Consider the following 111,885-nt stretch of genomic DNA (forward strand, 5'->3'; position numbering starts at 1 on the left):
GACCAGAGTGTCGTCGCCGTCGGACCCCGGAATGATGTCGTCGGCCGCCGTACCCGTGAAAGAGATGCCCGGAGCGTCCGGCGGCGGCGGCGGATTTTCCGGTGGGGGTCCGAACCACGCCGGCAGAAACCGCGATCCACCCGTCGGGGTGAGCGCGGCGACGGCCGCATCGTCGAGCGCACGGCCGCCGCGGGTCGACACGGTCAGGGTCTCGGCTCGGAAACGGATCTCGGAACCGCCGGCGACGGACGTCACGGAGAGTTGCGAGGCGTCCCGGAACATCGGCCAGGCAGAGAGGTCGATGCGGTCCTCCGCCGGGTCGTAGTCCTCTATCCGGTCCGGCGCATCGTCCCACGCCATCACGAACACGTCGGCGCCGGGGCCGCCAAGAAGCGTGTCATCGCCCGGGCCATCCATCAGGATGTCGCGGCCCGCCCCGCCGGAAAGCCGGTCGTCGCCGCTGCCGCCCGCCAGCAGGTCATCGCCATCCCCGCCCGCAAGCGGCGCGCCCGCCGGATCGGCGCGAAGTGTGAGGCCATCGGGATCAAGCTCCATCCGGTGCCAGGCGATCGTGGCCTCGGATGTGCTCGCGGTGACGAGGTGCAGCCCGCCCACCGTGACGCCGAGCGAGAGGGAGGCGACATCGGCGAGCGCACGCCCGGCCGCATCCTCGAGCGTGGCGAGGTGCAGCAACCGGCCGCCCGGAAGCAGCCGGAACAGGCTGACCCCGTCATCGCCGCCCGCCGCCGCGACATAGACCCCCTGCGCCGTGGTCGCGACGGCCAGCTGGCCGACATGGTCGAAACGTGTCGTCAGGTCGTCGATCAGGTGATCGGCGACCGTCATGCCGCCATCCGCGTCGAGACGCAGCACCGAAAGGCTGGAACTTCCGGCCCCGGCGACGATGGCGTAGGTCGCGTCCTCGACCGTCGCGGCGGCAACCGCGGAAGGCGCGGCGATGCCCGGCCCGTCCACCGCAAGAAGCGTGTCCGCGACGCGGAGTGAACCGTCCTCCGCCACCGCGTAACTCGCCAGGCTCACCTCGCCGGACGCCGCGGCGAGCAGGAAACGGGCGCCGGCATGGTCCGCCAGAGCCAGCGCCCCGATACCGCCCGGCGCGGGGACCTGCCCGAAAGCCTCGAAGGCCCCGTCGGGCCCCATGCGCAGGAGATCGATGGCCTCGGCCCCGGCATCCACGGCGTAGGCGATGCCGCTCCCTGCGGGAAGGAAGGCCTGGAGGCTTGCGGTCCCGGCAACCGCGGCGACGGCGGCCATGGGCGCGCCGCTCGCGTCGAGCGCCACCGAGACGAGCCCGGGCGCCGCGAGCCCCGAGACGAAGACGGAAGGCGCGTCGCCTGCCGGCGCGACGGCCAGCCGCGCGGAGAGGCCCGGAACGGGAAGGCCCGGGATATCCGCGCGCCCGAGTTCGCCGAGCGCGCCGTCTGGCCCTGCGGCGTAGGCCGTGAGCCAGACCCCGTCCGGCCTGCTCAGCATGTAGAGAACGTCACGGCCGCCGACCGAGAGCCAGGCGAGATCCAGGATGCCCCCGAAGACGGACGCCGTGCTGCCGCCGAGCGACGCGACATGGGTAAGAGGTGTCAAGCCGGGTTCGCCCTTTCTGCGACTCGGGCCATGCTAGGGGTGCTTGGTTAACAGAACCTTTCCGCCGCCGGCCCCACGGGCGACCACCGGCAGGCCTCGCGGCCCCGACGAACGGGTTTCAGCCGTCGTTGACACACCGCGCGGCCTCGCCCCATAAGCCCCCGACGCGACAGCGAGGGGCGGCCATGAAGATTGCGATGATCGGGACGGGCTATGTCGGGCTCGGCTCAGGCGTTTGTTTGTCCGACTTCGGACACGAGGTGGTCTGCGTCGACAAGAACCCGGAGAAGATCGCGCGCCTCGAACGCGGCGAGGTGCCGATCTACGAGCCGGGGCTCGACGAGCTCATGGCCCGCAACGTCGAGGCAGGGCGGCTTTCCTTCACCCGCGATCTCGCCCATGCCGTGGCGGGCGCCGAGGCGGTGTTCATCGCGGTGGGCACGCCGACCCGGCGCGGCGACGGCCACGCGGATCTGACCTATGTCATGGCCGCGGCCGAAGAAATCGCGCGCGTCGCCAGCGACTACGTCGTGATCGTGACCAAGTCGACCGTGCCGGTGGGAACGAACCGGCAGGTCGGGCAGGTGGTCCGCACCGCCAACCCGGAGCTCGACTTCGACGTAGCCTCGAACCCCGAGTTCCTGCGCGAAGGCGCCGCGATCGACGATTTCATGCGCCCCGACCGCGTCGTGGTGGGGGTTCAGTCCGATCGCGCGGCGAAGGTGATGTCAGAGATCTACCGCCCGCTCTACCTGCGCGACTTCCCGATCCTGACCACCGACCTCGAGTCGGCGGAAATGATCAAGTACGCGGCCAACGCCTTTCTCGCCGCCAAGATCACCTTCATCAACGAGATCGCCGGGCTGTGCGAGCGGGTGGGCGCGGACGTGAAGCAGGTGGCGCACGGGATGGGTCTCGACAACCGGATCGGCAACAAGTTCCTCCATGCCGGGCCGGGCTATGGCGGGTCGTGCTTTCCCAAGGACACCCGGGCGCTGGCCCGGATCGGGCAGGAACACGCGATGCCGATGCAGATCACCGAGACGGTCATCAAGGTCAACGAGGAGGTGAAGCGGCGGATGATCGAGAAGCTGCTCGATCTCTGCGGCGGCAGCTTCAACAACAAGACGGTCGCGGTGCTGGGCGTCACCTTCAAGCCCAACACCGACGACATGCGGGACGCGCCGGCCCTCACCATCGTGCCGTCGCTGGTGGGCGGCGGCGCCAGGGTCCGGGTGACGGACCCCCAGGGGCGGCGCGAGGGAGAGGCCCTGCTGCCCGGCGTCAGCTGGGTCGAAGACGCCTACGAGGCGGCGCAGGAGGCCGATCTTCTCGTCATCCTGACGGAGTGGAACGAGTTCCGGGCGCTCGACCTGAAGCGTTTGGCACGGCAGATGGCCGCGCCCCGCATGGCCGACCTGAGGAACGTCTACGCGCCGCAGGACGTGCGGGACGCGGGCTTCGAGGCCTACGAGGGCGTGGGGCGCGCCGGGTTCGGCGCGTGATCCCTCATGCCGCCGGCAGGGGCGGCAACGCGGCGCCTTCGGCGACCATGGCCGCGGCGGTCTCGGCGAGCGGCAGGCCGGGCAGAAGTGCGGTCAGCCGGGCGCAGTCCTGCGTAACGCGTTCCTGAGCGCCGCCGGGCGCGGGCGTCCAGCGCCACGGCACGCCGGCCGCTTGCAGAAGATCCTCCATCGCCACGGGTTCCGGGGCGGCCACGTTCAGCAGATCGGGCAGCGGCCCGGGATGCATGGCGAGCGCGGCGATCACCCGGGCGAGCCCGAGGGGGCCGATATAGCTCCGGACCGGGCCGTGCCCGCTGGCGAAGCGGTCGAGGGCGAGCGGCGCATCGGGCGTGGCGTTTTCCGCGCTGCGCATCAGCGCGTCCGCGCCCAGAACGTTGCCGATGCGCAGGATCGCGACCTCCATGCCGAGATCCCGAAAGCGCGCGACCTCGGCTTCGGCATCCCGCTTGGCCGCGCCATAGGCGGTCGCCGGCGCGGGCCGGTCCCGCTCCGAGAACGGGCGCCTGCCGCCACCGGGTCCGTAAACCGCCGCGGAGGAGGCGAAAAGCACGCGTTCGATCCCCGCCGCCCGTGCCCCGTCCAGACTGCCGCGCGCCAGCGGCGCGTTGAGATCCAGCCGGGCCCCCGGCCCTGGCGTGATGCCCGTCAGGACAACCATGGCGGCGACGCGGGAGGCGCGCCCCGCGAGCAGGCGAGGCAATGCGCCCGGCGCTTCGAGGGGATCCCAGGCGAGCGCGCCGGGACCAGGCCGCCGGGCGGTCGAAACGATCCCGGCGCCGGGCCCCGGCGCGACGCTCCACGCCCGGCGCAGAAGGCGCCCGACCCGACCGCTCGCCCCGGCGAGAACGATGTCTTCCCGGTCATGCGCAGCCATGGCGTCGCACCTCGGGCGACAGGTGACGGGGATGGGTGGTGCCGGTGAAGGGACTCGAACCCCCGACCCCATCATTACGAATGACGTGCTCTACCAGCTGAGCTACACCGGCGCCGTGGGCGTGGCTCTTAGCACCGGGTGGCGCGGGCGAAAAGGGCTATTTTCGCGTCTCGTCCGCAGCTTCGGCCTCGACGGTTTCTCCCTTTCCGGCCTCCTCCGCCTCGTTCGCGGAGCCGGCATCCCGGGCGCGATCGGACTGCCCGGACCCGGCGGGCAGGACCTCGGCCTCCGCGACGTCCTCCCGGCGGGCGCCATGGCCCACGATCAGCGGCAGCATCGCCTCGGTCGAGGCCGCCGTCTGCTCCGGCTCTTGCGGGCGTTTCCAGCTCAGCGTGTCGAAGCCGCCGCAGTTGTGGCAGATAGGCCCCCAGTCGGCTGCAACCGCATGGCAGTTGTCGCACACCCATTGCGGGCCGCGCGGCGCGGTGACAGCGCGCGCCAGCCAGCCGCGCACGACCTCGTCCGGCGCGCCTTCGCCCCGCTCGATCGCCGCCATCGTGGTCAGAACGCGCGTGTCCGGATCCGTCTCGACCAGGTCGCCGATCGCGCGGCGCGCCGCGGGAAAATCCTCGGCCGCGATGTGCAGCTCCGCTTTCAGAAGCTTCGACTCGCGGTCCCCCGGATTGGTCTGCACCAGCTCCTCGAAGCGCTTCAGGCGCTTCGCCGGCGTCTCGTCCGGGGCGATCTCGGCGAAGGCGGCGGCGAGATCCGGATGGGGCCGCACGCCCCACGCCTTTTTCAGAAGACGCGCGGCATAGCGCGGCTTGCCCTTCTCGATGTAGCCGCGCGCCGCCATGACCGCGGCGGGAATGAGGTCGGGCGAGCGGCGGTTGGCCTCGATCGCGGCCTCGCGCGCCTTGATGTCGCTCCCCTCGTCGAGCACTTCCTTCGCCTCGGAAAGCGCGAGCACCGCGTCGCGGCGCTTGTGCAGGTCGCGCGGCATCGCACCATGCTTCAGCTTGGCGGCCAGCGTCTTGCGCGCCCCGGCCCAGTCCTTGCATTCGGCCTGAAGCTTGAGAAGCGTATCCTGCATCTCCTCGTTGCGCGGACGGATCGCGAAGGCCCGCTCCGCGAGTTTCAGGGCGGTGTCGGTATCGCCCGCGGCGAGCTTCTGCTTGAGGATCCCACGCAGACCGACGAAGCGGGTCCGCTCCTCGGCAACGAGCTTCTTGTAGGTCGCCTCGGCGACCTTCGCATCGCCCGCGGCTTCCGCGCCCTGGGCGATGAGGATGTTGGTCAGTTCGGGCTTGTCGAGATACTTGCGGGCTTGCCGCGCGCTGGAGATCGCCGCCTGCCCGTCCCCCGCGGCCAGCGCCATGAGACTGTCGCTCACGGCGCGCAGGCCCTTCTTTTCCCGGTTGCGGGTGAAATGCCGGCTGATCGCCGTCTCGTCGCCGTTGATGAACCGCAGCGTCGCCACCAGGAGCGAGACCAGCTTGAGAACGACATAGAGCACCACGACGAGAAGAAGCAGCGCGATCGCCGACTGCAACGCGCCGAGGGTGAACTCGGTATTCGCCACGGTGATCTGAACCCCGCCCTCGGCGTCCAGAAGCCACGTCGCGCCGTAGGCGAGACCGGCCACGGCGGCGACGAAAAGCAGGATCTTGATAAGGGACCAGAGCATGCGGCTATTCCTCGTTCAGGCGCTGCGCGAGCGCGTCCACGGCGGAGGCGGCGGCGACCCGCGCGCGCGCGCGCTCCTCCGAGGCCGCCATTTCGGCCCGGGCGGGGTCCGGCAGCGCCGCGAGCGCCGCGCCAAGCTCGCCGGCACGCTCCGCGGCCTCGGCGGGCGACAGCACCGCATCGCCGTCGTCGCCCTCGCGGGCGGTGGTCGACCGCGCGCCAAGCTCGTCACGCAGGAAGTTCATCAGCCGCCCACCGGCATCCTCGGGGGGCGCCTCGGCGTTCCGCGCGGCGGCGAGCGCCGCCCGCGCCGCGTCGGGAAAGGCGTCCTGCAAGGCGGCGAGCGGGGCCACGCCGTCGGCGGCGGCGGCGGCAAGGCCCTCGGGCACAGGCTCGTCCAGCCCGTCCGAAAGCGCGTCGAGCGCGGCGTCATATGGCTGCCCGGCATCGATGGCCGACACGATCCGCGCGAGCGCGGACACGGCTTCGGCACGGCGTGCGGCCTCGGCGGCGTCCGCCTCGCGGGCGGTGGCCTCTTCCACCATCCGCTCCACCTCGGCGCGCTGCGCCGCCACGGACTCCTGCAAGGCCTGGAGTTCACGCTCATACGCCGCGATCACGCTGGCTTCGACGTTCTCGGCCGCGGGGCGCTTCTCGACCTCGGCAAGCCGTGCGTCGATGTCGCCCAGCCGTGCGGCGATCTCGTCGATCCGCGCGGCGGAGGACGACAGCGCCGCCACCTCGTCGGAAAGGCCCGTCAGATCCGATTGCAGGCCGGAGATGGCGCCCGCCATCTCCTCCAGCCGCGCGTCGAGAGACGAAATATCGGGGGCGTCGTCGCTCAGCGCCGCGAGCTGCTGGCGCAGCTCCGCGATTCGGTCGGACTGCGCGGCAAGCGCGTCTTCCAGTTCGGTGTCGTCCCGTCCCGGCAGGCCCAGCGCCTCGGGGTCGATGACCTGCGCGGCGCCGAACCCCAGCGCGGCGGCGGCGACCCCGCCGAAAAGCATGGGCCAGAAACCGCCCTTCCGCACGATCGTTTCGCGCGTCGCGGGCGCCGACCGCGTCTCGCGGGACGATCGCGCCTCGTCGTCCGCGCTCGCGCTGGCGGCGGCTCCGGCCGCCGCGCCGGCGGCGGCGCCCCCCGCGGCCTCGGCGACGGGCGCGCCGGTCCGGTCCGCGTCATCGGCGGTGTCTTCCGGCTCTTCCTGCTGCGACTCCTCGCCGCCGCCCCAAGGCTGCGCGGGCGGCGCCTCGTCGGGTTCATCGTCGGCCGTTCCGGTCTGCGGCGCCTCTCCGCTCCCGGCCTCGGCATCCGGGGCCGCGCCGGTGTCCGGTGCGTCATCCTCGACCGCGCCGGGGCCGGCATCCGACATCGCGGCGGGCGCGTCCTCGCCTTCGGGAAAGGCGTCGGGTTCGTAGGCCCCCGGGTGTTCCGCGCGGTCGGGGGTGTCCTCGTCCCGGGCGCTGTCGTTTTCGGCGCCGTCCTCGCCTTGCTCCGGCTCGGAGCCGTCGACCGTCGCGGCGGCCTTGTCCTCGTCTTCGGTCTCGGAGGGCTTCCGCGTCTTGTCCCGGTCTGCCACGTCTCACCCACCTTTCGATTCTCGTCCGGCTGCACTGTCGCCGGGGCGACCTTACCCGGCACCCTCATCGCTCTCAAGCCGCACGGCGCTTTCAATAAGTTGCGCCACGCCCTTCAGCATGGAAGGGGCGTCGGGCCGCGTCGCCACGGCGATGCGGCGGGCCGGAAGATGGCTCACCCGCCCGGCCACGGCCTCGCTCATCGCGACGAGCCAGAGCGGCGCGCCGCCGCGATGCTGCCGCGCGAACTGCTCGGCCGTGCGCGGCGAGAAGAGCGGCGCGACGACCGGCGCGCGCCCTGCCAGGACGCGGCGGGCGCTATCCGTGAAGGGCAAGAGCACCTGGCGGTAAAGCACCGCCTCCTCCACGCGAAGCCCCGCCGCACGAAGCCGCATCGCGACATCGCCCCGGGCATGCTCGCCGCGGACATGCACGATGCGCCCCGCGGGCCGCCGCGCCGCGACATGCGCCACGAGCGCCTGCGCGTCGCCGCCCGCGGGCTGCGCGGAGATGCCTGCGCGGCGCGCCGCCTCTGCCGTCGCCTCGCCCACGGCGAAGGCAGGCAGGCCGCGGGGCCCGCCCGCCGCGACAAAGGCGCGGACCCCGTTGGCCGAGGTGAAGACCAGCGCCGCAACATCGGCCATGCCGGGCAGCCGGCCCGCGAAATCGACGCGCATCAGCGGCGAGATGCAGACCTCCGGCGCGGCGTCGCCCAGGATCCGCGAAAGCTCGGTCGCGAATCGCTCCGAGGCGTCATGGGGCCGGGTCAGCAGAAGGACGGGCGGGGGCGGCATGGGCGGGCCATTGTTCGGACGCGGGCACGGTGCTACGGGAGAGCGTTCCGAAGCATCGGGAGGCGTTGTGGCGGATCAGCTCACCATATTGGGGCTGGAAAGCAGTTGCGATGATACCGCTGCCGCGGTCGTGCGGCAACGTGCGGATGATCGGCCCGAAATCCTCGCCTCCGTCGTGAAGGGACAGGGCGAGCTGCACGCGGCCTATGGCGGCATCGTCCCCGAGATCGCCGCCCGGGCGCACGCGGAACGGCTCGACCTCTGCGTGACGGAGGCGCTGTCGGTTTCGGGGCTCACGCTCGGGCAGATGGACGCCGTGGCGGTGACGGCGGGTCCGGGCCTCATCGGGGGCGTCCTGGCCGGGGTGATGTGCGCGAAGGGGATCGCCGCCGGGGCCGGTCTGCCGCTCGTCGCCGTGAACCACCTCGCGGGCCACGCGCTGACGCCCCGCCTGACCGACGGGTTGGCGTTCCCCTATCTGATCCTTCTCGTCTCGGGCGGGCACTGCCAGCTTCTGGAGGTGCGCGGCGCGGAGGCGTTCCACCGGCTCGGCGGCACCATCGACGACGCGCCGGGCGAGGCGTTCGACAAGGTGGCGCGCCTGCTGGGCCTGCCCCAGCCCGGGGGGCCGTCGGTGGAGCGGGAGGCCGCGGCGGGCGATCCGGCGCGCTTCGCTTTCCCGCGCCCGCTTCTCGACCGGCCGGGATGCGACATGTCGTTCTCGGGGCTGAAGACCGCCGTGCTGCGCGCGCGCGACCGGCTGGTGTCGCAGCAGGGCTGGCTGACGCGCGCCGACCGCGCGGATCTCTGCGCCGGGTTCCAGGCGGCGGTCGCCGAGGTGCTGGCCGAAAAGACCCGGCGGGCGCTTCACGCCCATCTCGCACAGACGCCCGCCGCCCCCTCCCTCGCCGTGGCGGGTGGGGTCGCGGCGAACGCCACGATACGCACCGCGATCGAGCGGGTCGCGCGCGACGCCGGCGCGCGCTTCGTCGCGCCGCCCCTCGCGCTTTGCACCGACAACGCGGCGATGATCGCCTGGGCCGGGCTCGAACTTTACCGCGCCGGCCGGCGCGACGGGATGGAGCTTGCCGCGCGGCCGCGCTGGCCGCTCGATCCGGGGCGGGCCGGGTTGCTCGGCGGTGGGCGCAAGGGGGCCAAGGCATGATCGGCATCGCGGGCGGGGGCGCGTTCGGCACCGCGCTCGGCATCGCGCTCGCAGGGGCGGGACGCGAGGTGCGTCTCTGGGCGCGCGACCCGTCACACGTGACCGCGATGACGCAGTCGCGCGAGAACCGCCGCCACCTTCCCGGTCACGCCCTGCCGCCGGGCCTGTCGCCCGTCGCGGACGTCGCCGCGCTTTCGGGGGCAGAGGCGATCCTGCTCGCCGTGCCGATGCAGGCGCTGCGCGGGCTGGTCGAAGCCGAGGCGGAAACGCTTGCCCCGCACCGCCTCGTCGCCTGCTGCAAGGGGGTCGAACTCGGCACGACGCTGGGCCCAGCCGAGGTTCTGGCCAAGGCGTTGCCCGGGGCGTCCGCCGCCATCCTCACGGGACCGAGCTTCGCCCATGACATCGCGCGCGGGCTGCCGACGGCGCTCACGCTCGCCTGCGCCGACGAGGCGGCGGGCGAGGCGCTGCAGGCGCTGCTCTCGACGCCCGCGCTGCGGCTTTACCGCACCGCCGACATAGTGGGAGCGGAGCTTGGCGGCGCGCTCAAGAACGTCATCGCCATCGCTTGCGGCGCCGCGATCGGGGCCGGGCTGGGCGAAAGCGCGCGCGCGGCGGTGATGACGCGGGGCTTCGCCGAGATGAACCGCATGGCGGTGGCGCAGGGGGCCGACCCGGCGACGCTCGCCGGGCTTTCGGGTTTCGGCGATCTCGCGCTCACCTGCACCTCCGAAGGCTCGCGGAACTACCGGCGCGGGCTCGCGCTGGGCCACCGCGCCGCGCGGCTCGGGGTGGAGATGCCCATCACCGAAGCCGTCGTCGCCTTGCTGGAGGGGCGGCTTGACGTGACGCAGGCGATGGACATGCTTCTGGCGCGGCCGCTGCGCGCGGAATAGGAGGCGAGATGCGTTACTGGCTCTTCAAGTCGGAACCCGACACCTGGTCCTGGGACGACCAGGTCGCCAAGGGGGACACCGGCGAGGAATGGGACGGCGTGCGAAACTACCAGGCGCGCAACTTCATGCGCGAGATGGCGGTGGGCGATCGCGGATTCTTCTACCACTCGCAGACCGACAAGGCGGTGGTGGGCATCGTCGAGGTGATCGCCGAGGCGCATCCCGACAGCACCAGCGACGACCCGCGCTGGGACTGCGTGGACGTGAAGGCCGTGGCCCCCTTTCCCCGGCCCGTGACGCTGGACGAGATCAAGGCCGACCCGGAGCTGGCGGAGATGGTGCTGGTGAAGAACCCGCGCCTGTCGGTCCAGCCCGTGTCGGCGGCGGAATGGCGCCGTGTCTGCGAGATGGGTGAGGCGGACCCGGAGTCCTGACACGGAAAACGGAGGGCCGGCCACGCCGGAACCCTCCGCCACTCCCGGTGCTCCCACACACCAGACATGCGTCCTGTCGGTTCCGGCCATTCTGGCCTCTACCCTCAGGATAGCGCCGGTCAGGGGCGCGGCGCAAACCGGAAGTGCCTAGAATTGCCCGGATCGGGCGATCAGGCGTAGACGGCTTCCTTGCCGAAATGCTTGGTCAGGAGATAATAGACCACGGCACGATACTTGTTGCGCTCCGAGGCGCCGTAGGTCTCGATCACCTTCTGGATGGCATCGTCGAGTTCCGGACCGTCGTTGAGGCCGAGTTTCTTGACGAGGAAGTTCTGCTTCACCGTCTCGAGTTCCCCGGGCTGGCTCGAGGCAACCGTGGACGCGTCCGCGTCGTAGATCACCGGGCCGCAGCCGATCGTGACCTTGGTCAGAAGGTCGAGATCCGGCGTCACGCCGCACTTCTTTTTCAGATCGTCGGCGTAGACCTCGATCAGTTCCTCTCTTCGTCCCATCCGAAAACACTCCCTGTCCCAACACGCCGCTGCGGGCAAACCGCCGGCCCGGCGCCAGTCTACCCTCACGCAACGTCACCTCAAGACGTTTCTTGCGCGGGGCGCCCGGGACGGGATGCCCTCAGTAGCGGTAATGCTCGGGCTTGAAGGGACCTTCGGGCGTCACGCCGATATACGCCGCCTGCTCGGGATCGAGCGGGGTGAGCTTCGCGCCGATCTTCTCGAGGTGCAGACGCGCCACCTTCTCGTCGAGGTGCTTGGGCAGGACGTAGACCTTGTTCTCGTACTGGTCGCCCTTCGTCCAGATCTCGATCTGCGCGAGCACCTGGTTGGTGAAGGAGGCCGACATCACGAAGGACGGATGCCCCGTGGCGTTGCCGAGGTTCAGCAGACGCCCTTCGGACAGAAGGATGATCCGGTTGCCCGCCGGCATCTCGATCATGTCCACCTGGTCCTTGATGTTGGTCCACTTGTGGTTCTTCAGCGCCGCGACCTGGATCTCGTTATCGAAATGGCCGATGTTGCCGACGATCGCCATGTCCTTCATGTCGCGCATGTGCTCGAGGCGGATGACGTCCTTGTTGCCGGTGGTGGTGATGAAGATGTCCGCGCTCGAGACGACGTCCTCCAGCAGCACGACCTCGAAGCCGTCCATCGCGGCCTGGAGCGCGCAGATCGGATCCACCTCGGTCACCTTCACGCGGGCGCCCGCGCCCCGCAGGCTGGCCGCGGAGCCCTTGCCCACGTCGCCGTATCCGCAGACGACCGCCACCTTGCCCGCCATCATCGTGTCGGTCGCCCGCCGGATGCCGTCCACGAGGCTTTCCTTGCAGCCGTACTTGTTGTCGAACTTCGACTTGGTGACGCTGTCGTTGACGTTGATCGCCGGGAAGGGCAGGTGCCCCTTCTCCATCATCTTGTAGAGCCGGTTGACGCCCGTAGTGGTCTCTTCGGTCACGCCCCTGATCATGTGGCGCTGTTTCGTGAACCAGCCGGGGCTTTCGGCCATGCGCTTGCGGATCTGGGCGAAAAGCGCCTCCTCCTCCTCGGAGGTCGGCACGGCGATGAGATCCTCCTCGCCTTCCTCCACGCGGGCACCCATGAGTATGTAGAGCGTGGCGTCGCCGCCATCGTCGAGGATCATGTTCGCGCCGCCTTCCTCGAAATGGAAGATGCGGTCGCAGTAGTCCCAGTACTCCTCCAGCGTCTCGCCCTTCACGGCGAAGACCGGCGTGCCCGTCTCGGCGATGGCCGCGGCGGCGTGATCCTGGGTGGAGAAGATGTTGCAGGAGGCCCAGCGCACCTCGGCGCCGAGCGCCGTCAGCGTCTCGATCAGCACGGCGGTCTGGATCGTCATGTGCAGGCTGCCGGCGATGCGCGCCCCGGCGAGCGGCTTCGACGCGCCGTATTCCTCGCGCAGCGCCATGAGGCCCGGCATCTCCGTTTCGGCGATGTCGAGTTCCTTGCGGCCGTAGCCGGCAAGCGAGATGTCCTTGACGATGTAGTCCTTGGCCACGGGGCGGCTCCTGCTTGATGGCTGGCTGTCGGCTATCGCTATAGCGACCGTGCCGGCCATGTTCAACGCGCCCGGGGGCCCGGAACGCCGTTCGGAGGCCCCGCGGACCGGCGCAATACCGAAAGATCGGATCGAATTGGCTGAAATACCGGAAATACGGCGCCACGGGCGCGACATGTCGCCGCCCGAAGCCGCGGGGCCGATCCGCCCGCGCGGCGCGGGGCTGGCGGAGCGGCCGGCCGCTCTGCTAGGAGAGCGGCGATCCGCTCATCCGGGACCGCGCCATGCCGAAAGCCCCGCCCCGCGCCTGGCAAAGAATGCTCTCGGGCCGCCGGCTCGACCTTCTCGATCCGACGCCGGTCGACATCGAGATCGAGGACATCGCCCACGGCCTCGCCTTCGTCGCGCGCTGGAACGGCCAGACAGAAGGCGACTGGCCCTATTCGGTGGCCGAGCATTCGCTCCTGGTCGAGGAGCTCTTCGCCCGGATGCATCCCGGGGCCGGACCCGCCGCGCGCCTCGCCGCGCTTCTGCACGATGCGCCGGAATACGTGATCGGCGACATGATCTCTCCGGTCAAATCCGCCGTCGGGCCGGGGTATGGCGCGCTCGAGGCGCGGCTTCAGGCGGCGATCCACCTGCGCTTCGGCCTGCAGGCGGAATGCGGCGCGAAACTGAAGAAGCAGATCAAGCGCGCCGACCGGGTGAGCGCATGGCTCGAGGCGACGCAGATCGCGGGCTTCGACGCGCGCGAGGCGGACCGTTTCTTCGGCCGGCCCGACGCCGGCCTGATCGAGGGTATCGTGATCCGGCCGCGCCCGCCCGTGGAGGTTCGTACCGCCTACACGCGGCGGCACGCGGACCTCCTCGAGGCGCTTGGTTAGCCGACGCCGCCCGTCGGGCAGTCGCGCCCGGCCCAGAGCCGGGAAATCTCGCCGTCCGGCCCGGAAAGGCCGCGTATCCCGTCGCGCTCGAAGGGGCCGAGCCCCGCGCCGCCCGGGGCCGGGCCGCCGGCGCGAAGGCCGCTTGCGGTCGGGATCGGCCGGGGCGCGGGAACCGCCTCCCATCCGACGAAAGCGTCGCGGGCGAAATGGAGCGCGAGGCCCTCTTCGGCCCAGCGCACCGTCTGCACGCCCGCGCAGGCGACCGAGCGTTGCGGCGGGGCGGGGGAGCCGAGTATGTCGCGCAGCGTGTCCGTGGCGCTTTCCTGTGTACGGCCGAATCCGACCTCGAGGCCGGTGCCCGCAACGTCGAGCCCGCTTGACGACAACCGCAGCTGCGCGCCGGCGGGCGGCTGCGGCGCCACCGGCGCACAGGCGGCGAGCGCCCCGGCCAGAAGCAACGCGACGGCCGGGCGCACGACGCTCAACGCGGGCTCCGCTTGGCCAGGATGCGCTGAAGGGTGCGGCGGTGCATGTTGAGCCGCCGCGCGGTTTCCGACACGTTGCGATCGCAAAGCTCGTAGACCCGCTGGATATGTTCCCAGCGCACGCGGTCGGCGCTCATCGGGTTTTCGGGGGGCGGGGGCAGATCCTCGTCGCCGGCGACAAGCGCGTTGACGATGTCGGTCGCGTCCGCGGGTTTCGACAGGTAATCCGTCGCACCGATCTTCACGGCCGCGACCGCGGTGGCGATGGCCCCGTAGCCCGTCAGCACCACGATCCGCGCATCGGGCCGCGCCTTGCGCAGATCCTCGACCACGTCGAGCCCGTTGCCATCGCCGAGGCGAAGATCGATCACCGCGTAGGCGGGCGCGGCCACGGCCACGGCGGCGCGACCGTCCGCCACGCTTTCGGCGGTCCGCACGTCGAAACCGCGCTTTTCCATGGCCTTGGCCAGCCGACGCAGGAACGATTCGTCATCGTCGACGAGCAGCAGCGTGCGGTCGGGGCCAAGATCGAGTGTCTGGGTGTCGGCCACTTCGGCCTCCGGCATATCCAACATGAGGCAAGACTTAGGCCGTCACCATGCAGCGGTCAAACGCCGCTCACATCGCCTTGACGAAGCATTGCACCCGGGCGGCCAGGTCTTCGGGCCCCGCATCGCGCCGGAAGAACTCCACGAAGCCGTGGCCGGGCAGCACGAGGTAGGTGAAGGTGGAGTGATCGACCAGGTAGTAGGGGTCGTCGCTCGCTTGCCTGTTGTAGTAGGTGCGGAAGGTCTGGCTTGCCGCCTTCACCTGCTCGGGCGAGCCGGTGAGCCCCACCATGCGGGGATGCAGGTTCTCGGCGAAGGCGCCGACCACCTCCGGTGTGTCGCGCTCGGGATCGATCGAGATGAAGACCGGGGTGACGATGTGCCCGCGCTCTTCGAGAATCTCCACCGCCGCGACGTTCCGCGCCGTGTCGAGCGGGCAGACATCGGGGCAGAACGTGTAGCCGAAGTAGAGCAGCGACGGCTTCGTGATGACGTCCGTGTCGGTCACGGTTTCCCCGGCCGCGTTCACGAGCTCGAAGGAGCCGCCGATCTGGCCCGAGCCCCCTGCGACCTGCGCGCCACGGCACTGCGCGAACCTGTCGCCCTCGCCGCTCGTGGAGCCCGTGACCCTGTCGCCGCCCACCAGAAACACCAGCCCGAGGCCGAGACCAGCCACACCGGCCGCGGCAAGCGCAATCCATCGCATCATGACCATCTTCGCGCCCGCGGGACGCGTCTCCGAAGTTGAAGCTTTCGTCATGAGACCTAATGATTGCAGGGGCGGATGCAAGCGGCAGGAAAGCGCAGATGACCGACACCTCGCTGACCATGCTGCCCGGGCGACGGCGGCGCGACTGGATCCGCCTGCGCACGACGATCCTGCTGCGGTGGATGGCGATCTTCGGGCAGTTGGTGGCGCTGCTGATCGCCCGCGAGCATGTCGGTCTGGTGCTGCCGCTCGGGCCCTGCCTTCTGGTGATCTCCGCCTCGATCATCGTCAACCTGATCGCGATGTTCGTCTTTCCGGGCAACCGGCGCCTGTCGGAGCGCGAGACGATGCTGATGGCGCTCTTCGACATCCTGCAGCTCGCGCTGCTGCTCGCGCTGACCGGCGGCCTCCACAATCCCTTCGCCCTGCTGCTGCTCGGCCCCGTCACGGTGTCGGCGTCGGTGCTGGCGCTCGGCTCCACGCTCTTTCTCGCCGCCGTGGCGATGACCGTGGTCTCGGCGCTGGCCGCCTGGCACGTGCCGCTTCGGTTGCCGGACGGCGCCGCGCTCGAGATGCCGCCGCTCTACCTTTTCGGAGTCTGGGCCGCGCTGATCATCGCGCTGGCCTTCCTGTCGATCTATTCGCGGCGCGTCGCGCAGGAGATGCACGCCATGTCCGACGCGCTGACGGCCACGCAGATGGCCCTCGCCCGGGAGCAGAAGCTGACCGACCTGGGCGGCGTCGTGGCCGCCGCCGCGCACGAGTTGGGCACGCCGCTGGCGACCATCAAGCTGGCCGCCGGCGAACTGGCCGAGGAACTCTCCCGCAATCCCGAACTCTCGGAGGACGCGCGGCTGATCGCCGCGCAGGCCGACCGATGCCGCGACATCCTGCGCTCCATGGGGCGCGCCGGGAAGGAAGACCTGCACCTGCGGCAGGCGCCCCTGACCGAGGTGCTTCGCGAGGCGGTCGAGCCGCACCAGAACCGCGGCAAGACGATCGTGTTCGAACAGTCCCTCGGCGCCGGCGCCGAGCCCTTGCCCCCCGCGATCCACCGCCGGCCCGAGATCATCCACGGCTTGCGGAACCTGGTCCAGAACGCCGTCGACTTCGCGCACGACACCGTCTGGGTCGAGGCGCGCTGGAGCGCCGACTGGATCTCGGTCCGAATCATGGACGACGGCGACGGCTTCCCGCCGCAGGTGCTGGCACGGATCGGCGAGCCCTTCATGCGCCGCCGCCGGAGCGTGCGGGACCTCGTCGCGCGCCCGCAATACGAGGGCATGGGCCTTGGTCTCTTCATCGCCAAGACGCTGCTGGAGCGCACGGGCGCGCAGCTCAGCTTCGCCAACGGCGCGGACCAGGCCGCACCGCGCGAACGACGGCCGGAGCGGTCCGGCGCGGTGGTCGAGGTGAGCTGGCCACGGCGCAAGATCGATGCGCGCAGCGGCGAGGATCCGGTGCCGTCGGCCGGGCCCAACCGGCCCATCGAGGCGTGACGGGCGCCGCGGCCTTTACACTTCGTTAACCATTCTCCGATCAGGCTTGCCGCGTCGCCACCAGCTGCCGGAGGCCGACGGGCCATGCCCGACGCCGCAACATTCGCCGCGATCGCCCTGGGCAGCCTTGCCGCCGCGCTTCTCGGGGCGTGGCTCGTGCCCAGGGTTTCGCGCGACGACGCCGTTGTTGTCGCCGATCCCCACGGCGAGGCGGTCGTGTTCCTGATGGAGGGGCCCGACATCGCCGACGCCAGCGCGCCGGCGCTCGCGCTTCTTCCACGGGACGCGGCGGCGTTGGATGACTGGGCGCGGCTGCGCGCCTGCCTCGGCCCGCGCTTCCCCGCCTTCCCCGAGACCCCCGACGGGGTGCCCGAGGGCGGGACGCGGCTACCCACGGCGGACGAGGAAGACGACGCTTGCCTCGTGTTGCAGCGCCAGGGCGGCGTGCTGCGCGTCGAGATCGAGGAGCCCGAGATCGACGCCTCGGACCGGCACCGCCTCGCTCTCGCGCGGCTGGACTGCGCGACGCTGCGCCATGCCACCACCCACGCGCCCGACCCCTGCTGGCGCACCGACGCGACCGGCCGCGTCGTCTGGGCGAACCGCGCCTATCTCGCCCTTGCGGAACAGACCCGAAGCTGGGCCGAGGGGGCCGTACCACCCAGGCTCTTCGACCTGCCGCGGCCTGCCCCGGGCGACCCGCCGGCGCGCCATGCGGTCAATCGCCCGAACGGAACGCCGATCCACTGGTTCGACATCCGGACCGTGCCGGCGGGCGGCGAATGGGTGCACTTCGCCACCAACGTGGACGCCGCGGTGGCGAGCGCCGCGGCGCAGCGCCAGTTCGTGCAGACCCTGACGAAGATCTTTGCGGAGCTTTCGATCGGCCTGGCCGTCTTCGACCGCGAGAGGCGCCTCGTCCTCTTCAACCCGGCGCTTCTCGATCTGACCGGGATGCCCGCCGATCTGCTGAGCGCGCGTCCGGCGCTCGCCACCTTCTTCGACCAGCTGCGCGAGCGCCGCATCATGCCCGAGCCCAAGGATTACGGCTCCTGGCGCGAGGCGACCGAGGCGCTGGCCACCGCCGCCTCCACCGGGCGCTGCGCCGAAAACTGGAGCCTGCCCTCGGGACTGACCTATCGCGTGACGGGACGGCCCCACCCGGACGGCGCCGTGGCGTTCCTGTTCGAGGACATCACCGCCGAGGTATCCCTGACCCGCCGGTTCCGCACGGAAATCGAACTCGGGCAGGCCGTGCTCGATGCCCTCGAGGAGGCGCTCGCCGTCTTCTCGCCACAGGGCGTGATCGTCTTCACGAACCGCGCCTACCGGCGGCTCTGGGCGGTGAACCCGGACGCCCGCATCCGCGACACCACCGCCGCCGAGGCGCTGCGCCTCTGGCAGACGGCCTGCCGCCCGGGTCCGGATTGGGACGGGCTGGCCGCCGCGCTTTCGGCCGGGGCGCGGACGGCGTCGTGGCGGGAGGCGGCGGTGCATCGCGACGGGCCGCGGCTCGATGTCCGCGTGCGCCCTCTCGGCGGCGGCGCGGCGGTCGTGAGCTTCGGCATCGACCCGCGCCGCCTGCTTGCCGCGCCCGACCGGCCCGCCACCGGCGGGCAGCGCACCGCGGATGTGGGCTGATCTGCGCTTGCGGCCGGGGGCGGGCGCGATAGTCTCTGCCCGATGAGCCGCAGCCCCCTGTCCTTTCACGCATCCTCGCCAGAGGCGACCTGCGCTTTCGCCGAAGCTCTCGGCGCGCGCCTCGCGCCGGGCGATGCGGTACTCCTCACGGGTCCGGTCGGCGCGGGCAAGTCGCATTTCGCGCGCTGCCTGATCGCGGCGCTCCTCACCGCGCCGGAGGATATCCCCTCGCCCACCTTCACGCTGGTGCAAAGCTATGCCGGCCGCAGCGGCGAGATCTGGCACGCGGATCTCTACCGGCTGGCGGACAGTTCCGAGATCGCGGAACTCGGCCTCGAGGAGGCGTTCGACACCGCCATCTGCCTTGTCGAATGGCCCGACCGCCTGGGCGACGCCGCACCGGCGGACGCGCTCGCCATCCGGTTCGCGCCGGGGCCGGGCGAGAGCGACCGCGAGCTCACGCTGACATGGGAGGATCCGCGCTGGGCGGCGCGGCTCGAGGGTCTCGCGGAGCGGGTGCATGGCTGACCGCGCCCGCCGCATCACCACCTTTCTGGCCGTGGCCGGCTGGGAGGACGCCGAGGCGCGGCCGCTCGCCGGCGACGCCTCGTCCCGACGCTACGCGCGGCTGCGGCGTGCGGACGGCGCGCGCGCGGTCCTGATGGATGCCGACCCCGCGACCGGAGAGACCGTGCGCCCGTTCCGGCGGATCGCACGGCATCTCCTCGGCCTCGGACTGAGCGCGCCGCGCATTCTCGCCGCGGACGAGACGGGCGGGCTTCTGCTGCTCGAGGACCTGGGCGACGCGCTTGTCGGGCGGGTCGCGGCGGTCGAGCCCGCGGCCGAGCCCCGGCTCTATGCGGCCGCGGCCGGGACGCTGGCGGCGCTTCATCGCCACGCCCCGCCGGACCGGGTGGACCCCGCCACGCCGGCGCGGCTCGCCGCGATGACCGACCCCGCGTTCACGCACTACGCCCCCGAAATGCCCGACGCGCGGCGCCGGCAGGCCGTGCAGGCGCTGGAGGCCCTGCTCGCACGGCACGCCGACGCGGCGACCGTTCTCGTCCTGCGCGATTTCCATGCCGAGAACCTGATCTGGCTTCCCGAGCGCGACGAGGCTGCGCGCATCGGGCTGCTGGATTTCCAGGACGCGATCGCGGGCCACCCGGCCTACGATCTCGCCTCGCTGCTCACCGATGCCCGGCGCGACGTGAGCCCCGCGGCCGCCGACGCCGCGCGCCGGGCCTACCTCGACGCGACCGGCACGCAGGCGGAGGCATTCGGCACCGCGATGGCCGTCCTGGGGGTGCAGCGCAACCTGCGCATCCTCGGCGTCTTCGCCCGGTTGGCGCGGATGCACGGCAAGCCGGGGTACCTCGATCTGCTGCCGAGGGTCTGGGCCCATCTGCAGGCGGACCTGTCCCGTCCCGCCCTCGCCACCCTGTCGGCCGCGCTCGACGGGGCGCTTCCGCCGCCGTCCCCCGCCCATCTCGAGACGCTGAGGCGGCCATGCCCGAAGCCGTGATGCTTTTCGCCGCGGGCTTCGGCACGCGCATGGGCGCGCTCACCGCGGAGCGGCCGAAACCGCTGATCGAGGTCGCCGGCCGGCCTCTGATCGATCACGCGCTCGACATCGCCGAAGCGATCGGCGCGCGCTGCGTCGTCGCCAACCTCCACTACCTGCCTGCCCCGCTCGAGGCGCATCTCGCCCCGCGCGGGGTGCGCCTCTCCGTCGAGGCGCCCGACATCCTCGAAACGGGGGGCGGCTTGCGCGCGGCGCTGCCGCTTCTCGGCCCGGGCCCGGTCTTCACGATGAACACCGATGCCGTCTGGGACGGGCCGAACCCGCTCGAGCTTCTGCGCGAGGCATGGGACCCGGCCCGGATGGACGCGCTTCTGCTTTGCGTGCCGCCGGAGCGCGCGCTGGGCCACGCGGGGCACGGGGATTTCGCGATCTCGCCTGACGGGTCCGCGACGCGGGGCCCCGGCCTCGTCTATTCCGGCGCCCAGATCGTCGATCCCGCGGGGCTGCACGCCATCCGCGACACCGCGTTCTCGCTCAACCTGCTGTGGGACCGGATCCTCGCGGCGGGTCGTCTCCACGCGCTGGCCTATCCGGGCCGATGGTGCGACGTGGGCCGCCCCGAGGGCATCGCGCTTGCAGAGGCCATGCTGGAGGGTCGCGATGTTCGCGCCTGAGGATCCGCGTCTCTTCGGCCTGCCCCCCGGCGTCGATTTTCCCGCCGCGCTGGTGGCCGGGCTCGAGGCGCGGCTCGCCGGCGCGCCGCCCGAGGCGATGGCGCGGGTGGAGGGCATCGTGAACACCCGCCGCATGGCCCGGCGCCTGCGCGCGATCTTTGACGCGGGGCCGGCGCGGCTTCTGCCCCGCATCGGCCTCGTCACCGACCTGGGAGAGGTCGCGGATCTCGCCCATGTCCCGCCCGCCGCGCCGCCGCTCCGCCGGCGGCTGGAACTGGTGCAGCTCATCGCGGCGTTGATCGAGCGCGAGCCCGGCGCCGCCCCGCGCGACGCGCTCTACGACCTTGCCGACAGCCTCGCCGACCTGATGGACGAAATGGGCGCCGAAGGGGTCGCCCCTGCCACGGTGATGGGGCTCGACGTGTCGGACCAGTCGGGGCATTGGCAACGCGCGCTGCGGTTCCTGAAGATCGCCGAAACCTATATCGGGCAGGCGGACGTGCCGCCCGATGCCGGAAGCCGCCAGCGCGACGTGATCGCGCGACCCGTGTCCCGCTGGCAGGCCGCGCCGCCCGACCACCCCGTCATCGTGGCGGGATCCACCGGCTCGCGCGGCGCGACGGCGATGCTGATGCAGGCGGTGGCGCGGCTGCCGCAGGGCGCGGTGGTGTTGCCGGGGTTCGATTTCACGCTGCCCGACGCGGTCTGGGCGGACATGGACGAAGGCCCGCGCCCCGAGGAGGATCACCCGCAATACCGCTTCCGGCCGCTGATGACCGCGCTCGGCCTCGCGCCCGGCGACGTCGCGCGCTGGCACGACATGCCAGAGCCCAACGCCGCGCGGAACCGCCTCGTCTCGCTCGCGCTGCGCCCCGCCCCGGTGACCGACCAGTGGCTGTCGGACGGGCCGGGTCTGGGCGAGCTGAGTCCGGCGGCCGAGGGCGTCACCCTGCTGGAAGCGCCCGGCCAGCGGGAGGAGGCGGCGGCCATCGCGCTGCGGTTGCGGCAGGCGGCCGAGAACGGGCAGCGCGCGGCCCTCATCACGCCGGACCGCACGCTGACGCGCCAGGTGACGGCGGCGCTCGCGCGCTGGGGCATCATGCCCGACGACAGCGCGGGCCAGCCGCTGCCGCTTTCGCCGCCCGGGCGTTTCCTGCGGCTGGTGGCCGGGCTTTTCGAGGGGCGGCTGACGACGGGGGGGCTGCTGGCGCTTCTGAAACACCCGCTCACCCATTCGGGCGCGGACCGCAACCGCCACCTTCTCTTCACCCGCGAACTCGAACTGCATCTGCGCCGGGAGGGCGTGCCCTACCCGGAGCCGCGCCGCCTTTCGGCCTTCGCCGAGGCGCGGTCGCTCGACGGGCTGACGGGATGGGCGGCGTGGCTTGCCGATACGGCCTGCGGACGCGACGCTCCGGGCCCCCGGCCGCTGTCCGAGCGCGTGCGCGCGCACCTGCACCTCGCCGAAGCGCTCGCCGCCGGGCCGGACAGGCCCGGTGCCGGCGGTCTCTGGGATCGGGACGCCGGGCGGAAGGCCCGCGCGGTGATGGACGAGCTCGCCGCGGAGGCGGATCGCGCGGGCCACATCGACGCCCATGATTACAGCCGCCTGCTGTCCTCGGTGCTGGGCCGCGAGGAGGTGCACGACGGCGAGGAGGCGCATCCCCACATCCGCATCTGGGGCACGCTCGAGGCGCGGGTGCAGGGCGCCGAGCTTCTGATCCTCGGCAGCCTGAACGAGGGCGCGTGGCCGGAACCGGTTGCGCCCGATCCCTGGCTCAACAGGGCGATGCGGCAGCGGGCCGGCCTCCTGTCGCCGGAGCGCGGCATCGGGCTGGCCGCGCACGACTTCCAGCAGGCGGTGGGCGCGCAGGAGGTCTGGCTGACCCGGTCGGTCAAGGACGAGGGCGCGCAGACCGTGCCGTCGCGCTGGCTCAACCGGCTGACCAACCTGATGAACGGGCTTCCGCACCAGGGGGGCGACGCGGCGCTCGCGGCGATGCGGGCGCGCGGCGAACACTGGCTCGCGCTGGCCGCGCGCCTAGACGAGGCCCCGCCCGCAGCGCCGGCGCACCGTCCCTCGCCTCGCCCGCCGGCAGACGCCCGGCCCGCGCGGCTGTCCGTCACCGAGATCCAGAAGCTCATCCGCGACCCTTACGCGATCTACGCGCGCCACGTGCTTCGGCTGCGGCCCCTCGACCCGCTCGACCGCCCGCCCGACGCGCTCCTGCGCGGGATCGTCGCGCATTCGGTCCTGGAACGTTTCGTCCGCGACCGCGTGGATGCGCCCGAACGCATGACGGAGGCCGAACTGCTCTCCGTGGCGCGGGAGGTGTTGCGGGACGCGGTGCCCTGGGCGTCCACCCGGACCTTCTGGCTGGCGCGCCTCGCCCGCGTCGCGCCGTGGTTCGTCAGGACGGAGGCCACGCGCCGCGCCCGCGCCCGGGCCGTGGCGTTCGAAGCCAGGGGCGCGGCAGAGATCACGGATCTGGGCTTCACCCTCTCGTCCCGGGCCGACCGGATCGATCGGGGCGAGGACGGGGCGCTCTGGCTTTACGATTACAAGACCGGGACGCCGCCCTCCGCGAAGGAGCAGGCCGCGTTCGACAAGCAGCTTCTGCTCACCGCCGCCATGGCCGAACGCGGCGCGTTCGAGGCGCTCGGTCCCGCGCCGGTGGCGGGGGCAGCCTTCGTCGGGCTCGGCACGAAGCCCGAAGAGGTCTCGGCCCCCCTCGACGCCGAGCCGCCGGCGGAGGTGTGGGCGCGCCTCCGCGACCTCGTCGCGCTCTTCCAGGATCCCGGCAAGGGGTTCACGTCGCGCCACGCGGTCAAGAGCGAGCGAATGGACGGCGAGTACGACCATCTCGCCCGATTCGGCGAATGGGACGACGCCGACGACCCCCTTCCGGAGAACCTGGCATGAGCCGCCGCGACGCCGCCAGCCAGCGGCAGGTGGAGGCCGCCGCGCCGGACTTCTCCACCTGGCTGGCCGCCAATGCCGGGTCGGGCAAGACCCGCGTGCTCACCGACCGGGTGGCGCGTCTTCTGCTCGGCGGCACCGCGCCGGAGAGCATCCTCTGCCTGACCTACACCAAGGCGGCGGCGAGCGAGATGCAGAACCGCCTTTTCGAACGGCTCGGCGAATGGGCCATGCTGGAGGACGCAGCGCTGCGCGACGAACTCGCGAAACTGGGAGAGGAGGGCCGGCTGAACCGTGCGCGCCTGCGCCGGGCCCGCACCCTATTCGCCCGGGCGATCGAGGCGCCCGGCGGGCTGAAGATCCAGACCATCCACGCCTTCTGCGCGGGGCTTCTGCGCCGGTTCCCGCTGGAGGCGGGGGTGACCCCCGGTTTCACCGAGATGGAGGACCGGGCGGGCGCGCTGCTGCGGGCCGAGATCGTGGAACGCATGGCCGAGGGCCCGGACGCGTCGGCGGTGGAGACGCTGGCCGGGCAGGTGGACGATGGCGCGCTCGAGGGGCTGACCACCGAGATCGTGACCCACCGCGAGGGTTTCGTGCGCGCGCTGGGATGGGACGACGCGCTCTCGCTGTTCGGCCTGCCCCCCGGAACGGACGCGGCGTCGATCGAGGCCCGGGTGTTTCTCGGGGGCGAGCGGGCGCTTCTGGACGCGCTGATCCCCGCGCTCCTCGAAAGCGGCGGCAACGACGCGAAGGCGGGCCAGAGGCTCGCCGCCATCGACAGCCTCGGCCTCGCATCGCTGCCCGCGCTCGAGGATGCCTTTCTCTACGGCGCCGGGGCCAGGGCGCCCTTCGCCGCGAAGATCGGTAGCTTTCCCACGAAACGCGTCCAGAACGGCGCCTTCGCGCCGCACATGCCCGCGCTCGAGGCGTTCATGCAGCGGGTCGAGGCCGCCCGCGAGCCCCGGCTCGCGCTCGAGGCCGCGCGGCGCACGCATGCGCTCCACGCCTTCGCGCGGCCGTTCCTCGAGACGCTGGAGGCGGAGAAGCAGCGCCGCGGATGGCTCGATTTCGACGACCTCATCCTGCATGCGCGGCGGCTGCTTTCGGACGAGGCGGTAGCCGACTGGGTGCTCTTCCGTCTCGACGGGGGGCTCGACCACATCCTCGTGGACGAGGCGCAGGACACGAGCCCCGAGCAGTGGGCGGTGATCGAGCTCCTGGCGCGGGAGTTCACGGCGGGCGAGGGCGCACGCCCCGATGCCGGGCGCAGCCTTTTCGTGGTTGGCGACAAGAAGCAGTCGATCTATTCCTTCCAGGGTGCGGATCCGGGCGCCTTCGACCGGATGCAGGCGGAGTTCGCGCGCAGGCTCCGGGGGGCGGATCGCCCGCTCCAGTCGCTGTCGCTCGATCACTCCTTCCGCTCCTCGCCGGCGATCCTGCGCGCGGTCGACGCGACCTTCGAGGGGCGCGTGGAGGCGGGGTTTTCCGGGGGCGAGCCGCATATCGCCTTCAAGGAGGACATGCCGGGGCGCGTGGACCTCTGGCCCGTCGTACCCAGGGCGGAGAAGCCCGAGGAGGAACCGTGGTACGCGCCCGTGGACCGCACGGGCGAGGCGCATCACGCCGTGCGGCTCGCCCGGCGCATCGCCGACGCGATCCACGACATGATCGAGAGCCGCGCGCCGGTGGCCCGGGCGGCCAAGGGGGCGCCGGGCTGGCACCTCGGACCGGTGCGGCCCGGCGACATCATGGTGCTGGTCCAGCGCCGCTCCGAGCTCTTCCACGAGATCATCGGCGCCTGCAAGGCGCGCGGCCTGCCGGTGGCCGGCGCGGACCGGCTGAAGCTCGGCGCGGAACTCGCCGTGCGCGATCTCGGCGCCGTGCTGCAGGTGCTCGACCTGCCCGAGGACGACCTTTCGCTCGCCGCCGCGCTGCGCTCGCCGCTCTTCGGGCTGTCCGAGCAGGAGCTCTTCGACCTCGCCCATCGCCGCCACGAGCGGCATCTCTGGCAGGCGCTGACGCGGCGCCGGACGGAGTTCCCGGAGGCCTACGCGATCCTCGACGACCTGATGGCGGAGGCGGAGTTCCTGCGCCCCTACGACCTGATCGAGCGCATCCTGATCCGCCACGACGGCCGGCGCCGCCTTATCGGGCGGCTCGGACCCGAGGCGCAGGACGGGATCGACGCCCTGCTGGGACAGGCGCTGGCCTACGAGCGCGGCGAAGTGCCGAGCCTGACAGGTTTCCTGCAGTGGATGCAGGCCGACGATCAGGAGATAAAGCGCCAGATGGATGCCGCGGGGGACCGCATCCGGGTTATGACGGTGCACGGCGCGAAGGGGCTGGAAGCGCCCGTCGTGATCCTGCCCGACAGCGGCAAGCGGGATATCCGCCTGCGGGACAAGCTTGTCGCGGACGTTGGCGACGTGCTCTGGGCGATGCCGGCGGATGCGGCCCCGGACCGTCTGCGCGCCGCGCGGGAGGCCGCCATCGCCGCCCAGGAGGCGGAGCGCGACCGCCTTCTCTACGTCGCCATGACCCGGGCCGAAAGCTGGCTGATCGTGGCCGCAGGTGGCGAACTCGGCAAGGACGGCCGGGCCTGGCACGACCAGGTGCGCACGGGCCTCGAACGGCTCGGGGCGGAGGTGCGTGACTTCGGCTTCGAGGACGCCGAAGCGCCGGGACTGCGGCTGCGGCACGGGGCATGGGCCGCGCCCGAGAGCGCGGAGCCTCCGGCGCCGACCACGCCGCCCGCGCTGCCCGGCTGGGCCACGCGCTCCGCGCCGGTGGCGTCGCCGCCGCCCGAGACCCTGTCGCCTTCCGATCTCGGCGGCGCCAAGGCGCTTCCCGGCGAGGCGGGGCTCGACGAGACCGCGGCGAAGCTCAGGGGCACGCGGCTGCACCTCCTGCTCGAGCATTTGCCCGCGGCGCCCCGCGCGGACTGGCAGATCCTGGCCGAACGGCTGCTCGCGCGGCCGCCGGAGCCGGCGCCGGCCTCCGAGGTGGCCGCGCTTCTGGCCGAGGCGCGCGCCGTGCTGGACGCGCCCGCGCTCGCGCCGCTCTTCGCGCCCGGGGCGCTGGTCGAGGTGCCCGTCAGCACGGCGCTCGCCGAACTCGGGGGGCGGCGGGTGCACGGCACGATCGACCGCCTGCTGATCGCGCCCGGCCGTATGACCGCCGTCGATTTCAAGACGAACGCGGTTGTGCCCGTCCGCCCCGAAGAGGTGCCCGAGGGCCTTCTTCGCCAGATGGGCGCCTATGCCGCGGCGCTCGCGCAGGTCTTTCCGGACCACGCGCAGGACATCGCGATCGTCTGGACGCGCACCGCAACCCTGATGCCATTGCCGCGCGATCTCGTGATCGGGGCGCTGGCGCGGGCCGGGGCGCCTTGACGGTGTGCCGTGGCCTACATACTTTCGCGGCTCACATGAAAGCCGCGAGGAGGCGAACCTGATGGCAACCGTTGCAGTGACCGACGACACCTTCGACTCCGAGGTGAAACAGTCCGATATCCCCGTGGTCGTGGATTTCTGGGCCGAGTGGTGCGGCCCGTGCAAGCAGATCGGCCCGGCGCTGGAGGAACTTGCCCAAGAGATGTCCGGCAAGATCAAGGTCGCCAAGGTGGACGTGGACCAGAACCCGAACACCGCCGCCTCGATGGGCGTGCGCGGCATCCCCGCGCTGTTCATCTTCAAGGACGGGCAGGTGATTTCCAACCGCGCGGGCGCCGCGCCGAAGGCGGCCCTGCAAAGCTGGATCGAGGACTCGATCTGAACCGACCCCGATGACCGGCAGGCCGGGGCGCCCGCGCGGCGCCCCTTTGCTTTCCGGCCGGCCGCGCGCGACAGCGCCGGCAGGCCGCGGCGCCGGGCGGACGACCGGAAGGAGACTTCATGAGTGACGGACCGGGCTGGCATGGCACGACGATCCTCGCGGTGCGCCGCGGCGGCCGTGTCGTGGTCGCGGGCGACGGGCAGGTGAGCCTCGGCGACACCGTGATCAAGGGCAGCGCGCGAAAGGTGCGCCGCCTCTCCCCGGGCGGGCGCGAGGTCGTCGCGGGCTTCGCCGGCTCCACCGCCGACGCCTTCACCCTGCTGGAGCGACTCGAATCCAAGCTCGAGGCGACCCCCGGACAGCTTCAGCGGGCCTGCGTCGAGCTCGCCAAGGACTGGCGGACCGACAAGTATCTTCAGAAGCTCGAGGCGATGCTGATCGTCTCGGACGGGGCGCAGATGTTTGTCGTGGCGGGCGCGGGCGACGTGCTCGAGCCGGAACACGATGTCGCGGCCATCGGCTCGGGCGGGAACTATGCCCTGGCCGCCGCCCGGGGGCTCATGGAAACGGACATGGACGCCGAAACCGTCGCCCGCCATGCCATGGCGATCGCGGCCGACATCTGCGTCTACACGAACGGAAACCTGACCGTGGAAATCATCGCGGCGTGCCGGGTTTCGGACCCCCCGCCGGTGCGCGCCGCCGCGCGCCGACCGCCGCGAGCAAAGACGGACCCTGCCATGACCGACCTGACCCCCCGTGAAATCGTCTCGGAACTGGACCGCTTCATCATCGGCCAGGCGGAGGCCAAGCGCGCGGTCTCCGTGGCGCTGCGCAACCGCTGGCGTCGCCGCCAGCTCGGCCCCGACCTTCGGGAAGAGGTCTATCCCAAGAACATCCTCATGATCGGGCCCACCGGCGTCGGCAAGACCGAGATAAGCCGCCGGCTGGCGCGGCTGGCCCGCGCGCCCTTCGTCAAGGTGGAAGCCACGAAGTTCACCGAGGTGGGGTATGTCGGCCGCGACGTGGAGCAGATCGTCCGGGACCTGATGGACGCGGCCATCGCCATGACGCGCGAGCACATGCGCGAGGAGGTCAAGGCCACCGCCCACGCCGCCGCCGAGGACCGGGTGATCGACACGCTCGCCGGCGAGAACGCCCGCGAGGGCACTCGCGAGATGTTCCGCCGCAAGCTCCGCGACGGAGAGCTCGACGACACCGAGATCGAGCTGGACGTGGCCGAAAGCGCCTCGCCCTTTCCCGCCTTCGAGATGCCCGGACAGCCGGGCGCACAGATGGGCGTCAATCTCGGCGACATCTTCGGCAAGGCCTTCGGCGGGCGGACCGTGCGCAAGCGCATGACCGTGGCCGAAAGTTACGAGGTGCTGGTGTCGGAGGAAGCCGACAAGCTTCTCGACGACGAGACCGTGTCCCGCCGCGCCCGCGAGGCGGTGGAGGAGAACGGGATCGTCTTCCTCGACGAAATCGACAAGGTCTGCGCGCGCGCCGAGACCCGCGGCGCGGACGTGAGCCGCGAGGGCGTGCAGCGCGATCTTCTGCCGCTGATCGAGGGTACCACCGTCTCCACCAAGCATGGCCCGGTGAAGACCGATCACATCCTCTTCATCGCGAGCGGCGCCTTCCACATCGCCAAGCCTTCCGACCTGCTGCCGGAACTGCAGGGCCGCCTGCCGATCCGGGTGACGCTGCGCGACCTGACCGAGGGCGATTTCGTGCGCATCCTCACCGAGACCGACAACGCGCTGACCCGGCAATATGCCGCGCTCATGGCGACGGAGCAGGTGGAGGTGACGTTCACCGAGGACGGCATCGCCGCGCTCGCCCGCATCGCCGCCGAGGTCAACCAGAGCGTCGAGAACATCGGCGCGCGGCGGCTCTACACCGTGATGGAGCGTGTCTTCGAGGAGCTTTCCTTCACCGCGCCGGACCGTGCGGGCGACCGGATCACCGTCGACGCCGATTTCGTCGAACGGCATCTGGGCGAGCTGACCCGCCAGAGCGATCTGAGCCGCTACGTGCTCTGACGGCGCGTCGCGGGCCTTTCCTCGGCGGCGAGCGAATCCATCACCCTGACCAGCTCGCTGCTGATCCCGGGCTCGGACAGCGCGTGGCCCGCGTTGCGCACCAGGCGCAGGTCGGCCGCCGGCCACGCCTCGGCCAGTTCCCACGCGCGGCGTGGCGGGCAGATCATGTCGTAGCGGCCCTGCACGATATGCGCGCCCACCCGCGAGATCCGGTCGATACGCCGCAGGATCTGTCCGTCCTCATCGAGAAATCCGGCATTGCGGAAATAGTGATTTTCCAGCCGCGCGAAGGCGCGGGCGTAATCGCCGGGCGCCTCTCCGCCGCCGCCGTTGCTGGCGACCGAGGCGAGCGCGTTTTCCCAGCACGTCCAGGCCCGGGCGTATTTCGTCTCTGCCCGGAGATCTCCGCAGAAAAGCCTGCGGTGATAGGCACCGATCATGTCGTCCCGCTCGTCCTCGGGGATCGGCGCGATGAAACGGGCCCATGTCTCCGGCCAGAACAGTCCCGCGCCGCCGCCGTAGAACCAGTCGAGCTCGGCCCGGGTCATCAGGAACACGCCGCGCAGGACGAGGTGGCGCACGCGTTCCGGGTGGCTCTGGGCGTAGACCAGCGCCAGCGTCGCGCCCCAGGATCCGCCGAAAACGATCCACTCTCCGATGCCAAGCGCCTTTCGGATGCGTTCGATGTCGTCCACGAGATGCCACGTCGTGTTGGCCGATACGCTGGCATGGGGGCGCGACCGGCCGCAGCCGCGCTGGTCGAACAGAACGACGCGGTAGCGCGCCGGGTCGAAGTAGCGACGCATCGCGGGGCTGCACCCACCCCCGGGGCCGCCATGCAGAACCACCACCGGGATGCCGTTCGGCGCCCCGCATTGCTCGACGTAGATGCTGTGGCCGTCGCCAACCTCCATCATCCGCTGGTCATAGGGATCGATGGGGGGATAAAGATGCGGCGCCGGGCCACTGTTGCCGGAGAACTTGTCCATGAGCGGACTATATTGTTCGACGGACCGGAATGACCATAGGGAGATCGCCATGCAGCCCGCCCAGAGCACCGTGGATGCCGACGAGGTCGCCAAGTTCGAAGCGATGGCCGCCGAATGGTGGGACCCGGAGGGAAAGTTCAAGCCGCTGCACATGCTCAACCCGTGCCGGCTCGATTACATCACGGGCCAGATCGCCGGAGAGTTCGACCGCGACCTGTCCGCCGAGCGCCCCTTCGAAGGGCTTCGGCTTCTGGACATCGGATGCGGCGGCGGCCTCCTGTGCGAGCCGATGGCCCGGCTGGGCGCCGAGGTTGTCGGCGTGGACGCGGCGGCCCGCAACATCCCCGTGGCCGAGGCCCACGCGCGCCAATCCGGTCTCGAGATCGACTATCGCCACGACACCGCGGAGAATCTCGTCGCCGCAGGAGAACGGTTCGACGTCGTACTGAACATGGAGGTGGTGGAGCATGTCGCAGACCCGGCCACCTTTCTCGGCGCCTGTCACGCGCTTCTGCGTCCCGGCGGGCTGATGGTGTGCTCGACAATCAACCGCAACGCGAGAAGTTTCGCCGCAGCGATCGTGGGCGCGGAATACGTCATGCGCTGGCTGCCGAAGGGCACGCATGACTGGAAAAAGTTCATAACGCCCGACGAGCTTTACGAGATGCTGCGCGGGGCGGGCCTGCAGCCGGTGGACCGGAAGGGCTTCGTCTTCAATCCGCTCACATGGTCCTGGTCGATCTCGGCGCGTGACCTGAGCGTCAACTACGTCACGGCCAGCCTGCGTCCGGCCTGAGGCCGAAATTTTCGGACGAAAATTCTGGCCGGCATCGCAACGGCACTGAAAAATCTTCGGACGAAGATTTTTCCCCGCTCACTCCGACTCGAGCTTCAGCCGAAGCTCGCGCAGGATGGGAAGCACCGCGCGCACCTTCTCCTCGCCCAGTTCGCCCACGAGCTCGGTGATCATGGGCGTGATCGCGGCCAGCGCCGCGTCGCGCGCACTCCGTCCCGAAGGGCTGATCGTCACCATCTTGCGCCGCGCATCGTCCCAGTCCGGACGGATGTGGATGTAGCCGGCGGCCTCCAGCTTTCCCAGCGTGTTGGTCATCGCGCCGCGCGTCACGTGGAAACTTCGGGCGAGTTGCGCCGGGCTCCGCTCGGTTCCGAAGCGCGCGAGGTGGTTGAGCACCGAGAAATGCGAGATCTCCATGCCCCGCGGCAGCACGCGACTCAACCTGTTCCTCGACAGCTGGTCCGCTGTCAGGATCTCGCTGAAAAGCGTCACTGCGAGGGCATGGGTCGCCTTGTCCATGTCAGGGTCCGCCGAACTCCCTGTCGTGGGAAAGGGAGGGCACGCGCGCGCGGGCGCTCTCGACGGCCGCGCGGTCGATCTCGACGAAGCTGAGGCCGGGACGGTCGCCCCCGTCGCACAGCACCTCGCCCCAGGGCGACACGGCCAGGCTGTGACCGTGCGTCTCCCGCGCCCGGCCGCGCACGGCCGGGTGGGTGCCGCACTGCGCCGGCGCGAGGACATGGGCGCCGCACTCGATCGCGCGCGCCCGGAGAAGCGGTTCCCAATGCGCCGCCCCCGTCACGGGCGAGAAGGCCGAGGGCACGGTCAGGATCTCGGCCCCGGCCTGCGCGAGCGCCCGGAAGAGATAGGGGAAGCGCACGTCGTAACAGATCGTCAGCCCGACGAGGCCGAACGGCGTTTCGGCCAGCACGGCCCCGCGCCCCGGGCGGAACCCGTCCGATTCCCGGTAGGTCTCGGTTTCGCTCACATCGACGTCGAACATGTGGATCTTGTCGTAGCGCGCCGCGACTCCGCCCTCCGGCCCGATCAGGTAGGAGCGATTCGCGAACCGGCCCCGCGGATCGTCCGTCTTGATGGCCAGCGACCCGATCAACAGCCAGACGCCCGCGCGCGCCGCCTCGTCGCGCAGGCCCGCGAGCGTCGGATCTCCGGCCTCGAAGCTCAGCACGTCGTTCTGCCGCGTGCGGCTCGTCGACACGCAGTTCGTGACCTCGGGCGTCAGGACGAACCCGGCGCCTTCGGCCGCGGCCTGCCGCAGGAAATCGCGCGCGGTGCGAAGATTCTCCTCCGGCGCGTCGGAGGAGGTCATCTGCACCAACGCCGCGCGCATCAGGCCGCCAGCATCGCGTCGAGCTTGCCCGCGCGTTCAAGCGCGAGAAGTTCGTCGCAGCCGCCGACATGGGTATCGCCGATGAAGATCTGCGGCACGGTGCGCCCTCCGTTGGCCCGCTGGATCATCTCGGCCTTGCGCTGGGGCTCTTCCCAGACATCGATCTCGGCGTAGCTGATGCCCTTCTTCGAAAGAAGGCGTTTTGCCGCGATGCAGAACCCGCAAAGCGGCGAGGTGTAGATTTCCACTGGCTTCATCGGAGCCGACCCTTCGGTTTCAAGCAATCCGTCAAAACTTAAGGGCGGTGGGCGACGCGCGCCAGCGCGAGTACGCAAATCTCGCTTGCGCCGGACGCAAGACAAGCGCGCGCCGCCGCGCTCAGCGTCGCGCCGGTGGTCATCACGTCGTCCACCAGAAGGACCGGCCGGCCCTCGATCAGCGGGCGGTGGCGCGGGGCGATGCGAATCGCATCCTCGAGTGTGGCGAAACGCGCCTCGCGGCCCAGCCCGTCGAGAACGGGCGTGCGCCGGTCGCGCAGCAGCAGATCGGGCACGTGAACGAGGCCGAGATCCGAGGCGACCGCCTTTCCAAGAAGTGCGGACTGGTTGAACCGCCTGCGGAAGAGGCGCCGCCAATGGAGCGGCACGGGCGCGACCACCGCGCCGGGGCGCAGGAGCGGCCGGGCCGCCGCGGCGAGCCACCTTGCGGCGGGGCGCACGATCTCGTGCCGGTCGCCGTGCTTCAGCGCAAGCACGAGGCGCCGGCCCGTGCCCTCGTAGAGCAGCGCCGCGCGACCCTGCGCCCAGGGTGGGGGATGCGCCATGCACCCGTCGCAAAGCACCGGTTCCCCCGGATCATCGCCGGGCAGCGGCACGCCGCAGGCGTCGCACACGAGGCCGCCGATGAAGGCGGTCTCGCGCCAGCACTCCGCGCAAAGGCCCCACTCGCTGGCGACCGGGTTGCCGCATCCGAGGCACAGGGGCGGGAAGACCAGCCGAAGCGCGGTTTGAATGCGGCCCGCCCAGACCCTATTATCGACCGACATGGAGACGCTCACGAAGATCACGGATCGCGCGGCGCTGTCCCGCAACCGCGCCCGGGCGCGCAAGCGGCCCGTCACCTTTCTCCACGAGACGGCGCGCGCCGATCTCGAGGATCGGCTGGCGATGGTTAACAGGGAGTTTACGGCGCCCGCCGTGATAAGCCCGATGCCAGACCTCTGGCAGGGGATCGCGCCCGGCGCGCGTCACGTCGCCCCGGCCGAAACGCTCGAGCTTGCCGAGGGGGCGCACGACCTTGTGATCCACGCCATGGATCTGCATTGGGCCGACGATCCGGTGGGCCAGCTCGTCCAGTGCCGCCGCGCGCTGCGGCCCGACGGTTTCTTCCTGGCCGTTCTTGCCGGCGGGCAGACGCTTCACGAACTGCGCGCGGCCCTCGGCCAGGCCGAAACCGAGGCGACGGGCGGCCTGTCGCCCCGCGTCGTGCCCATGGGCGAAATCCGCGACCTCGGCGCGCTCTTGCAACGCGCGGGGTTCGCGTTGCCCGTCGCCGACAGTTTCGCCCTGAAGGCCAGCTATCCCTCGGCGCTCCACCTCATGCGGGAACTGCGCGCGATGGGGGAGGGCAACGCGCTCGATGCGCGGCTGCGCCGGCCCACGGGACGAAAGGTGATCCTGCGCGCGGCGGAACTCTATTCCGAGGCCTTCGGAACGTCGGAGGGCCGGGTCACCGCGACCTTCGAACTGGTGGTGCTGACAGGGGGGGCGCCCGCCGCCGATCAGCCTCGACCCCTGCGTCCCGGCAGCGCAACCGCCCGGCTTGCCGACGCGCTCGGCACGACCGAAACCAAACTCCGCGATTGACGCGGCAGGATTTCTCCATATCTCCCCCCGATAACCGCAGAGCAAGGGACACGCCGATGCTGGATGCCGCCAAAGCCGAGACCAGACCCGTTCACGCGCCCGCGGACCACCCGAAGCTGCCCCCGCAACGCGTCGGCGTGCTGATCGCGAATCTCGGGACGCCCGACAATTACGACTACTGGTCGATGCGGCGTTACCTGAACGAGTTCCTGTCCGACCGGCGGGTGATCGATTACGCGCCCTGGAAATGGCAGCCGCTCTTGCAGCTCATCATCCTGACGAAACGTCCCTTCTCGAGCGGCGAGGCCTACAAGTCGATCTGGAACGAGGAAAAGGGCGAAAGCCCGCTGATGACTATCACAAAGGACCAGACCGCCGCGCTCGCCAAGCAGATGAAGGACCGCTACGGCGATCAGGTGATGGTCGATTTCTGCATGCGTTACGGCAACCCGTCGACCCAGTCCAAGGTGGACGCGATGGTCAAGGCCGGCTGCACACGCATCCTGTTCTTCCCGCTCTACCCGCATTACGCGGGCGCCACGTCGGCCACCGCGAACGACCAGTTCTTCCGCGCCCTGATGAAGCAGAAATGGCAGCCGACCTCGCGGACGGTGGAGCCCTACTTCCAGCATCCGCTCTACATCGAGGCGTTGGCTCAATCCGTCGAACGCGCCTACGGCGACCTCGAGAAGCGCCCCGACATCCTCGTGTGTTCCTACCACGGAATGCCGCAGCGCTACCTGATGGAGGGCGATCCCTATCACTGCCAGTGCCAGAAGACGACGCGCCTTCTGAAGGAGCGGCTCGGCTGGGAGGACAGCGAGATCACCACCACCTTCCAGTCGGTCTTCGGGCCGGAGGAGTGGCTACGGCCCTACACGGTTGAGGAGGTGGCGCGCCTCGCCTCCGAAGAAGGCAAGAAAAGGATCGCCGTGATCGCACCTGCGTTTTCCGCCGATTGCATCGAAACGCTGGAAGAGATCAACGAGGAGATCCACGAGAGTTTCGAAGAGGCTGGGGGAAAGGAGTTCACCTATATCCCCTGCCTCAACGACGATCCGGCGCATATCGACGCACTTTCGGCGGTGATCGAGGAGAACCTGAAGGGATGGATGGACTGACCCCGCGGTCCCGCGCCGTGGTTATTCCGTCGCGGGATTTCGGCATCGGGTCATGCAAAATGAAAAGGCGGCGCCACGGCGCCGCCTTTTCTTTCAATGATATGCCGCGAGATCAGTTCGAGGCGGCGGCAGCAGCCACGATCGCCAGCAGGATCAGCGGGATGACCACGCCAGCGCCTGTGGGCTGTTGCGTTTCTTCGACGATGACGACTTCTTCCATCACGGGCTCGTCCATGCCGCCGGCGAAGGCGGTGGAAGCAGCGGCAGTGATGGCAGCAGCGAGAGCAAGTTTCTTCATTCTATCCTCCAGATATCAACCTGACGGCCCGGCGACGGCAAGAGCACGGCAGGCACCAAGCATGACCTTGTGGCTTCGTCTAAGCAATTCTGGGCCGGTATTGCAAACCTTACCGAAGCGCGGGCGAAACCGCCGATTTTCATGTGGTCAAATTAGCAACACCTGCGTGCCGACCTTGGAAAATTCGTAAAGCTCTTCGATGTGCTGGTTGTAGAGTCCGATGCACCCGTTGGACGATCGACGCCCGATCTTGCGCGTGTCATGGGTGCCGTGGATGCGGTAATAGGTCCAGGACAGGTGCAGCGCCCGGGTGCCGAGCGGGTTGTCGGGGCCGGGCGGAACGTAATCCGGCCAATCCGGGTTCCGCTGCTTCATGGACGGCGTCGGCCGCCAGTCAGGCTCGGGATCCTTGAACGTCACGCGGGTACGGCCACGCCGCGTGAGATCCTCGCTCAGCGGCACCGATGTCGGATAAAGACGGTACACGCTTGCATCCTCGGACCAGTAGTGCAGGGCCCGCGACGTGATGTCCACGAGGATCGCGCCGTTCTTGAGGTCGGAGAAGTAGGGCCGCCAGTCGAGTGAACGGAAGCTCGAGATATTGCGACGCACGCCTTGGGAAATGTCGCCTTCCATCTCGATCGTGCCAGCGCTGTTCACATCCTGTGCGAGCGCCGGCCCGGCGCCGAGGAACGCGGCGCCACCGGCCAGAAAGGCGCGGCGATCGAAGCCGGGCTTGAAAGAATTTACCATGTTGAACTCCGATGATCGGCTTCACGACGACGACAGGTAACATATGTCGGAATTGCCGCAGTCGCAATTCAAACGGGCGTGTTCGCGCCGATCGCGGCCGAACCGGCTTTGAATCCCCGATCCTCCCGCGCTAGACGAATGAAGACCGACAGCTGACGAAGGCAGGTTTCATGGCGCGGATCACCGCCCCGCTCATCGCGTTGCTCATGGCGCTCGCCGCATGTGCGCCGGTTCCCACCGCCGAGCCCCGGCTTGGCCCGGATGGTCAGCCATTGCCGCAAGTCTACCGGATCGGCAATGCCGAGGTGTCCCGGGTCAAGTTCGAGATGCTCGATTCGGTGAACGCGCTGCGCGCGGCGGCCGGTGTCGCCGAGGTCGACTTCGACGAAAGGCTGAACGCGGCCGCGGCGACCCATGCGCGCGACATGTCGGTACAGAACCGCCCGTGGCATTTCGGGTCCGACGGATCGTCGCCGCTCGACCGGGTGCGGCGCGTCGGATACGAAGGCCGGTTCCTGGGCGAAACGATCTCGGAGACGTACGAGACCGAGCTTCAGACCCTCGCCGCCTGGATGGAGCAACCCGACACCCGCGAAATCATCCTCGATCCGCGGGCCCGCGAAATGGGCTTCGCCTGGTTCCAGGAACCGAGCGGCAAGATCTGGTGGACCCTCGTGATGGGCGGCGGGAGCGCCGGAGAGTTTCCGCAAAGCTGAGGCAGCTTACCGCGGGGCGGCAACCGGTCCGGACATGGCGGACATCGTCACCGGCACGGGCTTGCGCGGATAGATGCTGATCCGGGTGCCGTTCTTCACCATCGCGTAGATATCCTCCATCTCCCGGTCGGTCACGGCGATGCATCCCGCCGTCCAGTCCCGGGTGCCGTCCCGGTATTCCAGCGGCCGCCCGTGAATGAAGATATCGCCGCCCGGATCGACGCCCGCCTCCGACGCGGCCATCTTCTCGTGCGGCTCGGGATAGGAGATCCCGATGGAGAGGTGGAACTGGCTGTTGGGGTTGCGCCGGTCGATGAAGTAATCGCCCTCGGGCGTGCGGCCGTCGCCCCTGCGCTGCTTGTGGCCCACAGGCTCGAATCCGAGCCCGATGTCGAAATCCCGCAGCACCGTGTCGTGATGCATGAGATACATCCGCCGCTCCTCCTTGAAGACGAGGATGCGGGTCACTTCCGGCCCGTCATAGGTTCGGAACTTGCCGGCGCAGCCCGAAAGCCCGAGCGCCAGCGCCAGCATGAGAAAGACGCGAAGAAAGCCTGCCATCACTGTCCCCGGATCCGGGTTGTCGTTGGCACGCGTATAAACCCGAACAGGGCCCGCGGCGTAGCGATTTTCTCACCGCGTCTTCGTTTTCACTGCCGATCGTCGTCGGAAAGCCGCTCCTCTATGCGGCGCAGCCGGTCGAGCACCTCGTCGCGGTAGGCGTCGGTGCGCAGGCCCTCCTCCTCGTGGTGCGCGTCCTGCATCGAGTTCACGATCAGGCCGACTAGCAGGTTCACCACCGCGAAGGTCGTCACCAGGATGAAGGGCACGAAGAACGCCCAGGCCTGGGGATAGACATCCATCACTGGGCGCACGATGCCCATGGACCAGCTTTCGAGCGTCATGATCTGGAACAGCGAATAGGCCGAGTCGCCCAGCGTGCCGAACCACTGCGGGAAGGCGTCGCCGAAGAGCTTCGTCGCCATCACCGAGCCGATGTAGAAGACGAGCGCCATCAGCAGGAACACGCTGCCCATGCCGGGGATCGCGCGCACGAAGCCCTCAACCACGCGGCGCAGGCGGGGCGCAACGGAAATCACGCGCAGCACCCGCAGGATCCGCAGCGCCCGCAGCACCGACAGGCCCTCGCCGGCGGGCACGAGCGCGATGCCGACGATCGTGAAGTCGAACACGTTCCAGCCGCTGCGGAAGAAGCGCCCGCCATGGGCGACAAGCTTCAGCCCGATCTCGACCGTGAAGACCGCAAGGCACAGCCTGTCGACGGCGATGAGCCAGGACCCCGCCGCCGCCATCGCCGTGTCCGAGGTCTCTAGGCCCAGGACGACGGCGTTGAGCACGATGACCCCGATCACCGTGTTCGAAACCCAGGGTTGCGCGAGCCAGTCCGCCAGCCTTTGCCGAAACGCCCTCCGCCCCTCCTATCCGCCGCGCCCGATATGGGGCGCCTCGAATCCGGCCACAAGCTCCACATGCGAGGACCAGCGGAACTGGTCCACGACCCTCACCGGGCCCATGCGGTAGCCCGCCGCGACGAGCGTGGCCGCGTCGCGCGCGAAGGTGGCCGGGGTGCACGACAGGTGGGCGACGCGCGCAACCCGCGCGGCGGCGAGCTCGGCCATCTGCGCGGCGGCACCCGCCCGCGGCGGATCGATCACCACGCCGTCGAATTCCCCCAGCTCGGGCGCGAGAAGCGGATCGCGGAACAGGTCGCGCGGCTCGGTCGTCACGCGCTTCAGCCCCGGGGCCCCCCGCCAGCCGGCGTCGCGCGCCGCAAGCATCGCCGCGTCGGCCTCGACCGCGTGGACCTCCGCCCCCTCGGCGAGCGGCCGCGCGAAGGTGCCGCAGCCCGCGAAAAGATCGGCCGCCCGCCGCGCCGGGCCGAGACCCGCGCGCACCGCGGCGAGAAGCGCCGCCTCGCCGTCCGCGGTCGCCTGCAGGAAGGCGCCGGGCGGCGGCACGACCCGCGCGCGGCCCATCTGCAGGACGGGCGGGCGCGCCATGGCGATCACCTCGCCCTCCCAGGAGAGCCGGGCCAGATCATGCGCATGCACGATGTCGGCGAGCGCCGCGCGCATCGGCCCGTCCGCCGCCTTCCCTCCGGACGCGGCGACGTCGAGCCCCGCCTCCGTGCGCGTGACCGCCACGGTGAGCTCGCCCTTCCGCGACGCGCCGAGCCGGGCGAGCGCCTCCGCGAGCGGCAGGGCGGCCAGGAGATCGGGATGGAGGACGCGGCAGCCCGGCACGGGCACGATCTCGTCCGATCCCTTCACGTGAAACCCGGCGAGCGCGCCCTTTTTCGTCCGCCGGGCCGAGAGGGCCGCGCGGCGGCGCGACGCGGCGGGCGAGGTTTCCACCGAAGCGATCCCGGGGGCCAGCCCGTGCCGGGCGAGGGCGGCCCGGACGAGATCCGCCTTCCAGCCGGCCACGAGCGCGTCGCTGGCATGCTGCAGCCGGCAGCCGCCGCAGCGTCGTGCATGCGGGCAGGGCGGCGCCACGCGGTCGGCGGAGGGCTCGAGAATGCGGACCTCCCCGAGCGCGCCGTCCGCCTCCTCGCCCTCGACCAGCTCGCCGGGCAGCGCCCCCGGCACCACGAGCCCGTCCCCGAGCCCGTCGCCCAGCCGCCCGAGACGTTCGATCCTGACCTGACGCATGGGCGCGGGGATAGCGGCCGCCGGACGGCGCTTCAAATCCTATTCCGCGGCTTCCTGCGTGGAGATGAACCCGCCCGATTGGCGCTCCCAGTAGCGGGCGTAGAGCCCGCGGCGCGCCAGAAGCTCCTCGTGGTGGCCCTGCTCGGCGATCCGGCCCTCGTGCAGCACCACGATCCGGTCCATGCTGGAAAGGGTGGACAGGCGGTGCGCGATGGCGAGCACGGTCTTGCCCTCCATCACCCGCTCGAGCGCCGTCTGGATCGAGGCTTCCACTTCCGAATCGAGCGCCGAGGTCGCCTCGTCCAGCACGAGGATCGGGGCGTCCTTAAGGATCGCCCGGGCGAGTGCGATCCGCTGGCGCTGGCCGCCCGAAAGCTTCACGCCCCGCTCGCCCAGATGCGCCTCGTAGCCCTCGCGGCCCATGTGGTCGCGGAGGCCCTGGATGAACCCGTGCGCCTCGGCGCGTTCCGCCGCCGCCACGATCTCGGCCTCGGTGGCGTCGGGCCGGCCGTAGCGGATGTTGTCGCGGGCGGAGCGGTTGAACATGGCCGTCTCCTGCGTGACCATCGCGATCTGCCGGCGCAGGCTCTCCTGGGTGACGTCGCGCAGGTCCTGCCCGTCGATCAGGATGCGGCCCGATTCCGGGTCGTAGAGCCGCAGAAGCAGCGCCACCAGCGTGGATTTCCCCGCGCCCGAGGCGCCGACGATGCCAAGTTTCTCGCCCGGCTTCACTTCGAAGGACACATGCTCGATGCCGCCGGTACGGCGGCCGTAGGCGAAACTCACGTCGGCGAATGTGATCCGCCCCTCGCCCACGACAAGCGGCACGGCGTCCGGCGCGTCCTCCAGCCGGTCGGGCGGTGTCAGGGTGCGGATGCCGTCCTCCACCTCGCCCACGTTCGAGTAGATGGCCATCAGCGTGAAGCTCACCCAGCCGGTCATCTGCGCGATGCGGATAGATACGGTGCCGGCGGCGGCGATGTCGCCTGCGGTGGCTGCCCCCGTCTGCCAGCTCAGGAGCGCCATGCCCACCATCAGCACCGGCAGAAGCCCCGCCAGTGTCATCAGCGCGAAGCGGAATGCGGCGGAAAGCTTGCCGAAGCCCAGCGCCTTTTCGCGGAAATGCTGCATCGCGTTCAGCGCCGCGCGGTCCTCGTGATCGTCATGGGCGAAAAGCTTCACCGTCTTGATGTTGGTGATGGTGTCCACCACCTGCCCGGAGATATGCGCCCGCGCCGCGGCCCGCGCCGCCGAGCGGCGCCGCACCCGGGGCAGGAAGAAGCGGATGAGCGCGAAGTAGCCCGCGAGCCACAGCAGGAAGACGCCCGCCATCCGGATGTCGATGGAGCCGAGCAGGATCACCGAGCCGAGCAGGGAGGCCAGCGCGAAGGCCACCACGTTGATGACCTCGGACGCCACGTCCGTGACGGCCCGTGCCGTCTGCATCTGCTTCTGCGCGAGCCGGCCCGCGAAATCGTTATCGAAGAAGGTGACCGACTGGCCCAGCCCCCAGCGATGCAGCCGCGACAGCACGAGAGGCATGACATTGGGCTGCACGAGGATCGAGTTCGACGCCGCGGAGAGGCCGAAGAAGAGCGGACGCGCCACGAGGAAGAAGACCAGCGCGCCGGCGATCAGCACCATGCTTTCGGGTGCGAAGACGCCCTCGGGCCCGCTGGCCTGCGCGTGGTCGATCACCGCGCCCAGCACGAAGGCCGTGCCGGCCTCCATCGCGCCGGCGAGCGCCGAGAAGAGCGTGGCGAGGATGAGCGCGGGCCAGGCGCCCGAGAAGCACCAGCCGAAGAAGGCGGCGAGCGTGCGCGGCGGCGGCCCCTCGGCGGGGCGGAACGCGTCGATCAGCCGGTCGGTCTTCATTCTGCGGCCTCCGGATCGAGGAAGCCGCCCGATTGCCGCTCCCAGAATCCGGCATATAGCCCGCCTTTGCGCAGAAGCATGTCGTGCGGCCCGTCCTCGACCATGCGGCCGCCGTCCAGCACGAGAATCCGGTCCATGTGCGCGATCGTGGACAGGCGATGGGCGATGGCGATCACCGTCTTGCCCTCCATCATGCCGTAAAGCGTGGACTGGATCGCCGCCTCCACTTCGGAATCGAGTGCGCTCGTCGCCTCGTCGAGCACCAGGATCGGCGCGTCCTTCAGGATCACCCGGGCGAGCGCGATGCGCTGGCGCTGCCCGCCCGAAAGCTTCACGCCGCGTTCGCCCACCCGGGCGTCATAGCCGCGCCGCCCCTCCGCGTCCCGAAGATCGAGGATGAAGTCATGTGCCTCGGCCTGTTTCGCCGCGGCGATCATCTCCGCCTCGGTCGCTTCCGGCCGACCGTAAAGGATGTTCTCCCTCACCGAGCGGTGCAGCAGCGCGCTGTCCTGCTGCACCATGCCGATCTGCCGGCGCAGGCTTTCCTGCGTGACCTGCGCGATATCCTGCCCGTCGATCAGGATGCGCCCCTCCTCGATGTCGTAGAACCGCAAGAGCAGTTTCACGAGGGTGGACTTGCCGGCACCCGAGCGCCCGATGAGGCCGATCTTCTCGCCCGGCCGGATCGTCAGGCTCACCCCGTCGAGCCCGCCATGCCCCCGCCCATAATGATGCGTGAGGCGCTCGATCTCGATCCGCCCCTTGGTGACGGCGAGCGCCCGGGCGTCCGGCGCATCCGCCAGCGTCACCGGCTGCGCGATGGTCTCCATCCCCTCCTTCACCACGCCGAGCTGGCGGAAGAGCGTGGTCAGCGCCCACATGATCCAGCCGGTCATGGCGTTGAGCCGCAGCGTGAGCGCCGTCGCCGCCGCCACCGCGCCCACCGTGGCCGCCCCCTGCATCCACAGCACGACGGCCCAGCCCACCACGCACACGATCAGGAACCCGTTCAGCAGCACGAGCGCGATGTCCATGATGGTGTAAAGCCGCATCTCGGCGGCGAAGGTCTGGCGCGTTCGCTCGATCGCCTCCTTCGCGTAGTCGAGTTCGCGGTCGTGATGGGCGAACATCTTCACGGAGTGGATGTTGGTGTAGCTGTCCACGATGCGCCCCGTCACCGCGCTGCGCGCGTCCGCCGCGGCCTGGCTTGCCGGGCCCACGCGCCGGATCGTCCAGGCCATGAGCCAGCCGTAGAGCGCGAACCACGCGAGAAGCGGCAGCATGAGACGCGGGTCGGACCCGGCAAGCAGCACCGCCGCCCCCAGCAGGTAGGCCAGCGCGAAGGTGATCGCGTCGAACACCTGAAAGATCGCCTCGCCCGCGGCGGGCGGCGTCTGCACTACGCGGTTGGCGATGCGCCCGGCGAAATCGTTCTCGAACCAGCCCACCGACTGGCGTAGCACCTGCGCGTGCGCGCGCCACCGGATGAGCGTGCCGAAATTCGGCATGATCGCGTTGTTGAGCACCAGCACGTCGAGCGCCTGGATCGCCGGGCGCAGCAGGAGGATGAAGGCCGCCAGCCCGATCAGCTGCCAGCCGTGATCCGCCCAGACCTGCGCGGGATCGCCCGCGAGGATGTCGACGATCCAGCCCATCGCCCAGATCAGCCCCACCTCCACCGCCGCGACGGCGACGGACAGAAGCGCGGCCCACTGGAACACGCGGCGGAAGGGCTGGGCGTAGTCCTTGAGGAACGCGTAAAGCGTCTGCGGCGGCAGGTCCGTCGGCGGATAGGCCACGTAGGGATCGACCAGGTTTTCGAAGCGTCGGAACACCGGGGGGCCTCTTGTGCGGAATCGGGACGGAGTGTCGGCGATCTGTCCCGGAAAGGCCACCGGGGGCCGGGTTCAGTCGAGCAACGCCTCTCGCGGCAGCTTGAAGCCCGAAGCGATCCAGCGCCGCTCCAACTCGGCCAGCCGCTCGCCGAGGGCCTGTCCCTCGTGGTCGGGCATGAGATCGCGCGCCTTGACCGGAAAGGTCTGCGCCGCGCCATGGGCGGCGGCCGCGAAATCCTCGTCGCCGGGAAGCTCGCCCCGCGCGGCCCCCCTCAGAAGCAGCGCGTCCCGCGCCGCGTCCTCGCCGTGGCGATAGCCGATCTCGCCGGGTCCCTGCCCGTTTCCAACGAGCGACCGAAGACGGCCGAGGCGGCGCATCTCGGCCCTGGAGAGCCGAAGCGCGCGCCCCTCCTCCTCGCCCGCGCCAAGGCAGGCGAGGCGCCGGATCGGATCGGGCGCGACCCCCGCGGCCGCCTCGGGCGCGACGAGCGGCGCGAGGTCGCGCGCCGTGGCGCCGGGCGGCAGCCGGATCAGCACGCCCACCCGCTCCATCACGGCGACAGCAGGCGCGGGGTCCGGCGCCGCTAGAAGCTTCTTCAGCTCCGCGCCGACCCGCTCGCGCGACAGTTCGTCGAGACCCCCCCGGGTTTCCGCGATGGCCGACAGCGCGGCCGGGTCGAAGCCCGCCTCGGGATCGCCGTACCACGCCGTGAAGCGAAAAAAGCGCAGGATGCGCAGGTAATCCTCGCGGATCCGCGTTTCCGCATCGCCCACGAAGCGCAAGTGGCGCGCCTCGAGGTCGGTCAGCCCCGTGCCGAGCGGATCCACCACCGTGCCGTCCGGCAGCGCGTAAAGCGCGTTCATCGTGAAGTCGCGGCGCGCCGCGTCCTCGCGGATGTCGTCGGAATAGGCCACCACGGCGTGGCGCCCGAAGGTCTCGACATCGCGGCGGAAGGTGGTGATCTCGTAGCCCTCGCCCTCCGACACCACGGTGACGGTGCCATGGTCGATCCCCGTCGGCACGGCCTTGAGGCCCGCCGCGGCGGCGAGTTCGATCACCCGTTCCGGGTGCGCCTCGGTCGTCACGTCGATGTCGGTGACCGGCGCGCCCAGAAGCGCGTTGCGCACGCAGCCCCCCACGAAGAGCGCCCGGTGCCCGCCCCGGGTGAGCATGGCGCAGACGGCCTGCGTGCCCGGCCGCGCGATCCAGTCGCCCTCGATCCGCGCGCTCATGGGGTGAGCCGATCCGAAAGATTGCGAAGAATGCGGGCGGTGGCGCCCCAGATGTAATAGGGCCCCCACGGCACGGTGAGATAGTTCCGCCACTGTCCCCGCCAGCGCCTGGCCTGCATGGTATAGTTGCCAGGATCCGCGAGGTGCGACAGCGGCACGGCGAACACCTCTTCCACCTCGCCGGGCTCGGCCACGGGAGAGAAGGCCCGGCGGACCTGTGCGAGCACCGGGGTCACCGTGAACCCCGTCACCGTTTCGTGGCATGGCATCGTGCCGAGCACCTCGAGCCCGTCGCGCGGCAGGCCGATCTCCTCTTCCGCCTCGCGCAGCGCGGCGCTCACCGGATCGGCGTCGCCCTCGTCCTGCTTGCCGCCGGGAAAGGCGATCTGACCCGGGTGATGCTTGAGCGCCGAGGACCGCTTCGTCAGCCAGACTTCGCCCGCGCCGCCGATGGCCACGAGCACGCCCGCCGGGCGAAGCTTGCTGCCCCCGGCGGGCCGGTAGCCCGGGTTCAGATCGAAATCCGAGCTCGGATCGCCCGGGCGCGAGAGCGCGGCCCGCAGGGCGTCGGCATCAATCGGACGTGTCATCGCCCGTCTCGGCCTCGAAACCCACGGTGGCCGGATCGAGGACATAATGCGCGCCGCAGAACTGGCAGTCGGCGGTCACCGTGCCTTCCTCTGTGGTCATCTTCTCGATATCGCGCGCCGAGTAGATCGAGAGGGCGCGGCGCACGCGATCCTCCGAACAGGTGCAGCCGAAGCGCACCGGCTGCGTCTCGAAGACGCGCGGCGTCTCCTCATGGAACAGGCGCACCAGGAGGTCCGTGGGCGGCAGTGCCGGGCCGATCAGCTCCATGTCCTCCACCGTGTCGAGAAGAAGGTTCACGCGGTTCCAGTTCTCCTCGTCCTCGCCGTGCACGATGTCCCGCGCCTCGAGAAGCCCGCCCTCGCCCGAGCCGCCCTCGCTGCCCGCGGTGGCGGAGACCCGGGGCATGTGCTGAAGCATGATGCCGCCCGCACGCCAACGCTCCGCCATGCCGGGCTCGGTCGACCGGCCGAAGCTCAGCGCGAAGCGCGTTGGAAGCTGTTCGGACTGGGCAAAGTAGGTTTCCGCGCAGGCGCGCAGGGAGTTCCCGGAAATCGGCGTGATTCCCTGGTAGGGCGCCATGCCCTCGCCCTGGTCGATGAGAATGGCGAAGTAGCCGTCGCCCAGCTGGTCGAACGCGTCGCCGTCGGTCAGCCGCTCGCGGTCGAACTTCGCGTAGGCGCGGATCATCGCCGGTTCGCCTTCTTCCGAGGGCGCGTAGAAATCCGTCGCGATCATCCGCACGGCCCCCTTGGACTGCACCTGGAGCGACAGCTTCCAGCGCAGCTTGATCGACTGCCCGATCAGCGCCGTCAGCAAGGCCATTTCGGCGACCAGCGCCTCGACCTGGGGCGGGTAGTCGTGCTGCTTCAGGACACCCTCGAGCACCCCGTCGAGCCGGGCCACGCGGCCCCGCGTGTCGGATTTGTCGAGCTGGAACGGCAACACGGTGTCGTCCCAGGCGATCTTGCTACCTAGGGTCATTCAGTATCCTTGCGGCGTGGAGTTTCGCATACCGCCACGATATAGGCATGGCAAGAAATGCGCCAATAGGACGAAACCCGGCCATGATCCCTCGCTATGGCTCTCCTCCCGCGCGCGATCGCCGCCACGTCCTGCGTCCGGGGGTTTATGCCCTGCTGCCGAAAAAGGGCCAGGTTCTGGTCACCCGTCAGGACTGGCCCGAGCCCGAGCTTCAGCTGCCCGGTGGCGGGATCGACCCGGGCGAATCGCCTCTCGTCGCGCTGCACCGCGAGGTGTGGGAAGAGACGGGCTGGATCATCTCCACGCCGCGCCGCCTGGGCGCATTTCGCCGCTTCGCCTACATGCCGGAATACGACCTCTGGGCCGAAAAGCTCTGCACGATCTACGTCGCCCGCCCGGTGCGCGCACTGGGCGCACCGCCCGAGCCCGGCCATACGGCGGTCTGGCTTCGGCGGAACGAGGCGTGGCGAAAGCTCGGGAATGCGGGCGACCGCCGCTTCGCCGCCCGCTTTCTGCGCTAGCCGTCAAGCTCGAGCAGCACCGCCGACACGTCGTCGGCCACGTCCACGCCGTCGGGCATGGCCCGCAAGAGCCGCTCGTAAAGCGCGTCGAGAAACGCGGACCCTCGCGCGCCCGAACCCGCCACCTCGGTCGCGAGGGCGATCAGACCGTCGTCGCCGAGCATGCCCCCGCCCGCCAGCCGGCATTCCGTCACGCCGTCGGAGCAGACCAGCAGGCGGTCCTCGCGGCCGAGCCGCGCCTCCACCCGCTCGAAACGGGCCTCGCCGACGAGACCCACGGGCAGACCGCCCGCGCCCAGCATCTCGCAGGTGCCGGACGCGCGCAGGATCAGCGGATGCGGGTGCCCGGCCTGCACGAGCCTGACCGCCCCGTCCCGCGTGTCGACCGTGGCGTAAAGCATCGTGAAATACTGTTCGATACCGGCCTCGGCGAGAAGACGGTCGTTCAGGGCCGACGCGACCTCCTCCGGCGGGCGCAGGACGAAGGAGGAACCGGGACCCCGTTCCATGGCAAGGTTCTGGTCGGGAAAATTCGCGCTGAGGTAGCCCGCCACGCGCGCGGTCATCAGGGCGGAGGTTATGCCGTGGCCCGACACGTCGATCGCGTAAAGGCCCAAAAGCCCCTGGCCGGGGGTGAATGCGCCGACGAGGTCGCCCCCCACATGGCCGCATGGCCTGAGAAGCACGCTCACGGACGCCCGTCCAAAGCGCTGGTCCCGTGCCGGCACGAGCGCCTGCTGGATGCGCCGCGCCTGGCGCAGATCCTCTTCGATGGCGTCGTGGGCGGACCGAAGCGCGGAGAGCGTCTCCGAGATGAGACGGTTCTTTTCCTCCAGCTCCCGCTGCATGGCGATCATCCGGTCGCCCGCGCTGATACGCGCGCGCAATTCCTCCGGATCGACCGGCTTCGTCAGGAAGTCGTCCGCGCCCGCGTCGAGCCCCTCCGCCACCTCGCATTTTTCGCGCTTCGACGGGAGAAGGATGAAATAGTTCGACCCGTTGCCGAGCAGCGCGTGGAACGCCCGGCAAAAGGCCAGCCCCGACATGCCCGGCATCATCCAGTCGCTGAGCACGAGATCGGGCGGCTGCGTCTCGCAGAGCGCCAGCGCCTCCATGCCGCTGCCGGCCTCGCGAACGCGAAATCCCCAGCGTGAGAGCAACGCGCGGAGGATCCGCCGCTGAAAACGGCTGTCGTCGACGATGAGCACGTCCCGGATCGCGCCGCCCGGCGCGTCGACCGCAACGGCGCTATCGGCCGATACCTGCATCGTTCTTGCCGCCCCGGTTCCCGCGTGTTCCGGCCCCGTCTCCGAGATATGCTAAGAACCCGTGAATCCGCGCGGTGTCCCCTGCGGGCGATAACCGTCGCTTAACGCCGCGGTGGCACGGTTCGCCGAGGGGGGTGCAGAACGGGGAACGCAGCATGAGCCAGACGCCCATCATCGACTGGACGCGGGTGGCCGAGCTTCGGGAGGAGGTCGGGCCGGAGGATTTCGACGAGGTGGTCGCGGTCTTCTTCGAGGAGACCGGCGCCGCCGTCGCGGCCCTTTCCGCCGCACCCGCCGGCGAGATCCGGATGCAGCTTCATTTCCTCAAGGGCAGCGCGCGCAACCTGGGCTTCGCGGAGATGGCGCGGCTTTGCGAGGCGGGCGAGCGCATGGCCGCTCGCGGAGAGGCCGTGCCGGTCGATCGCATCCTGGCCTGCTACGATGCCGCCCGCGCCACGTTCGGCGCGGAGGTCGGCGACAGGCTCGCGGCCTGAGCCCCGTCAGATCAGGAACTGCGCCAGGATCTCGTCATCGGTGATGTCCTGGTAGGCCAGACCGGCGGCATCGAGCTTGCCGAAAAGCGCGGGGAAATTCGCCGCGTCGGTCGTTTCGATCCCGATCAGCACGGAGCCGAAGTTCCGCGCCGACTTCTTGAGATACTCGAAGCGCGCGATGTCGTCCTCCGGCCCGAGATAGCCGAGGAACTCCTTCAGCGCGCCGGGACGCTGCGGCAGGCGAAGGATGAAGTATTTCTTGATGCCCGAATAGCGCTGCGCGCGTTCCTTGACCTCGGGCAGGCGCTCGAAGTCGAAGTTGCCGCCCGACGTCACGCAGACCACCCGCCGCCCCCGGATCACCTCAGCCAGGGCGGGCAGCACGTCCACCGAAAGCGCGCCCGCGGGTTCCAGCACGATCCCTTCGACGTTCAGCATCTCCAGAATGGTGGCACAGATCCGGTCCTCCGGCGCGGACAGAACGTCCGCCGGATCCACGTCCGACAGGCGCGCGAAGGTCCGCTCGCCCACCATCGCCACCGCCGCGCCGTCCACGAAGGTGTCCACCCGGTCGAGCTTCACCGGTTCACCCGCCTTGAGCGCCGCGAAAAGCGAGCGCGCGCCACGGGGTTCCACGAAACTCATCGGGACGGCGGGGCCGAACCAGCTGCGCACTCCGGCGGACAGCCCGCCGCCGCCCACAGCCAGCACGATCCGGTCCGGCGCGGCGCCGAGTTGCGCCTCGATCTCGACCGCGACGCTGGCCTGGCCCTCGATCACGTCCTCGTCGTCGAAAGGCGACAGGAACTGTGCGCCCGTCTCGGCGCAGTAGCGCTTGGCGGCCGACAGCGTGTCGTCGACGTAATCGCCCACCAGCCGGATCTCGACCGCCTCGCCCCCGAACATGCGGGTCTTCTGGATTTTCTGCTGCGGCGTCGTCACGGGCATGAAGATCACGCCGCGCGCCCCGAAATGGCGGCACATGTAGGCCACGCCCTGCGCGTGGTTGCCCGCGCTGGCGCAGGCGAAGAGACGTCCCTGCCCCAGCCGCTTGCGCATGGCGTTGAACGCGCCGCGCAGCTTGTAGGACCGCACGGGGCTGAGGTCCTCGCGTTTCAGCCAGATCTCGGCGCCGAAGCGCTCGGACAGGTGCGCGTTCAGCGTCAGCGGCGTCGGCTCGAAGACGTCGCGCATGGCGCGCTCGGCGGCGCTGGCCGCTTCGCGGAAATCGGACATGGCTCGCCTCCCTCGCCCGGTTGCTACCCGGCGCGCAGATACCAGAGCCAGAGCGCCACCGCCAGAAACGGCAGGCTGCGCCCGGCGAACAGGATGCGCAAGGCCCACCAGCCGGTCTTGGCGCCCAGCGCGTAGACGATTCGCGGCGCCGGCAGCATCCAGCACAGCAGCGTGGTCCCGATCACGCCCGAGGCGAGGACGACGTTCGTGCCCCCGAACCTGTCGAGGAAATCGAGCACCGGCATTCCCCAGAGCGTCAGCGCGAGCGGCGAATAGCTCAGCGCCGAGGGAAGGCCCAGCACGATCATCGCCGCCACGGTCAGCGCCACCGCATGACTGTTGCGCAGGCTCAGTTCCTCGGCCAGCGCGGCGACGATGACCTTCAGACCGGCAAGGCAGGACGAGAACGCCGCGAAAAAGAACAGCAGGAAGAACGCCATCGCCAGGTAGACGCCCCCGGCCAGACCGTCGAAGGCCCGCGGCAGCGTCGTGAAGGCGAGCTCGCTGCCGGTATCGGGCGCCCGCCCCTCGCTGAAGACGAAGGGAAAGATCATCCAGCCCGCCAGCAGCGCGACCCCCGTCTCGGTCGCCGTCACGAGCAGCGCGGCCCGCGGGACATGGGTCTGGCGCGGGATGTAGCTGCCATAGGTCACGAGATAACCCTGCCCGATGGCGAGCGTGTAGAAGGCCTGGCCCGCCGCGAAAGCCCAGAGCTCGGGCCGCGCCAAGGCGGCCGGCTCCCACCGCAGAAGGAAATCCGCCGCCGGGCCCCAGCCCTCGGTGGTGGCGGCGAAGCCCACGAGGCCGGCGATCATGAGCGCCAGCACCGGCATCAGCAGCTTCGACAACGCCTCGATGGCGCGGACGCCGCGCAAGAGCACCAGGCCGCACAGCGCGGTGACGGCGAGAAAATACCAGACGGAGCCGTAACCGGCGGTGAAATCACGGAAAAGCGTGATCTCCTGCCGAAGCGCGTTGACGGCATAGCCCATCGTCCATCCCGTGATGACGAGGTAGTAGCTGGACACGACCACGGTCAGCGCGACCACGAACCAGCCATAGGGCCGCCCGAGCCGCGTCAGGCCGGCGAAGGTGGTCACCACACTGCCGTGCTGCAGACGGCCCGCCGCGACCTCCAGCATCATGATCGGCACCGCGAGCCCGAAGAGCACCACCAGATAGGCGAGGATGAAGGCGCCGCCGCCGTTCTCGCCCACCATGTAGGGAAAGCGCCAGAGATTGCCCAGACCCACCGCCGCGGCGGCCATGGAGAAGACGAAGGCGGGTTCGGACGACCACTGCGCGCGCACCTCCGGGCGCAGGTGCTTGGCGGGCGGATCCACCTGAATGTCCTCCCCGTTCGCGCCTGGCTGCCGGTTATCGGTCAAACCCTTGCCCCCCTTCCGGAAACTCAATACCTAGCGGCGACTGCCGAAGATTTCGAAGGGTTCCCAAAAATGGACGCGCCGAAGAAAGTCGTGCTGGCCTATTCCGGCGGCCTCGACACCTCGATCATCCTCAAGTGGCTTCAAAGCGAATACCGCTGCGAGGTCGTGACCTTCACCGCCGACCTCGGCCAGGGCGAAGAGCTCGAGCCCGCGCGCCAGAAGGCGGAGATGATGGGGGCCTCGGCCGTCTACATCGAGGATCTGCGCGAGGAGTTCGTGCGCGACTTCGTCTTCCCGATGTTCCGGGCGAACGCCGTCTACGAGGGGCTCTACCTGCTCGGCACCTCCATCGCGCGGCCCCTGATCTCCAAGCGGCTGGTCGAGATCGCGGCCCGCGAGGGCGCCGACGCCGTGGCCCATGGCGCGACCGGCAAGGGCAACGACCAGGTGCGTTTCGAACTTTCGGCCTATGCGCTCGACCCCGACATCAAGGTCATCGCGCCATGGCGCGAATGGGACCTCACCTCGCGCACGAAGCTCATCGAATGGGCCGAGGCGCACCAGATCCCGATCGCCAGGGACAAGCGGGGCGAAGCGCCCTTCAGCGTGGACGCGAACCTTCTGCACACCTCCTCCGAGGGAAAGGTGCTGGAAGACCCGGCACAGGATGCGCCCGACTACGTCTATCAGCGCACCGTGCATCCCGAGGACGCGCCGGACCGGCCGGAATACGTCGATATCGGCTTCGAGAAAGGCGATGCGGTCAGCGTGAACGGCGACTGGCTGTCGCCGGCCGCGCTGCTGACGCGGCTGAACGAGCTCGGCGGCAAGCACGGGATCGGCCGCCTCGACCTCGTGGAGGGGCGTTTCGTCGGCATGAAATCCCGCGGCATCTACGAGACGCCGGGCGGCACGCTCTTGCTGGAAGCGCACCGCGGGATCGAGCAGATCACGCTCGATCGCGGGGCGGCGCACCTGAAGGACGAGCTGATGCCGCGCTATGCGGAGCTCATCTACAACGGCTTCTGGTTCTCGCCCGAGCGCGAGATGCTTCAGGCCGCGATCGACAGAAGCCAGGAGCACGTGACCGGCACGGTGCGGCTCAAGCTCTACAAGGGGCTCGCGCGCACGGTCGGCCGCTGGTCGGACCATTCGCTTTATTCCGAGGCGCATGTCACCTTCGAGGACGATGCCGGCGCCTACGACCAGGCCGACGCCAAGGGCTTCATCCAGCTCAACGCGCTCCGGCTGAAGCTGCTGGCCTCGCGGCGCAAGCGCCTGGGATCCTGAGCTTCCGCGCGCTCCGGCCCTGCGGGGCCGGCTGGGTCCGCGCGCGCCCGCAAGCCCGCACGACCCGGCGGCGGGGACCGCTCACGCCTGCGTGACACACGGTTTCGTGGCTTGCGCAAAGCCCGCACGCGGCCCAGCCTGCCTGCGCGAACTCTGGAAGGAAATCTGCGATGGGTCTTCTCAAAAGCTTCAAGCCCGCGCTTCTGGCGGTGCTGATCGTGGTGGGACTCACCGTGAACGCCAAAGAGGTTCACGCCGCCGAGACCGAGGTGCTTACCGTCGCCGGCGGCTGTTTCTGGTGCGTGGAAGCGGATTTCGAGAAGGTCCGCGGCGTGTCCGAGGTGGTCTCGGGCTATACCGGCGGGAAGGTCGAGAACCCCACCTACGAGCAGGTGGTGCGGGGCGGAACCGGCCATTACGAGGCGGTGCAGATCCGCTTCGACCCCGACGCGGTCAGCCGCGAGCAGCTTCTGCACCTCTTTTTCCGATCCATCGACCCGCTCGATGCCGGCGGACAGTTCTGCGACCGGGGCGAAAGCTACCGCTCAGCGATCTTCGTGGATGGCCCCGCCGAACGCCGCCTCGCGACGGACGCGAAGGATGCCGCCGCGACCGCCCTGGGCCAGGACATCGTGACGCCCATCCTCGAGGAAGGTCCCTTCTACCGGGCCGAGGACTATCACCAGGACTACTACAAGAGCGACGACCGCATCGCCTTCACCAGCGTCGGGATCGGCGTGCCGAAAAGGGTGGCCTACAACCGCTACCGGGATCGCTGCGGGCGCGACGCGCGGGTGCGCGAGCTGTGGGGAGAGGCCGCGCCCTTCGCCGGCGGCTAGGGCGCGCCGCGGGCGGCCTGCACCTCTGCAAGATCAGGGATCACGTCCGCCGTGCCGCGCCGCGCGACCATGAGCGCAGCGGCGCTCTGGGCCATCCCGATGGCCTGCGCCATGGGAAGGCCCCGGTCCAGACCCGCGAGCAGGTAACCGGCGAAGGTGTCGCCCGCGCCGGTAGCGTCCACCGCCTGCACGGGATCGGCCGGGAACTCGCGTGCGCCTCCGGGGCCGTGCCATGTGCAGCCTTCCGCCCCGCGCGTCACCACCACATCCGCGACGCTCAGCGCACCCGGCGCCGCGCCGGTGGCCTCGCTCAGCTGGCGCGCCTCGACCGCGTTCAGGATCAGCAGGTCGGCGTGAGGCAGCGCCGCCCGCGCCGCGCCAGTTTCGAAGGGCGCGGCGACATAGGCCGTTCGCAGCCCGAGCCGCCGCGCCGCCGAAAGCCACCCGGCCTGGCCGTTGGTTTCGTTCTGCGTCACCGCCCAGTCGCCCGTGCGCGCGGCGGCAAGCGCGGCATCGCGCACGCTTTCCGGGATCGCGGCGTTCGCCCCCGGCCAGATCAGGATCGCATTCTCGCCGCACGGCTCGACGGCGATGACGGCATGGCCGGTCACCTCGCCCCCCTCGGCGATGTGGCGCGTGTCCACCCCGTATTCCAAGAGCCGCTCCGCCGCCCATCGCCCGTCCGGCCCGATCGCGCCCACATGGACAACCCGCGCGGCCGCGCGCGCCGCGGCGACCGAGATATTGGCGCCCTTGCCGCCCAGGCCACGATCGAGCGCGGTCGCGGCGACCGTCTCTCCGGGCCCCGGCAGACGCGACACGGCATAGGCGAAATCAGCGTTGATCGAGCCGAGGTTCCAGATCGTCATCGCATCCTGTCCTTCTTCCCGGCCTCGGCGGTGCTCGGAGACGTCCGCCCCCGCCGCGCCCGCATGGCTTCGGCACGTTTTTCTACGGAAGATCCGCCGCGTCTTGCGGCAGCGAAGCAGGGCCGGGCCTTACGCGCAACGGTCAGCTCTTGTGGAACCGCCATGCCGCGCTGTCCCACTCGAGACCGAGCCGCGCCGCGCATTTGCGGAAGGCGCGATCCTGTGACGCGCGGTTGAAACGCCGCGACAGCCTGCGCAACGGCAGCGCGTGCACGTCGCCCAGCCCGTCCACAAGCACCACCTCGCGCCCGTCGCCACGGGTACCGAGCACGAAATTCTTGGCGTTCATGTCACTGGCCTGCACGCCGTAAAGCTCCATCCGCCGAGCGGTGTCGTTCAGCAGCTCGACGACTTCCTCGGTAAGGTCTCCGGTTCTGGAGAGTTGCAGGAGCGTCGGCCCCAGCCGCCCGTGCGGGTCGGCGACCCGTTGCGCGAGCGCGCCCCAGCCCTGGGTCGTCTGAACGAAGCCGTAATGCAGCGCGAAGGGCGGGCGCCCGAAATTCGCCTGCGCCGCCGAAAGCGTGCGCGCCTGCTCCTTCTGCTCGGCGATGGTGGAGCGGGTGAGGACCGACGAGAAAAGCCGCGTGGTCAGCCCCCGCATCGTGCGCAGGCTGAGGTTGCGCGCATCGCGCGGGATGATCGTCTTCACCACGAGGTCGTCGTCCCGCGGGTGCAGGTACACCCGCCGCTCCGAGCCTTGCGCCGCGGGCGTCAGATGTCTGAGATCGAGGGGTGCAAAGGTCGTCAACATTGACTAAGCCCACCGAATATCGGCAACGGGTCACCTTCCGGATGCTGGGTGCAAACGATGGCTGGGGAGTGTAGCCTGACTGCAACCGCCAACACAACGCCGATGATGGCACAATATTCCGCGATCAAGGCGGAGAATCCGGACGCGCTCCTGTTCTACCGGATGGGCGATTTCTACGAGATGTTCTTCGACGACGCGGTGGCGGCCGCGGGGGCGCTCGACATCGCGCTCACCAGGCGCGGCAAGCACGACGGCGAGGACATCCCGATGTGCGGCGTGCCCGTGCATTCCGCGGAGGGCTATCTTCTGACCCTGATCCGCAAGGGATTCCGCGTCGCGGTCTGCGAGCAGATGGAACGCCCCGAAGAGGCCCGCAAGCGCGGTTCCAAGGCCGTGGTCAGGCGCGAGGTGGTCCGCCTCGTCACCCCCGGCACGCTGACCGAGGACAGCCTTCTCGAGGCGCGGCGCCACAATTTCCTGGCCGCCTACGCCGAGACGCGGAACGAGGGCGCCCTCGCCTGGGTCGACATTTCCACCGGCGCCTTTCACGTCATGTCGATTCCGCGTGTCCGGCTCGGACCGGAACTGGCGCGGCTGGCGCCGTCGGAGGTCCTCGTCTCCGAGGTACTGGAACGCGACTGCGCGAACGTGGTGGCCGATCATGGCGCGGCGCTCACGGCGCTGGGGCGCTCGGCCTTCGACAGCACCGCGGCCGAGGGGCGGATCGCCGCGCTGTTCCGGGTGGAGACGCTGGACGGTTTCGGGGCCTTCACCCGCGCCGAACTGTCCGCGATGGGGGCGATCGTCGAATATCTCGACCTCACGCAGAAGGGGAAACTGCCCCTTCTGCGGCCGCCGGCACGAGAGGCCTCCGGCGCTCTGATGCAGATCGACGCGGCGACCCGCCGCAACCTCGAACTCACCCGCGCGCTGCAGGGCGGGCGCGCCGGATCGCTGCTTGCCGCCATAGACCGCACCGTGACGGCGGGGGGCGCGCGGCTCCTGGAGTGGCGGCTTTCCGCCCCCTCGCGCGAACTGTCTACGATCCACGCCCGTCAATCCGCCGTCGGCGCGCTTTTCGAGGATCAGACGCTCGCGGGCGAACTGCGCGCGCGGCTGCGCAAGGTGCCCGACATCGATCGCGCGCTGTCTCGTCTGGCGCTGGACCGCGCCGGGCCGCGCGACCTCGCCGCGATACGCGCCGCGCTGCAAGAGGCAGAGACGCTTCAGGTCCGCGCGTCGGCGCATGATCTGCCCGATCTTCTTGCCGGGGCCGTCGCTGCGCTGCGGGGCCATGAGGCGCTTTTCTCCCTGCTCGACGCCGCGCTGGTGGCCGAGCCTCCCCTGCTTGCGCGGGACGGGGGTTTCGTGGCCGAAGGGTTCGAACCCGAACTCGACGACACGCGGCGGCTGCGCGACGAGGGGCGCGGCGTCATCGCCGGGCTTCAGGCGCAATACGCGGAACTCACGGGTATCGCCTCGCTCAAGATCAAGCACAACAACGTGCTGGGCTACTTCGTGGAGACAACCGCCACCCATGCAGAGCGCATGATGGCCCCGCCCCTTTCGGAAACCTTCACCCACCGCCAGACGACGGCGAATCAGCTGCGTTTCGTCACGGTGGAACTTTCCGAGCTGGAGACGAAGATCCTGAACGCCGGGGCCCGCGCGCTCGAGCTGGAGAAAGCGGTGTTCGCGCGCCTGCGCGACGCGATCCTCTCCGAGGCCGCGGCCCTCGGAGAGGTGGCACGCGCGCTCGCGGAACTCGATCTCGCCGCTGCGCTCGCCGATCTCGCCCGCGAGCAGGACTGGACCCGGCCCGAGGTCGATGCAAGCCGCGCCTTCGCGGTGGAAGGCGGACGCCACCCGGTGGTCGAGGCGGCGCTGCGCGCCGACGGAGCGCCCTTCATCGCCAACGACTGCGCGCTGTCCGCCGAGGGTGATACGGCGGCGATCCGGCTGCTGACCGGGCCGAACATGGCCGGAAAATCCACGTGGCTGCGGCAGAACGCGCTGATCGCCGTGCTGGCACAGATGGGCGCCTTCGTGCCCGCGCGGCACGCCCGCCTCGGCGTCGTGAGCCAGCTTTTCAGCCGCGGGGGGGCGTCGGACGATCTGGCACGCGGGCGCTCCACCTTCATGGTGGAAATGGTCGAGACCGCGGCGATCCTGAACCAGGCCGACGACCGTGCGCTGGTCATCCTCGACGAGATCGGCCGCGGCACCGCCACCTATGACGGGCTTTCCATCGCATGGGCCACCCTCGAGCATCTGCACGAGGTGAACCGCTGTCGCGCGCTCTTCGCCACCCACTACCATGAGCTTACCGCGCTCGCCGCGCGCCTTGATGGCGTGGAGAACGCAACGGTGGCGGTGAAGGAATGGGAAGGCGAGGTCATCTTCCTGCACGAGGTGCGCCCCGGCGCGGCCGACCGGTCCTACGGCGTGCAGGTGGCCCAGCTTGCCGGCCTCCCGGCCTCGGTCGTGGCGCGCGCGCGCATGGTGCTGGAGACATTGGAGCCCGGCGAGCGCGAGGGCGGCGCCCGCGCGGTCGACCTGGCCGAGGACCTTCCGTTGTTCGCTGCCGCGGCCACATCCGCGCCGGCCCCGGCGCAGCCTTCCGCGATCGAAACGCGCCTCGCCGAGATCCACCCCGACGAACTCAGCCCGCGCGAGGCTCTCGACCTGCTCTACGAATTGCAGGCCGAGATCGCTCGAGCGCCCTAGCCGGGGAGTCGTTCTCAGCCCGTGTTGGAGGACACGCCCACCTGCGCGGCGCGCAGCAGCCGGTCGTGCAGCAGGAAGCCGTCCGCCTGCACCTGGATGATCTCGCCCGCCGTGGTGCCGGGGACCGGCGCCTCGTACATCGCTTCGTGAAGCTGCGGATCGAAGCGGTCGCCCACCTGCGGCGTGATTGCCTCCACCCCGTGCTTGCGGAAAACGTTCATCAGTTCGCGCAAGGTCAGCTCGACCCCCTCGACAAGGGCGACGGAGGCCGACTCCCCCTCGTCGCGTGCCGCGAGAAGCGCGCGCTGCAGGTTGTCGTAAACCGGCACGAGGTCGCGCGCGATGCGCGTCCCGCCGTAACGCTCTGCCTCGCGCCGATCCTTCTCGGATCGTTTCCGGGCATTCTCGGCGTCGGCGAGCGCGCGCATGTAGCGGTCGCGCAATTCGTCGCGTTCGGCCCTCAAGGCGTCGAGTTCCAGCTCTTCGGCCGCGGGCTCCTCCGTTTCGAAGGCTCGCTCTTCGACCTCTGCCGCCTCGACGTCATCAAGGAAATTGTCCTCACGCTTGGAGTCTGCCATGTGTCACCTCTAGCTGCGGTCGGAGATCAGCCGCCCGACCAGGTGCGCCGTGTAATCGACGATCGGAACGATGCGCCCGTAGTTCAGGCGCGTCGGTCCGATCACACCCACGGCGCCCACGATCTTCCGGTCCGCGTTCATATATGGAGAGACGACCAGAGAGGAACCCGAAAGCGAAAAAAGTTTGTTCTCGGACCCTATGAATATCCGCACGCCCTCGCCGTCCTCCGCAAGTTCCAGGAATTCCGCGATGTCGCGCTTGCGCTCCAGGTCGTCGAAGAGCACGCGGATGCGTTCCAGCTCTTCGTCCCCGCCGGCGCCGCCAAGAAGATTGGCCCGGCCCCGGACGATGAGGCGCGCCCGCGTGTCCCCGTCCTCTGCCCAGACCGCCAGCCCGTCCTCGACCAGTTGCCGGGCCAGACCGTCGATCTCCTGCCGCCGGCGCTCGATCTCGGCGCCGATGACGGTGCGCAGTTCGGAAATCGTGCGCCCCTCGACCAGCGCGTTCAGGAAATTGCCGGCCTCGCGCATGGAAGACGGCGTCTGACCCGGCGGCGGGGTGAAGATGCGGTTTTCGACATGGCCATCGGCGAAAACGAGCACCACAAGCGCGCGGTCCGGGCCCAGGCTGACGAATTCGATGTGCCGGATCGGCGCCTCGTGTTTCGGTGTCAGAACGAGGCTCGCGCCCTGCGTGACGCCCGAAAGCGCGGCGCCCACGCGATCGAGCAGGCCGCTGGTGTCCGCGGTGTTGGAACCGAGCGTCACGTCGATCTTCTGCCGGTCCTCGTCGGTAAGGTCCCCAACCTCGAGCAGGCCGTCGACGAACATGCGCAACCCAAGCTGGGTGGGGACACGTCCCGCGCTGACATGGGGGCTGTCCAGAAGCCCGAGATATTCGAGATCCTGCATCACGTTGCGGATCGTCGCGGCGGACACCTTTTCCGACATCGCGCGGGTCAGCGTGCGGGAGCCCACGGGCTCCCCGCTGTCGAGATACCCTTCCACCACCCGCCGAAAGACCTCGCGCGAGCGGTCGTTCAGCTCTTCCAGAAGGCGTGTGGCGTCCTGCATTGCCGAAAAAGTCCCCTGCCCGGCCTGCCATTAAACTGCGCGGCTGCGAAAATTCAATCGGGCTTGCGCATCTCCGGCACGGCCCTGTATCCGGTGCGCATATTCCAAGCTCAGGAGAAGTGATGCGCCCGTCTGGTAGAGACTTAAGCGATCTGCGCCCCGTTTCAATCGACACCGGGGTCACGAAGCACGCCGAGGGGTCGTGCATGATTCGCATGGGGGACACTCATGTTCTCTGCACCGCGACGCTGGAAGAGCGCGTGCCCCCCTTCCTGAAGGGCGCGGGCCTGGGCTGGGTCACCGCGGAATACGGGATGCTGCCGCGCGCCACCAACACGCGGATGCGCCGCGAGGCCACGGCCGGAAAACAGGGCGGGCGCACGGTCGAGATCCAGCGCCTGATCGGACGGTCGCTTCGCGCCGGGGTGGACCGGGTCGCGCGGGGAGAGCGCCAGATCACCGTCGATTGCGACGTGATCCAGGCCGATGGCGGAACGCGCTGTGCCGCGATCACGGGCGGCTGGGTCGCGCTGCGACTGGCGGTGAACAAGCTGATGAAGGCCGGCGACATCGTCTCCGACCCGCTGGGCGAACCTGTCGCGGCGGTGTCCTGCGGTCTTTACGCCGGCCAGGCCGTCCTCGACCTCGACTACGCCGAGGACAGCGAGGCCGGCGCGGACGGGAATTTCGTGATGACGGGCGACGGTCGCCTGATCGAGGTGCAGATGTCGGCCGAGGGCGCCACCTACACCCGCGCGCAGATGGAGACCCTGCTCGACCTCGCGGATGCGGGCGTGAAGCGGCTGGCCGAGGTGCAGAAAGCAGCGGTCGCGGCATGAGACGTTTCGCGGGCGATCGGCTTCTCGTGGCCACGCACAACGCGGGCAAGCTCGAAGAGATCGCGGCGTTGCTCGCGGATCACGGCGTCACGGTGACGGGCGCCGCCGCGCATGACCTGCCCGAACCCGAGGAGACCGAGACGAGTTTCGCGGGAAACGCCCGCATAAAGGCACATGCCGCGGCCCGGGCGACCGGGTTGCCTGCGCTGGCGGACGATTCCGGGCTGGAGATCGATGCGCTGGACGGGGCGCCCGGCGTGCATACCGCCGATTGGGCGGAGACGGGTGCAGGTCGCGATTTCATCCACGCGATGAGCAAGGCCCACGACGCGCTCGTCGAAACCGGCGCGCTACAACCCTGGACGGCGCGGTTTCGCTGCACGCTCGTCCTTGCCTGGCCGGACGGCCACGACGAGGTGTTCGACGGCGCGATCGAGGGGCGCATCACATGGCCGATGCGGGGCAGGCAGGGTCACGGCTACGACCCGATCTTCATTCCTGACGGTCACGACATCACCTTCGCGGAGATGGACCGCTGGAAAAAGAACCGCATGAGCCATCGCGGGCGCGCGATGGAAAAGCTGCTCGCAGGCTGTTTTGGCTGAGGATTGGCGCGCCGGCGGGTTCGGCCTTTATATCCACTGGCCTTTCTGCGCGGCCAAGTGCCCCTATTGCGATTTCAACAGCCACGTCTCGCGCGACATCGACCAGGGGCGCTGGCGCCGTGCCTACCTTGCAGAGATCGATCGCGTCGGGCGCCTGACCGCGGACAGGCGTCTTGATACCGTCTTCTTCGGCGGTGGCACGCCCAGCCTGATGGACCCCGATCTGGTGGCCGCGATCCTCGACCGGGTGCGAAGAACGTGGAAAACGGACGAAACGCTCGAGGTCACCCTGGAGGCCAACCCGACCTCCGTCGAAGCGGGCCGTTTCCGGGCCTACGGGGCGGCCGGCGTGACCCGGCTGTCGATGGGTGTGCAGGCCTTGAACGACGAGGACCTGGCGCGGCTCGGACGGCAGCATTCGGCGGCCGAGGCCCGCGCCGCCTTCGATGTCGCGCGAAGCGTTTTCGACCGCGTCAGCTTCGACCTGATCTACGCCCGCCAGCACCAGACGCTGGAGGGATGGCGCGCGGAGCTTTCCGAGGCCCTCGAGATGGCGGTGGACCATCTCTCGCTCTACCAACTCACGCTGGAGCCGGGCACAGCTTTCGCGGAGCGCGCGGCGCGGGGTGGATTGCGGGGGCTTCCGGACGAGCCGCTGGGCGCGGACATGTACGAGCTGACGCAGGAGATCTGCGCCGTCGCCGGGATGCACGGCTACGAGATTTCCAACCACGCGCGTCCCGGTGCGGAGTCGCGTCACAACCTGATCTATTGGCGCTACGGCGACTATGCCGGCATCGGGCCTGGAGCCCATGGCCGGCTGACCCTCGGCACGCGGCGCATCGGCACCGATACCGAACTTGCCCCGGACGCATGGCTGGACATGGCCGAGCGCGGGCATGGCTGGCGATCGACCGAGCCGCTTGCCGCCGCGGACGAGGCGGCCGAATGCCTGATGATGGGCCTGCGACTGCGCGAGGGCGTGTCCCTGTCGCGCCTCGCATCGCTCGATCCGAACGCGTTGCGCGAAGAGTCGATCGAAGAGCTTGCCGAACTCGGGCTGGTTGAGCGAGCGGATGATTGGCTTCGCGCGACCGATTCGGGCCGCCTTCTGTTGAACGGAGTTATCCGACAGTTATTGTCGGAATAGTGCCCTGTCGGGATTTCAGTTGCGACTCAATAGGTTACACAATGTATCAAGCTGCTCCAGCGAGTGATACCGGATCACAATGCGACCGCCATTGGTGCCCGGATCGTGCTCGATGGACACGCCCATCCCAAGCGCGGCATGAAGATCCCCTTCGAGCGCGCGGGTATCGGCGTCCTTCTCGCCGCCGCTTTGGCGCGGCGCGCGCGGTGATCGCGGCTCCTGCGCCGATTTCTTCACCAGCTTCTCGGTTTCCCGAACCGATAGCCCCTTGGCGGCCACCTGCCGGGCAATCTCTACCGGCATGTCGGTTGCGACCAGCGCCCGGGCATGGCCGGCCGACAAAATGCCCTCGCGCACCATCCCCTGCACTTCATCGGGAAGATTGAGAAGCCGCAGCAGGTTCGCGATGTGGCTGCGGCTCTTGCCCAGCGCTTGCGCCAGCTTTTCCTGGGTGTGACCGAAGCGATCCATGAGTTGACGATAGCCGGCGGCCTCTTCCAGGGGATTGAGGTCGGCGCGCTGGATGTTCTCGACGATGGCGACTTCCAGCACCTCGGTATCATCGAAGTCGCGCACGAGAACGGGGATCTCGTGAAGCTGGGCAAGTTGCGCCGCGCGCCAGCGCCGTTCGCCGGCGACGATCTGGAAAGCGCCGGGATCCCTCGGGTCCGGGCGAACGATGAGGGGCTGAAGGATCCCGCGAGCGCGGACGGACTCCGTCAGTTCCTGCAAATCGGCTTCGGCGAAATGCCGACGCGGCTGATCCGGATTGGGCGCGACCTGCTCTATGGGCACGAGGGTGTCGGGACGCCGCGGTGCCGCCTCGCCAGAGGCGTCACGCGCCGGCTCCACATCCGCCATCAGCGCCGACAGCCCGCGCCCGAGACCGCGTGCCTTGCCCTTCTTTTCCGACATGCTTCAGTCTCCGGATCAGGCTGCTACTCGGGCATGATTGCGCAAAAGCTCCGCAGCGAGAGCGCGATACGCCTCGGCACCCTTGGAGGCGGGATCGTATTGCAGCACGGGCATCGCATAGGACGGCGCCTCGCTCAGCCGGACATTGCGCGGGATCACGGTCTGGAAGACGAGCTCCCCAAGCGTTTCGCGCGCGTCGGCTTCCACCTGCTGCGAAAGATTGTTCCGGACGTCGTACATGGTCAGCACGACACCCTCGATCCGGAGGCCGGTATTCGCGGTCGACCGAACCTCGCGGATCGTCAACATGAGTTGCGACAGACCCTCGAGCGCGAAAAACTCGCTTTGCAGCGGGACGAGCACCGAATCCGCCGCCACCATCGCATTGACGGTCAGAAGGTTCAGCGACGGCGGACAATCGATCAGGATATAGTCCCAACCATACTCTGCCATGCCGGACTGTCTGAGCGCCTTTTTCAGAAGGAAGCTGCGCCGTTCCGTGGTCAGAAGCTCCATGTCGGCGGAGCTCAGATCGACGTTGGCGGGGATCAGCGCAAGCCCGTCGGGACCGCATTGGCGTATCACGTTCGCCAAGGCCACGTCTTCGAGCAGGAGATCGTATGTCGTGTAGTCGCGGCGCCCTGGTTCAACACCCAGCCCGGTGGAGGCGTTGCCTTGCGGGTCCAGATCCACGATGAGGACACGCTTTCCCTCTGCCGCAAGAGCCGCCCCGAGGTTGATCGTGGTCGTCGTCTTTCCCACACCACCCTTCTGGTTGGCGATGGCGATGATTTTCGGAACACGGGCACGGGGCGAATCAGGCACGCGCAATGTCTCCAATCGACAGGATGACGGCGGATGGGTCGGTGACACTTGGTATCGTGTCCGCCTCGAAAGTCCAAGTCCGACGGGCGTTTTCCACCTCTTCCCGCCATGTCGCGCCCTTCGGCAGAAGCGCGCGGCCCCCCGGCGCAAGATGACGCATGACCAGGCCGAGCAAGCGCTCCAGTGGCGCAAGCGCGCGGGCCGATACGATATCGGCAGCTTGTGGAGACACGGTTTCGATGCGCGCAGCGATGATGTCGGCGTTCACGTCCGTCTCTCGGATGGCCGTCGCAAGAAATGCGGCCTTTCGCGTGTCACTCTCGATGAGAACAACACGCAAATCCGGGCGAAGCTCTCGCGCGAGGATTGCGATCACCATGCCGGGAAAGCCGCCTCCACTTCCCAGATCGACCCACCGCCTGGCCGGCGGCGCGAGGTGCCAAAGCTGTGCCGAATCGGCGATGTGACGCGCCTGCAAATCCGCGAGTGCGGCCCGCGAAACGAGGTTTATGCGCGGCGACCATTTCTCGACGAGCCCGCGGAAATGATCCAGGCGCGCTCCTGTTTCACGTGAAACATCAAGCGGCAAAGTGGTGGCCGCATTACCCTGCCGCGCGCGCATGCTCACGCTCCGCTTGCCGCAGCTTTACCAAAAGCAGCGCGAGAGCCGCGGGCGTCATACCATCTATCCTGGATGCCTGGGCCAGATTGGTCGGGCGCGCCTCTTGCAGCTTGGCTTTCAACTCGTTCGAAAGCCCGGCGATTTCGGCATATTCGAACTCGCTGGGTATTGAGAGCGCCTCATCCCGACGCATCGCTTCCACATCGCGCCGCTGCCGATCGATGTAATTCGCATAAAGCGCATCTCTCTCGATCTGACGGCGAGTTTCGACATCCACTTCGCTAAGCGCCGGCTCGAACGCCTCCAGCGTCTCGACGGTCACCCCGGGCACGGAGAGCGCCGAGAAGCCGTCCCTCCGCGGCCCATCCGGGTTCACGTCAACGCCCGCCCCGGCCAACTGCCGCGGCGTGACGGACATCGCGCCAAGACGCCGCCGAGCGCTTTCAAGCGCGCCCATACGCGCCTCGAAAACCCGTTGCCGCGCTTCGGAAACACAGCCGAGCTCGGTCCCCTTGGGTGTCAGGCGCTGGTCCGCATTATCAGCCCGCAGCGCGAGCCGGAATTCCGCGCGCGACGTGAACATGCGATAGGGCTCGCTGACGCCCCGTGTCACCAGGTCATCGACCATAACGCCGATGTAGCTGTCAGAGCGGCCGAAATACACCGGCGCACCACCCTGCGCATGGCGCGCCGCGTTGAGGCCAGCAACCAAACCCTGGGCCGCAGCTTCCTCATACCCGGTCGTGCCGTTTATCTGGCCCGCCAGATAGAGCCCCGGAACCGCTTTCACCGCCAACGTCGCGTCCAACCCACGCGGGTCCACGTAGTCATATTCGATTGCATAACCCGGTTGCCGGATCACCGCGTTTTCCAGCCCGACGATCGACCGGACATAGGACTCCTGCACATCCTCTGGCAGCGACGTCGAGATGCCGTTCGGATAGACCGTCGAGACATCAAGCCCCTCGGGCTCCAGGAAGATCTGATGCGAGTCCTTGTCTGCGAACCGGACCACCTTGTCCTCGATCGACGGGCAGTAGCGCGGACCCACCCCGTCGATACGACCGCCATACATTGCCGAGCGATCCAGGTTCGCCCGGATCACCTCGTGAGTCCTTGGATTCGTGTGCGTGATCCCGCACGCGACCTGTTTCGCGAATGGCGCGCGGTTCAGGAACGAAAACATGACGGGCTCGTCATCCCCGGGCTGTTTCTGCACGCGCGACCAATCAATCGTGCGGCCATCCAGACGCGGGGGCGTGCCCGTCTTCAGCCGCCCGAGCGGCAAACCGAAGGACTCGATACGCTCCGCGAGTGGTACCGAGGGTCTGTCGCCCATGCGCCCACCCGGCCGGCTGACATCCCCGATATGGATCACGCCACGCAGGAACGTGCCCGTTGTCAGGACAACGGACGGCGCCGACAGTTCCGCGCCGTCGTGGAGGCGGACACCACGAACGGTGTCGCGCTCCATCACGAAATCGGTGACCTCTCCCTCGATCACCGAAAGGTTGGCGCAGCCGTCGATTTCCGCGGTCATCCATCTCTTGTAGAGGCCGCGATCGCTCTGGGCGCGGGGGCCCTGAACCGCCGGGCCCTTCCGGCGGTTCAAAAGGCGGAACTGAATACCGGACCGGTCCGCCACGCGGCCCATGATCCCGTCCATCGCATCGATCTCGCGCACGAGATGCCCCTTACCAAGACCCCCGATCGCCGGGTTGCACGACATCACGCCCAGCCCGTCCCGCGTGAGCGTGACGAGCGCCGTGCGAGCGCCCATTCGGGCTGCCGCATGTGCGGCTTCGCAACCGGCATGGCCCCCGCCGATCACGATGACGTCGAAGTCCTGTTTCACGTGAAACACTCCTACTTCCCGAGACAGAAGCTGGCAAATATCTCGTCCAGCAAAACCTCTACATCGATCCGTCCCACCAGCGCTTCAAGGGTTCGAATCGAGGCCCTTGTTTCCTCCGCACCGATATCATACGCCTCCGGACCACGCGTCACCAACGCCACCGCCGCTTCGAGCGACTGTTCCGCACCGATCATCGCGTCGCGATGGCGCTCTCGCGTCGCCAGTCCGGACTGGTTCACCCTCGCCCCCAGCACGTCCGCGACCCGGCGCAACAGGTCCTCTACGCCCGCACCCGTAAGACCGGACACCCCGCCCGACGCGCCGCTCAGATCGGCCTTCGCGTTCAAAATGATATCCTCTGATTGCGGTGCGATCCCTTCCACGTCTTCCTTCGCGCTGACAAGGAAAACACGCAAATCCGCTGCCGATGCACGGTCCCGGGCCCGGCTGATTCCGATCTCCTCAACGGCATCGCGCGCTTCGCGGATACCGGCCGTATCCAGAAACGTGACCGGCAAACCATGCACGTCCATCCTGACCTCGATGACATCCCGCGTCGTTCCGGCGATATCCGAGGTGATCGCGGCTTCTCTCCCGGCCAGGCGATTGAGGAGCGTGGATTTCCCGACATTCGGCGCACCGACGATCGCGACCTCGAACCCCTCCCGGACGCGCTCCGCTGCACCCATGCCACTCAACTCGGTGCTAAGCCCATCCCGGACACGGCCCAGAAGCTCCAGCACTTCCACTGACACATCTTCCGGAACCTCCTCGTCAGCGAAGTCGATCACCGCCTCCAGAAGTGCCGCCGCACGCACCAGATCCACCCTCCAGGACGCGACGCGCGCGCCAAGCGCTCCGCTCAATGCGCGCTGCGCCTGCCGCCGCTGCACCTCGGTTTCGGCTTCGATCAGATCGGCCAAGGCCTCGACCTGCGTCAGGTCGAGGCGCCCGTTTTCCATCGCGCGCCGGGTGAATTCGCCCGGTTCGGCACTCCGGCATCCGGGCAAGTCTCCAAGACAGGTCAGCACGCGTCTGACGACGGCGATACTGCCATGGCAGTGGAATTCAACGACATCTTCACCGGTGAAACTCTGACCTGCCTGAAACCGAAGCACCAGGGCCTCGTCCAGAACGTCGCCCTTGGCGTCCCGCAGCCTGCGCAGCCCGGCAAGCCGGGGCGGAGGGAGCGCCCCCGCAAGCGTCTCCGCAGCCGCGTGGGCGTCCGGGCCCGATATGCGGATGACCGACACACCGGCCTTTCCCGGGGCCGTCGCGACCGCGAAAATCGTCTCTTCCGACACGGCCTCAGGTGTTCATGGAGTCGAAGAACTCCGCGTTCGTCTTGGTCTGCTTGAGTTTCGACAGCAGGAACTCCACCGCATCGGTGGTACCCATGGGGTTGAGGATCCGCCGCAGGACGAACGTCTTCTGCATGTCTCCCTTGTCCACGAGAAGCTCTTCCTTCCGCGTGCCGGACTTCAGGATGTCGATGGCGGGGAAGACGCGCTTGTCGGCGATCTTGCGATCCAGCACGAGCTCCGAGTTGCCGGTTCCCTTGAACTCCTCGAAGATCACTTCGTCCATCCGCGAGCCCGTGTCGATGAGCGCGGTCGCGATGATCGTCAGCGACCCGCCTTCCTCGATATTGCGCGCAGCGCCGAAGAATCGCTTGGGCCGTTGCAGCGCGTTGGCATCGACGCCCCCGGTCAGCACCTTTCCCGAGGACGGCACGACGGTATTGAAGGCTCTACCAAGTCTTGTGATAGAGTCCAAAAGAATAACAACATCTCGTTTATGTTCGACCAGGCGCTTCGCTTTTTCGATCACCATCTCGCTGACGGCCACGTGCCGCGTGGCCGGTTCGTCGAAGGTCGAGGAGATCACTTCCCCTTTCACCGAACGCTGCATGTCGGTCACCTCTTCCGGGCGCTCGTCGATCAGAAGAACGATGAGATAGCACTCTGGGTGATTCTGCTCAATCGAATGAGCGATGTTCTGCAGGATCACCGTCTTGCCCGTCCGCGGCGGCGCGACGATCAGGCTTCGCTGGCCCTTTCCGATCGGCGCCACCAGATCGATGATACGGGCCGAACGATCCTTGATGGTCGGGTCCTCAATTTCCATCTTCAGCCGCTCGTCGGGATAAAGCGGCGTCAGGTTGTCGAAGGCTATCTTGTGGCGGGCCTTCGCCGGGTCCTCGAAGTTGATCTTGTTCACCGCCGTGAGCGCGAAATAGCGCTCGTCGCCATCGGGCGCCTTGATCACGCCCTCGATCGTGTCCCCGGTGCGCAGGCTGTATTGCCGGATCATGTCGGGCGACACGTAGATGTCGTCCGGGCCCGGGAGGTAGTTCGCCTCGGGGGACCGCAGGAAGCCGAACCCGTCCTGCAGCACCTCGACCACGCCATCGCCAGAGACTTCCCAGCCCTCGTCCGCGCGCTCGCGCAGGATCTGGAACATCATCTCGCCCTTGCGCATGGTCGAGGCGTTCTCGATCTCGAGCTCCTCCGCCATGGCAAGAAGATCCTTGGGGCTCTTGGCCTTCAGGTCGGCAAGATTGAGACGCTCTTCGGTCATGAAAACACCGTTCCGGATCGCCTGCGCGGCCGTGATCCGCTTTGTCTGGGGATGGAGGTATACTGCCCGGACAGGCAGTCGTCGTCAGTTAATCGCGTGCGTGCCGCGAGTCAATCGCGCTCACCACTTCACGACGACCGACAGCACGATCACGATCATCAGAAGCGTCGGAACCTCGTTCATCAAGCGGTAGCGCCGCCCGGACAGCGCGTTTCGCCCGCCCTCGAAGTCCTTGCGCCGCAGACCGAGCCAATGATGGAACCAGGTCATCGCGATCACGGCGAGCCCTTTTGTCCAGACCCAGATCTCGGTCCAGTGCGCCCCCGCTTGCGGGGTGAAGAGAAGCAGAAGCCCCACCACCCATGTGACGATCATGGACGGGTTCATGATCAATCTCAGAAGCTTGGATTCCATGATCTGAAGGGTCGGGTCCAGCGCGTCCCCCGGCGTCGCGCGTTCCGCGTGGTAGACGTAGAGCCTCGGCAGGTAGAACAATCCGGCCATCCAGGCGATGACCGCCATGATGTGCAGAGACTTCGTCCAGGGATAGATCAGGGCCAGCCAGTCCGTCACGGTCCGTACCTTCTTTGCAAGTCGGGCGAGCCTTAATGAAATATATATAGAGAAGAAAGGTAGATGTTCTTGTAGGGGCCGCCTCTGGATGTGGATTACCGGGCCTTGCACGAAACTTTTCACAGCACCGAGTCGCTTGTGGACAGACATGTGGAAGCAGTGGGACCGAAAGGGTTAAAATTGTAAAATCAACGCGGTACACGGACCCGACTTGCGGATGAAAGATGAAGACATGCGGCACACGGAGCCGGAGGCCGAGCTTCTCCACACCTCCAAACTGTCCCTTGTCACAGCCGGACGACTGCGGGAGAAAGCAAGTGGAGCAGGCGGGTGGTTCACATGGCATGAGGCTGCTTCGGCGAGGTCCCCGGCCACCCCCGTCACAATGCCGCGTTTTCCCACGGAGTTGTGCACATGAGCGACGCGATTGTCCTCGCCTCGGGATCGGCCATCCGCGCGTCGATGCTGCGCCAGGCCGGTCTCGAGATCGAGACGGTGCCGGCCCGTCTCGACGAGAGCGCGGTGAAAGCATCAATGGAAGCCGACGGCACGCCGCCGCGCGACCTGGCCGACGCGCTAGCCGAGATGAAGGCGCGCAAGGTCAGCGACCGCATGCCGGGCAGGCTCGTTCTGGGCTGCGATCAGGTTCTGGCGCATGAAGGGTCGATGCTGTCCAAGCCCCGGTCGCTGGAGGAGGCGCGCGACCAAGTGCAACGTCTGCGCGGGACCTCGCATCGGCTTCTGTCGGCGGCCGTCGCGTGCCGGGACGGCCGCCCGCTCTGGCGGCATGTGGGCGAGGCGCGTCTGGTCATGCGGGAGTTTTCCGACCAGTATCTGGCGGACTACGTGGCGAGGAACTGGCCGGGTCTGGGGGAGAGTGTGGGCGGCTACAAGCTGGAGGAGGAGGGCGTGAGGCTCTTTTCCGCCATCGAGGGCGATCACTTCTCGATCCTCGGTCTGCCGCTCCTTCCTCTGCTGTCCTGGCTCACGGTGGCAGGGGAGATCGAAGGATGACAGAGGTCGCGAAGATACCTCTTGCAGGCGTGGTGGGTCACCCGGTGGCGCATTCCCGGTCCCCCCGGCTGCACGCTCACTGGCTGCGCGCCATGGGATTGCGCGGCCATTACATCCCGATGGACGTAGCGTCAGCCGATCTTGCCGAGGTGATCCGCACCTTGCCGAAGGCCGGCTTCGTCGGCGTGAACATCACCATTCCCCACAAGGAAAAGGTGCTCGATCTCGCGGATCTTGTGACGGATCGGGCCACTCTGATCGGCGCAGCGAACACCCTCATCTTCCGCAAGGACGGGCGCATTCACGCGGACAATACCGATGGGTACGGTTTCATCGAGAACCTGCGCCGGAACGCGCCGGGATGGGATGCAAGCGGTGGGCCTGTGGTCGTGCTGGGTGCAGGTGGCGCGGCGCGCGCGGTGGTTGCCTCGCTGCTCGATGCCGGCGCGCCCGAGATCATCCTGACGAACCGGACACGGGCCCGGGCCGAGACGATCAGGCAGGATTTCGGAACCCGCATCCGGGTCGAGGACTGGGTGCAGGCCGGCAACGTGATCGAGGAGGCCGCAACCGTGGTCAACACGACCTCCCTCGGCATGCAGGGCCAGCCAGAGCTTCGGGTGCCGCTCGACGGGTTGCGGCGGGATGCGGTGGTGACCGATCTGGTCTACACGCCGCTTCAGACGCGGCTTCTGAAAGTGGCCGCCGGGATGGGTTGCGTGACGGTCGATGGCCTCGGGATGCTGATCCACCAGGCGATTCCGGGATTCGAGCGCTGGTTCGGCGAACGCCCGGAGGTGACGGAAGCCACGCGCGAGGTCATCCTGAAATGACGTTCCGGCTGGGTCTGACGGGGTCCATCGGAATGGGCAAGTCCACCACGGCGGCAATGTTCGCCGACGAGGGGTGCGAGGTTTGGGACGCCGACGCCGCGGTGCATCGTGCCTATGCCGCCGGTGGCGCCGCCGTCGAGCCGATCGGTGCGCTCTTTCCCGAAGCGCTTGAGGGCGGCGAAGTGTCGCGCGACGCGCTCAGGCGGCGCATCGCGGAAGACCCGGACGCCCTCGCCCGCGTCGAGGCGATCGTCCACCCGATCGTGGCCGAGGATCGGCGCCGCGCCGCCCGGAAAACGCAGGCCGACATCATCGTCTTCGACATCCCGCTGCTGTTCGAAACCGGCGCGGATGCGATGATGGATGCCACCGTTTGCGTCACGGTCGACGAGGAGACCCAGCGCCGGCGCGTCCTGTCTCGACCGGGGATGACGGACGCGCAATTCGAGGCGATCCTCTCCAAGCAGATGCCAAGCACGGAGAAGGAAGCGCGCGCCGATCATGTCGTGGTGACCGACACGCCCGAACACGCCCGTGCACAGGTGCGTGCGATCGTCGCGGAAATCAGGGAGAAGTTGGCAGATGCGTGAAATCGTTCTGGATACGGAAACGACCGGTTTCGACCCCGAGAGGGGCGATCGCATCGTCGAGATCGGCGCGCTGGAGCTTTTCAATCACGTTCCCACTGGCCGAACCTTTCACCAGTACATCAACCCCGAGCGCCCGATGCCGCAAGACGCCTTCCAGGTCCATGGCCTGGGCGACGATTTCCTGCGGGACAAGCCCCTCTTCGCCGTGATCGCGCAGCCGTTCCTCGACTTCGTGGGCGGCGATGCCAAGCTCGTCATTCACAACGCGGCGTTCGACATGAAGTTCCTGAATGCCGAGCTGGGCCGGCTGGGCCATCCCGTGCTGCCATGGGAAAGGGCGATAGATACCCTGACGATCGCGCGGCAACGCTTTCCCGGATCGCCCGCTTCTCTCGACGCGCTCTGTCGCCGCTTCGGCGTCGACAACGGGGCCCGCACGCTTCACGGGGCCCTGCTCGATGCGGAAATCCTCGCCGAGGTCTACCTGGAGCTGATCGGCGGCCGCCAGCCGGATCTCGTCCTGGCACCGGTATCGAAGACACGGTGGGACGGATACGGCGAGGCGGGCCATCACAGGATGGAGCCGCGCCCGCGCCCCTTGCCCCCGCGCATCACCGAGGAGGAACGCGCGTCCCACGCCGCGCTCGTGGAGCGCCTGGGCGACACGGCCCTCTGGCCGCGCTGACGCGTCAGGCGTCCGCGCGGGGCGGCGCGCCGGCCTCGTCGGTCTGTTGCTTCTGCTCGGCCTGGAGCCGCACGAGCTCGTTGCGGTAAAGTTGCAGGAAGTCGATGTTCTCGAGGTTGAGTGGCGGGAAGCCCCCGTCGCGGCTGACATCGCTGACGATCCGGCGAAGATACGGAAAGAGCATCCGGGGACATTCGATCATCAGGTATGGGTGCAACTGCTCCCGCGCCACGTTCTCGACGTGGAAGACGCCGGCATAATCGATTTCCATGAGGAAGAGCGGATCGCCGGTTTCTTTCGAGGCCGACGTGATCGAGAGCTTGATGATCACTTCGTACTGGTTCTCGGCCTCGCGCTTGCGCGCATCCAGATTGACCTTCACTTGGATGTCCGGCTGGCCTTCGCTGCGCGCGCCCTTTTGCACGAGGATGTTCTCGAACGACATGTCGCGCACGTACTGCGCGAGCACGCTCATCTTGACGGGCTGCTGGCCTTGCTGCTGCGCGGACTGTTGATCCGCCTGCCCCGCGCCGCCCGCGCCGTTTTCGGTTTCGGCCATCACGTCACTCCAGACTGGGATTGGATCTCGCTTCGACGGCGCTCTTAGCAGCCGCGCCCGCCCGCCTCAATGCCGTATGGCGGCACGCACTCAATGATGGGTCCATCCGGACCGGGGGCGGTGCGTGGGATTCTTGGGTGGCGGCGCCTCTTCCCACTCCCCTTCGATCACGTCGTCGCGGGGATGCGGCGCGTGGGGCGGCGGGCCGCCCGGACCGGAGCGATGGATGACGATACGACGTATCGCGTGTCGGATGACCAGAGCGCGCACCTGCGGCACGAGGAGAAGGAAACCGACGGTGTCGGTGAAGAAACCGGGCGTCAGCAGCAAGGCGCCGGAAAAGAGAATCATCGCCCCGTGGGCCAGCGGCGCTGCGGGATCCTCCAGCCGCTCGAGGCTTCGTTGCAACTTCCGCAGGGCCTCGAGGCCCTGATTGCGCACCGCCGCCGCGCCGACGAGGGCGGTGACGACGACAATTGCCAGAGTGGGCCAGAGCCCGATCAGGCCGCCCACCTCGATGAAAAGGGCGATTTCGATCAACGGGATCGCCAGAAAGGCGAGAAAAAGCCACATGCGACGTCCCCCCGGTCAGTCGTGCGCGCGGTGGACTTGACCGCGCAAGTTCCCTACATAAGTGCGGTGAACGACATTTTCCAACCGTGCCCCAAGAGGACTAGATGAACTCTCCTCTCCTGCAGCTTCTGGTGCTGGCCGGCATCGCCGTATTCCTGATCCTGCGCCTGCGAAGCGTGCTGGGCACGCGTGAGGGGTTCGAGAAGCCCCCCGTCGCGGAACGCGGGGGGTCCGCCCCTCCCCGCCGCCCCGAATTCGAGGTGATCGACGGGGGCCCCGACGAGGATATCACCGACCACGTCCCCACCGACAGCGACGCGGCGGACGCCTTCGCCCGGATGAAGTCTGTGGACCCGACCTTCGGTGTGGCCGACTTCCTCCAGGGTGCGCGAGCGGCCTACGAGATGATCCTCATGGGCTTCGAGAAAGGCGACATGGACGCGCTCAAGCCGTTTCTCGCCGACGACGTCTACGAAAGCTTCGAAGAGGTGATCCGCGCCCGCGAGGAGCAGGGCCTTTCGGTCGAGGCGGAGTTCGTGGGTGTGCGCGATCTGTCGGTGGTGGACGCAAGCTTCCATTCCGAAAGCCGCCTGGCCGAGATCACGGTACGGTTCGTCGGCGAGCTTACCTCGGTCGTGCGCGACAAGGATGGCAACATCGTCGAAGGCAGCCCCACCGAAGTCCGCCGTCAGAAGGACATCTGGACCTTCGCACGCGTCATGGGCACCGACGATCCCAACTGGCAGCTTGTCGCCACGGGTGAGTGATGCGCGGCGCGCTGCGAGCGATCGCCGTGGCGATGCTCGCGGTGGCCGGCACTGACGCGCCGGCGGAGCGTTCCGTCTCGATCCTGTCCTTCGAGCAGCTGGATGGCTGGGCGGAGGACGATCACGCGGCCGCGCTCGCGGTGTTTCTCGAAACCTGCCCCGACCTAGACGCACGCGACTGGCAATCCCTCTGTGCGCTCGCCCAGAACCAGACGGACGCGCGCACTTTCTTCGAGCTGTTCTTCCGTCCGGTGCTGATCGAGGACGGCGCGCCGCCTCTCTTCACCGGGTATTTCGAGCCGGAACTGAACGGCTCGCGCCAGCGCACGCCGCGATACCGCCACCCCGTCTACCGCGTTCCGCCCGAGCTCCCCGGCGGCCGGCCCTGGTTGTCCCGCCGGCAGATCCTGACATCCGGGCTGCTCGAGAATCGCGGGTTGGAAATCGCGTGGGTCGACGACCCGGTGGAGCTTTTCTTTCTCCAGATCCAGGGGTCCGGTCGCATCAGGCTGGACGACGGATCGGTCATCCGCGTCGGCTATGGCGGGGCGAACGGACATCCCTACCGCTCCGTCGGGCAGGAACTCGTGCGCCGTGGCGTCTACGCGCCGCACCAGGTCTCGGCGCAGGTGATCGGCGCCTGGGTGCGCCGGAACCCGGATGCCGGCCGGGAACTGCTGTTTCACAACCCGTCCTACGTGTTTTTCCGCGAGGTGACCAATGTGCCCGCGGAGCGGGGGCCGCTGGGGGCCATGAACCGTTCCGTCACGGCGCTGCGGTCGATCGCGGTCGATCCAGCGCATGTGCCGCTCGGTGCGCCGGTCTGGGTCGAGAAAGACGGCGCCGACCCGATGCGCCGGCTGATGGTCGCGCAGGATACGGGGTCCGCGATCAAGGGCGCGCAACGGGCCGACATCTTCTTCGGGACCGGCCCACGCGCCGGCCGCCGCGCCGGCCGGTTGCGGGATCCCGGCCGGATGGTGGTGCTGATGCCCATCCAGCGTGCCTACGCGATGTTGCCGGAGTCGTTGCAGTGACCCGCCGGCGCCTGAGTTCCGAGGATCTCGCGCTCTGGCGGCAAGTCGCCCGAAGCGCCGAACGGCTGCATGCCGATCGCCCCCCGCGCGACGAGGGGGAGCGCGCGGATCGGGCGCCGTCACCGGCCCCCCGGCGGTCTGCGGGCCCCGCGGTGCCTGCGGGGTTCCGGATCGGCGGGGCTGCGCCGGCATCCGGCGGCGCCCGCGATCTGGCGCCGGATCTCTCGGCGCGGGTCGAAGCCGCGCCGCTTCGGATGGACCGGAAGACACATCAGAAAATGAAGCGCGGGCGGCTCGACCCGGAGGCGCGGATCGATCTTCACGGCATGACGCTGGACGAGGCGCACCCCGCGCTCGTCTCGTTCATCCTCGCAAGCCAGGCGGCGGGACGACGGCTGGTGCTCGTCATCACCGGAAAGGGCCGGCGCGCGGAGGATCAGGGCCCGATCCCGCGCCGTCAGGGTGTGCTGCGCCATCAGCTTCCGCACTGGCTCTCGACGCCGCCTTTGTCGCAGGCCGTGTTGCAGGTGCGCGAGGCCCATCTGAAGCATGGCGGCGGCGGGGCCTACTATGTCTACCTTCGCCGGCGCTAGGCCGGTCGCGACAGAAGCGGCCGCGCCCGCGTCACGCCCATCGCCATTAGCGCGCTCGCGAAGGCGAAATATACGGCGACCGCAAGGTACTGCGCTTCAAGCCCGACGCCGAGACCGATCAGCGCACCCGTGACCCCCGGACCGATCGCGGTGCCCAACACCATGACCGCGGCGGCCATCGCCTTGATCCCACCAAGATGGCGCGTGCCGTAGAATTCGGCCCAGAAGGCGTTGGGAAGCGTCACGTTGGCGCCTGTCGTGACCCCGAGCAGAAAGATCCCGAAGAGTGCGGCCGAAGGCGTGGTTGCCGTGGCGAAGATGACGAAGGCGCCCACCATCGGAAGCTGGAACCAGGGCATGAGGCGGCCGGTCCCCACCCGGTCGAGCGCCCAGCCCGACACGAGCATCGAGGTGACGCCCGTGACCGTGTAGACCGGAAAGAGCGCCACGAGGCTGAGATGGGTCCAGCCCTTGATCTCGGCGAAGTGCACCTGCTGGAAGAAGAAGGCGGTGTTGAACGCGGCTGGCCCCAGAAGCGCAGGGACCATGAACCAGAAAAGCCAATGGCGAAGCCCTTCTCGGCGCGTCCAGTGACGGTCCAACATGCCCAAGGTCGCGCCGCCCTCGGCTGCGAAGGACTGCGGCGTGCGCTCCCGGACGAGAAGGAGGCGCAGAAGCGGGATACCGGCCAGCGCCATGACGGCGGCGAGTACCCACAGGACGCGCCAGTCCAGCACAGTGAGAAGCGCGACGAAGGTGATGGGCAGCAACGCCTCGCCGATGGCGGTGCCCAGGGTGGCGATGGAAAGCGCGCGCCCCCGCGCGGCGATGAACCAGCGAGACATCGCCACCATCGCGATATGGCTTGTCATGCCCTGGCCGGTGAATCGGAGTGCCAGGATGACCAGGGGAATCGCCCAGGCTCCCGGAACGGCGGCCATGGTCAGGCAGGCGATGGCCAGAAGACCCAGAATGGCCGTGCCGAGCGTCCGGGCCCGGAACCGGTCGGTAAGGGCGCCCGCCCACAGCATGGCAAGCGCGGAAGCCCCGGTGCCCAGCGTGTAGATCGCACCCCACGCCGCATGGCCGAGATCGAAGGCGGCGCGGATCTCGCCCGCGAAGACGGATATGAAATACGTCTGTCCGAAGCTCGACAGGAACGCCAGCAACGCCCCGGCCGAGAGCCAGCGCGCATTGAGCCTCAGGAAATCGCGGTTGTCCATTCCGGCTTCCTGCGCGCTCGGCACGCCGGGCGCAAGCGCCGCGCATTCCCCACATGCCGAGCCCCTCGTGCCACTGCCGATCAGACGCAAGGGCGGCGTTGCGTGAAACGTCGACCTTGCCGGTCCCGGTGCCGCCCGGGCCTCGTGCGTGCGCCGCACGTGCCGGGGCGACAGCTCTGCCCGCACATCCTCGGGGTCAGGTTCTATGCAACTTGCAAGCGCCGTGTTGACATGTCTGGCACAGGGCTAAACTGTCTCATCAGGACAAAACCATGGAGACAGCAATGACAGCCAGAACGATGACTGCGCTTCTCGCAGCCTGCCTCGCCACGCCGGTGGTCGCGCAGGAGTTCAGCGGCGACCCGGAAGCCGGGGAAAGCCTGTTCAACCGCTGCAAGGCCTGCCACATGATCGTGGACGATTCCGGCGAGCAGATCGTGCGGGGCGGGCCCGTCGGGCCGAACCTCTACGGCGTGATGGGGGGCCCCGCCGCCGAAGTAGAGGATTTCCGCTACGGCGACGGCATCCAGAAGGCCGCCGAGATGGGCCTCGAGTGGACCGAGGAAAGCTTCGTGGCCTACGTCCAGGATCCGCAGGGTTTCCTGCGCGATTACACCGACGACAGCGGCGTGCGTTCCAAGATGGCGTTCCGTCTGAACACCGGCATGGAAGACGTCTACGCCTATCTCGTGAGCGTCAGCAGCGAGTAATCGACGCCTTCGGTTTGTTGCGAAGGGCGCCCTCGGGCGCCCTTCCCGTTTCCCGGCCTCACGCGCGTTTCCGGCTCAGTTTGCCAGCCCCTCCGCTGCGCCGGCGACGCCGAGCGCGGTCCCGATCAGCGAGAAGATCGTGGTGACGCGCGTCACGGGCGATTCCGTCGCGAGAACCGTATCTCCGGGATTGACCCGGAACCCGCGCGCGGCAAAGAGGCCGTCCGCGCTCGTCAGGTCGAAGCTGAAAACGACCTGCTCGTGGGTCGGCCCCGCATGGGCGGGTGAAACCTGCCAGCGCTCGTAATCGCGCAGGATAAGGACGCCCTTGGGGTCGGCACGCGCGTCGGAAATCCCGCCCATCAGGGTCACCGCCTCGAGGGCGCTCACCTCGTCCTTGGGGAAATAGATGATGTTCTCGGTGCCCGCGGCGCCGAGCGCGGTAAAGCTGCGCCGGTCTTCTTCCACGACGACCTTGTCGCCGCCGCGCAGGGTCGCGTTCCGGCTCGCCTCGGCGAAGAGCTGGTCGGCGCGGATTTCGTAGGTGTTGCCGCCCCGGATGAGGCGCACGAGAGGATTGCGCAGATCGGAACTTATGCCGCCGCCCTCTGCGATCGCGCTGAGGATGGTGTAATCGCGGCCCGGAAGCGGGATCCTGCCCGGCGTCGCCACGCCGCTCACCAGGTCGATGGAGTTGGAAGAGCCCTGCTCCACGGAAAGCTGGACCTGCGCCGAGGGCACGATGCGCTCCATCTCGGTCTGGATGCGTTCACGCGCCTCGTTCGGGGTAAGTCCGTTGATCACCACATCGTCCACGTAGGGAACGAAGATCGTTCCGTCGGGCGCGACCTCTATCCCGTTCAGATCGATACGCTTTTCGTCGGCGCCCGTCAGAAGCGACACGTCCTGGCTGTCCCAGATCACGAGGGTGACGCGGTCCCCGGCGCGGATGATCGTGGAGGACGGCGCGCCGGATGCCTGAGGCCAGTGATAGCCGCCGCGCCACCCCGTTGTCGGCCAACGGTTGAGTGCCTCGGCATTGGCGCGGCTGACCGCCACGACCTGAAAGCTGGGGCTCCCGGAAACACGTTCGCGGGTGACCTCGGATTGCAGCGCGGCACCGCGGGGAAGGCTGCACGCCGAGAGCCCGAAAGATACCAGGATTGCGATGGAAATGCGCGGGAACGATTTCACAAGCCGATCTCCTGGCCCCTGACCAACTCTCGACATGATGATTGGCGGGCCGTAATACGGTAAGGCTAAGACAGGCAGCGCAAAAGATGCCATTGTTCCACGAGAAGCTTGCGCCGAGATTGTTGCAACTCCGCAACCCGACTTGGCGCTATCGGGGATACCCGCTGAAACGCACGGTCGATGTTCTCGGGTCACTCACGCTTGCGGTGCTTCTCTCCCCGCTCATCCTTGTCGTGGCCCTGCTTGTCTGGTGGCGAGATGGCGGGCCCGTCCTTTACAGATCGGAACGGATGCGAGCACCGGAACGCCCGTTCCTGCTCTGGAAGTTCCGCACGATGCGGCCGGTACCCGACGACAGCGGCGTTTCCGGGGGCCACAAGGTCTTCCGCATAACGCCCACGGGCAGACTGCTTCGGCGCATGAGGCTCGACGAACTGCCGCAGTTGTGGAACGTGTTCCGTGGCGACATGAGTTTCGTGGGCCCGCGCCCCCCGCTTCGCCTTTACGTGGAGAGTTTTCCCGAGCTTTACGCCGAGGTGCTTCGGGTGAAGCCGGGGATCACGGGTCTGGCGACACTCGTCTTTCTTCCGACCGAGGAACGGCTCTTGCAGGCGTGCGAGAGCCCGGCGGAAACGGATGCCGTTTACGGGCGGCGCTGTGTCCCGAGAAAGGCGCGTCTCGATCGTCTCTACGCGGAACACCAAGGATTGTGTTACGATTTCTGGCTGATGTTCGCGACGATTCGCCGGTCACTTCCGCCAAGCCCCGGACGGAGGCGACCGCCCACGAAGCGGGCGTCCACTGGCTGAATGCCGCCGCCGAGGCGCAGGAATATTGGAGTTCCGCATGTGCCGGAGATATATTTAAACTTTGTTTACGAGTATTTGTTTCACTTTCAGCGCATGACCGGATGATATGGTCGCCACATAGTGGTTTTCGGGTAGTGCATTGAAATAATTAGTCTTGAGGGTCAGTTCATGCTCTACCTGATGGTCTCGTCGCTGAGTCGATCGCAAAAAGGGCTGATTCTTCTCGCGCTCGATGCCTCATCTATTGTCGCTGCCTACTTTCTAGCTCTTGCTCTGGCGCACTCCGGGCTGCCGGAGGCGGCCAGGCCTCCGGCCGCACTGCCGGTGCTGGCGGTGATGGTCGCCCTTGGCGTCGCGCTCTCGCTGCATCTGGGTCTGCACAGGGTGAAGCTCAACGCCTACGAGTTGCAGCGCGTCCTCGGTACGGCGGGCGTCGGCGCCGCGATGGGCATGACGGGCGTCGCGGTCAACGTGGTTTCCGGCGGGACGATGCCGGCATCGGTCTTCGTGATATTCACGATGACGTTCGTGATCCTCTCAGGGTCGGCGCGTCTGCTGTTGCGAGAGATGACGCTCTGGATCTACCGGACGGGGCAGCTGCGCAAGCGTGTGCTGATCTACGGCGCCGGCAAGACGGGCCAGCAGCTGGCCGCGGCGCTCGCCATGGACGACGCGCTGCTGCCGGTGGCGTTCCTCGACGACAATCCGACGCTGCAATCTCTGACCATCGCCGACCTGAAGGTGCATTCGCCGATCCGCCTCCCCGAACTCGTGCGGGAACGTCGGATCGACAGCGTGATCATCGCCATGCCCTCCGCTTCTCCGGCAACGCGGGCGCGCATCACGCGCCTGGTACGACGGCTTGGCTGCGAGGTGCATACGCTGCCATCCTTCGCGCAGCTTGTCCTCGGCCGCCCAGGCGGATCGAAGCTGACGGAGGCACAGCTTTACGGCCTTCTCGGCCGCGGCGGGATGGAGCCCAAGGTTCCCGGAATGGCGGAGGCCTACCGGGACCGCAGCATCCTCGTCACAGGCGCCGGCGGATCGATCGGGTCCGAGCTCTGCCGCCAGATCCTCTCCTACCGTCCACGTCGCCTCGTTCTTCTCGATCACGCCGAACTGCCGCTCTTCAACCTGGAGCGCGAGCTTTCGGAGCTGGACACGGACACCGAGATCTTGGCGGTGCTCGGATCGGTGTGCGTACGCGCGCTGGTGGATCGCGTGCTGTGCGAGACGGAAACCGATGTCGTACTGCATGCCGCGGCCTACAAGCATCTTGGCATGGTGGAAGAGAACGCGGTCGAAGGACTGCGCACGAATGTGCTGGGGACGAAGGTCGTCGCGGATGCCGCCCGCGACGCCGGGGTGGGCCGGTTCATACTGATCTCTTCGGACAAGGCCGTCCGGCCTGCCTCGGTGCTCGGCGCGTCCAAGCGTCTGGCCGAGATGATCGTGCAGGATCTCGCCACCCGCTCCACGACCACGCGGTTCTCCATGGTCCGCTTCGGCAATGTCATCGGCTCTTCCGGGTCGGTCATCCCGCTCTTCGAGGAGCAGATCGCCCGTGGAGGACCGGTGACGGTGACCCATCGCGACGTCACCCGCTACTTCATGACGGTGTCCGAGGCGGTGCACCTTGTCTTGCTGGCCGGCGCGCTCTCGCGTGGTGGCGATCTCTTCGCGCTCGACATGGGCGCACCGGTCTCGATCCTGCAGGTCGCGCGCCAGATGATAGAGGGCGCAGGCTACACCGTGCGCGATGCAGAGACCCCGCATGGCGACGTCGAGATAAGGTTCACCGGCCTGCGTCCCGGTGAAAAGATGCACGAAGAGTTGCTGACCGGGTCCGAGATGCTGACAACGCCGCATCCGAAGATATTGCGCACCCAGGAAGGCCACGTCTCCGAACTCGAGATGGCGAACGCGCTTCGTGACATCCGCGCCGCGGTAGAGGCGCAGGATGCAAAAGCAGCGCATGACGCCGCCATGCGCTGGGTGGGTGATCGCGGAGTACCGCCGCGCGGCACGGGGACGGCCGGGCTCGCCTCCTCTCTCGGGCCGTCAGCGTTGCCCGTGTCGCCTCACCGTTGAGCGTGGCAAGCCGGCGGGCGCCTCGAGGCCGCCTGGCGGTGTCGACCACGACATGGTCAACCCCGGTTTTCGGCGGATAGTGCGCGCGCGCCATCAAGATATCTGACAAACTGCATGAGTTCGGCGCGTGACATGTCGCGCATGCGAGTCACCCGATACGTAGCCATTGCTCGAGCCCGAGAGTTGCAGGCGAGCCCTAGGCCATCAGGCTCCGCCATGCCGTGCGCCCGAGTTTCGGAACACGCGAGGAGGACCTTGCCCGGCAAGACTGTCGCGAATTGCGCTTGTTAAGAAATGCGCAATCCGGCGCGTGCTACCGCGTTCCCCGGGGTGAGAAAGGTGGTGAGCATGGCGTCCGGCAGCAATGTCGCGCCAGTCATCGTCAAGCGTAAGAAGGTGGTGCGGTCCGATGGGCATCACGGCGGCGCGTGGAAGGTCGCCTATGCCGATTTCGTGACCGCCATGATGGCCTTCTTCATGCTGATGTGGCTGCTGAACGCGACGACAGAGAAGCAACGCAAGGGTCTTGCGGACTATTTCGATCCGACCATACCGATCGTGCGGCAATCGGGCGGCGGCAGCGGGCCCCTCGGCGGCGAGAGCGTTTTCGCGGAAGAGATCGTGCCGCGCATCGGCACGGGCGCGGCGTCGCGCGCACCGACCGAGGAGAACCGCGCCCGGGGCGATCGCGTGCCGGGAACGGCAGGCCCGAAGGAAAGCGGCGATGCGGCAGCCGAGGCAGAGGCGCTCGCGCGTCTGGACGCCGCATTGCGCGGAAACTCCGGCGAAAGCCATGCCGACGACCTGCTGCGCCAGCACGTGGTCACCCGAGTGACGGACGAGGGCCTCGTCGTGGAAATCTTCGCGCGGCCGGGCGCCCCGCTTTTCGAAGGGGATGCGGCGCCGACCCCACTGCTCGAGGCGTTGGCGGGCGTGATCGGACGCCTCTCGGGAATGGTGACGAATCAGGCCGCGGTCGAAGCTCACGTGCGCGCCAGCCCCATCGTGATGGCCCGGAATCCGGCCTGGGATCTTTCCGCCCGGCGGGCCGCCGCTCTGCGGACTTTGCTGGAGGAGGGGGGAATCGCGCCAGCGCGTGTCCGCCGGGTCACGGGCCACGCCGATCGCGCACCTGCCTTGCCGGAACAGCCGATGTCGGTGCGCAACGACAGGCTGGAAATCGTTTTCCTGCGCACAGGCCGTGTCAGATCCGGCGCTTTTTAGCCGTTAGCGGCGCCTTAAGGCGTTGGTCCTAGTTTCGGGCCGGGCAACGTCGCCGACGCAACAGAAGGGCCCCCGACATGACGATATCCTCGGCACTCAATTCAGGCGTTGCGGCGCTGGGCGCGAACGCGAGCCGCCTTGCCGGAATTTCCGACAACATCGCCCACGCCGGCACCTACGGCTACAAGCGTGTGCAGACCGACTTCCAGTCCATGGTGATCTCGACGACGGGTGGCGGGGGCTACGCCGCAGGCGGTGTTCGCTCGCTCAGCCGGCGACTCGTGGATCAGAGCGGGGCGCTCGTGAACACCTCGAACCCGACCGATCTGGCCGTGCGGGGGCGCGGCTTCCTGCCCGTGGCCCGCGCCAACGAGGTGCAGGTGGGCAACGGGAATCCCCAGATGCTGCTCACGACCACCGGGTCCTTCCGGACCGATGCCGACGGTTACCTCGTCACCCAGGCGGGTCTTGCGCTCCTGGGCTGGCCGGCCCTGCCCGACGGCACCATGCCGGCCGTTCCGCGCGACACGGCCGACTCGCTGCGCCCCGTGCGTATCGACGCCAATGCCCTCTCGGGTCAGCCCACCACCCAGATGTCCCTTGGAATCAACCTGCCGGCGACCGCGACCGCAGCGGGCGCGACGGTGACGCCCGAAACGCTTTCGGTGGAGTATATCGACAATCTTGGCATTTCGGCCAATGTCGACATCACGTTCACCCCGACCGTGCCCGGCGCCGGGTATTCAAACGAGTGGCGCATGGTTCTGCGCGACTCGGCCTCCGGCGGCGCTGTCGTTGGCGACTATGTCCTCGCCTTCAACGACAGCCGGACCGCAGGTGGAACGCTGGCGGGCGTGACGACTTTCGCGGGTGGCGCTTACGATGCGGCCACGGGATCCGTGATCGTCGATGTCGATGGCGGACCCATAGAGATCAATATCGGCCAGCCCGGAAGCCGGGGCGGACTGACCCAGCTCTCCGACAAGTTCGCGCCGCTCTCGATTTCCAAGGATGGCTCGGCGGTGGGCAACATGACAGCGGTGGAGGTGGATGAGAACGGTTTCGTTCTCGCCGTGTTCGACACCGGGGTGACGCGGCGCATCTTCCAGATACCGCTCGTCGACATGCCGAACCCGAACGGCATGACCGGATTGGACCAGCAGACCTTCGTGCCCTCGCCGAAAAGCGGTCCGTTCTTCTTGTGGGATGCCGGCGACGGCCCCACCGGCAGCGTAGTCGCCTTCGCACAGGAGGAATCCGCGACCGACGTGGCCGGGGAACTGACCGACATGATCAAGACCCAGCGCGCATATTCCTCGAACGCCAAGGTGATTCAGACCGTCGCGTTGTCGCTGGCCGAGGCCACGGACTTGCCGGTGGAGATCTCGCCCTGCGTCTTCGCGAGGTTGTTGTTCACGGCCTTGAGGGTCTGCAGCGCGACCATGGCGCTGTTGTTGGTCAGGATGCTGGACATGGGGTTTCCTTGTCTTTCCGGTTCGGCGCTTTGCGCCTGTTGCAGGGGCCCGGAGATGCCGGGCGTCACAAAGTCGTTCTGACGGGTGCGGCCCGAACTTGCGGCCGCGCCACCCTTGCGGATGCGGTCTTGATGGTGGGGGGTGGTGTCCTAACGGAGCGTGAAGCCGTCCCGGCCCGCTACGGCGGATTTGAGGAAAACTGTGTGCGTTTTCCTGCCGGCGTCAGCTCCGCTTCTCGAGGCGGGGCGCGGCGGCCTGCCGGATGTTGCGCCGCTGGCCCCGAGGGTCGTAGGTCGCGAGCGCCTCGCGCACCTCGCGCATCGCGGCGAGGCGTTCGGCCACGGACCGTATCCCGGCAAGCGCGGCATCGAGCAGGGCGGCGTTGCGTTCCAGCCGGCTGCGCAGGGCGGCAAGCGTGGCGGGATCGGCGTCCTGCCCCTGAAGGCGGCCGGCGAGCGCCTCCTTGCGGTCGGCAAGGGCGGCGAAGCGGCCGATGTCGCCCGCCAGCAGCGCCTGGCGCTCTTCTTCAAGCAACGCCTCCAGGGCGGTCACGGCGGGGGCAGGCGTCATCGCCGCGCGCCGCCAGCGCGTGGAAGATGTGTTCGGCCAGCCCGATGCCGCCCGCCTCTGCCATGGCGCGGGCCTGCATGTCGCGCAGGAAGGAGGCGAATTGCGTCTCGCCCGCGCCGCCCCCGAACGCATCGGGCGTGCGCCCGACCCCGGCGCTCTTGAGCATCTGCGACAGGAACGCGGTCTCGAGCGCGACGGCGGCCTCGCGCGCGGGATGATCCCTTGCGACCGGGTCGGGGCGCGGGGACGGCGTGGCGGGCGCGGGGGCGGACGGGATCATGGCGGTCACTCCAATTGCGCGGGTTTTGCCGACTATGACGCCCGCGCGGTAAAGAAGCGGTAACCCGCGTGGCGGAATGTGAGGCTCACGCAGAACGCGCCGGGGAGCTTCCGATGATACCGATGAATTCGACCTTGCCCGAGTCGCCATCGGCCGCACCGCAGGGCGCGGGCCCGCGGGCGGGTCGCCCGGAAACCGAGGGCGGAGGCGAGCACCCGGTCGCCCCTGGCGGAAAGGCGACCGCAGGCAGGGGGGCGTTTGCGGAAATCCTTCGGCGCATGGACGCGGAAGGCTGGCCGGGGGCGGCGCGATCCGCCGACGGGTCGGCGGGGAATGCGCCCGCGCGGGGCGAGGATACGGAAGAAGAGCAGGGCACCTCCGAAGGCCAGCTTGCCGACGTTGCGCCCGTGCCCGTCGAGGACGCGGAGGACCCGTCCGCGGCGCCATCCGTACCCGGACCGCCGGTGGTGGAAATGTCCGAGGATGCGCGCGGCGGCGTCATGCAGGAAGGCCCCGCGGCCGTCGGGGCCGGGTCTGTACCCGGAGAACAGCGGGATGGAATGGCCGCGATGGCGGCCGACGCCGGGCCGGTTTCGCCCGACGCCCCGCGCCCGGCCGCCGACGGGCCGGCGAAGGCAAGACCCGAAGGTTTCGCCGCGACCGCCGCCGACCCAAGGATGGACGGGCTGCCGCCCGGGTCCGGACGAAACGATCCGACCAACCCGCGCGCGCTGACCGGGCAGCGGGAAGAAGCTGCGCCGCAGCGAAGCGGGCTGCAGGCGGACGCGGCGGCGGAGGCTCCGCAAAGGCACCCCGGCATGACCGCGCCGCAGGAGCTGCGCGCGTCCCGTCTCACACATACCGACCCGATGTCCGCGCCATCCGCGACGGAACCGGGCCGGGGGATGGCTGTGTCCAACGCACCGGCCGCGCCCGTCGTCCCGCCCGGTGCCGTCCCCGCGCCACCACCCCCTGGCGGACATTCGTCGCTGCAGGTGGTCGGGCACGTCGCCGCGGAGGAAATGGCCGATCGCGGCACGGCGCCCCTTTCCGGCCTCGACGTGAGGACCGCTGCGCCGCACCCGTCCGGCCAGGCCGCGCCCCCGCGCGCGGAGGCCGCCGCCGTGCTTCGCCAGTTGGCCGAGGCGCTCTCCGCGGCGCCGGTTCCGGGCTCTGTGGAAGTGTCGCTCAACCCCCCCGAACTCGGGCGGGTGCGCCTCAGCTTCGCACCGTCGGATGCGGGGATCGCGGTGCTGATACAGGCCGAACGTCCCGAAACGCTGGACCTCATGCGCCGACACGCCGACCAGCTCGCGCAGGAATTCCGTGCGATGGGCTACGGGTCGACCTCCTTCGCCTTCGGGCAGGATACCGGCGCACCCCCCCGCAGGCCGGAGGACATCGCCGGTGCGTCCGGCGCATCCCCGGCCGAGGAGATGGCCCCGCCCGCCACGCAGGAGGCACCCCGGCGCGGCGTTCTCGCCGGGCTGGACCTCAGGCTCTGATCACCCATCACGGAGATGTCCCATGCAGACCAGCCCTGTTCCTCCGCCCGCCTTCGCCGCCGGACCGGACCGTGCCACGGCCCGTACGGAGGCCGGCCGCGGTGCGCTGTCCTCGGATTTCGAGACCTTCCTGCGCATGCTGACGGTGCAGATGCAGAACCAGGACCCCCTGAACCCGATCGAAAGCACCGATTTCGCGGTGCAGCTCGCCACCTTCTCGACCGTGGAGCAGCAGGTACTCACCAATGATCTTCTGGCCCAGATGCAGACGCCGCTTGCCGAGTTCGCCAACTGGGTGGGTCGTGAGGTGCTGACCACCGCGCCGGTAACGTTCGATGGCGCGCCGGTGACGCTGCGACTGGAACCAAGTCGCGCGGCCGAGGACACCGCGCTCGTGGTGCGTGACGCCGAAGGCCGCGCGGTTCTGAGTCAGCCGGTGCCGGCGGACGCGGAAACGGTGGAATGGGCTGGTGTCGGCCCGGCCGGTGTGCCGCTGCCGCACGGCCGCTACAGTTTCACCCTGGAGAGCGCGAGCGCTGGCCCGGGGGCCGACAGCCGCCCGCTTCCGGCCTTCCAGACGGTACGCGAGGTGCGGGTCGGGCCGCAGGGCGCGCCGGTCATCGGTCTGGCCAGTGGCGAAGAGGTGCCGGCGGGGGACGTCCTCGCCCTGCGAGAATCGCGGTAACGCCGATGGGACGGAGGGCATGACCCGGCGGCTCCCGATGCTGGATGATCGCCTGCCCGACATGCGGAACCGAACGCAGCGGATGATTGGAGCGGCGATGAAGGACGCGGCGCGATCCCTTGAGTGTGGCGAGACAGGGCATCGCTTCCGATCTCCGCCGCCTCGCGCGTGGGCGCGAGTCCAGCTGCGGCGGTCCACGCCGCGCGGGTCTCGACTCCGGAACGGGACGTCGATCCCTTTTCCGGCGAAGGGCCGCTTGCGCGAAGTCTCGGCGCCGCTTCGGTCGCCTGGGGCGAACTTCCTCATTCGCCTCGCGGTGTCGGCTGGCCACGATGCCGGACGCAGCACCTTCCCGGGAGGTGACCGCGGCGGCTCATCGGACGGCCCCGGCAGGTCACCTGGCGCAAGACTCCGGCCGACCAAACACGACGGCGCCCTCAGAAAAGCGATCCGGCACCCACTGCCAGGCTTGCGCCCAGGGCGCCTCCGAAGGCGGCCCAAAGCGCGGGCCGGATCCAGGGCGCGCGTGGCCGGGGGGGCGGCGGGCTGGCCTGCCGGATCAGCGCCGCCTCCACGAGACCGGGCAGGCGTGGACCGAAGCGTGTCAGAACCTTCGCCGTCCGCGCGAGATCCGATGCCACGGCGCGCGGTCCGATGCTGTTCTTGATGTAATCCTCGACCACCGGCTGCGCGACCTCCCAGATGTTCATCTGCGGATTGAGCGAGCGTGCGACACCTTCCACCACCACCATCGTGCGCTGCAGAAGCAGCAGTTCGGTCCGGGTTTCCATGCCGAAGCGCTCCGTCACCTCGAAGAGGTAATTCAGCAGCCGGCCCATGGAGATCCGGGTGGCATCCATCCCGAAGATCGGCTCGCCGACCGAGCGCAGCGCCCTGGCGAACTCGTCCACGTCGCGGTCCGCGGGAACGTAGCCGGCCTCGAAATGGCCCTCCGCGACGCGCTTGTAGTCGCGTCGGATGAAACCGAAGAGGATCTCGGCATAGACGCGGCGCGTGTATTCGTCGATCTGCCCCATGATCCCGAAATCATAGGCGATGATATCGCCGTTCGGCGCGACCTTGAGATTGCCCTGGTGCATGTCGCCGTGGAAGTAGCCGTCGCGCAGCGCGTGGCGCAGGAAAAGCTGCAACACGCGTTCCGAAAGCGCCTTTCGGTCATGTCCCGCCGCGTCGAGCGCGGCGTTGTCGCCCATCGGAATGCCTTCGGCCCAGCCAAGCGTCATCACGCGCTTGGCCGAAAGCGGCCAGACCACCTTGGGCGTGCGGAAACCCTTGTCGCCGCGCGTGTTGTCGGTGAACTCGGACGCGGCGGAGCTTTCCAGGCGCAGGTCGAGCTCGCCTTTCACCACGCCCTCGAAATGGGCGATCACGTCCATCGGCCGAAGCCGGCGCGAGGACGGCGAGAGGATCTCGATCATCCGCGCGGCGAGGTAGAAGGCGTCGATGTCCCTGCGAAACGCGCTCTCGATCCGGGGACGCAGCACCTTGACGGCTACCGCCTCGCCGTTGACGGCCAGCCGTGCCTTGTGGACCTGCGCGATGGAGGCCGCGGCGACGGGCGGGCTGAAGTCCATGAATACGCCATCGGGATCGACGCCGAGCTCGCGGGCGAGCGTCGCCTTGGCCACCTCGATCGGGAAGGGCGGAAGCTTGTCCTGAAGAACGCGCAGCTGGTCGGCGAGCTCGTCGCCCACCACGTCCGGCCGGGTCGAGAGGACCTGCCCGAACTTGATGTAGGCCGGGCCCAGCGCGGTGAGCGCACGTGTGGCGGGCGGCATGGCGGGATCGCCCTTGTATCCCAGCCATTTGAACGGCCAGCCCAGCGCCCGCGCGGCGGCCCGCAGCGAGGGCGGCGCGTCGAAGGCGTCGAGCACCACGCGCATCGCGCCGGTGCGTTCCAGCGTGGCGCCGGTGCGGATCAGCCGCCAGATGTTGTGCGGTCCTCGCAAGGGTCAGAGCTTCCAGCCGGAGTGGAGCGCGGCGACGCCCATGGTCAGGTTGCGGTAGCGGGCCTGCTCGAAGCCCGCGTCGCGGATCATGCCGAGAAACGTCTCCTGGTCGGGGAAACGGCGGATCGATTCCACCAGATACTGGTAGCTCGCGCGGTCCTGCGCCACGACCTGTCCCATGGCGGGGATCACGTTGAAGGAATAGCGGTCATAGGCCCATTGCAGGGCCGGCGTCGGGATCTGCGAGAACTCGAGCACCATGAGGCGGCCGCCCGGCCGGAGCACGCGGAACGCCTCGGCGAGGGCGGCCTCGGGCCGCGTGACGTTCCGGATGCCGAAGCTGATCGTGTAGACATCGAAGCTTGCGTCCGGAAACGGCAGCGCCATCGCGTCGCCCACGATCCAGGCGAGCTTATCCGCCATGCGCTCGGCCTCGGCGCGCTTGCGCCCCGCGACGAGCATGGATTCGGTCAGGTCGAGCACGGTGGCGTGCCCCGCGCCGGCGCGGCGAAGGAAGCGGAAGGCGATGTCGCCGGTGCCTCCGGCCACGTCGAGAAGCCGCTGGCCGGGCCGGGGTGCCAGCCAGTCCATCATCGCGTCCTTCCAGAGCCTGTGAACACCCGCCGACATCAGGTCGTTCATCACGTCGTAGCGGCTGGCCACCGAGGTGAACACGCCCTTGACGCGTCCCGCCTTTTCGGTCTCGGGCACGGTTTCGTACCCGAAATGCGTCGTGCCCCTGCGGGCGTCTGTCGCGTCGTCGCTCATGAGCCTTGCCGTCTGCCGTGCAGAGCCTTCTTATAGGGCGCTTGCGGGGCGCTGCAATCCGCGCCGGCCGCGGGAAGGAGCGCGCATGCCGGAATTGCCCGAAGTCGAGACGGTTCGTCGCGGCCTTTCGCCCGTGATGGAGGGCGCGCGGATCCTGCGCGCAGCGGTCAACCGGCCCGATCTGCGCTGGCCGTTGCCCGAGCGCATGGCCGGGCGGCTGGCCGGGGCGCGGGTCCTGCGCCTCGGGCGGCGGTCGAAGTACCTGCTCGCCGATCTCGACACGGGCGAGACCTGGATCATCCATCTCGGGATGTCGGGTCGCCTGCTCGTCTCCGGCGATGCGCTGGGACGCTTCGTGCACGACCATCCCGCACCGGAGAAGCACGATCACGTGGTGATCGACCTCGAGGGGGGCGCCCGCGTCACCTTCAACGACCCGAGGCGTTTCGGCGTGATGGACCTGGTGGCGACGGAACGGCTGCAAACGCACCGCCTGCTTGCAGGGCTGGGACCCGAGCCGCTCGGCAACGGGTTCGACGAGGACTATCTGGTGGCGCGCCTCGCCGGGCGGAACACGCCCGTGAAGGCGGCGCTTCTCGACCAGAGGCTCGTCGCGGGGCTCGGCAACATCTATGTCTGCGAGGCGCTCTTTCGCGCCGGCGTCTCGCCCCTGCGCAAGGCCGGGCGCCTGGCCCCGCGGCGCGCCGCGGCGCTCGTGCCGGCGATCCGGGCGGTGCTCGCCGACGCGATCGAGGCCGGTGGCTCCAGCCTGCGCGACTATCGCCGCGCGGACGGCGAACTCGGGTATTTCCAGCACGCCTTCGACGTCTATGGCCGGGAGGGCGCGCCCTGCCGGCGGCCCGGCTGCACCGGAACGGTGCGCCGCAAGGTGCAGTCGGGCCGCTCTTCGTTCTACTGCGTCTCTTGCCAAAGATAGCTTGAATGGACGTGCCAGAATGCTAAGGCAGGCATCTGACCGAAACGAACGGAGCCGGCTGCATGGCTTATGAGACGATCATCGTCGAGACCGAAGACCACGTCGCCACGATCAAGCTCAACCGCCCCGACGCGCTGAACGCGCTGAACGCGCACATGCTGGGCGAACTGTCCCGCGCGCTTGCCGAGGCCGACGCCAACGACAAGGTGCGCTGCATCATCCTGACCGGCTCCTCCAAGGCCTTCGCGGCGGGCGCCGACATCCGGGAGATGTCGGAGAAGAGCTTCGTCGACATGTACATGTCGGACTACTTCGCCCCGGAGCACGACGCGGTGACCCGGGTTCGCAAGCCCGTCATCGCCGCCGTGGCCGGCTACGCGCTGGGCGGGGGGTGCGAGCTTGCGATGATGTGCGATTTCATCGTTGCCGCCGACACGGCGAAGTTCGGCCAGCCCGAGATCAACCTGGGCGTGGTGGCCGGTCTCGGCGGAACCCAGCGCCTGACCCGGGCGGTCGGCAAGTCGAAATCCATGGACATGCACCTGACGGGACGCTTATGGACGCCGAGGAGGCGGAGCGCGCGGGCCTCGTCAGCCGCGTGGTGCCCGCCAAGAGCCTGATGGAAGAGGTGCGTGGCATCGCCGACAAGATCGCGGAAAAGTCGATCCTGACCGCGATGGCGGTCAAGGAGGCGGTGAACCGGGCCGAGGAAACCACGCTCGCCGAGGGGCTGCGCTTCGAGCGGCGCCTCTTCCACGCGCTCTTCTCCACCGAAGACCAGAAGGAGGGCATGACCGCCTTCCTGGAGAAGCGCGAGGCGCAGTTCCGCGACCGCTGAGCCGGGCGGTTGACTTGCCCGCGACTCGCGTCTAAGAGCGCGGCTTCAGACATTCCACCCCAGACGAATGGGACGAAAAGACAATGGCAAACACGCCTCAGGCCAAGAAGCGCGCCCTTCAGAACGAGCGTCGCTACGCCGTGAACAAGGCGCGCCGGTCGCGCATCCGCACCTTCCTGCGCAAGGTCGAGGAAGCCATCGCCGCGGGCGACAAGGATGCCGCGGCCGCCGCGCTGCGCGCCGCCCAGCCGCAACTGATGCGCGGCGTGACGAAGGGCGTGTTGCACAAGAACACCGCTGCCCGGAAGATGTCGCGCCTGTCCGCCCGTGTGAAAGCGATCGGCTAACCCCTTTTCCAGGCGGTAAAGTTTACGGGCCCGGCACATCGCCGGGCCCGTTTCGTTGTGCAGCCGCCGCATGAGGCGGAACCGGATTCTTTTGCCCGCGGATCCGAGTCAAGCGACAAGTTTCGTTGCCGCTCTGCAAGCGCAGTTGCTAACGTCCGGTCTGCGAGTCATCGCCTTGGGGGGACAGGCGTCACACCGCACACGTGGATCGTTTCCACCTGTGTGGCCGAGCGATCCGTAGAGCCAGGATCGCCGTGACCGTGGGGCATCGGGGACGCCTCACGCGCCAGTCCGACACAAGATGAACGGCGCAATCGGCGCCCACTCCGCGGTCGTGCGTTTCGGCCCGCGAGGGGGAGCGTTCCAGTTGCGCCTGAATGCCCGGCATCGCCGGGCTGGTGGGTTGGCCGGGCGGAGTCCGGTCGCGGGGTCGTCGGGTTTCGGGGTTCGAGTTGAACCGTCTGCGCGGTTTGGAGGTCCGGAATGAAGTCGCTGCGGGAAGAGAGAAAAATGACGCGGGATCAATGGGGACAGCTACAGGCAACACTCGAGAGGACGGTAGGCAGGAACAACTACCACAACTGGATCAAGCCGCTCGAGTTCGCCGGCGTCTCTGACGGGGTCGCGACCTTCAAGGTGCCGACGAATTTCCTTGGCAACTACGTGTCGCAGAATTTCGGCGACGTGCTGCTTCACCAGATCGCGACCGCCGGCGCCGATGTCAGGCGCGTGCATTTCACCGTGGCGCCCTCTCCAGAGCGGTCGGCCGCGCCCTCGAACGGCCCCCGCGACGCGGCGGCCGCGGCGGCCGCGCCCGAAACCTCCGGCCGCAGCGACACGCTTCCCGGCGCGCCGCTCGACGAGCGGTTCCGTTTCGAGACCTTCGTCGTCGGCAAACCCAACGAGCTCGCCCATGCCGCCGCGCGCCGCGTCGCCGAGGGCGGCCCCGTCACCTTCAACCCGCTGTTCCTTTACGGCGGCGTCGGGCTCGGCAAGACGCATCTGATGCACGCGATCGCCTGGGAGTTGCAGGAGCGCCAATCGCATCTCAACGTGCTCTACCTGTCGGCCGAACAGTTCATGTATCGCTTCATCCAGGCGTTGCGCGATCGCAAGATGATGGACTTCAAGTCCATTTTCCGCTCGGTCGACGTGCTGATGGTGGACGACGTGCAGTTCATCGCCGGCAAGGACAGCACGCAGGAGGAATTCTTCCACACGTTCAACGCCCTCGTCGATCAGAACAAGCAGATCATCATCTCGGCCGACCGTGCGCCGGGCGAGATCAAGGATCTCGAGGAGCGCATCAAGAGCCGCCTGCAATGCGGCCTCGTGGTGGACCTGCACCCGACGGATTACGAACTGCGCCTCGGCATCCTGCAGTCCAAGGTGGAACGGCAGCGCAGCCAGTATCCCGGCCTTCAGATCGAGCCCGGCGTGCTGGAGTTCCTGGCGCTGCGGATCTCGACCAATGTCCGCGTTCTCGAGGGGGCGCTGACCCGCCTCTTCGCGGTGGCCTCGCTCGTCGGGCGGCCGATCGACATGGAACTCACCCAGGACAGCCTCGCGGACGTGCTGCGGGTCTCCGAGCGGAAGATCACCATCGAGGAGATCCAGCGCAAGGTGTCGGAACATTACCACATCCGCCTGAGCGACCTGCTCGGGCCCAAGCGTGTGCGCAATTACGCGCGGCCGCGCCAGGTGGCGATGTATCTGTCCAAGCAGCTCACCAGCCGGTCGCTGCCGGACATCGGACGCCGCTTCGGCGGGCGCGACCACACGACGGTGATGCACGGCGTGCGCCGCATCGAGGAACTCAAGTCCTCCGACCCGCAGATCTCGGAGGATCTCGAGATCCTGCGCCGGTCGCTCGAGGCATGAGACCGGTCCTTGGTTTTTCCGGCACGGCCCGCGCGCAATCGCGGGCCGCGACCTTGACGGGTCGTTCGATCCGGCGGAGAACCCCACAAAGCACTTGAGCCGGAACGGGAAATGGCTAGCGTTTCCTTCCCGGTCGAGCGGAGGGATGGGGCATGAAGATCAGCATCGAGCGCGGCACGCTTCTCAAGGCCGTCTCCCAGGCGCAGTCCGTGGTGGAGCGGCGCAACACCATTCCCATTCTCGGCAACGTGCTGATCGAGGCCGAGGGCGACGAGGCGAAATTCCGCGCCACCGACCTCGACATAGAGGTCGTGGACCGTGCCGCGGCGCAGGTGCAGCGGCCCGGCGCGACGACCGTGAGCGCCGTCACCCTGCATGAAATCGTCCGCAAGCTGCCCGACGGCGCGCTTGTCACGCTGAGCGACGACGGCGCGTCCGGCCGGCTGGAGGTGGAAGCGGGGCGGTCGCGCTTCTCGCTCGCCACCCTGCCGAAAGAGGATTTCCCGGTGATGGCCTCGTCGGAATACACGGCGAATTTCGCCGCGCCCGCTCCGGTGCTCCGCCGCCTCTTCGACAAGTCCAAGTTCGCGATCTCCACCGAAGAGACGCGCTATTACCTGAACGGCGTCTACATGCATGTGGCCGAGGGCGAGGACGGCCCGGTGCTGCGCTGCGTAGCGACCGACGGTCACCGGCTGGCCCGGATCGACGCGCCCCTGCCCGACGGCGCCGAGGAGACGCCCGGCGTGATCGTGCCGCGCAAGACGGGGGGCGAGCTGCGCAAGCTGCTGGACGACGACGCCGAGATCGCGGTCTCGGTCTCCGAGACGCAGGTCCGTTTCGCGACGCCCGACATCACGCTGACCTCGAAGGTGATCGACGGAACCTTCCCGGACTATGCCCGCGTCATTCCCCAGGGAAACACCCGGCGGCTGGAGGTCGACGCCGCGGAGTTCGCGCAGGCCGTGGACCGGGTGGCCACGGTCAGCTCGGAGCGCTCGCGCGCGGTCAAGCTGCAGCTCGACGAGGACCGGCTGGTGCTGTCCGTGAATGCCCCCGACAGCGGTGCGGCGGAAGAGGAACTGTCGGTCGCCTACGGCGACGAACGCCTGGAGATCGGGTTCAACGCCAAGTATCTGCTCGAGATCGCGAGCCAGGTGGACCGCGAGAACGCGGTGTTCATGTTCAACTCTTCCGGCGACCCGACGCTGATGCGCGAGGGCGACGACAGTTCCGCGATCTACGTCGTGATGCCGATGCGGGTCTGACCCGCGCCGGGGTCAGGAATAGGCCCAGGCCAGAAGCCCGATACCGAGCGCCACGCGGTAGATCACGTAGGGCGTGAAGCTCACGGACCGCAGCAGCCGCATCATCAGCGCCAGCGCCGCCAGCGCCGAGACGAAGGCGAAGCCCGCTGCGATCGCACCGTTCCGGGCGGCCTCGGTGTCGGCCGTGGCGACGACCTCGGCGGCCAGCAGCGCACCCGAGGCGGCGATGGTGGGAATCGACATGAGCATGGCGATCTTGGCCGCGCCGTGGCGCGAATAGCCGAGGAAGCGGGCCCCGGTGATACAGATGCCCGAGCGCGAGGTGCCGGGGATGAGCGCCACCGCCTGCCAGAGCCCGAGGATCCAGGCATGACGCATGGACCAGTCCGCGGCCTCCAGCCGGGCGGGCCCGAAGCGGTCCGCCACCCAGAGGACCACGCCAAACCCGAGCATCGTCCAGCCGATGACGGCGACCGAGCGCATGGCGTCGTCGAGCCCGGTGAGCTTGAGGGCGAGGCCCGCCACCACGACCGGGATCGTCGCCGCCAGCAGCAGGAGCGCGAGCCGCGCGCCGGGCGTGTCGGCGCGACCCCGAACGAGCCGGCCGATTCCGGCCAGCGCCTCGCGGACATCGGCCCAGAAATAGACGATCACCGCGCCCAGCGTGCCGACATGCACGGCGACGTCCACGACCTGGCCCTGGTCTTCGATGCCCGCCAGCGCGGGCAGGAGAATCAGGTGACCCGAAGAGGAAATCGGCAGGAATTCCGTGACGCCTTGCGTGACCGCCAGGATGAAGAGGTGGAACAGGGTCATGGGCATGTCCGGCTTGGCGATGCTGCGGCCGGTATAAGTGATGCTGCCGCAAAGGAAAGAGTCCATTTGGGTCCGGTTCGATACATAAATTTTCCGCAATGCAGCGCTCAGGACCGTTTTGCGGGTCATGTCGCCTGAATAAGCGTCAAGAGTTGTGACTTTTCTTTCGCCGGAACCTGATATATGCACACGCGGCAGCGTCAGTCTTGGAGGAGCGCGCGATGTCGAAGCAGCACCTGCTCAAATTCGTGAGCGTCGAACGGGACATGCCCGAAAAGCGGGACGCGAATGTCCGCGCCCACGACTTTCACGAGATCTACGCGGAATACGCGGCCGAGAAGGCGCGCGAGCAGGCCGGGCGCTGCAGCCAGTGCGGCGTGCCCTATTGCCAGTCGCACTGCCCGCTGCACAACAACATCCCCGACTGGCTGATGCTGACCGCCGAGGGCCGCCTGCGCGAGGCCTATGATCTCAGCCAGGCCACGAACACCTTTCCCGAGATCTGCGGCCGGATCTGCCCGCAGGATCGGCTGTGCGAAGGCAACTGCGTGATCGAGCAGTCGGGACACGGCACGGTCACCATCGGCGCGGTCGAGAAATACATCACCGACACCGCGTGGGAGGAAGGCTGGGTCCAGCCGCTGCGCCCCGCGCGCGAGCGTCCCGAAAGCGTGGGCATCATCGGCGCCGGTCCCGGCGGGCTCGCCGCCGCGGACGTGCTGCGCCGCGCGGGCGTGCAGGTGACGATCTACGATCGCTATGACCGCGCGGGCGGGCTGATGACCTACGGCATCCCCGGCTTCAAGCTCGAGAAGGACGTGGTCATGCGCCGCAACGCGCAGCTCGAGGAGGGCGGCATCCGCTTCGTCCTGAACTGCAATGTCGGCGAGGACGTCTCCTTCGAGGAGATCCGCGACCAGCACGACGCCGTCCTTGTCGCGACCGGCGTCTACAAGTCGCGCGAACTTACCGGGCCGGGGTCTGGCGCGGACGGCATCGTCCGGGCCATCGACTTTCTCACCGCGTCCAACCGCAAGAGCTTCGGCGACGCGGTGCCGGAGGTCGAATCGGGCGAGCTCGACGCGAAGGACAAGCGCGTGGTCGTCATCGGCGGCGGCGACACCGCGATGGATTGCGTGCGCACCGCCGTGCGTCAGGGCGCGACCAGCGTGAAGTGCCTCTACCGCCGGGATCGGCAGAACATGCCGGGCTCCCAGCGCGAGGTGGCCAACGCCGAGGAGGAGGGCGTGGAATTCGTCTGGCTTTCGGCGCCGAAGGGCTTCGTCGGCGACCCGGTGACAGGCGTCGTGGTGCAGCGCATGCGCCTCGGCCCGCCCGACGCCACGGGCCGCCAGTCGCCCGAGGTCATCGAGGGGTCGGATTACACCGAAGAGGCGGACATGGTGATCAAGGCGCTCGGCTTCGAGCCGGAAGAGCTGCCGCGCCTCTGGGGCGTCGAGGGCCTGGAGGTCACGCGCTGGGGCACGGTAAAGGCCGAATTCACGACCGGCCGCACCTCGCTGCCCGGCGTCTACGCCGTGGGCGACATCGTGCGCGGCGCCTCGCTCGTGGTCTGGGCCATCCGCGACGGCCGCGACGCCGCCCAGGCGATCCTCGAGGATCTCGCCGCGCAGCCCGCGGTGGCGGCAGAGGAGCGCGCCCCCGGCACCACCTGACGCGCCGGCCCCGGACGGGCCGGTCCCTGACCATCGCAGCGGGCACGGGCCCGCCCTCTTGGAAGAGGACTGACGCCATGACCATCTTCGATGCCAACTGGGCCGCCGAGCAGGAAGACAAGCGCCGCTGGCTGGCCGACCACGGCCTTTACGACCCGCAGGAGGAGCGGTCCTCCTGCGGTGTGGGCCTTGTCGTCTCGATCGACGGGACGCCCTCGCGCAAGGTCGTGGACGCGGGTATCGACGCCCTCAAGGCGATCTGGCACCGCGGCGCGGTGGACGCCGACGGCAAGACGGGCGACGGGGCCGGCATCCACCTGCAGATCCCGGTGCCGTTCTTCTACGACCAGATCCGCCGCACCGGCCACGAGCCGCGCGAGGACCAGCTCATCGCGGTGGGCCAGGTGTTCCTGCCGCGCACCGACTTCGGCGCGCAGGAAACCTGCCGGACCATCGTCGAGACGGAAGTCCTGCGCATGGGCCACTACATCTACGGCTGGCGCCACGTTCCGGTCGCGATCGACTGCCTTGGCGAGAAGGCGAACGCGACGCGGCCCGCGATCGAGCAGATCATCACCTCCAACGCGAAAGGCAGCGACGAGGAGACCTTCGAGCGCGAACTCTACGTCATCCGCCGCCGGATCGAGAAGGCCGCCGCCGCCGCGCAGGTGCCGGGCCTCTACATCGCGTCGCTCTCCTGCCGGTCGATCATCTACAAGGGCATGACGCTCGCCGAACAGGTGAGCGAGTTCTACCCCGACGTCCAGGACGAGCGTTTCAAGTCGGCCTTCGCCATCTATCACCAGCGCTATTCCACCAACACCTTCCCGCAATGGTGGCTGGCGCAGCCCTTCCGGATGCTCGCCCACAACGGCGAGATCAACACGCTCAAGGGCAACATCAACTGGATGAAGAGCCACGAGATCCGCATGGCCTCGAACACGTTCGGGGACATGGCCGAGGACATCAAGCCCATCGTGGCGCAGGGCTCGTCGGATTCGGCGGCGCTCGACGCCGTGTTCGAGGTGCTGGTGCGCGCGGGCCGCGACGCGCCCATGGCCAAGACGATGCTCATTCCCGAAAGCTGGTCGCAGGCGCGGGTGGAACTGCCGCAGGCCTGGCGCGACATGTACGCCTATTGCAACGCGGTGATGGAGCCGTGGGACGGTCCGGCGGCGCTCGCCATGACCGACGGGCGCTGGGTCTGCGCGGGGATGGACCGCAACGGGTTGCGCCCGATGCGCTACGTCGTCACCGGCGACGGAATGGTGATCGCCGGGTCCGAGGCGGGGATGGTGCACGTGGACGAGGGCACCATCCGCGAGAAGGGGGCCCTCGGCCCGGGCCAGATGCTTGCCGTCGACATGGCGGAGGGCAAGCTCTACCACGACACCGAGATCAAGGACCGCCTGAGCGAGGCCCAGCCCTTCGGCGAATGGGTCGGCAAGATCAACGAACTCGACGAGGTGCTGTCGAAGGTCAGCGAGGCGCCGCTCTTCACCGGCTCCGATCTCAAGCGCCGGCAGATCGCGGCGGGCTACACCATCGAGGAACTCGAACAGATCCTCGCTCCCATGGCCGTGGACGGCAAGGAGGCCGTGGCCTCGATGGGTGACGATACGCCCTCCGCCGTGCTGTCCAAGAAGTACCGGCCGCTCAGCCATTACTTCCGGCAGAACTTCAGCCAGGTGACGAACCCGCCCATCGACAGCTTGCGCGAATACCGGGTGATGAGCCTCAAGACGCGCTTCGGAAACCTCAAGAACGTGCTCGACGAGTCCTCGGCGCAGACCGAGATCTTCGTGCTCGACAGCCCCTTCGTGGCCAACGCGCAGTTCGACGAGATGGTGCGCCAGTTCAACGCCGACATGGTGGAGATCGACTGCACCTTCCCGGCCGCCAGCCGCGAGGGCGCGCTGCGCGACGGTCTTGCCCGTATCCGGTCCGAGGCCGAGGACGCGGTGCGCTCGGGCGCGGGCCACATCGTTCTCACCGATCACCGGTCGGACGGGGACAAGGTGCCGATGCCGATGATCCTGGCCACCTCGGCGGTGCATTCGCACCTGACACGGCAGGGCCTGCGCACCTTCTGCTCGCTCAACGTCCGCTCGGCCGAGTGCATCGACCCGCACTACTTCGCCGTGCTGATCGGGGCGGGCGCCACCACGGTGAACGCCTATCTGGCCGAGGACAGCCTGGCCGAGCGGATCGAGCGCGGGCTGCTCGACGGGCCGCTCACTGAGGCCGTGGCGCGCTACCGCAAGGCCATCGACCAGGGCCTGCTCAAGATCATGTCGAAGATGGGCATCAGCGTGATCTCGTCCTACCGCGGCGGGCTCAACTTCGAGGCGGTGGGCCTCGGTCGCGCGATGTGCGCGGAGTATTTCCCCGGCCTCGTCAGCCGCATTTCGGGCATCGGCGTGTCGGGCATCCAGAAGAAGGTCGAGGAGGTGCATGCCCGCGCCTGGCAGGGGTCGGCCGACGTGCTGCCCATCGGCGGCTTCTACAAGATGCGCAAGTCGGGCGAGACCCATGCCTGGGGGGCGCAGTCGATGCACCTGATGCAGATGGCCTGCAACCAGGGCTCTTACGAGATGTGGAAGCGCTACTCAGCGGCGATGCAGGCCAACCCGCCGATCCATCTGCGCGATCTTCTCGACATGAAGCCGAAGGGCAACCCCGTGCCGCTCGAGGAGGTGGAGAGCATCACCTCGATCCGCAAGCGGTTCGTCACACCGGGCATGAGCCTCGGCGCGCTCAGCCCCGAGGCGCACAAGACCCTGAACGTCGCCATGAACCGCATCGGCGCGAAGTCCGACTCGGGCGAGGGCGGCGAGGATCCGGCGCATTTCGTGCCCGAGCCCAATGGCGACAACCCGTCGGCCAAGATCAAGCAGGTGGCCTCGGGCCGCTTCGGCGTGACGGCCGAATACCTCAACCACTGCGAGGAGCTGGAGATCAAGATCGCCCAGGGTGCCAAGCCCGGCGAGGGCGGCCAGCTTCCCGGCATGAAGGTGACGGAGCTCATCGCGCGGCTTCGCCATTCCACGCCGGGCGTGACCCTGATCTCGCCCCCGCCGCATCACGACATCTACTCGATCGAGGATCTCGCCCAGCTCATCTACGACCTGAAGCAGATCAACCCGCGCGCCAAGGTCACGGTGAAGCTGGTGGCCTCCTCCGGCGTGGGCACGATCGCGGCGGGCGTGGCGAAGGCCAAGGCCGATGTGATCCTCATCTCGGGCCACAATGGCGGCACCGGCGCATCGCCGGCCACGTCGATCAAGTACGCCGGCCTGCCCTGGGAGATGGGGCTGACCGAGGCGCACCAGGTGCTCTCGATGAACAACCTGCGCGAGCGGGTCACGCTGCGCACCGATGGCGGCCTGCGGACGGGCCGCGACATCGTCATGGCCGCGATGATGGGGGCCGAGGAATACGGCATCGGCACCGCCGCGCTGATCGCGATGGGCTGCATCATGGTGCGGCAGTGCCAGTCGAACACCTGTCCCGTGGGCGTGTGCACGCAGGATCCCAAGCTGCGCGAGAAGTTCACCGGCAACGCGGACAAGGTGGTGAACCTCATCACCTTCTACGCGCAGGAGGTGCGCGAGGTGCTGGCCTCCATCGGCGCGCGGTCGCTCGACGAGGTGATCGGCCGCGCGGACCTGCTGACCCAGGTCAGCCGGGGCGCCGCGCATCTCGACGATCTCGACCTCAACCCGCTTCTCATCACCGTCGACGGGGCCGAGCGCATCACCTACGACCGCGACAAGCCCCGCCAGACGGTCCCGGACACGCTCGACGCCGAGATCGTCCGCGACGCCGCGCGCTTCCTCGAGGACGGCGAGAAGATGCAGCTCTCTTACGCGGTGCAGAACACGCACCGCACGGTGGGCACCCGCACCTCCAGCCACATCGTGCGCCGGTTCGGGATGCGCAACGCGCTCCAGCCCGACCACCTGACGGTGAAACTCAAGGGCAGTGCGGGGCAGTCGCTGGGCGCCTTCGCGGCGCCGGGCCTCAAGATCGAGGTGGCGGGCGACGCGAACGACTATGTCGGCAAGGGCCTTTCGGGCGGCCTGATCTCCGTGCGCCCGCCGATGGCCTCGCCCCTCGAGGCGGGGGAGAACACCATCATCGGGAACACGGTGCTTTACGGTGCGACCGCGGGCTACCTCTTCGCCGCCGGCCGGGCGGGCGAGCGTTTCGCCGTCCGCAACTCGGGCGCCCATGTCGTGGTGGAGGGCTGTGGCTCCAACGGGTGCGAGGACATGACCGGCGGGGTCGCGGTGATCCTCGGGCGCATCGGGGCCAATTTCGGCGCCGGAATGACCGGGGGCATGGCCTACATCCACGACCCCGAAGGACTGGCGCAACAGCTCATCAACATGGAAACGCTCGTGGTCTGCCCGGTCTCGGTCTCGCACTGGGAGGCGGAGCTGAAGGACCTCGTGGAGCGCCACGTCGCCGAGACCCGCTCGCGCCGCGGCGCCGACATCCTCCAGAACTGGGAGATCGAGCTCGGGAACTTCCTGCAGGTCTGTCCGAAGGAGATGCTCGGCAAGCTGTCGCACCCGATCGGTATCGAGAGCGAGGCGGTGCCCGCCGAATAGACCCGCCCGCGGGCCCCCGGCGGCGGCGAAGCCGCTGCGGGGGGCGGGCAGGCGGCCGTCGGTTCGGCGCGAGCTTCGCGGACGCGGGCCCCCGCCATGGGGCGGGTCTGCGCCCGGCATCGCAGCAGATCCCGTGGTCGCGCCGATCCCGGCAGGACTCTGTAAGGATTGCCTGTTATCCAGAAAATCCGCCGTTTCGAAGCGGCGAACCACTCCGGTCAGCCATGCCCACGACCTGCGACCACCCGGTCTTCACCTTCGGTCCCGCGAGCCCGCCGCCTGCCGGTGCGCCGGTGAAACCTGCTCGCCGGGCGCCGGTGAACCGGCACGGGGGCGGCGGGACCGACCGCCTCGGCATTCCGTCTGGGTGCCGCTTCCACGGAATTTCCCGCGCGGGCTGGCGCGGCACAGCCGTGGCCGCGCGGCCGGTGCCTCGCCAGCCCGCGGCGACGCGCGTCCGCGCCTGAGCGCTGGCAGCGCATGGTGCCTTTGTGATGTAAGGCTGCGACATGCCCCAAAAGCGCCGTTCATCCCAGAGCCCCCGCAAGAAAACCGCCGGAACGCCCCCGCGCCGATCCGTCGCGACGCGCGTCGTGCGCCTTTTGCGGCGCGCGGTGCTGTGGGGGCTCGCCCTCGTTCTGCTGGCGGTGCTGGCCGGGCGCATCGTGAATCCCCCGGTGACGCCCTACATGGCCGCCGAGGCGTATCGCCTTGGCGGCGTGGCGCGGGACTGGGTGCCCATGGACCGGATCGCGCCCGCGATGGCGCGCGCGGCGGTGGCGGCGGAGGACGCGAATTTCTGCCTTCACTGGGGGTTCGACCTCGACGCGATCCGTGTCGCGATCGCCGACGGCTCGCGCCGCGGCGCATCGACGATCTCGCAGCAGACGGTCAAGAATGTCTACCTGTGGCATGGGCGAAACTGGCTGAGAAAGGCGCTGGAAACAGCGCTCACGCCCCTCGTGGAGGCGGCCTGGCCCAAGCGGCGCATCCTTGAGGTCTACCTCAACGTGGCCGAGTTCGCCGAGGGCGTCTTCGGCGTGGAGGCGGCCGCGCGCCACCATTTCGGGATCTCCGCCGCCGACCTCGATCCCCGTCAGGCCGCGCTTCTGGCCGCCGTGCTGCCGTCGCCCAAGACGCGCTCGGCGGCGCAGCCCTCCGACTTCGTGCAGCGACGCGCGCGCGCGATCCGCGACGGGGCCGAAACCAACCGCGCCGACGGGCGCGCCGCCTGCTTCGAGAGTTGAAAAGCGCCGTCCGACCGGGCATGCAGGGGCAACGCCCGCAACCAGCGCCCGGAGCCCGGCCGATGGCCCGCCTCTACCACGTGCCACTCTCGCCTTTCTGCCGCAAGGTGCGCCTGTGCCTCGCGGAGAAGCGGATCGAGTGCGAACTCGTGGAGGAACGCTACTGGGAGCAGTCGCCCGACTTCCTGCGGCGGAACCCGGCGGGCAAGGTCCCGGTGCTGAAGATCGACGGCAGGACGCTTTCGGAAAGCATGGCGATCTGCGAGTATCTGGATGAAACGCGCCCCGAGCCGCCGCTCATGCCCCGCACGCCCGAGGCCCGCTACGAGGTGCGCCGCCTCGTGGGCTGGTTCGACGACAAGTTCCACGCCGAGGTGACCTCCAAGCTGCTTTACGAGCGGGTCAACAAGAAGGTGATGGGGCAGGGCTACCCCGACAGCCGAAACGTCAAGAGCGGAGCGCAGAGGATCAAGTACCACCTCGACTACATGGCGTGGCTTCTCGATCACCGCCGCTGGCTTGCCGGTGACGTGATGACGCTGGCGGATTTCGCGGCGGCGTCGCATCTCTCCGCGCTGGACTACATTTCGGACGTGGACTGGAACCGATCCGAGACGGTCAAGGACTGGTATGCCAAGATCAAGTCGCGCCCGGCCTTTCGCGGCATCCTCGCCGACCAGGTGCCCGGGTTCCCCCAGCCGGCGCATTACGCCGACCTGGATTTCTGATCTCGCGCGCCGCCGGGGGGCGGCCCGCCCCCCGTCCCTGCGGGACTCCCCCCGGGAGGATTTTTCCCAAGAAGAAACGACATGGACGCGCTGAAGGAGAGGCTGAGGATGCAGGCGCGCGCCGAGGGCTTCGACGCCTGCGGCGTCTGCCGACCCGACGCGATACCGCAGGTGCCCGCGCGGCTGGCGGCGTTCCTCGATGCGGGCTGGCACGGCCAGATGCGCTGGCTGGAAGAGCGGGCGGCCTGGCGCGGTAACCCGGCGGCGCTCTGGCCCGCGGCGCGCTCCATCATCATGCTGGCCGAAAGCTACACGCCTGACGAGGACCCTTTGGCGCTGCTCGACCATCCCGATCGCGGGATCGTTTCCGTGTACGCGCGGGGCCGGGACTATCACGACGTGGTCAAGAAACGCCTCAAGCGGCTGGCGCGCTGGCTGATCGCCGAGGCGGGCGAGGGCACGGAGGTGAAGGTCTTCGTGGACACCGCGCCGGTGGCCGAGAAGCCGCTGGCCGAGGCGGCGGGGATCGGCTGGCAGGACAAGCACACCAACCTGCTGTCCCGCGATCTCGGGAACTGGGTCTTCCTCGGCGCGATCTTCACTACCGCCGAGATCCCGCCCGACGCCCCGGCGAGCGAGCATTGCGGATCGTGCCGCGCCTGCCTCGATGTCTGCCCGACGGACGCCTTCCCGGCGCCGTTCCAGCTCGACGCGCGGCGTTGCATCTCCTACCTCACGATCGAGCACGCCGGTCCGGTGGACGAGGAATTGCGTCCGCTGCTCGGAAACCGAATCTACGGTTGCGACGACTGCCTTGCCGTCTGCCCCTGGAACAAGTTCGCCCGGACCGCGCGGGAGGCGCGATATCACGCGCGGGCGGAACTGCGGGCCCCGCGCCTGGCCGATCTGGCGCAGCTCGACGACGCGGCGTTCCGCGCGCTGTTCTCCGGCAGCCCGATCAAGCGGATCGGCAGGAACCGGTTCGTGCGCAACGTTCTTTATGCCATCGGGAATTCGGGCGACGCCGCGCTGCGGCCGGTGGCGCAGGGCCTCGCGGAGGATCCCGACCCGGCGGTGGCGGATGCGGCGCGCTGGGCCGCGGCGCGGCTCGCGGCCGCGTGAGGCGCGAGGGGGTTTGATTTTGCCGCCGGCGTGCCATCTTTAGGCTCAGTGGTCAGGAAGGAGAGACGCGGATGCCCAGATACGAGCGCCGCCCGGAAGCGGTGGAGGCGCTGGACCCGGTCCAGTACCATGTGACCCAGGAGAACGGTACCGAGCGCCCCGGCACCGGGCACTACCTTTCCAACAAGGAGCCGGGCATCTACGTGGACATCGTCTCCGGCGAGCCGCTCTTCGCCTCGTCCGACAAGTACGAGTCGGGCTGCGGGTGGCCGAGCTTCGTGAAGCCGATCGAGCCCGCGCATGTCCGCGAGCTTCAGGACCGCAGCCTCGGCATGGTCCGGACCGAGGTGCGCTCGGCCCATGGCGACAGCCATCTGGGGCATGTCTTCCCGGACGGGCCGCGCGAGCGCGGCGGGCTGCGCTACTGCATCAATTCCGCCGCGCTCCGGTTCATCCATCGCGATGACATGGAGGCCGAGGGCTATGGCGATTACCTGGATCAACTGGAGGATGTCTGATGGCTGAAGAGCGCGCGATTCTGGCGGGTGGCTGCTTCTGGGGCATGCAGGATCTGATCCGCAAGCTTCCCGGCGTGCTGCGCACCCGCGTGGGCTATACCGGGGGCGACGTGCCGAACGCGACCTATCGCAACCACGGCACCCATGCGGAGGGGATCGAGATCATCTTCGACCCCGAGACGATCAGCTACCGGCGGATCCTGGAATACTTCTTCCAGATCCACGATCCCACGACGCTGAACCGGCAGGGCAACGATGTCGGCATGAGCTACCGGTCGGCGATCTATTATCTCGACGAGGCCCAGCGCGCCGAGGCGCTCGCCACCATCGCGGATGTCGAGGCGTCGGGCCTCTGGCCGGGAAAGGTCGTGACCGAGGTGGCGCCCGCAGGCGATTTCTGGGAAGCCGAACCGGAGCATCAGGATTACCTGCAACGCATCCCGCACGGCTACACCTGCCATTTTCCGCGTCCCGACTGGGTGCTGCCGCGCCGCGACGCCGCGGAGTGAGTCAAAGGAACGGGGTGCGACCGGCAAGGCGCGTCTGGTCCGCCGATGCCCGAAGGGCGCCGGCCAAGTGTCGGAACGCGCCGCACGGCCGGTTGGATTGTCGTCTTGCCGATATCCCCAGCGGTATCGTCCTGAGGGGCGGCCCTGTGCCCTAGGGGTGTGGTAGGCCGGTCGCAGCCGCGACCGGAGACGTCGCCAACCCTTCCCGATGCCCGAAGGACGAGCGCTTGGGGCTCGCGCCCCGTCGCTTGCACTTCCGCGTGTTGCGGGGCATGGCTTTGCGGCGAAAGGACAGTCCCATGCATCCCGCGCGCGGTATTGCGCTCAAGCTCGCCTCGGTGGTTCTCTTCATCTGCATGGCATCGCTCATCAAGGCGGTGTCGGAGCATGTGCCGGCGGGGCAGTCCGTCTTCTTCCGCTCCTTCTTCGCGATGCCGGTGATCGTCGCCTGGCTCGCATGGCGCGGCGATCTTTCCACCGGCTTTCGGGTGCGCAACCGGCTTGCCCATGTCTGGCGCGGCCTCATCGGTACCGCGGCGATGGCCTGCGGCTTCGCCGCCCTGGGCCTGCTTCCTCTGCCCGAGGTGACGGCGATCGGCTACGCCGCGCCGCTTCTGACAGTGCTCTTCGCGGCGTTCCTGCTTGGCGAGCGGCTTCGCGCCTTCCGGCTGAGCGCGGTGGGGCTGGGCCTCATCGGCGTGCTGATCGTGCTCTGGCCGCGGATTTCGGTTGATACGCTCGGGGACGTGGCGCTTGCCGGGGCGATCTTCGCGTTGCTCTCGGCGGCGCTCCGGGCGCTGGCCCATGTCCAGATCCGCCGGATGGCGGTGGTCGAGGAGACATCGGCCATCGTCTTCTACTTCTCGCTCACGGCGACGGCCTTCTCGCTTCTGACGCTGCCCCTCGGCCTTGTCTGGCCGGCAACGCTGGGCTGGGTATGGCCCACGCCGCTGGAAGCGGGGCTTCTGGTCGGCGCGGGGCTGATCGGCGGGGTGGCGCAGATCGTTCTCACCAGCGCCTACCGGTTCGCCGACGCCTCGCTGCTCGCGCCGTTCGACTACGCCTCGATGCTTTTCGCGATCGCCATCGGCTACACGGTGTTCGCCGAGGTTCCGACCGCGCCGATGCTGGCGGGCGCGGGGCTCGTGATCGCGGCGGGCGTGCTGATCGTGTGGCGCGAGCGGCAGATCGGGCTTGCGCGGGATCGCGCGCGGGCCGGGTTGACGCCGCAGGGCTGAGCGCCCGTCTCAGCGGTCGCGCCAGCGGAAGCTCGCATAGGCCGGCACCAGCGCGGCGCGGCGGAACCGGCCGAGCGGGAAGCGCCCGGGCACGCGGCGCATGGCCTCGGGGTAAGGCGCGCCCGGCAGCCGATCCTGCACGAGGTCCGCGAGAATCCGCCCGGCATAGCCGCCCATCGCGACGCCGTTTCCGTGATAGCCGAACCCCGCGAAGACGCCCGGCATGTCCGGCACCGGCCCGACATATGGCAGCAGCGTCGGCGTCAGGCAGACGAGCCCCGACCACAGATGCGGTGTCTCGACATGCCGCCAGGCCGGGAACATCGCCTCGAAGTCCGCGCGAATGGCGCGGGCCAGCCGCGCCGTCTCGCGCGGGGTGGCGTAGATGCCGCCCCGCATCCCGAAGAGGAACCGGTTGTCGGGCATGAGGCGGAAGTAATGGAGCAGCCGCCGCGTGTCGTAGGCCATCTGCGCCGTGGTCCAGCCCGCCGCCTGAAGCTCGTCGCCCTCAAGCGGGCGGGTCACGATCACGTTGGAGGCCACGGGCATGTAACGCGCGCGCATCCAGGCGGGCACGTCCTCGGAGGAGTAGCCGTTGGTGGCGAGGATCACGCGTCGCGCCCTGAGCCGTGCGCCGGGCAGGCCGAGCACGTAGCCTGACCCGTCCGCGCGCAGGGACGTCACCGGCGCGGGCGCGAAAAGCCGCGCGCCCGCCGCCTGAGCGGCCCGCGCGAGGCCCGCGGCGTATTTCCGGGGATTGAGCGCGAAGCCCAGGGGAACCGTAAGCGCGCCGTGGAAAGGCCCCGCCATCCCCGCGTCCGCGAGATCGGCGGCGGGCACGAGGCGCGGCGTCACGCCGTAGCCGGCCTCGACCTCCTCGGCCTCGCGCTGCAGGCGCTCCCACTCCTGCCGGCGGTGGGCGAGCAGCGTTTCGCCCTCGGAGTGACGGTCCACGTCGAGCTCCAGCCGGTCGATCAGCCCGGAGGTGAAATCCACGGACGCGCGCTGCGCGTCGCGCCAGCCCTGCGCGCCCCGCGCGCCGAAGCGCCGGGTGAGCGCGGCGTCGGACAGTTTGGACCCGCCGAGGCAGCAGAACCCGCCATTGCGCCCCGAGGCGCCCCAGAACGGGGCCTCGGCCTCGCAAAGCGCCACATCGACCCCGGCTTCGGCCAGGTGAAGCGCGGCGGAAAGGCCGGTGAAGCCACCGCCGATCACCGCGACATCGGCGGCGATCTCTCCCTGTGGCGCGGGCCAGTGCGGCGTCTCGACCGTCGCGGCCCACCAGCACTCCGCCACCGGTGCCGCGCCATAGGCGGCGGGTTCGACGATACGCCTCATCCGGTCCGGCGCAGGGCGGCCTGTTCCTCGCGCTGCTGGCGGATCGCCGCGTTCTTCGAGGCGAGCGAAGCGGCCACGACACCCACCGTGACGATGCCGATCAGCAACGAGGAAAGCGCGTTGATCTCGGGGCTGACGCCCAGGCGGATCGACGAGAAGATCTTGATCGGCAGCGTCGTCGCCGAGGGTCCGGCGGTGAAGCTCGCGATCACCAGATCGTCGAGCGAGAGGGTGAAGGCCAGAAGCCAGCCCGAGATCACGGCGGGCAGGATGATCGGCAGCGTCACGAGCCGGAACGCCTCCGCCGGGGAGCAACCGAGATCGAGCGCCGCCTCCTCGAGCGAGCGGTCGAAGCTGACCAGCCGCGAGGAGACCACGACGGACACGAAGCACATCGAGAAGGTCGTATGCGCGAGGATGATCGTGAAGATCCCGCGATCGAGCCCGATCCCGATGAAGAGAAGCAGCAGGGAAAGCCCCGTGATCACCTCGGGCATCACCAGCGGGGCATAGATCATCCCCGAGAACAGCGTTCGCCCGAGAAAACGCCCGGCCCGGACGAGGACCAGCGCCGCCATCGTGCCGAGCACGGTCGCCACGGTCGAGGAGACGACCGCGACCTTCAGCGTGACCCAGGCCGCGTCGAGGAACGCCTGGTCGCGGAAGATCTCCGCGTACCAGCGCGTGGAGAAGCCCGCCCAGACCGTCACGAGTTTGGACGCGTTGAAGGAGTAGATGACCAGGATGATCATCGGCAGGTAGAGGAACGCGAAGCCCAGCGTGAGAGACGTCGCGTTGAACCAGGTGAAGCGTCTCATCGCGACGGCCCTCCGATCAGGGTCTGGCGCGGGGCGCCAGCGCCGCGAAAACGCGACGGGGAGAGGCGCTCCTTCATCCTTCGGCCTCCCGCTGCTTCTGCTCGTTGCGCTGGAACAGGACGATGGGCACGATCAGGATCAGCAACAGCACGATCGCCACGGCGCTCGCGACCGGCCAGTCGCGGTTGTTGAAGAACTCCTCCCACAGGATCTTGCCGATCATCAGCGTCTCGGATCCGCCCAGAAGCGAGGGGATCACGAACTCCCCGATGGCGGGGATGAAGACGAGGAAGCAGCCGGCGATGATGCCGGTTTTCGACAGCGGTACGGTCACGAGCCAGAAGGCGCTGATGCGCGAGCAGCCGAGATCCTCCGCCGCCTCCAGCAGCGAATCGTCCATCTTCTCGAGGTTGGAGTAGATGGGCAGGATCATGAAGGGCAGGTAGGTGTAGACGATGCCGACATAGACCGCCGCATTCGTGTTCAGGATGGTCAGCGGATCCGAGATGAGCCCTGTCCACATCAGGAACTGGTTGAGGAACCCCTCGTTCGAAAGGATGCCGATCCACGAGTAGACGCGGATCAGGAAGCTGGTCCAGAACGGCAGGATCACCAGCATGAGAAGCGTCGGCCGCCACTCCGGCGCCGCGCGTGCCATGCCGTAGGCGATGGGATAGCCCACCAGAAGGGTGATGACCGTCGAGATCAACGCGATCCGCAACGAGGAAAGATACGCCTTCCAGTAAAGGTCGTCCGTCGTCAGGAACCAGTAGTTCTCGAAGTCGAGCCCGCCGAAGAAGTCGCGAAGGCCGGCCCAGCCCTCCGACGGGTCGAGCGTCGGCGTGTAGGGCGGGATCGCGATCGCGATGTCCGAAAGCGAGATCTTCAGGACGATCACGAAAGGCACGAGAAAGAGCGCCAGCAGCCAGAGATAGGGCACGGCGATGAGGGCGAAGCGGCGCATGGCTCAGGACTCCAGCAGGATGCCGGCGGTGGCCGTCCAGCTCAGCCACACCTCGTCCTCCCAGGTGAAGGACCGCCGCGCGATGCGCCGCGTGTTGGCGGTCTGGGCCTTGATGACGTGCCCGGTGGGCAGCTTGACGTGATAGGTGGAGATGTTGCCGAGATAGGCGATGTCGAGCACCTCGCCCTTCACGGCGTTGGCGGCATCCTCGGGGCGCTCGGCGCTGATCGTGATCTTCTCCGGCCGGATCGCGAAGTGGACCTTCTGCCCCTTGTCGAAGGCCCGCGCCGTGGTGCCCTTCAGCCGCGGCTGCCCCTCGGCCCAGTCGATGTCCACGCGGCCCTCGCCGGCATCGGGCACGGGCGTGGCGCGGCCCTCGATGATGTTCACCTCGCCGATGAAGTCCGCGACGTAGACCGAGACCGGGGTCTCGTAGAGGACGTC

The 111,885-nt window shown here is 68.8% G+C and carries 103 protein-coding genes, 1 tRNA gene and 4 pseudogenes (1 of these 108 only partly in view); 54 read left to right on the plus strand and 54 right to left on the minus strand.

Going from position 1 to position 111,885, the window contains the following annotated elements:
* Positions 1–1,602, minus strand: a 1,602-nt coding sequence (locus AB6A65_RS12850) for a calcium-binding protein (RefSeq protein ID WP_371038792.1), incomplete at its 3' end; no start/stop codon positions are given.
* 185 nt (positions 1,603–1,787) lie between these two features.
* Here AB6A65_RS12850 and AB6A65_RS12855 point away from each other — a divergent pair.
* Positions 1,788–3,107, plus strand: coding sequence for a UDP-glucose/GDP-mannose dehydrogenase family protein (locus tag AB6A65_RS12855; protein ID WP_371038793.1), 1,320 nt, complete (start codon positions 1,788–1,790; stop codon positions 3,105–3,107).
* 4 nt (positions 3,108–3,111) lie between these two features.
* Here the strand turns inward: AB6A65_RS12855 and AB6A65_RS12860 are convergent, their stop codons facing one another.
* The 5 genes from AB6A65_RS12860 to AB6A65_RS12880 form a co-directional block, all read right to left on the minus strand.
* The gene (locus AB6A65_RS12860; protein ID WP_371038794.1) at positions 3,112–4,002 is read right to left on the minus strand and encodes an NAD-dependent epimerase/dehydratase family protein; all 891 of its coding nucleotides are present in this window, start codon (positions 4,000–4,002) and stop codon (positions 3,112–3,114) included.
* A 36-nt stretch (positions 4,003–4,038) separates the two neighbouring features.
* Positions 4,039–4,114, minus strand: a tRNA-Thr gene (locus AB6A65_RS12865).
* A 45-nt stretch (positions 4,115–4,159) separates the two neighbouring features.
* A complete protein-coding gene (locus AB6A65_RS12870) occupies positions 4,160–5,689 on the minus strand; it encodes a heme biosynthesis protein HemY (protein WP_371038795.1) in 1,530 nt (509 codons plus the stop codon).
* A 4-nt stretch (positions 5,690–5,693) separates the two neighbouring features.
* The gene (locus AB6A65_RS12875) at positions 5,694–7,268 is read right to left on the minus strand and encodes a hypothetical protein (RefSeq protein ID WP_371038796.1); all 1,575 of its coding nucleotides are present in this window, start codon (positions 7,266–7,268) and stop codon (positions 5,694–5,696) included.
* 51 nt (positions 7,269–7,319) lie between these two features.
* Positions 7,320–8,060 carry a uroporphyrinogen-III synthase gene (locus AB6A65_RS12880; RefSeq protein ID WP_371038797.1) on the minus strand — a complete coding sequence of 247 codons (741 nt, stop codon included), beginning with the start codon at positions 8,058–8,060 and terminating at the stop codon, positions 7,320–7,322.
* Positions 8,061–8,127: 67 nt separating this feature from the next.
* Between AB6A65_RS12880 and tsaD the strand changes: the two genes are divergently transcribed.
* From tsaD to AB6A65_RS12895, 3 genes are read left to right on the plus strand one after another with little or no spacing between them, the layout of a single operon-like run.
* Entirely contained in the window at positions 8,128–9,225 is a 1,098-nt protein-coding gene (gene tsaD / locus AB6A65_RS12885; protein WP_371038798.1) for a tRNA (adenosine(37)-N6)-threonylcarbamoyltransferase complex transferase subunit TsaD, read from the plus strand.
* Positions 9,222–10,121, plus strand: a complete 900-nt coding sequence (locus AB6A65_RS12890; RefSeq protein ID WP_371038799.1) for an NAD(P)H-dependent glycerol-3-phosphate dehydrogenase — start codon at positions 9,222–9,224, stop codon at positions 10,119–10,121. Before tsaD ends, AB6A65_RS12890 begins: the two co-directional genes overlap by 4 nt.
* A gap of 8 nt (positions 10,122–10,129) precedes the next feature.
* Positions 10,130–10,555 carry an EVE domain-containing protein gene (locus tag AB6A65_RS12895; protein WP_371038800.1) on the plus strand — a complete coding sequence of 142 codons (426 nt, stop codon included), beginning with the start codon at positions 10,130–10,132 and terminating at the stop codon, positions 10,553–10,555.
* 170 nt (positions 10,556–10,725) lie between these two features.
* Here AB6A65_RS12895 and AB6A65_RS12900 read toward each other — a convergent pair whose 3' ends face one another.
* Both AB6A65_RS12900 and ahcY read right to left on the minus strand, forming a co-directional pair.
* On the minus strand, positions 10,726–11,067 hold the full coding sequence (locus AB6A65_RS12900) for a DUF2853 family protein (RefSeq protein WP_371038801.1): 342 nt from the start codon (positions 11,065–11,067) through the stop codon (positions 10,726–10,728).
* Between the two features lie 121 nt (positions 11,068–11,188).
* Positions 11,189–12,583: an adenosylhomocysteinase gene (gene ahcY / locus AB6A65_RS12905; protein ID WP_371038802.1), complete on the minus strand. Its 1,395-nt coding sequence runs from the start codon at positions 12,581–12,583 to the stop codon at positions 11,189–11,191.
* Between the two features lie 284 nt (positions 12,584–12,867).
* Between ahcY and AB6A65_RS12910 the strand changes: the two genes are divergently transcribed.
* A complete protein-coding gene (locus AB6A65_RS12910) occupies positions 12,868–13,467 on the plus strand; it encodes an HD domain-containing protein (RefSeq protein ID WP_371038803.1) in 600 nt (199 codons plus the stop codon).
* Here the strand turns inward: AB6A65_RS12910 and AB6A65_RS12915 are convergent.
* Genes AB6A65_RS12915 through AB6A65_RS12925 form a run of 3 tightly spaced genes read right to left on the minus strand, consistent with a single transcriptional unit; the run spans position 13,464 to position 15,209 of the window.
* Entirely contained in the window at positions 13,464–13,952 is a 489-nt protein-coding gene (locus AB6A65_RS12915) for a hypothetical protein (protein ID WP_371038804.1), read from the minus strand. The genes AB6A65_RS12910 and AB6A65_RS12915 overlap by 4 nt on opposite strands.
* Entirely contained in the window at positions 13,949–14,518 is a 570-nt protein-coding gene (locus AB6A65_RS12920; RefSeq protein ID WP_371038912.1) for an ActR/PrrA/RegA family redox response regulator transcription factor, read from the minus strand. Before AB6A65_RS12920 ends, AB6A65_RS12915 begins: the two co-directional genes overlap by 4 nt.
* Before the next feature lie 52 nt (positions 14,519–14,570).
* Positions 14,571–15,209 carry an SCO family protein gene (locus tag AB6A65_RS12925; RefSeq protein WP_371038805.1) on the minus strand — a complete coding sequence of 213 codons (639 nt, stop codon included), beginning with the start codon at positions 15,207–15,209 and terminating at the stop codon, positions 14,571–14,573.
* A 98-nt stretch (positions 15,210–15,307) separates the two neighbouring features.
* On the opposite strand from AB6A65_RS12925, the gene regB reads away from it, so the two are divergent.
* The 10 genes and pseudogenes from regB to hslU all read left to right on the plus strand — a co-directional run bounded on the left by regB (position 15,308) and on the right by hslU (position 29,290).
* Entirely contained in the window at positions 15,308–16,708 is a 1,401-nt protein-coding gene (regB, locus tag AB6A65_RS12930; protein ID WP_371038806.1) for a sensor histidine kinase RegB, read from the plus strand.
* Positions 16,709–16,792: 84 nt separating this feature from the next.
* Entirely contained in the window at positions 16,793–18,349 is a 1,557-nt protein-coding gene (locus AB6A65_RS12935; protein ID WP_371038807.1) for a PAS-domain containing protein, read from the plus strand.
* 42 nt (positions 18,350–18,391) lie between these two features.
* Complete coding sequence (gene tsaE, locus AB6A65_RS12940; RefSeq protein WP_371038808.1) at positions 18,392–18,877, plus strand: tRNA (adenosine(37)-N6)-threonylcarbamoyltransferase complex ATPase subunit type 1 TsaE; 486 nt, start codon at positions 18,392–18,394, stop codon at positions 18,875–18,877.
* Entirely contained in the window at positions 18,870–19,874 is a 1,005-nt protein-coding gene (locus AB6A65_RS12945; protein WP_371038809.1) for an aminoglycoside phosphotransferase family protein, read from the plus strand. The genes tsaE and AB6A65_RS12945 overlap by 8 nt, the downstream gene beginning before the upstream one ends.
* Positions 19,859–20,548: a nucleotidyltransferase family protein gene (locus AB6A65_RS12950; RefSeq protein WP_371038810.1), complete on the plus strand. Its 690-nt coding sequence runs from the start codon at positions 19,859–19,861 to the stop codon at positions 20,546–20,548. Before AB6A65_RS12945 ends, AB6A65_RS12950 begins: the two co-directional genes overlap by 16 nt.
* A complete protein-coding gene (addB, locus tag AB6A65_RS12955; protein WP_371038811.1) occupies positions 20,535–23,471 on the plus strand; it encodes a double-strand break repair protein AddB in 2,937 nt (978 codons plus the stop codon). Before AB6A65_RS12950 ends, addB begins: the two co-directional genes overlap by 14 nt.
* Positions 23,468–26,863 (plus strand): double-strand break repair helicase AddA, encoded by a 3,396-nt coding sequence (gene addA / locus AB6A65_RS12960; protein ID WP_371038812.1) that lies wholly within the window; start codon positions 23,468–23,470, stop codon positions 26,861–26,863. The genes addB and addA overlap by 4 nt, the downstream gene beginning before the upstream one ends.
* Before the next feature lie 4 nt (positions 26,864–26,867).
* Positions 26,868–27,245 carry a thioredoxin gene (gene trxA, locus AB6A65_RS12965; protein ID WP_371038813.1) on the plus strand — a complete coding sequence of 126 codons (378 nt, stop codon included), beginning with the start codon at positions 26,868–26,870 and terminating at the stop codon, positions 27,243–27,245.
* A gap of 119 nt (positions 27,246–27,364) precedes the next feature.
* A pseudogene (gene hslV, locus AB6A65_RS12970) lies at positions 27,365–27,910 on the plus strand (ATP-dependent protease subunit HslV); the annotation flags it as partial.
* Between the two features lie 75 nt (positions 27,911–27,985).
* Positions 27,986–29,290: an ATP-dependent protease ATPase subunit HslU gene (hslU, locus tag AB6A65_RS12975; protein WP_371038913.1), complete on the plus strand. Its 1,305-nt coding sequence runs from the start codon at positions 27,986–27,988 to the stop codon at positions 29,288–29,290.
* Here the strand turns inward: hslU and pip are convergent.
* A complete protein-coding gene (gene pip, locus AB6A65_RS12980; protein ID WP_371038814.1) occupies positions 29,278–30,279 on the minus strand; it encodes a prolyl aminopeptidase in 1,002 nt (333 codons plus the stop codon). The two genes, hslU and pip, sit on opposite strands and share 13 nt — an antisense overlap.
* A 49-nt stretch (positions 30,280–30,328) precedes the next feature.
* Between pip and ubiG the strand changes: the two genes are divergently transcribed.
* Positions 30,329–31,075, plus strand: coding sequence for a bifunctional 2-polyprenyl-6-hydroxyphenol methylase/3-demethylubiquinol 3-O-methyltransferase UbiG (ubiG, locus tag AB6A65_RS12985; RefSeq protein WP_371038815.1), 747 nt, complete (start codon positions 30,329–30,331; stop codon positions 31,073–31,075).
* A 78-nt stretch (positions 31,076–31,153) separates the two neighbouring features.
* On the opposite strand, the gene AB6A65_RS12990 is transcribed toward ubiG, so the two are convergent.
* From AB6A65_RS12990 to AB6A65_RS13005, 4 genes are read right to left on the minus strand one after another with little or no spacing between them, the layout of a single operon-like run.
* On the minus strand, positions 31,154–31,594 hold the full coding sequence (locus AB6A65_RS12990) for a MarR family winged helix-turn-helix transcriptional regulator (RefSeq protein WP_371038816.1): 441 nt from the start codon (positions 31,592–31,594) through the stop codon (positions 31,154–31,156).
* A gap of 1 nt (position 31,595) precedes the next feature.
* Complete coding sequence (locus AB6A65_RS12995; RefSeq protein WP_371038817.1) at positions 31,596–32,426, minus strand: carbon-nitrogen hydrolase family protein; 831 nt, start codon at positions 32,424–32,426, stop codon at positions 31,596–31,598.
* On the minus strand, positions 32,426–32,683 hold the full coding sequence (grxC, locus tag AB6A65_RS13000; RefSeq protein WP_371038818.1) for a glutaredoxin 3: 258 nt from the start codon (positions 32,681–32,683) through the stop codon (positions 32,426–32,428). The genes AB6A65_RS12995 and grxC overlap by 1 nt, the downstream gene beginning before the upstream one ends.
* Before the next feature lie 38 nt (positions 32,684–32,721).
* Positions 32,722–33,471 carry a ComF family protein gene (locus tag AB6A65_RS13005; protein ID WP_371038914.1) on the minus strand — a complete coding sequence of 250 codons (750 nt, stop codon included), beginning with the start codon at positions 33,469–33,471 and terminating at the stop codon, positions 32,722–32,724.
* On the opposite strand from AB6A65_RS13005, the gene AB6A65_RS13010 reads away from it, so the two are divergent.
* Complete coding sequence (locus tag AB6A65_RS13010; RefSeq protein ID WP_371038819.1) at positions 33,470–34,291, plus strand: class I SAM-dependent methyltransferase; 822 nt, start codon at positions 33,470–33,472, stop codon at positions 34,289–34,291. The two genes, AB6A65_RS13005 and AB6A65_RS13010, sit on opposite strands and share 2 nt — an antisense overlap.
* A gap of 56 nt (positions 34,292–34,347) precedes the next feature.
* Positions 34,348–35,412 carry a ferrochelatase gene (gene hemH, locus AB6A65_RS13015; protein WP_371038820.1) on the plus strand — a complete coding sequence of 355 codons (1,065 nt, stop codon included), beginning with the start codon at positions 34,348–34,350 and terminating at the stop codon, positions 35,410–35,412.
* A 112-nt stretch (positions 35,413–35,524) separates the two neighbouring features.
* On the opposite strand, the gene AB6A65_RS13020 is transcribed toward hemH, so the two are convergent.
* Positions 35,525–35,710, minus strand: coding sequence for a hypothetical protein (locus AB6A65_RS13020; RefSeq protein ID WP_371038821.1), 186 nt, complete (start codon positions 35,708–35,710; stop codon positions 35,525–35,527).
* 147 nt (positions 35,711–35,857) lie between these two features.
* Positions 35,858–36,463, minus strand: coding sequence for a L,D-transpeptidase (locus tag AB6A65_RS13025; protein ID WP_371038822.1), 606 nt, complete (start codon positions 36,461–36,463; stop codon positions 35,858–35,860).
* Positions 36,464–36,633: 170 nt separating this feature from the next.
* On the opposite strand from AB6A65_RS13025, the gene AB6A65_RS13030 reads away from it, so the two are divergent.
* Positions 36,634–37,179, plus strand: coding sequence for a CAP domain-containing protein (locus tag AB6A65_RS13030; RefSeq protein WP_371038823.1), 546 nt, complete (start codon positions 36,634–36,636; stop codon positions 37,177–37,179).
* Positions 37,180–37,185: 6 nt separating this feature from the next.
* On the opposite strand, the gene AB6A65_RS13035 is transcribed toward AB6A65_RS13030, so the two are convergent.
* From AB6A65_RS13035 to AB6A65_RS13070, 8 genes are all read right to left on the minus strand, one after another.
* Complete coding sequence (locus AB6A65_RS13035; RefSeq protein WP_371038824.1) at positions 37,186–37,740, minus strand: murein L,D-transpeptidase family protein; 555 nt, start codon at positions 37,738–37,740, stop codon at positions 37,186–37,188.
* Positions 37,741–37,829: 89 nt separating this feature from the next.
* On the minus strand, positions 37,830–38,591 hold the full coding sequence (locus AB6A65_RS13040) for an ion transporter (protein WP_371038915.1): 762 nt from the start codon (positions 38,589–38,591) through the stop codon (positions 37,830–37,832).
* A 27-nt stretch (positions 38,592–38,618) separates the two neighbouring features.
* Positions 38,619–39,851 (minus strand): class I SAM-dependent RNA methyltransferase, encoded by a 1,233-nt coding sequence (locus AB6A65_RS13045; protein WP_371038825.1) that lies wholly within the window; start codon positions 39,849–39,851, stop codon positions 38,619–38,621.
* Between the two features lie 39 nt (positions 39,852–39,890).
* On the minus strand, positions 39,891–41,726 hold the full coding sequence (locus AB6A65_RS13050; RefSeq protein WP_371038826.1) for an ABC transporter ATP-binding protein: 1,836 nt from the start codon (positions 41,724–41,726) through the stop codon (positions 39,891–39,893).
* A complete protein-coding gene (locus AB6A65_RS13055) occupies positions 41,723–43,561 on the minus strand; it encodes an ABC transporter ATP-binding protein (RefSeq protein ID WP_371038827.1) in 1,839 nt (612 codons plus the stop codon). The genes AB6A65_RS13050 and AB6A65_RS13055 overlap by 4 nt, the downstream gene beginning before the upstream one ends.
* Before the next feature lie 72 nt (positions 43,562–43,633).
* A complete protein-coding gene (locus AB6A65_RS13060; protein WP_371038828.1) occupies positions 43,634–44,794 on the minus strand; it encodes a CCA tRNA nucleotidyltransferase in 1,161 nt (386 codons plus the stop codon).
* Entirely contained in the window at positions 44,791–45,384 is a 594-nt protein-coding gene (locus tag AB6A65_RS13065; protein ID WP_371038829.1) for a CoA pyrophosphatase, read from the minus strand. Before AB6A65_RS13065 ends, AB6A65_RS13060 begins: the two co-directional genes overlap by 4 nt.
* Positions 45,368–46,366: an Hsp33 family molecular chaperone HslO gene (locus AB6A65_RS13070; protein ID WP_371038830.1), complete on the minus strand. Its 999-nt coding sequence runs from the start codon at positions 46,364–46,366 to the stop codon at positions 45,368–45,370. Before AB6A65_RS13070 ends, AB6A65_RS13065 begins: the two co-directional genes overlap by 17 nt.
* A gap of 83 nt (positions 46,367–46,449) precedes the next feature.
* On the opposite strand from AB6A65_RS13070, the gene AB6A65_RS13075 reads away from it, so the two are divergent.
* On the plus strand, positions 46,450–46,887 hold the full coding sequence (locus AB6A65_RS13075) for an NUDIX domain-containing protein (protein ID WP_371038831.1): 438 nt from the start codon (positions 46,450–46,452) through the stop codon (positions 46,885–46,887).
* Here the strand turns inward: AB6A65_RS13075 and AB6A65_RS13080 are convergent.
* Complete coding sequence (locus AB6A65_RS13080) at positions 46,884–48,155, minus strand: PP2C family protein-serine/threonine phosphatase (protein WP_371038832.1); 1,272 nt, start codon at positions 48,153–48,155, stop codon at positions 46,884–46,886. The genes AB6A65_RS13075 and AB6A65_RS13080 overlap by 4 nt on opposite strands.
* Before the next feature lie 155 nt (positions 48,156–48,310).
* On the opposite strand from AB6A65_RS13080, the gene AB6A65_RS13085 reads away from it, so the two are divergent.
* Entirely contained in the window at positions 48,311–48,649 is a 339-nt protein-coding gene (locus tag AB6A65_RS13085) for an Hpt domain-containing protein (RefSeq protein ID WP_371038833.1), read from the plus strand.
* A gap of 6 nt (positions 48,650–48,655) precedes the next feature.
* Here the strand turns inward: AB6A65_RS13085 and ilvA are convergent, their stop codons facing one another.
* The gene (gene ilvA / locus AB6A65_RS13090) at positions 48,656–49,885 is read right to left on the minus strand and encodes a threonine ammonia-lyase IlvA (RefSeq protein ID WP_371038834.1); all 1,230 of its coding nucleotides are present in this window, start codon (positions 49,883–49,885) and stop codon (positions 48,656–48,658) included.
* A 23-nt stretch (positions 49,886–49,908) separates the two neighbouring features.
* A complete protein-coding gene (locus AB6A65_RS13095; protein WP_371038835.1) occupies positions 49,909–51,228 on the minus strand; it encodes a sodium-dependent transporter in 1,320 nt (439 codons plus the stop codon).
* Positions 51,229–51,342: 114 nt separating this feature from the next.
* Between AB6A65_RS13095 and AB6A65_RS13100 the strand changes: the two genes are divergently transcribed.
* Entirely contained in the window at positions 51,343–52,563 is a 1,221-nt protein-coding gene (locus tag AB6A65_RS13100; RefSeq protein ID WP_371038836.1) for an argininosuccinate synthase, read from the plus strand.
* A gap of 170 nt (positions 52,564–52,733) precedes the next feature.
* On the plus strand, positions 52,734–53,402 hold the full coding sequence (gene msrA, locus AB6A65_RS13105; RefSeq protein WP_371038837.1) for a peptide-methionine (S)-S-oxide reductase MsrA: 669 nt from the start codon (positions 52,734–52,736) through the stop codon (positions 53,400–53,402).
* Here the strand turns inward: msrA (AB6A65_RS13105) and AB6A65_RS13110 are convergent.
* Together AB6A65_RS13110 and AB6A65_RS13115 are read right to left on the minus strand one after the other, a co-directional pair.
* Entirely contained in the window at positions 53,399–54,271 is an 873-nt protein-coding gene (locus tag AB6A65_RS13110; protein ID WP_371038838.1) for a PfkB family carbohydrate kinase, read from the minus strand. The genes msrA (AB6A65_RS13105) and AB6A65_RS13110 overlap by 4 nt on opposite strands.
* 142 nt (positions 54,272–54,413) lie before the next feature.
* Positions 54,414–55,082: a YrbL family protein gene (locus AB6A65_RS13115; RefSeq protein WP_371038839.1), complete on the minus strand. Its 669-nt coding sequence runs from the start codon at positions 55,080–55,082 to the stop codon at positions 54,414–54,416.
* A 102-nt stretch (positions 55,083–55,184) separates the two neighbouring features.
* Between AB6A65_RS13115 and mutS the strand changes: the two genes are divergently transcribed.
* A complete protein-coding gene (mutS, locus tag AB6A65_RS13120; RefSeq protein ID WP_371038840.1) occupies positions 55,185–57,809 on the plus strand; it encodes a DNA mismatch repair protein MutS in 2,625 nt (874 codons plus the stop codon).
* A gap of 14 nt (positions 57,810–57,823) precedes the next feature.
* Here the strand turns inward: mutS and AB6A65_RS13125 are convergent, their stop codons facing one another.
* Positions 57,824–58,387: a nucleotide exchange factor GrpE gene (locus AB6A65_RS13125; protein ID WP_371038841.1), complete on the minus strand. Its 564-nt coding sequence runs from the start codon at positions 58,385–58,387 to the stop codon at positions 57,824–57,826.
* Between the two features lie 9 nt (positions 58,388–58,396).
* Positions 58,397–59,461, minus strand: a complete 1,065-nt coding sequence (gene hrcA, locus AB6A65_RS13130; protein ID WP_371038842.1) for a heat-inducible transcriptional repressor HrcA — start codon at positions 59,459–59,461, stop codon at positions 58,397–58,399.
* Between the two features lie 122 nt (positions 59,462–59,583).
* On the opposite strand from hrcA, the gene rph reads away from it, so the two are divergent.
* The 3 genes from rph to hemW are packed head-to-tail and all read left to right on the plus strand — an operon-like array spanning position 59,584 to position 62,055.
* Entirely contained in the window at positions 59,584–60,300 is a 717-nt protein-coding gene (gene rph, locus AB6A65_RS13135; RefSeq protein WP_371038843.1) for a ribonuclease PH, read from the plus strand.
* A complete protein-coding gene (gene rdgB, locus AB6A65_RS13140; protein WP_371038844.1) occupies positions 60,297–60,905 on the plus strand; it encodes an RdgB/HAM1 family non-canonical purine NTP pyrophosphatase in 609 nt (202 codons plus the stop codon). The genes rph and rdgB overlap by 4 nt, the downstream gene beginning before the upstream one ends.
* Positions 60,898–62,055 carry a radical SAM family heme chaperone HemW gene (hemW, locus tag AB6A65_RS13145; protein ID WP_371038845.1) on the plus strand — a complete coding sequence of 386 codons (1,158 nt, stop codon included), beginning with the start codon at positions 60,898–60,900 and terminating at the stop codon, positions 62,053–62,055. Before rdgB ends, hemW begins: the two co-directional genes overlap by 8 nt.
* A gap of 15 nt (positions 62,056–62,070) precedes the next feature.
* Here hemW and AB6A65_RS13150 read toward each other — a convergent pair whose 3' ends face one another.
* From AB6A65_RS13150 to hemJ, 7 genes are all read right to left on the minus strand, one after another.
* A complete protein-coding gene (locus tag AB6A65_RS13150) occupies positions 62,071–62,970 on the minus strand; it encodes a ParB/RepB/Spo0J family partition protein (protein ID WP_371038846.1) in 900 nt (299 codons plus the stop codon).
* Between the two features lie 15 nt (positions 62,971–62,985).
* Positions 62,986–63,795 carry a ParA family protein gene (locus AB6A65_RS13155; RefSeq protein WP_371038847.1) on the minus strand — a complete coding sequence of 270 codons (810 nt, stop codon included), beginning with the start codon at positions 63,793–63,795 and terminating at the stop codon, positions 62,986–62,988.
* Positions 63,788–64,417, minus strand: a complete 630-nt coding sequence (gene rsmG / locus AB6A65_RS13160; protein ID WP_371038848.1) for a 16S rRNA (guanine(527)-N(7))-methyltransferase RsmG — start codon at positions 64,415–64,417, stop codon at positions 63,788–63,790. Before rsmG ends, AB6A65_RS13155 begins: the two co-directional genes overlap by 8 nt.
* Positions 64,398–66,281: a tRNA uridine-5-carboxymethylaminomethyl(34) synthesis enzyme MnmG gene (gene mnmG, locus AB6A65_RS13165; protein ID WP_371038849.1), complete on the minus strand. Its 1,884-nt coding sequence runs from the start codon at positions 66,279–66,281 to the stop codon at positions 64,398–64,400. The genes rsmG and mnmG overlap by 20 nt, the downstream gene beginning before the upstream one ends.
* Positions 66,282–66,283: 2 nt before the next feature.
* Positions 66,284–67,576 (minus strand): tRNA uridine-5-carboxymethylaminomethyl(34) synthesis GTPase MnmE, encoded by a 1,293-nt coding sequence (mnmE, locus tag AB6A65_RS13170; protein ID WP_371038850.1) that lies wholly within the window; start codon positions 67,574–67,576, stop codon positions 66,284–66,286.
* A 4-nt stretch (positions 67,577–67,580) separates the two neighbouring features.
* Positions 67,581–68,852 carry a transcription termination factor Rho gene (gene rho / locus AB6A65_RS13175; protein WP_371038851.1) on the minus strand — a complete coding sequence of 424 codons (1,272 nt, stop codon included), beginning with the start codon at positions 68,850–68,852 and terminating at the stop codon, positions 67,581–67,583.
* 120 nt (positions 68,853–68,972) lie between these two features.
* A complete protein-coding gene (gene hemJ, locus AB6A65_RS13180) occupies positions 68,973–69,425 on the minus strand; it encodes a protoporphyrinogen oxidase HemJ (protein ID WP_371038852.1) in 453 nt (150 codons plus the stop codon).
* 414 nt (positions 69,426–69,839) lie between these two features.
* On the opposite strand from hemJ, the gene AB6A65_RS13185 reads away from it, so the two are divergent.
* Genes AB6A65_RS13185 through dnaQ form a run of 4 tightly spaced genes read left to right on the plus strand, consistent with a single transcriptional unit; the run spans position 69,840 to position 72,547 of the window.
* Positions 69,840–70,439: a nucleoside triphosphate pyrophosphatase gene (locus AB6A65_RS13185; protein WP_371038853.1), complete on the plus strand. Its 600-nt coding sequence runs from the start codon at positions 69,840–69,842 to the stop codon at positions 70,437–70,439.
* Entirely contained in the window at positions 70,436–71,272 is an 837-nt protein-coding gene (locus AB6A65_RS13190; RefSeq protein WP_371038854.1) for a shikimate dehydrogenase, read from the plus strand. The genes AB6A65_RS13185 and AB6A65_RS13190 overlap by 4 nt, the downstream gene beginning before the upstream one ends.
* Entirely contained in the window at positions 71,269–71,862 is a 594-nt protein-coding gene (gene coaE, locus AB6A65_RS13195; RefSeq protein ID WP_371038855.1) for a dephospho-CoA kinase, read from the plus strand. Before AB6A65_RS13190 ends, coaE begins: the two co-directional genes overlap by 4 nt.
* Complete coding sequence (gene dnaQ, locus AB6A65_RS13200; RefSeq protein WP_371038856.1) at positions 71,855–72,547, plus strand: DNA polymerase III subunit epsilon; 693 nt, start codon at positions 71,855–71,857, stop codon at positions 72,545–72,547. The genes coaE and dnaQ overlap by 8 nt, the downstream gene beginning before the upstream one ends.
* 4 nt (positions 72,548–72,551) lie before the next feature.
* Here the strand turns inward: dnaQ and secB are convergent, their stop codons facing one another.
* Both secB and AB6A65_RS13210 read right to left on the minus strand, forming a co-directional pair.
* Complete coding sequence (secB, locus tag AB6A65_RS13205; RefSeq protein WP_371038857.1) at positions 72,552–73,106, minus strand: protein-export chaperone SecB; 555 nt, start codon at positions 73,104–73,106, stop codon at positions 72,552–72,554.
* Positions 73,107–73,196: 90 nt separating this feature from the next.
* On the minus strand, positions 73,197–73,679 hold the full coding sequence (locus tag AB6A65_RS13210; RefSeq protein ID WP_371038858.1) for an FxsA family protein: 483 nt from the start codon (positions 73,677–73,679) through the stop codon (positions 73,197–73,199).
* A gap of 104 nt (positions 73,680–73,783) precedes the next feature.
* Here AB6A65_RS13210 and AB6A65_RS13215 point away from each other — a divergent pair, with 104 nt between their 5' ends.
* Genes AB6A65_RS13215 through AB6A65_RS13225 form a run of 3 tightly spaced genes read left to right on the plus strand, consistent with a single transcriptional unit; the run spans position 73,784 to position 76,076 of the window.
* Positions 73,784–74,446 carry a Tim44/TimA family putative adaptor protein gene (locus AB6A65_RS13215; protein ID WP_371038859.1) on the plus strand — a complete coding sequence of 221 codons (663 nt, stop codon included), beginning with the start codon at positions 73,784–73,786 and terminating at the stop codon, positions 74,444–74,446.
* Positions 74,446–75,483, plus strand: coding sequence for a murein transglycosylase A (locus tag AB6A65_RS13220; RefSeq protein WP_371038860.1), 1,038 nt, complete (start codon positions 74,446–74,448; stop codon positions 75,481–75,483). Before AB6A65_RS13215 ends, AB6A65_RS13220 begins: the two co-directional genes overlap by 1 nt.
* Complete coding sequence (locus tag AB6A65_RS13225) at positions 75,480–76,076, plus strand: Smr/MutS family protein (RefSeq protein WP_371038861.1); 597 nt, start codon at positions 75,480–75,482, stop codon at positions 76,074–76,076. The genes AB6A65_RS13220 and AB6A65_RS13225 overlap by 4 nt, the downstream gene beginning before the upstream one ends.
* Here AB6A65_RS13225 and AB6A65_RS13230 read toward each other — a convergent pair.
* Positions 76,073–77,299 (minus strand): MFS transporter, encoded by a 1,227-nt coding sequence (locus tag AB6A65_RS13230; protein WP_371038862.1) that lies wholly within the window; start codon positions 77,297–77,299, stop codon positions 76,073–76,075. The two genes, AB6A65_RS13225 and AB6A65_RS13230, sit on opposite strands and share 4 nt — an antisense overlap.
* Before the next feature lie 284 nt (positions 77,300–77,583).
* On the opposite strand from AB6A65_RS13230, the gene AB6A65_RS13235 reads away from it, so the two are divergent.
* Positions 77,584–78,009, plus strand: a complete 426-nt coding sequence (locus AB6A65_RS13235) for a cytochrome c family protein (RefSeq protein ID WP_371038863.1) — start codon at positions 77,584–77,586, stop codon at positions 78,007–78,009.
* Positions 78,010–78,084: 75 nt separating this feature from the next.
* On the opposite strand, the gene AB6A65_RS13240 is transcribed toward AB6A65_RS13235, so the two are convergent.
* Positions 78,085–79,203 (minus strand): polysaccharide biosynthesis/export family protein, encoded by a 1,119-nt coding sequence (locus tag AB6A65_RS13240; protein ID WP_371038864.1) that lies wholly within the window; start codon positions 79,201–79,203, stop codon positions 78,085–78,087.
* Between the two features lie 86 nt (positions 79,204–79,289).
* Here AB6A65_RS13240 and AB6A65_RS13245 point away from each other — a divergent pair, with 86 nt between their 5' ends.
* The 4 genes and pseudogenes from AB6A65_RS13245 to AB6A65_RS13260 all read left to right on the plus strand — a co-directional run.
* Positions 79,290–80,012 (plus strand): sugar transferase, encoded by a 723-nt coding sequence (locus tag AB6A65_RS13245; RefSeq protein ID WP_371038865.1) that lies wholly within the window; start codon positions 79,290–79,292, stop codon positions 80,010–80,012.
* Positions 80,013–80,180: 168 nt separating this feature from the next.
* Positions 80,181–82,103: a polysaccharide biosynthesis protein gene (locus AB6A65_RS13250; protein WP_371038866.1), complete on the plus strand. Its 1,923-nt coding sequence runs from the start codon at positions 80,181–80,183 to the stop codon at positions 82,101–82,103.
* Between the two features lie 348 nt (positions 82,104–82,451).
* Positions 82,452–83,327: a flagellar motor protein MotB gene (locus tag AB6A65_RS13255; protein ID WP_371038867.1), complete on the plus strand. Its 876-nt coding sequence runs from the start codon at positions 82,452–82,454 to the stop codon at positions 83,325–83,327.
* A gap of 77 nt (positions 83,328–83,404) precedes the next feature.
* Positions 83,405–84,700, plus strand: a pseudogene (locus AB6A65_RS13260) (flagellar hook protein FlgE); the annotation flags it as partial.
* On the opposite strand, the pseudogene AB6A65_RS13265 reads toward AB6A65_RS13260, so the two are convergent.
* The 3 genes and pseudogenes from AB6A65_RS13265 to AB6A65_RS13275 all read right to left on the minus strand — a co-directional run.
* Positions 84,664–84,801: pseudogene (locus tag AB6A65_RS13265) on the minus strand (flagellin); the annotation flags it as partial. The pseudogenes AB6A65_RS13260 and AB6A65_RS13265 overlap by 37 nt on opposite strands.
* A gap of 223 nt (positions 84,802–85,024) precedes the next feature.
* Entirely contained in the window at positions 85,025–85,372 is a 348-nt protein-coding gene (locus tag AB6A65_RS13270; protein ID WP_371038868.1) for a flagellar biosynthesis protein FlgN, read from the minus strand.
* Complete coding sequence (locus tag AB6A65_RS13275) at positions 85,329–85,652, minus strand: rod-binding protein (protein WP_371038869.1); 324 nt, start codon at positions 85,650–85,652, stop codon at positions 85,329–85,331. Before AB6A65_RS13275 ends, AB6A65_RS13270 begins: the two co-directional genes overlap by 44 nt.
* 278 nt (positions 85,653–85,930) lie before the next feature.
* On the opposite strand from AB6A65_RS13275, the gene AB6A65_RS13280 reads away from it, so the two are divergent.
* Positions 85,931–87,157 carry a flagellar hook-length control protein FliK gene (locus tag AB6A65_RS13280; protein WP_371038870.1) on the plus strand — a complete coding sequence of 409 codons (1,227 nt, stop codon included), beginning with the start codon at positions 85,931–85,933 and terminating at the stop codon, positions 87,155–87,157.
* Between the two features lie 22 nt (positions 87,158–87,179).
* Entirely contained in the window at positions 87,180–87,842 is a 663-nt protein-coding gene (locus tag AB6A65_RS13285; RefSeq protein ID WP_371038871.1) for a flagellar hook capping FlgD N-terminal domain-containing protein, read from the plus strand.
* A 437-nt stretch (positions 87,843–88,279) separates the two neighbouring features.
* Here AB6A65_RS13285 and ubiB read toward each other — a convergent pair whose 3' ends face one another.
* Both ubiB and ubiE read right to left on the minus strand, forming a co-directional pair.
* A complete protein-coding gene (gene ubiB, locus AB6A65_RS13290) occupies positions 88,280–89,812 on the minus strand; it encodes a 2-polyprenylphenol 6-hydroxylase (RefSeq protein WP_371038872.1) in 1,533 nt (510 codons plus the stop codon).
* Positions 89,813–89,815: 3 nt separating this feature from the next.
* Positions 89,816–90,580 (minus strand): bifunctional demethylmenaquinone methyltransferase/2-methoxy-6-polyprenyl-1,4-benzoquinol methylase UbiE, encoded by a 765-nt coding sequence (ubiE, locus tag AB6A65_RS13295; protein WP_371038873.1) that lies wholly within the window; start codon positions 90,578–90,580, stop codon positions 89,816–89,818.
* Between the two features lie 85 nt (positions 90,581–90,665).
* Between ubiE and mutM the strand changes: the two genes are divergently transcribed.
* The 5 genes and pseudogenes from mutM (at position 90,666) to dnaN (ending at position 95,851) form a co-directional block, all read left to right on the plus strand.
* Entirely contained in the window at positions 90,666–91,517 is an 852-nt protein-coding gene (gene mutM / locus AB6A65_RS13300) for a bifunctional DNA-formamidopyrimidine glycosylase/DNA-(apurinic or apyrimidinic site) lyase (protein ID WP_371038874.1), read from the plus strand.
* Between the two features lie 62 nt (positions 91,518–91,579).
* Positions 91,580–92,355, plus strand: a pseudogene (locus AB6A65_RS13305) (enoyl-CoA hydratase).
* Positions 92,356–92,438: 83 nt separating this feature from the next.
* Entirely contained in the window at positions 92,439–92,702 is a 264-nt protein-coding gene (gene rpsT, locus AB6A65_RS13310; protein WP_371038875.1) for a 30S ribosomal protein S20, read from the plus strand.
* A gap of 510 nt (positions 92,703–93,212) precedes the next feature.
* Positions 93,213–94,583, plus strand: a complete 1,371-nt coding sequence (gene dnaA, locus AB6A65_RS13315; protein ID WP_371038876.1) for a chromosomal replication initiator protein DnaA — start codon at positions 93,213–93,215, stop codon at positions 94,581–94,583.
* Positions 94,584–94,735: 152 nt separating this feature from the next.
* Entirely contained in the window at positions 94,736–95,851 is a 1,116-nt protein-coding gene (dnaN, locus tag AB6A65_RS13320; protein WP_371038877.1) for a DNA polymerase III subunit beta, read from the plus strand.
* A 12-nt stretch (positions 95,852–95,863) separates the two neighbouring features.
* Here dnaN and AB6A65_RS13325 read toward each other — a convergent pair whose 3' ends face one another.
* Positions 95,864–96,667: an undecaprenyl-diphosphate phosphatase gene (locus AB6A65_RS13325; protein WP_371038878.1), complete on the minus strand. Its 804-nt coding sequence runs from the start codon at positions 96,665–96,667 to the stop codon at positions 95,864–95,866.
* Positions 96,668–96,888: 221 nt separating this feature from the next.
* Here AB6A65_RS13325 and AB6A65_RS13330 point away from each other — a divergent pair, with 221 nt between their 5' ends.
* The 8 genes from AB6A65_RS13330 (at position 96,889) to AB6A65_RS13365 (ending at position 108,321) form a co-directional block, all read left to right on the plus strand.
* On the plus strand, positions 96,889–98,343 hold the full coding sequence (locus AB6A65_RS13330; RefSeq protein ID WP_371038879.1) for an NAD(P)-dependent oxidoreductase: 1,455 nt from the start codon (positions 96,889–96,891) through the stop codon (positions 98,341–98,343).
* A gap of 77 nt (positions 98,344–98,420) precedes the next feature.
* Positions 98,421–102,959 carry a glutamate synthase large subunit gene (gene gltB / locus AB6A65_RS13335; protein WP_371038880.1) on the plus strand — a complete coding sequence of 1,513 codons (4,539 nt, stop codon included), beginning with the start codon at positions 98,421–98,423 and terminating at the stop codon, positions 102,957–102,959.
* A gap of 509 nt (positions 102,960–103,468) precedes the next feature.
* Positions 103,469–104,206, plus strand: coding sequence for a monofunctional biosynthetic peptidoglycan transglycosylase (mtgA, locus tag AB6A65_RS13340; protein ID WP_371038881.1), 738 nt, complete (start codon positions 103,469–103,471; stop codon positions 104,204–104,206).
* A 62-nt stretch (positions 104,207–104,268) separates the two neighbouring features.
* Positions 104,269–104,934, plus strand: coding sequence for a glutathione S-transferase family protein (locus tag AB6A65_RS13345; RefSeq protein WP_371038882.1), 666 nt, complete (start codon positions 104,269–104,271; stop codon positions 104,932–104,934).
* An 81-nt stretch (positions 104,935–105,015) separates the two neighbouring features.
* Positions 105,016–106,056, plus strand: coding sequence for a tRNA epoxyqueuosine(34) reductase QueG (gene queG / locus AB6A65_RS13350; RefSeq protein ID WP_371038883.1), 1,041 nt, complete (start codon positions 105,016–105,018; stop codon positions 106,054–106,056).
* A 71-nt stretch (positions 106,057–106,127) separates the two neighbouring features.
* Complete coding sequence (msrB, locus tag AB6A65_RS13355; protein WP_371038884.1) at positions 106,128–106,574, plus strand: peptide-methionine (R)-S-oxide reductase MsrB; 447 nt, start codon at positions 106,128–106,130, stop codon at positions 106,572–106,574.
* Positions 106,574–107,083, plus strand: coding sequence for a peptide-methionine (S)-S-oxide reductase MsrA (gene msrA / locus AB6A65_RS13360; protein ID WP_371038885.1), 510 nt, complete (start codon positions 106,574–106,576; stop codon positions 107,081–107,083). Before msrB ends, msrA (AB6A65_RS13360) begins: the two co-directional genes overlap by 1 nt.
* Before the next feature lie 299 nt (positions 107,084–107,382).
* Entirely contained in the window at positions 107,383–108,321 is a 939-nt protein-coding gene (locus tag AB6A65_RS13365) for a DMT family transporter (protein ID WP_371038886.1), read from the plus strand.
* Positions 108,322–108,330: 9 nt separating this feature from the next.
* On the opposite strand, the gene AB6A65_RS13370 is transcribed toward AB6A65_RS13365, so the two are convergent.
* From AB6A65_RS13370 to AB6A65_RS13385, 4 genes are all read right to left on the minus strand, one after another.
* Complete coding sequence (locus tag AB6A65_RS13370) at positions 108,331–109,659, minus strand: NAD(P)/FAD-dependent oxidoreductase (protein ID WP_371038887.1); 1,329 nt, start codon at positions 109,657–109,659, stop codon at positions 108,331–108,333.
* Positions 109,656–110,477: an ABC transporter permease gene (locus tag AB6A65_RS13375; RefSeq protein WP_371038888.1), complete on the minus strand. Its 822-nt coding sequence runs from the start codon at positions 110,475–110,477 to the stop codon at positions 109,656–109,658. The genes AB6A65_RS13370 and AB6A65_RS13375 overlap by 4 nt, the downstream gene beginning before the upstream one ends.
* Before the next feature lie 73 nt (positions 110,478–110,550).
* Entirely contained in the window at positions 110,551–111,441 is an 891-nt protein-coding gene (locus AB6A65_RS13380; protein WP_371038889.1) for an ABC transporter permease subunit, read from the minus strand.
* A gap of 3 nt (positions 111,442–111,444) precedes the next feature.
* Positions 111,445–111,885: the end of an ABC transporter ATP-binding protein gene (locus AB6A65_RS13385; protein ID WP_371038890.1), read on the minus strand. The gene runs 708 nt beyond the window's last position; the window shows 441 of its 1,149 coding nt (coding positions 709–1,149); the start codon falls outside the window, past its right edge; the stop codon is at positions 111,445–111,447.

This window comes from Rhodosalinus sp. FB01 (assembly GCF_041365715.1).
In the GTDB taxonomy this organism is placed as follows: domain Bacteria; phylum Pseudomonadota; class Alphaproteobacteria; order Rhodobacterales; family Rhodobacteraceae; genus Rhodosalinus.

Excerpts from the sequence above, each read along its gene's own strand:
- AB6A65_RS13080 (WP_371038832.1), bottom strand. The coding sequence starts at position 48,155 with ATGCAGGTATCGGCCGATAGCGCCGTTGCGGTCGACGCGCCGGGCGGC.
- AB6A65_RS12935 (WP_371038807.1), top strand. The coding sequence starts at position 16,793 with ATGCCCGACGCCGCAACATTCGCCGCGATCGCCCTGGGCAGCCTTGCC.
- AB6A65_RS13115 (WP_371038839.1), bottom strand. The coding sequence starts at position 55,082 with ATGTTGACGACCTTTGCACCCCTCGATCTCAGACATCTGACGCCCGCG.
- AB6A65_RS12860 (WP_371038794.1), bottom strand. The coding sequence starts at position 4,002 with ATGGCTGCGCATGACCGGGAAGACATCGTTCTCGCCGGGGCGAGCGGT.
- rph (WP_371038843.1), top strand. The coding sequence starts at position 59,584 with ATGCGCCCGTCTGGTAGAGACTTAAGCGATCTGCGCCCCGTTTCAATC.
- AB6A65_RS13075 (WP_371038831.1), top strand. The coding sequence starts at position 46,450 with ATGATCCCTCGCTATGGCTCTCCTCCCGCGCGCGATCGCCGCCACGTC.
- AB6A65_RS13210 (WP_371038858.1), bottom strand. The coding sequence starts at position 73,679 with ATGTGGCTTTTTCTCGCCTTTCTGGCGATCCCGTTGATCGAAATCGCC.
- rdgB (WP_371038844.1), top strand. The coding sequence starts at position 60,297 with ATGAGACGTTTCGCGGGCGATCGGCTTCTCGTGGCCACGCACAACGCG.
- tsaE (WP_371038808.1), top strand. The coding sequence starts at position 18,392 with ATGAGCCGCAGCCCCCTGTCCTTTCACGCATCCTCGCCAGAGGCGACC.
- ubiG (WP_371038815.1), top strand. The coding sequence starts at position 30,329 with ATGCAGCCCGCCCAGAGCACCGTGGATGCCGACGAGGTCGCCAAGTTC.
- pip (WP_371038814.1), bottom strand. The coding sequence starts at position 30,279 with ATGGACAAGTTCTCCGGCAACAGTGGCCCGGCGCCGCATCTTTATCCC.
- AB6A65_RS12990 (WP_371038816.1), bottom strand. The coding sequence starts at position 31,594 with ATGGACAAGGCGACCCATGCCCTCGCAGTGACGCTTTTCAGCGAGATC.
- AB6A65_RS13325 (WP_371038878.1), bottom strand. The coding sequence starts at position 96,667 with ATGACCCTGTTCCACCTCTTCATCCTGGCGGTCACGCAAGGCGTCACG.
- AB6A65_RS13285 (WP_371038871.1), top strand. The coding sequence starts at position 87,180 with ATGCAGACCAGCCCTGTTCCTCCGCCCGCCTTCGCCGCCGGACCGGAC.
- AB6A65_RS12870 (WP_371038795.1), bottom strand. The coding sequence starts at position 5,689 with ATGCTCTGGTCCCTTATCAAGATCCTGCTTTTCGTCGCCGCCGTGGCC.
- AB6A65_RS13275 (WP_371038869.1), bottom strand. The coding sequence starts at position 85,652 with ATGATCCCGTCCGCCCCCGCGCCCGCCACGCCGTCCCCGCGCCCCGAC.
- rho (WP_371038851.1), bottom strand. The coding sequence starts at position 68,852 with ATGACCGAAGAGCGTCTCAATCTTGCCGACCTGAAGGCCAAGAGCCCC.
- AB6A65_RS13045 (WP_371038825.1), bottom strand. The coding sequence starts at position 39,851 with ATGCGTCAGGTCAGGATCGAACGTCTCGGGCGGCTGGGCGACGGGCTC.
- AB6A65_RS13150 (WP_371038846.1), bottom strand. The coding sequence starts at position 62,970 with ATGTCGGAAAAGAAGGGCAAGGCACGCGGTCTCGGGCGCGGGCTGTCG.
- AB6A65_RS13110 (WP_371038838.1), bottom strand. The coding sequence starts at position 54,271 with ATGACGATCTGGAACCTCGGCTCGATCAACGCTGATTTCGCCTATGCC.
- AB6A65_RS13230 (WP_371038862.1), bottom strand. The coding sequence starts at position 77,299 with ATGGACAACCGCGATTTCCTGAGGCTCAATGCGCGCTGGCTCTCGGCC.
- AB6A65_RS13070 (WP_371038830.1), bottom strand. The coding sequence starts at position 46,366 with ATGACCCTAGGTAGCAAGATCGCCTGGGACGACACCGTGTTGCCGTTC.
- secB (WP_371038857.1), bottom strand. The coding sequence starts at position 73,106 with ATGGCCGAAACCGAAAACGGCGCGGGCGGCGCGGGGCAGGCGGATCAA.
- ubiE (WP_371038873.1), bottom strand. The coding sequence starts at position 90,580 with ATGAGCGACGACGCGACAGACGCCCGCAGGGGCACGACGCATTTCGGG.
- mutS (WP_371038840.1), top strand. The coding sequence starts at position 55,185 with ATGATGGCACAATATTCCGCGATCAAGGCGGAGAATCCGGACGCGCTC.
- hslU (WP_371038913.1), top strand. The coding sequence starts at position 27,986 with ATGACCGACCTGACCCCCCGTGAAATCGTCTCGGAACTGGACCGCTTC.
- AB6A65_RS13030 (WP_371038823.1), top strand. The coding sequence starts at position 36,634 with ATGGCGCGGATCACCGCCCCGCTCATCGCGTTGCTCATGGCGCTCGCC.
- AB6A65_RS13250 (WP_371038866.1), top strand. The coding sequence starts at position 80,181 with ATGCTCTACCTGATGGTCTCGTCGCTGAGTCGATCGCAAAAAGGGCTG.
- AB6A65_RS13085 (WP_371038833.1), top strand. The coding sequence starts at position 48,311 with ATGAGCCAGACGCCCATCATCGACTGGACGCGGGTGGCCGAGCTTCGG.
- AB6A65_RS13060 (WP_371038828.1), bottom strand. The coding sequence starts at position 44,794 with ATGAGCGCGCGGATCGAGGGCGACTGGATCGCGCGGCCGGGCACGCAG.
- AB6A65_RS12855 (WP_371038793.1), top strand. The coding sequence starts at position 1,788 with ATGAAGATTGCGATGATCGGGACGGGCTATGTCGGGCTCGGCTCAGGC.
- AB6A65_RS13185 (WP_371038853.1), top strand. The coding sequence starts at position 69,840 with ATGAGCGACGCGATTGTCCTCGCCTCGGGATCGGCCATCCGCGCGTCG.
- AB6A65_RS12925 (WP_371038805.1), bottom strand. The coding sequence starts at position 15,209 with ATGATGCGATGGATTGCGCTTGCCGCGGCCGGTGTGGCTGGTCTCGGC.
- regB (WP_371038806.1), top strand. The coding sequence starts at position 15,308 with ATGACCGACACCTCGCTGACCATGCTGCCCGGGCGACGGCGGCGCGAC.
- AB6A65_RS12920 (WP_371038912.1), bottom strand. The coding sequence starts at position 14,518 with ATGCCGGAGGCCGAAGTGGCCGACACCCAGACACTCGATCTTGGCCCC.
- AB6A65_RS12900 (WP_371038801.1), bottom strand. The coding sequence starts at position 11,067 with ATGGGACGAAGAGAGGAACTGATCGAGGTCTACGCCGACGATCTGAAA.
- AB6A65_RS13020 (WP_371038821.1), bottom strand. The coding sequence starts at position 35,710 with ATGAAGAAACTTGCTCTCGCTGCTGCCATCACTGCCGCTGCTTCCACC.
- mtgA (WP_371038881.1), top strand. The coding sequence starts at position 103,469 with ATGCCCCAAAAGCGCCGTTCATCCCAGAGCCCCCGCAAGAAAACCGCC.
- AB6A65_RS12950 (WP_371038810.1), top strand. The coding sequence starts at position 19,859 with ATGCCCGAAGCCGTGATGCTTTTCGCCGCGGGCTTCGGCACGCGCATG.
- gltB (WP_371038880.1), top strand. The coding sequence starts at position 98,421 with ATGACCATCTTCGATGCCAACTGGGCCGCCGAGCAGGAAGACAAGCGC.
- AB6A65_RS13370 (WP_371038887.1), bottom strand. The coding sequence starts at position 109,659 with ATGAGGCGTATCGTCGAACCCGCCGCCTATGGCGCGGCACCGGTGGCG.
- rpsT (WP_371038875.1), top strand. The coding sequence starts at position 92,439 with ATGGCAAACACGCCTCAGGCCAAGAAGCGCGCCCTTCAGAACGAGCGT.
- AB6A65_RS13270 (WP_371038868.1), bottom strand. The coding sequence starts at position 85,372 with ATGACGCCTGCCCCCGCCGTGACCGCCCTGGAGGCGTTGCTTGAAGAA.
- AB6A65_RS13220 (WP_371038860.1), top strand. The coding sequence starts at position 74,446 with ATGCGCGGCGCGCTGCGAGCGATCGCCGTGGCGATGCTCGCGGTGGCC.
- AB6A65_RS13245 (WP_371038865.1), top strand. The coding sequence starts at position 79,290 with ATGCCATTGTTCCACGAGAAGCTTGCGCCGAGATTGTTGCAACTCCGC.
- AB6A65_RS12945 (WP_371038809.1), top strand. The coding sequence starts at position 18,870 with ATGGCTGACCGCGCCCGCCGCATCACCACCTTTCTGGCCGTGGCCGGC.
- grxC (WP_371038818.1), bottom strand. The coding sequence starts at position 32,683 with ATGAAGCCAGTGGAAATCTACACCTCGCCGCTTTGCGGGTTCTGCATC.
- AB6A65_RS13065 (WP_371038829.1), bottom strand. The coding sequence starts at position 45,384 with ATGACACGTCCGATTGATGCCGACGCCCTGCGGGCCGCGCTCTCGCGC.
- AB6A65_RS13125 (WP_371038841.1), bottom strand. The coding sequence starts at position 58,387 with ATGGCAGACTCCAAGCGTGAGGACAATTTCCTTGATGACGTCGAGGCG.
- AB6A65_RS13380 (WP_371038889.1), bottom strand. The coding sequence starts at position 111,441 with ATGCGCCGCTTCGCCCTCATCGCCGTGCCCTATCTCTGGCTGCTGGCG.
- AB6A65_RS13255 (WP_371038867.1), top strand. The coding sequence starts at position 82,452 with ATGGCGTCCGGCAGCAATGTCGCGCCAGTCATCGTCAAGCGTAAGAAG.
- AB6A65_RS13280 (WP_371038870.1), top strand. The coding sequence starts at position 85,931 with ATGGACGCGGAAGGCTGGCCGGGGGCGGCGCGATCCGCCGACGGGTCG.
- dnaN (WP_371038877.1), top strand. The coding sequence starts at position 94,736 with ATGAAGATCAGCATCGAGCGCGGCACGCTTCTCAAGGCCGTCTCCCAG.
- mutM (WP_371038874.1), top strand. The coding sequence starts at position 90,666 with ATGCCGGAATTGCCCGAAGTCGAGACGGTTCGTCGCGGCCTTTCGCCC.
- dnaQ (WP_371038856.1), top strand. The coding sequence starts at position 71,855 with ATGCGTGAAATCGTTCTGGATACGGAAACGACCGGTTTCGACCCCGAG.
- AB6A65_RS13025 (WP_371038822.1), bottom strand. The coding sequence starts at position 36,463 with ATGGTAAATTCTTTCAAGCCCGGCTTCGATCGCCGCGCCTTTCTGGCC.
- AB6A65_RS13005 (WP_371038914.1), bottom strand. The coding sequence starts at position 33,471 with ATGTCGGTCGATAATAGGGTCTGGGCGGGCCGCATTCAAACCGCGCTT.
- hemH (WP_371038820.1), top strand. The coding sequence starts at position 34,348 with ATGCTGGATGCCGCCAAAGCCGAGACCAGACCCGTTCACGCGCCCGCG.
- AB6A65_RS13190 (WP_371038854.1), top strand. The coding sequence starts at position 70,436 with ATGACAGAGGTCGCGAAGATACCTCTTGCAGGCGTGGTGGGTCACCCG.
- addA (WP_371038812.1), top strand. The coding sequence starts at position 23,468 with ATGAGCCGCCGCGACGCCGCCAGCCAGCGGCAGGTGGAGGCCGCCGCG.
- AB6A65_RS13375 (WP_371038888.1), bottom strand. The coding sequence starts at position 110,477 with ATGAGACGCTTCACCTGGTTCAACGCGACGTCTCTCACGCTGGGCTTC.
- AB6A65_RS13365 (WP_371038886.1), top strand. The coding sequence starts at position 107,383 with ATGCATCCCGCGCGCGGTATTGCGCTCAAGCTCGCCTCGGTGGTTCTC.
- dnaA (WP_371038876.1), top strand. The coding sequence starts at position 93,213 with ATGACGCGGGATCAATGGGGACAGCTACAGGCAACACTCGAGAGGACG.
- msrA (WP_371038885.1), top strand. The coding sequence starts at position 106,574 with ATGGCTGAAGAGCGCGCGATTCTGGCGGGTGGCTGCTTCTGGGGCATG.
- msrA (WP_371038837.1), top strand. The coding sequence starts at position 52,734 with ATGGGTCTTCTCAAAAGCTTCAAGCCCGCGCTTCTGGCGGTGCTGATC.
- AB6A65_RS13010 (WP_371038819.1), top strand. The coding sequence starts at position 33,470 with ATGGAGACGCTCACGAAGATCACGGATCGCGCGGCGCTGTCCCGCAAC.
- queG (WP_371038883.1), top strand. The coding sequence starts at position 105,016 with ATGGACGCGCTGAAGGAGAGGCTGAGGATGCAGGCGCGCGCCGAGGGC.
- AB6A65_RS13100 (WP_371038836.1), top strand. The coding sequence starts at position 51,343 with ATGGACGCGCCGAAGAAAGTCGTGCTGGCCTATTCCGGCGGCCTCGAC.
- AB6A65_RS12895 (WP_371038800.1), top strand. The coding sequence starts at position 10,130 with ATGCGTTACTGGCTCTTCAAGTCGGAACCCGACACCTGGTCCTGGGAC.
- hrcA (WP_371038842.1), bottom strand. The coding sequence starts at position 59,461 with ATGCAGGACGCCACACGCCTTCTGGAAGAGCTGAACGACCGCTCGCGC.
- AB6A65_RS12995 (WP_371038817.1), bottom strand. The coding sequence starts at position 32,426 with ATGCGCGCGGCGTTGGTGCAGATGACCTCCTCCGACGCGCCGGAGGAG.
- coaE (WP_371038855.1), top strand. The coding sequence starts at position 71,269 with ATGACGTTCCGGCTGGGTCTGACGGGGTCCATCGGAATGGGCAAGTCC.
- rsmG (WP_371038848.1), bottom strand. The coding sequence starts at position 64,417 with ATGCGCGCGCGGCAGGGTAATGCGGCCACCACTTTGCCGCTTGATGTT.
- addB (WP_371038811.1), top strand. The coding sequence starts at position 20,535 with ATGTTCGCGCCTGAGGATCCGCGTCTCTTCGGCCTGCCCCCCGGCGTC.
- AB6A65_RS13235 (WP_371038863.1), top strand. The coding sequence starts at position 77,584 with ATGACAGCCAGAACGATGACTGCGCTTCTCGCAGCCTGCCTCGCCACG.
- AB6A65_RS13345 (WP_371038882.1), top strand. The coding sequence starts at position 104,269 with ATGGCCCGCCTCTACCACGTGCCACTCTCGCCTTTCTGCCGCAAGGTG.
- AB6A65_RS12890 (WP_371038799.1), top strand. The coding sequence starts at position 9,222 with ATGATCGGCATCGCGGGCGGGGGCGCGTTCGGCACCGCGCTCGGCATC.
- msrB (WP_371038884.1), top strand. The coding sequence starts at position 106,128 with ATGCCCAGATACGAGCGCCGCCCGGAAGCGGTGGAGGCGCTGGACCCG.
- AB6A65_RS13050 (WP_371038826.1), bottom strand. The coding sequence starts at position 41,726 with ATGAAGACCGACCGGCTGATCGACGCGTTCCGCCCCGCCGAGGGGCCG.
- AB6A65_RS13215 (WP_371038859.1), top strand. The coding sequence starts at position 73,784 with ATGAACTCTCCTCTCCTGCAGCTTCTGGTGCTGGCCGGCATCGCCGTA.
- AB6A65_RS13035 (WP_371038824.1), bottom strand. The coding sequence starts at position 37,740 with ATGGCAGGCTTTCTTCGCGTCTTTCTCATGCTGGCGCTGGCGCTCGGG.
- AB6A65_RS12910 (WP_371038803.1), top strand. The coding sequence starts at position 12,868 with ATGCCGAAAGCCCCGCCCCGCGCCTGGCAAAGAATGCTCTCGGGCCGC.
- AB6A65_RS12880 (WP_371038797.1), bottom strand. The coding sequence starts at position 8,060 with ATGCCGCCCCCGCCCGTCCTTCTGCTGACCCGGCCCCATGACGCCTCG.
- ilvA (WP_371038834.1), bottom strand. The coding sequence starts at position 49,885 with ATGTCCGATTTCCGCGAAGCGGCCAGCGCCGCCGAGCGCGCCATGCGC.
- AB6A65_RS13330 (WP_371038879.1), top strand. The coding sequence starts at position 96,889 with ATGTCGAAGCAGCACCTGCTCAAATTCGTGAGCGTCGAACGGGACATG.